General features: G+C 60.8%; 110 protein-coding genes (1 of these 110 running past the window's edge). 60 read left to right on the top strand and 50 right to left on the bottom strand.

Going from position 1 to position 111,689, the window contains the following annotated elements:
• The first annotated feature begins 583 nt into the window (after window positions 1-583).
• The 3 genes from FBX99_RS07930 (at window position 584) to FBX99_RS07940 (ending at window position 1,794) form a co-directional block, all read left to right on the top strand.
• Complete coding sequence (locus FBX99_RS07930) at window positions 584-919, top strand: DUF6124 family protein (RefSeq protein ID WP_145131175.1); 336 nt, start codon at window positions 584-586, stop codon at window positions 917-919.
• Between the two features lie 316 nt (window positions 920-1,235).
• Window positions 1,236-1,520: a type II toxin-antitoxin system Phd/YefM family antitoxin gene (locus FBX99_RS07935; RefSeq protein ID WP_144922719.1), complete on the top strand. Its 285-nt coding sequence runs from the start codon at window positions 1,236-1,238 to the stop codon at window positions 1,518-1,520.
• Window positions 1,486-1,794, top strand: a complete 309-nt coding sequence (locus tag FBX99_RS07940; protein WP_144922722.1) for a Txe/YoeB family addiction module toxin — start codon at window positions 1,486-1,488, stop codon at window positions 1,792-1,794. Before FBX99_RS07935 ends, FBX99_RS07940 begins: the two co-directional genes overlap by 35 nt.
• A 190-nt stretch (window positions 1,795-1,984) precedes the next feature.
• Here FBX99_RS07940 and FBX99_RS07945 read toward each other — a convergent pair whose 3' ends face one another.
• The gene (locus tag FBX99_RS07945) at window positions 1,985-2,698 is read right to left on the bottom strand and encodes an SIMPL domain-containing protein (RefSeq protein ID WP_144922725.1); all 714 of its coding nucleotides are present in this window, start codon (window positions 2,696-2,698) and stop codon (window positions 1,985-1,987) included.
• Between FBX99_RS07945 and FBX99_RS28860 the strand changes: the two genes are divergently transcribed.
• The 5 genes from FBX99_RS28860 to FBX99_RS07965 all read left to right on the top strand — a co-directional run bounded on the left by FBX99_RS28860 (window position 2,697) and on the right by FBX99_RS07965 (window position 7,583).
• The gene (locus FBX99_RS28860) at window positions 2,697-2,864 is read left to right on the top strand and encodes a hypothetical protein (RefSeq protein WP_178111876.1); all 168 of its coding nucleotides are present in this window, start codon (window positions 2,697-2,699) and stop codon (window positions 2,862-2,864) included. The genes FBX99_RS07945 and FBX99_RS28860 overlap by 2 nt on opposite strands.
• Window positions 2,865-2,932: 68 nt before the next feature.
• Window positions 2,933-4,195, top strand: coding sequence for an ATP-binding protein (locus tag FBX99_RS07950; RefSeq protein ID WP_144922730.1), 1,263 nt, complete (start codon window positions 2,933-2,935; stop codon window positions 4,193-4,195).
• On the top strand, window positions 4,188-4,748 hold the full coding sequence (locus FBX99_RS07955) for a response regulator transcription factor (protein WP_003177957.1): 561 nt from the start codon (window positions 4,188-4,190) through the stop codon (window positions 4,746-4,748). The genes FBX99_RS07950 and FBX99_RS07955 overlap by 8 nt, the downstream gene beginning before the upstream one ends.
• A 94-nt stretch (window positions 4,749-4,842) precedes the next feature.
• Window positions 4,843-6,570 carry an ABC transporter ATP-binding protein/permease gene (locus FBX99_RS07960; protein WP_144922734.1) on the top strand — a complete coding sequence of 576 codons (1,728 nt, stop codon included), beginning with the start codon at window positions 4,843-4,845 and terminating at the stop codon, window positions 6,568-6,570.
• A 266-nt stretch (window positions 6,571-6,836) separates the two neighbouring features.
• Window positions 6,837-7,583 (top strand): FadR/GntR family transcriptional regulator, encoded by a 747-nt coding sequence (locus FBX99_RS07965; RefSeq protein WP_144922737.1) that lies wholly within the window; start codon window positions 6,837-6,839, stop codon window positions 7,581-7,583.
• 96 nt (window positions 7,584-7,679) lie between these two features.
• Here FBX99_RS07965 and FBX99_RS07970 read toward each other — a convergent pair whose 3' ends face one another.
• On the bottom strand, window positions 7,680-8,036 hold the full coding sequence (locus FBX99_RS07970) for a hypothetical protein (protein WP_144922740.1): 357 nt from the start codon (window positions 8,034-8,036) through the stop codon (window positions 7,680-7,682).
• 370 nt (window positions 8,037-8,406) lie between these two features.
• On the opposite strand from FBX99_RS07970, the gene kdgD reads away from it, so the two are divergent.
• From kdgD to FBX99_RS07995, 5 genes are all read left to right on the top strand, one after another.
• Window positions 8,407-9,318, top strand: a complete 912-nt coding sequence (gene kdgD / locus FBX99_RS07975; protein WP_144922743.1) for a 5-dehydro-4-deoxyglucarate dehydratase — start codon at window positions 8,407-8,409, stop codon at window positions 9,316-9,318.
• 129 nt (window positions 9,319-9,447) lie between these two features.
• Window positions 9,448-10,893 carry an aldehyde dehydrogenase family protein gene (locus tag FBX99_RS07980; protein ID WP_145131177.1) on the top strand — a complete coding sequence of 482 codons (1,446 nt, stop codon included), beginning with the start codon at window positions 9,448-9,450 and terminating at the stop codon, window positions 10,891-10,893.
• An 84-nt stretch (window positions 10,894-10,977) separates the two neighbouring features.
• Entirely contained in the window at window positions 10,978-12,342 is a 1,365-nt protein-coding gene (locus FBX99_RS07985; RefSeq protein ID WP_145131179.1) for an MFS transporter, read from the top strand.
• A 13-nt stretch (window positions 12,343-12,355) separates the two neighbouring features.
• Complete coding sequence (garD, locus tag FBX99_RS07990; protein ID WP_144922752.1) at window positions 12,356-13,909, top strand: galactarate dehydratase; 1,554 nt, start codon at window positions 12,356-12,358, stop codon at window positions 13,907-13,909.
• Window positions 13,910-14,114: 205 nt separating this feature from the next.
• Window positions 14,115-15,056: an AEC family transporter gene (locus FBX99_RS07995; RefSeq protein ID WP_144922755.1), complete on the top strand. Its 942-nt coding sequence runs from the start codon at window positions 14,115-14,117 to the stop codon at window positions 15,054-15,056.
• 121 nt (window positions 15,057-15,177) lie between these two features.
• Here FBX99_RS07995 and FBX99_RS08000 read toward each other — a convergent pair whose 3' ends face one another.
• The 6 genes from FBX99_RS08000 to gatC form a co-directional block, all read right to left on the bottom strand.
• Window positions 15,178-15,558 carry a carboxymuconolactone decarboxylase family protein gene (locus FBX99_RS08000; RefSeq protein WP_144922758.1) on the bottom strand — a complete coding sequence of 127 codons (381 nt, stop codon included), beginning with the start codon at window positions 15,556-15,558 and terminating at the stop codon, window positions 15,178-15,180.
• Entirely contained in the window at window positions 15,555-16,616 is a 1,062-nt protein-coding gene (locus FBX99_RS08005) for a calcium/sodium antiporter (protein ID WP_145131181.1), read from the bottom strand. The genes FBX99_RS08000 and FBX99_RS08005 overlap by 4 nt, the downstream gene beginning before the upstream one ends.
• Window positions 16,617-16,665: 49 nt before the next feature.
• Complete coding sequence (locus FBX99_RS08010) at window positions 16,666-17,043, bottom strand: septal ring lytic transglycosylase RlpA family protein (protein ID WP_145131183.1); 378 nt, start codon at window positions 17,041-17,043, stop codon at window positions 16,666-16,668.
• Between the two features lie 152 nt (window positions 17,044-17,195).
• Window positions 17,196-18,641, bottom strand: a complete 1,446-nt coding sequence (gene gatB / locus FBX99_RS08015) for an Asp-tRNA(Asn)/Glu-tRNA(Gln) amidotransferase subunit GatB (RefSeq protein WP_145131184.1) — start codon at window positions 18,639-18,641, stop codon at window positions 17,196-17,198.
• A gap of 10 nt (window positions 18,642-18,651) precedes the next feature.
• Window positions 18,652-20,103, bottom strand: a complete 1,452-nt coding sequence (gene gatA / locus FBX99_RS08020; protein ID WP_144922770.1) for an Asp-tRNA(Asn)/Glu-tRNA(Gln) amidotransferase subunit GatA — start codon at window positions 20,101-20,103, stop codon at window positions 18,652-18,654.
• A gap of 16 nt (window positions 20,104-20,119) precedes the next feature.
• On the bottom strand, window positions 20,120-20,407 hold the full coding sequence (gene gatC / locus FBX99_RS08025) for an Asp-tRNA(Asn)/Glu-tRNA(Gln) amidotransferase subunit GatC (protein ID WP_047699507.1): 288 nt from the start codon (window positions 20,405-20,407) through the stop codon (window positions 20,120-20,122).
• A gap of 214 nt (window positions 20,408-20,621) precedes the next feature.
• On the opposite strand from gatC, the gene mreB reads away from it, so the two are divergent.
• From mreB to tldD, 8 genes are all read left to right on the top strand, one after another.
• The gene (gene mreB, locus FBX99_RS08030) at window positions 20,622-21,659 is read left to right on the top strand and encodes a rod shape-determining protein MreB (protein ID WP_002555108.1); all 1,038 of its coding nucleotides are present in this window, start codon (window positions 20,622-20,624) and stop codon (window positions 21,657-21,659) included.
• Between the two features lie 138 nt (window positions 21,660-21,797).
• A complete protein-coding gene (mreC, locus tag FBX99_RS08035) occupies window positions 21,798-22,940 on the top strand; it encodes a rod shape-determining protein MreC (protein WP_144922773.1) in 1,143 nt (380 codons plus the stop codon).
• On the top strand, window positions 22,937-23,425 hold the full coding sequence (mreD, locus tag FBX99_RS08040; RefSeq protein ID WP_144922777.1) for a rod shape-determining protein MreD: 489 nt from the start codon (window positions 22,937-22,939) through the stop codon (window positions 23,423-23,425). Before mreC ends, mreD begins: the two co-directional genes overlap by 4 nt.
• A gap of 30 nt (window positions 23,426-23,455) precedes the next feature.
• Window positions 23,456-24,052: a nucleoside triphosphate pyrophosphatase gene (locus tag FBX99_RS08045; RefSeq protein ID WP_144922779.1), complete on the top strand. Its 597-nt coding sequence runs from the start codon at window positions 23,456-23,458 to the stop codon at window positions 24,050-24,052.
• 56 nt (window positions 24,053-24,108) lie between these two features.
• Window positions 24,109-25,566 (top strand): ribonuclease G, encoded by a 1,458-nt coding sequence (gene rng / locus FBX99_RS08050; RefSeq protein ID WP_144922782.1) that lies wholly within the window; start codon window positions 24,109-24,111, stop codon window positions 25,564-25,566.
• A 61-nt stretch (window positions 25,567-25,627) separates the two neighbouring features.
• Window positions 25,628-29,431 (top strand): YhdP family protein, encoded by a 3,804-nt coding sequence (locus FBX99_RS08055; RefSeq protein ID WP_144922785.1) that lies wholly within the window; start codon window positions 25,628-25,630, stop codon window positions 29,429-29,431.
• Window positions 29,432-29,568: 137 nt separating this feature from the next.
• Window positions 29,569-30,432: a carbon-nitrogen hydrolase family protein gene (locus FBX99_RS08060; protein ID WP_144922788.1), complete on the top strand. Its 864-nt coding sequence runs from the start codon at window positions 29,569-29,571 to the stop codon at window positions 30,430-30,432.
• 5 nt (window positions 30,433-30,437) lie between these two features.
• Window positions 30,438-31,880 (top strand): metalloprotease TldD, encoded by a 1,443-nt coding sequence (gene tldD, locus FBX99_RS08065; RefSeq protein ID WP_144922791.1) that lies wholly within the window; start codon window positions 30,438-30,440, stop codon window positions 31,878-31,880.
• Window positions 31,881-31,924: 44 nt separating this feature from the next.
• Here the strand turns inward: tldD and yjgA are convergent, their stop codons facing one another.
• Window positions 31,925-32,449, bottom strand: a complete 525-nt coding sequence (yjgA, locus tag FBX99_RS08070; protein WP_041020876.1) for a ribosome biogenesis factor YjgA — start codon at window positions 32,447-32,449, stop codon at window positions 31,925-31,927.
• A 107-nt stretch (window positions 32,450-32,556) separates the two neighbouring features.
• Here yjgA and pmbA point away from each other — a divergent pair, with 107 nt between their 5' ends.
• The gene (gene pmbA / locus FBX99_RS08075) at window positions 32,557-33,903 is read left to right on the top strand and encodes a metalloprotease PmbA (protein WP_144922794.1); all 1,347 of its coding nucleotides are present in this window, start codon (window positions 32,557-32,559) and stop codon (window positions 33,901-33,903) included.
• Between the two features lie 118 nt (window positions 33,904-34,021).
• Here pmbA and FBX99_RS08080 read toward each other — a convergent pair whose 3' ends face one another.
• From FBX99_RS08080 to FBX99_RS08125, 10 genes are all read right to left on the bottom strand, one after another.
• The gene (locus tag FBX99_RS08080) at window positions 34,022-34,303 is read right to left on the bottom strand and encodes an HPr family phosphocarrier protein (protein ID WP_145131186.1); all 282 of its coding nucleotides are present in this window, start codon (window positions 34,301-34,303) and stop codon (window positions 34,022-34,024) included.
• A gap of 15 nt (window positions 34,304-34,318) precedes the next feature.
• Window positions 34,319-35,176, bottom strand: a complete 858-nt coding sequence (gene rapZ / locus FBX99_RS08085) for an RNase adapter RapZ (protein ID WP_144922800.1) — start codon at window positions 35,174-35,176, stop codon at window positions 34,319-34,321.
• Window positions 35,177-35,178: 2 nt separating this feature from the next.
• Window positions 35,179-35,643 carry a PTS IIA-like nitrogen regulatory protein PtsN gene (gene ptsN, locus FBX99_RS08090; RefSeq protein ID WP_144922803.1) on the bottom strand — a complete coding sequence of 155 codons (465 nt, stop codon included), beginning with the start codon at window positions 35,641-35,643 and terminating at the stop codon, window positions 35,179-35,181.
• A gap of 12 nt (window positions 35,644-35,655) precedes the next feature.
• Window positions 35,656-35,964: a ribosome hibernation-promoting factor, HPF/YfiA family gene (hpf, locus tag FBX99_RS08095; protein WP_003178005.1), complete on the bottom strand. Its 309-nt coding sequence runs from the start codon at window positions 35,962-35,964 to the stop codon at window positions 35,656-35,658.
• Between the two features lie 77 nt (window positions 35,965-36,041).
• Entirely contained in the window at window positions 36,042-37,538 is a 1,497-nt protein-coding gene (locus FBX99_RS08100; RefSeq protein WP_144922806.1) for an RNA polymerase factor sigma-54, read from the bottom strand.
• Between the two features lie 219 nt (window positions 37,539-37,757).
• Window positions 37,758-38,483: an LPS export ABC transporter ATP-binding protein gene (gene lptB / locus FBX99_RS08105; protein WP_144922809.1), complete on the bottom strand. Its 726-nt coding sequence runs from the start codon at window positions 38,481-38,483 to the stop codon at window positions 37,758-37,760.
• On the bottom strand, window positions 38,483-39,028 hold the full coding sequence (gene lptA, locus FBX99_RS08110) for a lipopolysaccharide transport periplasmic protein LptA (protein WP_145131188.1): 546 nt from the start codon (window positions 39,026-39,028) through the stop codon (window positions 38,483-38,485). Before lptA ends, lptB begins: the two co-directional genes overlap by 1 nt.
• Window positions 39,015-39,587, bottom strand: a complete 573-nt coding sequence (gene lptC, locus FBX99_RS08115; RefSeq protein WP_144922815.1) for an LPS export ABC transporter periplasmic protein LptC — start codon at window positions 39,585-39,587, stop codon at window positions 39,015-39,017. The genes lptA and lptC overlap by 14 nt, the downstream gene beginning before the upstream one ends.
• A 7-nt stretch (window positions 39,588-39,594) precedes the next feature.
• The gene (locus tag FBX99_RS08120; protein ID WP_144922818.1) at window positions 39,595-40,119 is read right to left on the bottom strand and encodes an HAD family hydrolase; all 525 of its coding nucleotides are present in this window, start codon (window positions 40,117-40,119) and stop codon (window positions 39,595-39,597) included.
• A complete protein-coding gene (locus tag FBX99_RS08125; protein ID WP_144922821.1) occupies window positions 40,120-41,094 on the bottom strand; it encodes a KpsF/GutQ family sugar-phosphate isomerase in 975 nt (324 codons plus the stop codon).
• 274 nt (window positions 41,095-41,368) lie between these two features.
• Here FBX99_RS08125 and FBX99_RS08130 point away from each other — a divergent pair, with 274 nt between their 5' ends.
• The 10 genes from FBX99_RS08130 to hisC all read left to right on the top strand — a co-directional run bounded on the left by FBX99_RS08130 (window position 41,369) and on the right by hisC (window position 49,342).
• Window positions 41,369-42,178, top strand: a complete 810-nt coding sequence (locus FBX99_RS08130; RefSeq protein ID WP_041020865.1) for an ATP-binding cassette domain-containing protein — start codon at window positions 41,369-41,371, stop codon at window positions 42,176-42,178.
• Window positions 42,178-42,975: a lipid asymmetry maintenance ABC transporter permease subunit MlaE gene (gene mlaE / locus FBX99_RS08135; protein ID WP_144922824.1), complete on the top strand. Its 798-nt coding sequence runs from the start codon at window positions 42,178-42,180 to the stop codon at window positions 42,973-42,975. The genes FBX99_RS08130 and mlaE overlap by 1 nt, the downstream gene beginning before the upstream one ends.
• Window positions 42,975-43,442: an outer membrane lipid asymmetry maintenance protein MlaD gene (mlaD, locus tag FBX99_RS08140; protein ID WP_041020863.1), complete on the top strand. Its 468-nt coding sequence runs from the start codon at window positions 42,975-42,977 to the stop codon at window positions 43,440-43,442. Before mlaE ends, mlaD begins: the two co-directional genes overlap by 1 nt.
• An 11-nt stretch (window positions 43,443-43,453) precedes the next feature.
• Complete coding sequence (locus FBX99_RS08145; RefSeq protein ID WP_041020862.1) at window positions 43,454-44,107, top strand: phospholipid-binding protein MlaC; 654 nt, start codon at window positions 43,454-43,456, stop codon at window positions 44,105-44,107.
• An 8-nt stretch (window positions 44,108-44,115) separates the two neighbouring features.
• The gene (locus FBX99_RS08150) at window positions 44,116-44,421 is read left to right on the top strand and encodes a lipid asymmetry maintenance protein MlaB (RefSeq protein WP_144923472.1); all 306 of its coding nucleotides are present in this window, start codon (window positions 44,116-44,118) and stop codon (window positions 44,419-44,421) included.
• Between the two features lie 115 nt (window positions 44,422-44,536).
• Window positions 44,537-44,776, top strand: coding sequence for a BolA family protein (locus FBX99_RS08155; RefSeq protein WP_144922827.1), 240 nt, complete (start codon window positions 44,537-44,539; stop codon window positions 44,774-44,776).
• A gap of 22 nt (window positions 44,777-44,798) precedes the next feature.
• Entirely contained in the window at window positions 44,799-46,064 is a 1,266-nt protein-coding gene (murA, locus tag FBX99_RS08160; protein ID WP_144922830.1) for a UDP-N-acetylglucosamine 1-carboxyvinyltransferase, read from the top strand.
• A 127-nt stretch (window positions 46,065-46,191) separates the two neighbouring features.
• Window positions 46,192-46,827, top strand: coding sequence for an ATP phosphoribosyltransferase (hisG, locus tag FBX99_RS08165; RefSeq protein ID WP_047699553.1), 636 nt, complete (start codon window positions 46,192-46,194; stop codon window positions 46,825-46,827).
• Between the two features lie 123 nt (window positions 46,828-46,950).
• Entirely contained in the window at window positions 46,951-48,288 is a 1,338-nt protein-coding gene (gene hisD / locus FBX99_RS08170) for a histidinol dehydrogenase (protein WP_144922833.1), read from the top strand.
• A 1-nt stretch (window position 48,289) separates the two neighbouring features.
• Window positions 48,290-49,342 (top strand): histidinol-phosphate transaminase, encoded by a 1,053-nt coding sequence (gene hisC, locus FBX99_RS08175; protein WP_145131190.1) that lies wholly within the window; start codon window positions 48,290-48,292, stop codon window positions 49,340-49,342.
• A 255-nt stretch (window positions 49,343-49,597) separates the two neighbouring features.
• Here hisC and FBX99_RS08180 read toward each other — a convergent pair whose 3' ends face one another.
• The 3 genes from FBX99_RS08180 to algW all read right to left on the bottom strand — a co-directional run bounded on the left by FBX99_RS08180 (window position 49,598) and on the right by algW (window position 53,825).
• Entirely contained in the window at window positions 49,598-50,317 is a 720-nt protein-coding gene (locus FBX99_RS08180) for a DUF4198 domain-containing protein (protein ID WP_144922839.1), read from the bottom strand.
• Between the two features lie 14 nt (window positions 50,318-50,331).
• Window positions 50,332-52,437: a TonB-dependent siderophore receptor gene (locus tag FBX99_RS08185; protein ID WP_145131192.1), complete on the bottom strand. Its 2,106-nt coding sequence runs from the start codon at window positions 52,435-52,437 to the stop codon at window positions 50,332-50,334.
• A 227-nt stretch (window positions 52,438-52,664) separates the two neighbouring features.
• Entirely contained in the window at window positions 52,665-53,825 is a 1,161-nt protein-coding gene (gene algW / locus FBX99_RS08195) for a Do family serine endopeptidase AlgW (RefSeq protein ID WP_024777501.1), read from the bottom strand.
• Window positions 53,826-53,929: 104 nt separating this feature from the next.
• On the opposite strand from algW, the gene FBX99_RS08200 reads away from it, so the two are divergent.
• From FBX99_RS08200 to cysN, 4 genes are all read left to right on the top strand, one after another.
• On the top strand, window positions 53,930-54,688 hold the full coding sequence (locus tag FBX99_RS08200) for a Nif3-like dinuclear metal center hexameric protein (protein WP_144922849.1): 759 nt from the start codon (window positions 53,930-53,932) through the stop codon (window positions 54,686-54,688).
• Window positions 54,689-54,941: 253 nt separating this feature from the next.
• On the top strand, window positions 54,942-55,859 hold the full coding sequence (cysD, locus tag FBX99_RS08205; protein ID WP_144922852.1) for a sulfate adenylyltransferase subunit CysD: 918 nt from the start codon (window positions 54,942-54,944) through the stop codon (window positions 55,857-55,859).
• A gap of 102 nt (window positions 55,860-55,961) precedes the next feature.
• Window positions 55,962-56,303, top strand: coding sequence for a four helix bundle protein (locus FBX99_RS08210; protein ID WP_041020851.1), 342 nt, complete (start codon window positions 55,962-55,964; stop codon window positions 56,301-56,303).
• A 53-nt stretch (window positions 56,304-56,356) separates the two neighbouring features.
• The gene (cysN, locus tag FBX99_RS08215) at window positions 56,357-58,255 is read left to right on the top strand and encodes a sulfate adenylyltransferase subunit CysN (protein ID WP_145131194.1); all 1,899 of its coding nucleotides are present in this window, start codon (window positions 56,357-56,359) and stop codon (window positions 58,253-58,255) included.
• A gap of 164 nt (window positions 58,256-58,419) precedes the next feature.
• Here the strand turns inward: cysN and FBX99_RS08225 are convergent, their stop codons facing one another.
• The 3 genes from FBX99_RS08225 to FBX99_RS08235 are packed head-to-tail and all read right to left on the bottom strand — an operon-like array spanning window position 58,420 to window position 61,827.
• Window positions 58,420-59,328, bottom strand: coding sequence for an acyltransferase (locus FBX99_RS08225; protein ID WP_144922861.1), 909 nt, complete (start codon window positions 59,326-59,328; stop codon window positions 58,420-58,422).
• Window positions 59,329-61,428 carry a phosphate acetyltransferase gene (gene pta / locus FBX99_RS08230; RefSeq protein WP_144922864.1) on the bottom strand — a complete coding sequence of 700 codons (2,100 nt, stop codon included), beginning with the start codon at window positions 61,426-61,428 and terminating at the stop codon, window positions 59,329-59,331.
• Between the two features lie 60 nt (window positions 61,429-61,488).
• On the bottom strand, window positions 61,489-61,827 hold the full coding sequence (locus FBX99_RS08235; protein WP_144922867.1) for a DUF3565 domain-containing protein: 339 nt from the start codon (window positions 61,825-61,827) through the stop codon (window positions 61,489-61,491).
• Here FBX99_RS08235 and FBX99_RS08240 point away from each other — a divergent pair.
• The 3 genes from FBX99_RS08240 to FBX99_RS08250 all read left to right on the top strand — a co-directional run bounded on the left by FBX99_RS08240 (window position 61,796) and on the right by FBX99_RS08250 (window position 64,144).
• On the top strand, window positions 61,796-62,281 hold the full coding sequence (locus FBX99_RS08240; protein ID WP_145131197.1) for a peptidylprolyl isomerase: 486 nt from the start codon (window positions 61,796-61,798) through the stop codon (window positions 62,279-62,281). The two genes, FBX99_RS08235 and FBX99_RS08240, sit on opposite strands and share 32 nt — an antisense overlap.
• A gap of 105 nt (window positions 62,282-62,386) precedes the next feature.
• The gene (locus FBX99_RS08245) at window positions 62,387-62,869 is read left to right on the top strand and encodes a glutathione peroxidase (RefSeq protein ID WP_144922870.1); all 483 of its coding nucleotides are present in this window, start codon (window positions 62,387-62,389) and stop codon (window positions 62,867-62,869) included.
• Window positions 62,870-63,040: 171 nt separating this feature from the next.
• Entirely contained in the window at window positions 63,041-64,144 is a 1,104-nt protein-coding gene (locus tag FBX99_RS08250; protein ID WP_145131199.1) for an NADH:flavin oxidoreductase, read from the top strand.
• A gap of 136 nt (window positions 64,145-64,280) precedes the next feature.
• On the opposite strand, the gene FBX99_RS08255 is transcribed toward FBX99_RS08250, so the two are convergent.
• Both FBX99_RS08255 and cysZ read right to left on the bottom strand, forming a co-directional pair.
• Window positions 64,281-65,477, bottom strand: a complete 1,197-nt coding sequence (locus FBX99_RS08255; protein WP_145131201.1) for a glycosyltransferase family 1 protein — start codon at window positions 65,475-65,477, stop codon at window positions 64,281-64,283.
• 40 nt (window positions 65,478-65,517) lie between these two features.
• Window positions 65,518-66,273, bottom strand: coding sequence for a sulfate transporter CysZ (cysZ, locus tag FBX99_RS08260; RefSeq protein WP_144922879.1), 756 nt, complete (start codon window positions 66,271-66,273; stop codon window positions 65,518-65,520).
• A gap of 308 nt (window positions 66,274-66,581) precedes the next feature.
• Between cysZ and trxB the strand changes: the two genes are divergently transcribed.
• Window positions 66,582-67,544, top strand: a complete 963-nt coding sequence (gene trxB, locus FBX99_RS08265) for a thioredoxin-disulfide reductase (protein WP_003205459.1) — start codon at window positions 66,582-66,584, stop codon at window positions 67,542-67,544.
• Window positions 67,545-67,727: 183 nt separating this feature from the next.
• On the opposite strand, the gene FBX99_RS08270 is transcribed toward trxB, so the two are convergent.
• The 6 genes from FBX99_RS08270 to folM form a co-directional block, all read right to left on the bottom strand.
• Window positions 67,728-68,978: an aspartate aminotransferase family protein gene (locus FBX99_RS08270; protein ID WP_145131203.1), complete on the bottom strand. Its 1,251-nt coding sequence runs from the start codon at window positions 68,976-68,978 to the stop codon at window positions 67,728-67,730.
• 199 nt (window positions 68,979-69,177) lie between these two features.
• Window positions 69,178-69,516 (bottom strand): HopJ type III effector protein, encoded by a 339-nt coding sequence (locus FBX99_RS08275; RefSeq protein WP_144922885.1) that lies wholly within the window; start codon window positions 69,514-69,516, stop codon window positions 69,178-69,180.
• A complete protein-coding gene (locus FBX99_RS08280; RefSeq protein WP_144922888.1) occupies window positions 69,509-69,805 on the bottom strand; it encodes a DUF1244 domain-containing protein in 297 nt (98 codons plus the stop codon). The genes FBX99_RS08275 and FBX99_RS08280 overlap by 8 nt, the downstream gene beginning before the upstream one ends.
• A 97-nt stretch (window positions 69,806-69,902) precedes the next feature.
• Window positions 69,903-70,283: a dihydroneopterin triphosphate 2'-epimerase gene (folX, locus tag FBX99_RS08285; RefSeq protein WP_144922890.1), complete on the bottom strand. Its 381-nt coding sequence runs from the start codon at window positions 70,281-70,283 to the stop codon at window positions 69,903-69,905.
• Window positions 70,284-70,844 (bottom strand): GTP cyclohydrolase I FolE, encoded by a 561-nt coding sequence (gene folE, locus FBX99_RS08290; protein WP_024777516.1) that lies wholly within the window; start codon window positions 70,842-70,844, stop codon window positions 70,284-70,286. It lies immediately after the preceding gene.
• 18 nt (window positions 70,845-70,862) lie between these two features.
• Window positions 70,863-71,573, bottom strand: coding sequence for a dihydromonapterin reductase (gene folM, locus FBX99_RS08295; protein ID WP_145131205.1), 711 nt, complete (start codon window positions 71,571-71,573; stop codon window positions 70,863-70,865).
• Window positions 71,574-71,814: 241 nt separating this feature from the next.
• On the opposite strand from folM, the gene FBX99_RS08300 reads away from it, so the two are divergent.
• Window positions 71,815-72,774, top strand: a complete 960-nt coding sequence (locus FBX99_RS08300) for a MerR family transcriptional regulator (protein WP_145131207.1) — start codon at window positions 71,815-71,817, stop codon at window positions 72,772-72,774.
• 39 nt (window positions 72,775-72,813) lie between these two features.
• Here FBX99_RS08300 and FBX99_RS08305 read toward each other — a convergent pair whose 3' ends face one another.
• Window positions 72,814-73,419, bottom strand: a complete 606-nt coding sequence (locus FBX99_RS08305; protein ID WP_144922899.1) for a hypothetical protein — start codon at window positions 73,417-73,419, stop codon at window positions 72,814-72,816.
• 52 nt (window positions 73,420-73,471) lie between these two features.
• Window positions 73,472-73,945, bottom strand: coding sequence for a PAS domain-containing protein (locus tag FBX99_RS08310; RefSeq protein WP_144922902.1), 474 nt, complete (start codon window positions 73,943-73,945; stop codon window positions 73,472-73,474).
• A 158-nt stretch (window positions 73,946-74,103) separates the two neighbouring features.
• On the opposite strand from FBX99_RS08310, the gene FBX99_RS08315 reads away from it, so the two are divergent.
• The 4 genes from FBX99_RS08315 to FBX99_RS08330 all read left to right on the top strand — a co-directional run bounded on the left by FBX99_RS08315 (window position 74,104) and on the right by FBX99_RS08330 (window position 77,580).
• Window positions 74,104-74,559, top strand: a complete 456-nt coding sequence (locus FBX99_RS08315; protein WP_145131209.1) for a flavodoxin — start codon at window positions 74,104-74,106, stop codon at window positions 74,557-74,559.
• A gap of 136 nt (window positions 74,560-74,695) precedes the next feature.
• Window positions 74,696-75,478 carry a class II aldolase/adducin family protein gene (locus tag FBX99_RS08320; RefSeq protein ID WP_144922907.1) on the top strand — a complete coding sequence of 261 codons (783 nt, stop codon included), beginning with the start codon at window positions 74,696-74,698 and terminating at the stop codon, window positions 75,476-75,478.
• Complete coding sequence (locus tag FBX99_RS08325; protein ID WP_144922911.1) at window positions 75,478-76,389, top strand: alpha/beta fold hydrolase; 912 nt, start codon at window positions 75,478-75,480, stop codon at window positions 76,387-76,389. Before FBX99_RS08320 ends, FBX99_RS08325 begins: the two co-directional genes overlap by 1 nt.
• A 279-nt stretch (window positions 76,390-76,668) precedes the next feature.
• Window positions 76,669-77,580 carry an SDR family oxidoreductase gene (locus tag FBX99_RS08330; protein ID WP_145131211.1) on the top strand — a complete coding sequence of 304 codons (912 nt, stop codon included), beginning with the start codon at window positions 76,669-76,671 and terminating at the stop codon, window positions 77,578-77,580.
• 44 nt (window positions 77,581-77,624) lie between these two features.
• Here FBX99_RS08330 and FBX99_RS08335 read toward each other — a convergent pair whose 3' ends face one another.
• The 4 genes from FBX99_RS08335 to FBX99_RS29370 form a co-directional block, all read right to left on the bottom strand.
• The gene (locus FBX99_RS08335) at window positions 77,625-78,392 is read right to left on the bottom strand and encodes an N-acetylmuramoyl-L-alanine amidase (RefSeq protein ID WP_145131213.1); all 768 of its coding nucleotides are present in this window, start codon (window positions 78,390-78,392) and stop codon (window positions 77,625-77,627) included.
• Between the two features lie 350 nt (window positions 78,393-78,742).
• Entirely contained in the window at window positions 78,743-79,525 is a 783-nt protein-coding gene (locus FBX99_RS08340) for an ATP-grasp domain-containing protein (RefSeq protein ID WP_144922919.1), read from the bottom strand.
• Between the two features lie 120 nt (window positions 79,526-79,645).
• Window positions 79,646-79,891: a bacteriocin immunity protein gene (locus FBX99_RS08345; RefSeq protein ID WP_144922922.1), complete on the bottom strand. Its 246-nt coding sequence runs from the start codon at window positions 79,889-79,891 to the stop codon at window positions 79,646-79,648.
• Window positions 79,888-82,053 carry an S-type pyocin domain-containing protein gene (locus FBX99_RS29370; RefSeq protein WP_145131215.1) on the bottom strand — a complete coding sequence of 722 codons (2,166 nt, stop codon included), beginning with the start codon at window positions 82,051-82,053 and terminating at the stop codon, window positions 79,888-79,890. Before FBX99_RS29370 ends, FBX99_RS08345 begins: the two co-directional genes overlap by 4 nt.
• A gap of 567 nt (window positions 82,054-82,620) precedes the next feature.
• Between FBX99_RS29370 and FBX99_RS08360 the strand changes: the two genes are divergently transcribed.
• The 4 genes from FBX99_RS08360 (at window position 82,621) to FBX99_RS08375 (ending at window position 89,498) form a co-directional block, all read left to right on the top strand.
• Window positions 82,621-84,414: a DUF1302 domain-containing protein gene (locus tag FBX99_RS08360; protein WP_145131217.1), complete on the top strand. Its 1,794-nt coding sequence runs from the start codon at window positions 82,621-82,623 to the stop codon at window positions 84,412-84,414.
• Window positions 84,415-84,436: 22 nt separating this feature from the next.
• Entirely contained in the window at window positions 84,437-85,804 is a 1,368-nt protein-coding gene (locus FBX99_RS08365; protein ID WP_144922933.1) for a DUF1329 domain-containing protein, read from the top strand.
• Between the two features lie 183 nt (window positions 85,805-85,987).
• Window positions 85,988-88,540 carry a LuxR C-terminal-related transcriptional regulator gene (locus FBX99_RS08370; RefSeq protein ID WP_145131219.1) on the top strand — a complete coding sequence of 851 codons (2,553 nt, stop codon included), beginning with the start codon at window positions 85,988-85,990 and terminating at the stop codon, window positions 88,538-88,540.
• A gap of 256 nt (window positions 88,541-88,796) precedes the next feature.
• Window positions 88,797-89,498 carry a hypothetical protein gene (locus FBX99_RS08375; RefSeq protein ID WP_144922939.1) on the top strand — a complete coding sequence of 234 codons (702 nt, stop codon included), beginning with the start codon at window positions 88,797-88,799 and terminating at the stop codon, window positions 89,496-89,498.
• Here FBX99_RS08375 and FBX99_RS08380 read toward each other — a convergent pair.
• Window positions 89,463-90,284, bottom strand: coding sequence for an IclR family transcriptional regulator (locus FBX99_RS08380; protein WP_144922942.1), 822 nt, complete (start codon window positions 90,282-90,284; stop codon window positions 89,463-89,465). The two genes, FBX99_RS08375 and FBX99_RS08380, sit on opposite strands and share 36 nt — an antisense overlap.
• A 116-nt stretch (window positions 90,285-90,400) precedes the next feature.
• Here FBX99_RS08380 and hmgA point away from each other — a divergent pair, with 116 nt between their 5' ends.
• The 3 genes from hmgA to maiA are packed head-to-tail and all read left to right on the top strand — an operon-like array spanning window position 90,401 to window position 93,663.
• Window positions 90,401-91,705: a homogentisate 1,2-dioxygenase gene (gene hmgA, locus FBX99_RS08385; RefSeq protein WP_144922945.1), complete on the top strand. Its 1,305-nt coding sequence runs from the start codon at window positions 90,401-90,403 to the stop codon at window positions 91,703-91,705.
• A 2-nt stretch (window positions 91,706-91,707) separates the two neighbouring features.
• The gene (gene fahA / locus FBX99_RS08390) at window positions 91,708-93,012 is read left to right on the top strand and encodes a fumarylacetoacetase (RefSeq protein WP_145131221.1); all 1,305 of its coding nucleotides are present in this window, start codon (window positions 91,708-91,710) and stop codon (window positions 93,010-93,012) included.
• 9 nt (window positions 93,013-93,021) lie between these two features.
• Complete coding sequence (gene maiA / locus FBX99_RS08395) at window positions 93,022-93,663, top strand: maleylacetoacetate isomerase (RefSeq protein WP_144922951.1); 642 nt, start codon at window positions 93,022-93,024, stop codon at window positions 93,661-93,663.
• Window positions 93,664-93,804: 141 nt separating this feature from the next.
• Here maiA and FBX99_RS08400 read toward each other — a convergent pair whose 3' ends face one another.
• Entirely contained in the window at window positions 93,805-94,608 is an 804-nt protein-coding gene (locus FBX99_RS08400) for a SirB1 family protein (RefSeq protein ID WP_144922954.1), read from the bottom strand.
• 184 nt (window positions 94,609-94,792) lie between these two features.
• Between FBX99_RS08400 and FBX99_RS08405 the strand changes: the two genes are divergently transcribed.
• Window positions 94,793-95,812: a Glu/Leu/Phe/Val dehydrogenase dimerization domain-containing protein gene (locus tag FBX99_RS08405; RefSeq protein ID WP_041022375.1), complete on the top strand. Its 1,020-nt coding sequence runs from the start codon at window positions 94,793-94,795 to the stop codon at window positions 95,810-95,812.
• Between the two features lie 33 nt (window positions 95,813-95,845).
• On the opposite strand, the gene FBX99_RS08410 is transcribed toward FBX99_RS08405, so the two are convergent.
• Window positions 95,846-97,045: a benzoate/H(+) symporter BenE family transporter gene (locus FBX99_RS08410; protein ID WP_144922957.1), complete on the bottom strand. Its 1,200-nt coding sequence runs from the start codon at window positions 97,043-97,045 to the stop codon at window positions 95,846-95,848.
• Window positions 97,046-97,363: 318 nt separating this feature from the next.
• Between FBX99_RS08410 and FBX99_RS08415 the strand changes: the two genes are divergently transcribed.
• A complete protein-coding gene (locus FBX99_RS08415) occupies window positions 97,364-98,752 on the top strand; it encodes a PLP-dependent aminotransferase family protein (RefSeq protein ID WP_145131223.1) in 1,389 nt (462 codons plus the stop codon).
• 14 nt (window positions 98,753-98,766) lie between these two features.
• Here the strand turns inward: FBX99_RS08415 and FBX99_RS08420 are convergent, their stop codons facing one another.
• Entirely contained in the window at window positions 98,767-99,030 is a 264-nt protein-coding gene (locus FBX99_RS08420; RefSeq protein WP_144922963.1) for a YebG family protein, read from the bottom strand.
• 354 nt (window positions 99,031-99,384) lie between these two features.
• Here FBX99_RS08420 and FBX99_RS08425 point away from each other — a divergent pair, with 354 nt between their 5' ends.
• Complete coding sequence (locus tag FBX99_RS08425) at window positions 99,385-99,885, top strand: phosphate-starvation-inducible protein PsiE (RefSeq protein ID WP_041022371.1); 501 nt, start codon at window positions 99,385-99,387, stop codon at window positions 99,883-99,885.
• Here the strand turns inward: FBX99_RS08425 and FBX99_RS08430 are convergent.
• Complete coding sequence (locus tag FBX99_RS08430; RefSeq protein WP_144922966.1) at window positions 99,882-100,193, bottom strand: DUF3509 domain-containing protein; 312 nt, start codon at window positions 100,191-100,193, stop codon at window positions 99,882-99,884. The genes FBX99_RS08425 and FBX99_RS08430 overlap by 4 nt on opposite strands.
• 484 nt (window positions 100,194-100,677) lie before the next feature.
• Here FBX99_RS08430 and FBX99_RS08435 point away from each other — a divergent pair, with 484 nt between their 5' ends.
• Window positions 100,678-101,085 carry an HPF/RaiA family ribosome-associated protein gene (locus FBX99_RS08435; RefSeq protein ID WP_144922967.1) on the top strand — a complete coding sequence of 136 codons (408 nt, stop codon included), beginning with the start codon at window positions 100,678-100,680 and terminating at the stop codon, window positions 101,083-101,085.
• Between the two features lie 72 nt (window positions 101,086-101,157).
• On the opposite strand, the gene FBX99_RS08440 is transcribed toward FBX99_RS08435, so the two are convergent.
• The gene (locus FBX99_RS08440) at window positions 101,158-102,033 is read right to left on the bottom strand and encodes a helix-turn-helix domain-containing protein (RefSeq protein WP_144922970.1); all 876 of its coding nucleotides are present in this window, start codon (window positions 102,031-102,033) and stop codon (window positions 101,158-101,160) included.
• 138 nt (window positions 102,034-102,171) lie between these two features.
• Between FBX99_RS08440 and FBX99_RS08445 the strand changes: the two genes are divergently transcribed.
• Complete coding sequence (locus tag FBX99_RS08445) at window positions 102,172-103,074, top strand: DMT family transporter (RefSeq protein WP_144922973.1); 903 nt, start codon at window positions 102,172-102,174, stop codon at window positions 103,072-103,074.
• Window positions 103,075-103,091: 17 nt separating this feature from the next.
• Here FBX99_RS08445 and FBX99_RS08450 read toward each other — a convergent pair whose 3' ends face one another.
• The 5 genes from FBX99_RS08450 to norR all read right to left on the bottom strand — a co-directional run bounded on the left by FBX99_RS08450 (window position 103,092) and on the right by norR (window position 108,146).
• Complete coding sequence (locus FBX99_RS08450) at window positions 103,092-104,063, bottom strand: D-glycerate dehydrogenase (RefSeq protein WP_144922977.1); 972 nt, start codon at window positions 104,061-104,063, stop codon at window positions 103,092-103,094.
• Between the two features lie 204 nt (window positions 104,064-104,267).
• A complete protein-coding gene (locus tag FBX99_RS08455) occupies window positions 104,268-105,017 on the bottom strand; it encodes a YkgJ family cysteine cluster protein (protein ID WP_144922980.1) in 750 nt (249 codons plus the stop codon).
• A gap of 80 nt (window positions 105,018-105,097) precedes the next feature.
• Window positions 105,098-105,421, bottom strand: a complete 324-nt coding sequence (locus FBX99_RS08460; RefSeq protein WP_144922983.1) for a hypothetical protein — start codon at window positions 105,419-105,421, stop codon at window positions 105,098-105,100.
• A gap of 101 nt (window positions 105,422-105,522) precedes the next feature.
• Entirely contained in the window at window positions 105,523-106,425 is a 903-nt protein-coding gene (locus FBX99_RS08465; RefSeq protein WP_047699646.1) for a chemotaxis protein CheV, read from the bottom strand.
• Between the two features lie 164 nt (window positions 106,426-106,589).
• Window positions 106,590-108,146 (bottom strand): nitric oxide reductase transcriptional regulator NorR, encoded by a 1,557-nt coding sequence (gene norR, locus FBX99_RS08470; RefSeq protein WP_145131225.1) that lies wholly within the window; start codon window positions 108,144-108,146, stop codon window positions 106,590-106,592.
• 150 nt (window positions 108,147-108,296) lie between these two features.
• Between norR and hmpA the strand changes: the two genes are divergently transcribed.
• The 3 genes from hmpA to cyoA form a co-directional block, all read left to right on the top strand.
• Window positions 108,297-109,478, top strand: coding sequence for an NO-inducible flavohemoprotein (gene hmpA / locus FBX99_RS08475; protein WP_144922989.1), 1,182 nt, complete (start codon window positions 108,297-108,299; stop codon window positions 109,476-109,478).
• Between the two features lie 465 nt (window positions 109,479-109,943).
• Window positions 109,944-110,453 carry a disulfide bond formation protein B gene (locus tag FBX99_RS08480; protein ID WP_041022360.1) on the top strand — a complete coding sequence of 170 codons (510 nt, stop codon included), beginning with the start codon at window positions 109,944-109,946 and terminating at the stop codon, window positions 110,451-110,453.
• Window positions 110,454-111,247: 794 nt separating this feature from the next.
• Window positions 111,248-111,689, top strand: partial view of a ubiquinol oxidase subunit II gene (gene cyoA, locus FBX99_RS08490; protein ID WP_047699654.1) — the beginning only. Its footprint extends 506 nt past the window's final position; the window shows 442 of its 948 coding nt (coding positions 1-442); its start codon is at window positions 111,248-111,250; its stop codon lies off the right edge, out of view.

Raw genomic sequence — 111,689 nt, forward strand, 5'->3', positions numbered from 1 at the left:
ACGTGCTTTAAGCACTCCAGGCATTCAGCTTGCCACTCACCGCTCTCACCATCAGTTTAATCGCAGAGCAAGACACAAGCGGGCTTGCTCGCGAAGGCGGCGGGGCAGTTGGCATAGATGCTGGATGTACTGCCGCCATCGTCGGATCGCCGCCCGGAGCAAGCTTTGCTCCCACAGAGATACCTGTGGGCGGTTGAGAACGGTCAGTCACCGCAGATCCCCTGTGGGGCGAGCCTGCTCGCGATTGCGGTCTGTTATTCAACATTTGCATCGACTGACCCACCGCCTTCGCGAGCAAGCCCGCTCCCACAGTTCGAATTTGCATGCCTGATCTGAGATGGTTAGCCATGAGATACGTAGGAACGATTACTACCGGTGACGAAACATCCGACAACTTTTTAAGGTTGTCCCTCGGAAGTGCGCTCTCTAACCTTTTTCCTGTCGCCACGATTCGGCGGCCGGGAGTGGGAACTCGAAATTAATAGGTCGTCAGCCTCACGACCATAACGGCAAGTGATGGCTCCAATTTCATCTGCACATGAACGAAGGAAAGACATAACCGAACTTCAACAGAACAAATCCAATGGCGGAATTCGACGCCATTGAAGACCTGCTCAAAGACCGCGCCACCGCCGAGCGGGTCTTGAATCTTTACCTCAACCCCAAGCCACCTGAACAAAGCACCGATCCGCGCATCGACAGTCTGTTTTCGGTGACGGCAAAGGCCGATGCCGACACGCTGCTCACCAGCACTTCTGAAACCCTGGCTTCGGTTAAAGCCATGGCCGAGGACCTGGCTTTCGAGGTAGAGGGCACGCGGCGTAGTGTGGCGTTGGGGATTCAGCAATTAGTGGAGTTGTGCCAGCTACTGGTGGATAAGGCGCTGGATCAGCTCGAAGCGCCGGCTATTCAGGGTTGAGCAGGCACCGTGGCGAGGGAGCTTGCTCCCTCCTCATTTCGTACGAGTCGAGTTGTCCGGCGCAGAGTTTTAAAGTTGTACAGAACGTTGTACTATGTGCGCACTCGGCCGTCATCGCTTTTGCTGGACGACTGAGAAGGCATCGAGGTTTAACCAAGTGCCAGATTTACCTTGATACCCTCGCTTGCGGCGTGGATTCATGGACTCCGCTTCTCAGCGGAGGAGACAAGTGCCCCGCTGTTGTTCCGCGGGAAACTCTCAAACCACCAGGACGGTCCTGGTTTCGCCTGAGCTGGCCTCAGGAGGGAATTAGACGATGCATGTAATAACTTTCAGCCAGGCTCGTGCCGGCCTGAAGCAGACGATGGACGATGTATGCCGAGATCATGAGCCGACGGTCATCACCCGTCAGCGTGGTGATCATGTAGTGATCCTCTCCTTGGAGGACTACAACTCTATGGCCGAGACGATGTATCTGTTAGGTACAGAGTCGAATGCCACGCGCTTACGCCGTTCTGTTGCGCTGCACAAAGCCGGGAAAGCCTTTGCCAAGGAGCTTCCTTTAAATGTCGGCAAAACAGAAACAGAAGAACAAAGCTAACGCCCGCGAGAACGTGGTAATTGCATTTGTGCCAGACGGTTGGGAAGACTACCAATACTGGGACGCAAACGATCCAACCAAACACGCGACGGTAAATGAGCTTATCGAGGCCTGTCTTCGCGACCCATTCAAGGGGGTTGGTCGACCTGAACCGTTGAAAGGGGATTTAACGGGCTATTGGTCACGCCGTATCGACAAAGAGCATCGCTTTGTCTACGCCTATGAGAATGACACGCTGACAATCATTTCATGTCGCTTCCACTACACGAAGTAATGACCGACAAAAAGCCCGCGGTTGCGGGCTTTTGTATTTGTGGTGCCTTGAGCGGTGGAGCTCTTGCAGAGGCCCTGCTTCCATTCATCTGACACATTGCGGTGTCAGGGGGGCTGATTGCAGCCCAGCGGGATAAATCCCCTCGCCACAAGGGTGTTTCACTGGGCTGGATGTCTCTGTCAGGCAACCATCACTGCAACACCTCAACCGACCCATCCGCCGTCATGGTCACCTTGCTGGTGCCCGGCTCGACGTCAGGCGTGACGGACTCGGCATCCATGGACCCCGCTTTCATCATCATCGGTGCGCGCATGTAGGGTTGTGGGTAACCGTTGGTGTTGAGGTTCAGGTTGACGATCTTGTAGCCCTTGCCACCCAGGGCTTCGGTGGCCAGTTGGGCGCGGGCCTTGAAGGCGGCGACGGCGTCCTTGAGCAGGGCGTCTTCGCTGCTCTGGCGGGTGGCGGTGGAGATGGTGAAGTCCATGCCGCCCATTTTCAGGTCGGTGAGCAGTTCGCCGGTGAGCTTGGACAGGGCCGCGAAGTCGGCACTTTCCAGGCGCAATTCGGCACGTTCGCGCCAGCCGGTGATTTTCTGGCCCTTGTCGTCGTAGATCGGATAGCTGTTGCGGCTGCCCTGGCGCAGGGTGATGTCCTTGACCTGCTTGGCCTGGCCGATGGCTTTGTTCAGCGTGGTGCTGATGGTGGCAGCGAGTTTGGCCGGGTCGGTGTTTTGCTCTTCGGTGTAGAGGGTGACGATCATCAGGTCGCGGGCCACTTCCTGGCTGACTTCGGCGCGCAGGGAAATCTGGTTGTAGTGCAGTTCATCGGCGGCCAGGGCCGGCAGGCTGGCGACGGTGCCGAGGCTGAGGGCGAGGAGGGTGGCGGGGCGACTGAACATGTGCATGAAAGCTCCTTGGAAAAAAGAGCAGCTTCAAGCGGCAAGCTTCAAGCTGCAAGTAAAAGAGTGTAAGTCTAGCCTCTGGCTTGCAGCTTGCAGCTTGCAGCTTGCAGCTTGCAGCTTGCAGCTTGCAGCTTGCAGCTTGCAGCTGCTGTGGCGCTTTGCCGCATAGTAGCCGCTGCCGCCCGCGCCTTGGTTATACTCCGTGCGATTCGCCTGGAGCGCTCATCAGGAGAGCTCATGCTCGCCCCTTTGCAAATGACTTCCGCCTCGCGCCAGAACCTCTGGCGGCTGACATTCATCCGTATCCTGGTCCTTGCGGCCCAGGCCGGGTCCGTGGGGCTCGCCTATTGGTTCCAGTTGTTGCCGCTGCCTTGGCTGCAACTGGCGATTACCCTGGTGTGCGCTTCGGTGCTGTGTGCGCTGACGGCCATCCGCCTGCGCGCCTCGTGGCCGGTGACAGAGCTGGAGTACGCGGTGCAACTGGCCTGCGACCTGTTTATCCACAGTGCCTTGCTGTATTTCTCCGGCGGTTCGACCAACCCGTTCGTGTCCTATTACCTGGTGCCGCTGACCATCGCCGCGGTGACGCTGCCGTGGCGTTATTCGCTGATTCTTTCCGGCATCGCCCTGGCGCTGTACACCTTGTTGCTGGCGCGGTTCTATCCCCTGGAAACCTTCCCTATTGCCCGGGAGAACCTGCAGATCTACGGCATGTGGCTGAGTTTCGCCCTGGCCGCGGCGGTTATCACGTTTTTCGCCGCGCGCATGGCTGAGGAGCTTCGTCGCCAGGAGGAGCTGCGAGCCATCCGGCGTGAAGAGGGGCTGCGGGACGAACAACTGCTGGCCGTGGCGACCCAGGCCGCCGGTGCCGCCCATGAGTTGGGTACGCCGCTGGCGACCATGAGCGTGCTGCTCAAGGAGATGCAGCAGGATCATCCCGACCCGCTGTTGCAGGACGACCTCAGCGTGTTGCAGGATCAGGTCAAGCTCTGCAAGGAAACCCTGCAATACCTGGTGCGCGCCGCCGAGGCCAACCGCCGGCTGGCGATCGACATGCAGGACGTTACCGACTGGCTCGACGAGGCCCTCAATCGCTGGCATCTGATGCGCCCGGAGGCCAGTTACCGCTTCCAGTGCCTGGGCTATGGCACGGTGCCGCGCATGGCGCCGCCACCGGACTTGACCCAGGCGCTGCTGAACCTGTTGAACAACGCCGCCGATGCCTGCCCCGAAGGCCTGGAGGTGGCGCTGGACTGGAATGCCTACGAATTGACCATCAGCATCCGCGACCATGGCGCCGGCGTACCGCTGGCCATCGCCGAGCAGATCGGCAAGCCGTTTTACACCACCAAAGGCAAAGGCCTGGGCCTGGGCCTGTTTTTGAGCAAGGCGAGCGTGACACGCGCTGGCGGCTCGGTGAAACTCTACCCCCATGAGAGCGGCGGCACGCTCACCGAGCTGCGCCTGCCCCATGCCGACCGAGGAGACGAACATGAGTGACGAGATCCAAGTCGACGGCGAAGAACTGCCGCACCTGTTGCTGGTGGACGATGACGCCACGTTTACCCGCGTCATGGCCCGGGCGATGTCCCGTCGCGGCTTTCGCGTGAGCACCGCCGGCTCCGCCGAGGAGGGTCTGACCATTGCCCAGGCCGACCTGCCGGACTATGCCGCCCTGGACCTGAAGATGGATGGCGACTCGGGCCTGGTGCTGCTGCCCAAGCTGCTGGAGCTGGACCCGGAGATGCGCGTGGTGATCCTCACCGGTTATTCGAGCATCGCCACGGCCGTCGAGGCCATCAAGCGCGGCGCCTGCAACTACCTGTGCAAGCCGGCCGACGCCGATGACGTACTGGCCGCGCTGCTGTCCGAGCACGCCGACCTCGACACCCTGGTGCCGGAGAACCCGATGTCGGTGGATCGCTTGCAGTGGGAGCACATCCAGCGGGTGCTGACCGAGCACGAAGGCAACATTTCCGCCACTGCCCGCGCCTTGGGCATGCACCGGCGCACCTTGCAGCGCAAATTGCAGAAGCGCCCCGTGCGTCGCTGAACCTGTGCTGAACGGATGTTGTCCACCCCCTCGCGACACATCGGGCCGTTGCTCTATGATCGGCCCGACTCTTTCTCTTTATTGAGCTTTAACGATGAATCAGAACGCTGAATATTCCGCGGTCAACGATGCAGTGCGCGGGCAGTTTTTCCGCCGTGTCTGGCACATGACCACGCCGTACTGGCGCAGTGAGGAGAAGGGCAAGGCCTGGACGCTGTTGATCGCCGTTATCGCGCTGTCGCTGTTCAGTGTGGCAATTTCGGTGTGGATCAACAGCTGGTACAAGGACTTCTACAACGCGCTGCAAGAGAAGAACAGCGCGGCGTTCTGGCAGCTGATCCTGTATTTCTGCGGCATCGCCGCGGTGGCGATCCTGGGTGCGGTGTACCGCTTGTACCTTACGCAGATGCTCACTATCCGCTGGCGGGCCTGGTTGACCGAGCAGCATTTTGCCCGTTGGCTCGATAACAAGAATTACTACCAGCTGGAGCAGGGTGGCTATACCGACAACCCGGACCAGCGCATTTCCGAAGACCTCAACAGCTTCACCAGCAATACCTTGGGCCTGGGGCTGGGCTTGCTGCGCAACGTGGTCAGCCTGGTGTCATTCTCGGTCATCCTGTGGGGTGTGTCAGGCAGCATCGAGGTGTTCGGCTACACCATTCCCGGCTACATGTTCTGGTGCGCGCTGGTGTACGCGGCGGTCGGCAGTTGGCTGACGCACCTGATCGGCCGTCGCCTGATCGGCCTGAACAACAACCAGCAACGCTTCGAAGCGGACCTGCGTTTTTCCATGGTGCGGGTGCGCGAGAATGCCGAAAGCATTGCGCTGTACAACGGCGAGCCCAACGAAAACCGTCGTCTGAGCGGGCGTTTCGGCCTGGTCTGGCATAACTTCTGGGACATCATGCGGGTGTCCAAGCGCCTGACGTTCTTCACCTCCGGCTATGGCCAGATCGCGATCATCTTCCCGTTCATGGTGGCGGCGCCGCGTTATTTCGCCGGCAAGATCCAGCTGGGTGAACTCATGCAGATCAACTCGGCGTTCGGCAATGTGCAGGAGAGTTTCAGCTGGTTCATCAGCGCCTATACCGACCTTGCCGCGTGGCGCGCCACTTGCGATCGTCTGCTGAGTTTCCGCCAGGCCATGAGCGACAACGAAGCGCGCGTGCCGGCCATCGATGTGCAAAGCCAGGGTAACCAACTGGAGGTGCACCACCTGGGGTTGGACCTGAATGACGGGCGTCATCTGCTCGACGACGCCGACATGACCGTTGGCGCTGGGGAGCGGGTGATGCTCAGCGGCCGTTCCGGCAGTGGTAAATCCACGCTGTTCCGGGCGATGGGGCACCTATGGCCCACCGGGCATGGTCGCATTGTATTGCCGGCGGCGCGTTATCTGTTCCTGCCGCAGAAACCCTATCTGCCGATTGGCAGCCTGCGCGAAGTGCTGAGTTATCCACAGCCCGGCGACGTCTATCCCAACGAACGTTATGCACAGGTGCTGGAAACCTGCCGCCTGCCGCACCTGATCGCGCGGCTGGATGAAAGCAACCACTGGCAGCGCATGCTCTCGCCCGGCGAGCAGCAACGCCTGGCCTTCGCCCGCGCATTGCTTTACGCGCCGCTGTGGCTGTACATGGACGAAGCGACGTCGGCGATGGATGAGGAAGACGAGGCGACGCTGTACCAGGCGCTTATCGATCAGTTACCGGGATTGAGCATCGTCAGCGTCGGCCACCGAAGCAGTTTGAAACGTTTCCATCCACGACATGTGCGTATCGAAAATGGCCATCTCGTGGAGCATGCGTTAACCGCCTGAACATGCAAAACCTGTGGAGCGGGCTTGCTCGCGAACGCACTGTGTCAGTTGACCTTATGCTGTCTGGCACGCCGCTTTCGCGAGCAAGCCCGCTCCCACAGAAGCCTTGCTCCACCGATCCACTGTGGGAGCGAGCCTGCTCGCGATGAGGGCAACCCGGTTCATCGTCGGGCTCAAATAGAAAGGGTCGCTGCACGCTACGGTGATCATACAACCACGTTACGCTATGATAATGCGCATTCAATCGCTTGCCGAGAAAGAGCCCCATGGAAAACCCGATCGACGTACCACGCTTTCCCCGTAAGCGCCGCAGCCTGGCGCAGGAGTTGGTGACGGTGCTGACCGAGCAGATCCGTGACGGCCTGCTCAAGCGTGGCGACAAGTTGCCCACCGAGTCGGCGATCATGGAGGCCCATGGCGTCAGCCGCACCGTGGTCCGCGAAGCGATTTCCCGCTTGCAGGCGGCCGGCCAGGTGGAAACCCGCCACGGCATCGGCACCTTCGTGCTGGACACGCCCAGCCCGAGCGGTTTTCGCATCGACCCGGCCACGGTAGTCACCTTGCGGGACGTGCTGGCGATCCTGGAGTTGCGCATCAGCCTGGAAGTGGAATCCGCCGGGCTCGCGGCGCAGCGCCGCAGCGACGAGCAACTGGCGACGATGCGTGCCGCCCTTGACGCCTTGAAGGAAAGCGCCGCCCACGCCAGCGACGCGGTGGCCTCGGATTTCGCCTTCCACCTGGAAATCGCCCTATCCACCGGCAACCGCTACTTCACCGACATCATGACCCACCTGGGCACCAGCATCATCCCGCGTACCCGGCTGAACTCGGCGCGTCTGGCCCATGACGACCAGCAGCACTACATGGACCGCCTGAGCCGCGAGCACGAGGAAATCTACGAGGCCATCGCCCGCCAGGACTCCGACGCGGCCCGTGCGGCCATGCGTTTGCACCTGACCAACAGCCGCGAAAGGCTGCGCCAGGCTCATGAAGAGGCCCAGGCGCAGGGTTGATCAAAGGTTGGGCGAGAGGCGCCTCGGTGGCGAGGGAGTGGTGTCCGGTTTTCTATCTGCGTGCCTGCCCTGCCTGAGAAATCGCAGGCGCCAGCCCTACGCGCTGATCCGCAACATTTGCGGCTCGGATGTATCGGGATCCCAGCTCTCGTAGCTAACCTCATAACGAAGCTCAACCAATTGGCCGACGTAAGCTGCCAAGTCGGCACGGGTCAGCGTCATCGTCACATCCTTGCGTGGCGTACCTTCCTCGCCGTCGGTCAGAGGTGTAAACGTGCCTACCGGAGTTGGAGGCGTCGAGCCGACGCCCAGAGTCAGTTGGGCGTTCGAGTTCGGGTTGAAAGCTGCATCCGGAATTTTCACGGTTAACGTCTTTGTCTTTGCCAAGCTGATAGTGACTTCCCCGGTGGCTGGAAAATCCTTGAGCATCGGTTTCGCATACGTCTTCGCCATGGTGTCACTCCTCGTGAGGCGGCCTTGATCGTTGCGTCCGGGCGACTCACTTTAAAGATTTCAGAAAAGGACCATAGCCGGGCGTCGCACGGCCACACTGCCGTTATGCCTCCTTCCCGCAATCTCGCCTACTGACAGAGTTGACAGTCTCGATGAGCGGTCCAGGGGACTTGCTCGCAAGTTTCATTGGCTTTCCAATTTCGCCGGATGGCCCGATTTACAAGGCTTCGCGACCAACCTCCATGGCCTCAAACCTGACAAAAGACGAAATGCAGTTGACGTGTGTATTTTAAGTTGTACGATGACCTACAACTTCTGGCCGAAGCTTAACCATTTCACATACCATTTTGCGTCCCAGGGTGTTCGAATAATGAATCCACAAGAACTGAAGTCCATCCTCTCGTCTGGCCTGCTGTCGTTCCCGGTCACCGATTTTACTGCCCAAGGCGATTTCAATCGCGACAGCTACATCAAGCGCCTCGAGTGGCTGGCCCCGTACGGCGCCTCTGCACTGTTCGCAGCGGGCGGCACCGGTGAATTCTTCTCCCTGGCCGCCAGCGAGTACTCGCAAGTCATCAAGACGGCTGTCGACACCTGCGCTACCAGCGTGCCAATCCTCGCCGGTGTCGGCGGTGCCACCCGCCAGGCCATCGAGTACGCCCAAGAGGCCGAACGCCTGGGTGCCAAGGGCCTGCTGTTGCTGCCGCACTATCTGACCGAAGCCAGCCAGGACGGCGTTGCCGCCCACGTCGAAGCTGTGTGCAAATCGGTAAAAATCGGCGTGGTGGTGTACAACCGCAACGTCTGCCGCCTGAACGCGGTTCAGCTGGAGCAACTGGCCGAGCGTTGCCCGAACCTGATCGGTTACAAGGACGGCCTGGGCGACATCGAACTGATGGTGTCGATCCGTCGCCGCCTCGGCGATCGTTTCAGCTACCTGGGCGGCCTGCCGACCGCTGAAGTCTATGCCGCGGCCTACAAGGCCCTGGGCGTGCCGGTCTACTCCTCGGCGGTGTTCAACTTCATCCCGAAAACCGCGATGGACTTCTACCACGCCATTGCCCGTGACGATCACGAGACCGTCGGCAAGATCATCGACGATTTCTTCCTGCCTTACCTGGACATCCGCAACCGCAAGGCCGGTTATGCCGTGAGCATCGTCAAGGCAGGCGCGAAGATCGCCGGCTACGACGCAGGTCCTGTGCGCACCCCGCTGACCGACCTGCTGCCAGAAGAATACGAGGCACTGGCCGCGCTGATGGACAAGCAAGGCAAGCAGTAACCGACCCGACAAAGCCGCTGAGCAATCAGCGGCTTTTTGCGTAAGGCTTGATCGTTCCCATGCTCTGCGTGGGAATGCAGCCAGGGACGCTCGGCGTTCCTAGACAGCTTTTGTAGAAGGAGTAGCTCCGTGACTGATGCAAAGCGTTTCGATAACTACATCAACGGTCAGTGGGTAGCCGGTGCCGACTATTGCACCAACATCAACCCGTCCGATTTGTCCGATGTCATCGGTGAATACGCCAAGGCTGACGCAGCGCAAGTCAACGCCGCCATCGAAGCGGCCCGCGCCGCATTCCCGGCCTGGTCGACCTCGGGCATCCAGGCCCGTCACGATGCGCTGGATAAAGTCGGCAGCGAGATTCTCGCCCGTCGCGAAGAACTCGGCCAATTGCTGGCCCGGGAGGAGGGCAAGACCCTGCCCGAGGCCATTGGCGAAGTGACCCGCGCCGGCAATATTTTCAAGTTCTTCGCCGGTGAATGCCTGCGCCTGTCCGGCGACTATGTGCCGTCGGTGCGTCCGGGCGTCAACGTTGAAGTGACCCGTGAAGCCCTGGGTGTGGTCGGTTTAATCACGCCGTGGAACTTCCCCATCGCCATCCCTGCATGGAAAATCGCCCCGGCCCTGGCCTACGGCAACTGTGTGGTGATCAAGCCGGCCGAGTTGGTGCCGGGTTGCGCCTGGGCCCTGGCGGAAATCATTTCCCGCGCCGGTTTCCCGGCCGGTGCGTTCAACCTGGTGATGGGCAGCGGCCGCGTGGTCGGTGACATCCTGGTCAACAGCCCGAAAGTCGACGGCATCAGCTTCACCGGTTCCGTAGGCGTGGGTCGGCAGATCGCAGCCAGCTGCGTGTCGCGCCAGGCCAAGGTGCAGTTGGAAATGGGCGGCAAGAACCCGCAGATCATCCTCGACGACGCCGACCTCAAGCAGGCTGTCGAACTGGCGGTGCAGAGCGCGTTCTATTCCACCGGCCAACGCTGCACGGCCTCGAGTCGCCTGATCGTCACCGCCGGTATCCACGACAAATTTGTCGAAGCCATGGCCGAGCGCATGCAGTCGATCAAGGTCGGTCATGCCCTGAAGGCGGGTACGGACATCGGCCCGGTGGTCTCCGAGGCCCAGCTCAACCAGGACCTGAAGTACATCGACATCGGCCAGAGCGAAGGTGCGCGGCTGGTCAGCGGCGGCGGCCTGGTGACCTGCGACACCGAAGGCTATTTCCTGGCGCCGACCCTGTTCGCCGACAGCGAAGCGGCCATGCGCATCAGCCGTGAAGAGATCTTCGGCCCGGTGGCCAACGTCGTGCGCGTGGCCGACTACGAGGCAGCGCTGGCAATGGCCAACGACACCGAGTTTGGTCTGTCCGCCGGTATCGCCACTACGTCATTGAAGTACGCCAACCACTTCAAGCGCCATTCCCAGGCGGGCATGGTGATGGTCAACCTGCCAACCGCCGGCGTGGATTACCACGTGCCGTTCGGCGGGCGCAAAGGTTCGTCCTATGGTTCGCGTGAGCAAGGTCGCTACGCGCAGGAGTTCTACACCGTGGTGAAGACCGCCTACATCGGCTCGTGACCGCAACACCGACCGGGCTGGTTATCCAGCCCGGTCGTACAATCTGCTGACCCGCATAAAAATAAATAGTGGGAGTACTGTTACATGCAAGCGACCAAGCCGACTCACGTCCGCTATTTGATCCTGCTCATGCTGTTCCTGGTGACGACGATCAACTACGCTGACCGCGCCACCATCGCCATCGCAGGCTCCAGCCTGCAAAAAGACCTCGGCATCGATGCCGTCACCCTCGGTTATATCTTCTCCGCTTTCGGCTGGGCCTATGTGGCCGGGCAGATCCCTGGCGGCTGGCTGCTCGACCGTTTCGGGTCGAAAAAAATCTATGCCTTGAGCATTTTCACCTGGTCGCTGTTCACCGTGCTGCAAGGCTATGTCGGTGAGTTCGGCCTCTCCACCGCCGTGGTTGCGCTGTTCATGCTGCGCTTTCTGGTCGGGCTGGCCGAAGCGCCGTCCTTCCCGGGCAACGCACGGATCGTCGCCGCCTGGTTTCCCACCGCAGAACGCGGCACCGCCTCGGCGATTTTCAACTCGGCGCAATACTTCGCCACCGTGTTGTTCGCACCGTTGATGGGCTGGATCGTCTACCGCTTCGGCTGGCAGCACGTGTTTATCGTGATGGGCGTGATCGGCATCGTCTTTTCGCTGATCTGGCTCAAAGTGATCCACAGCCCGCGCCAGCATCCGATGATCAACGAAGCCGAGTTCAACCACATCGCCGCCAACGGCGCGATGGTTGATATGGATCAGGACAAAGGCAAGGAAAAGAAAGCCGACGGTCCGAAGTGGGATTACATCCGCCAACTGCTGACCAACCGCATGATGCTCGGCGTGTACCTGGGCCAGTACTGCATCAACGGTATCACCTACTTCTTCCTGACCTGGTTCCCGGTGTATCTGGTGCAGGAACGCGGCATGACCATCCTCAAGGCCGGCTTCATCGCGTCCTTGCCGGCCATCTGCGGTTTCATCGGCGGCGTGCTGGGCGGGGTGATTTCCGACTACCTGCTGCGCAAGGGCCACTCGCTGACCTTCGCCCGCAAGGCACCGATCATCGGCGGCCTGCTGGTGTCCAGCAGCATCGTGGCGTGCAACTACGTGGACATCGAGTGGATGGTGGTGGGCTTCATGGCCCTGGCGTTCTTCGGTAAAGGCGTGGGCGCACTGGGCTGGGCCGTGGTGTCCGACACCTCGCCAAAACAGATCGCCGGTCTGAGCGGTGGCCTGTTCAACACCTTCGGCAACCTGGCGTCGATCACCACGCCAATTGTCATCGGCTACATCATCAGCGCCACTGGTTCGTTCAAGTGGGCACTGGTATTCGTCGGTTGCAACGCGCTGGTGGCGGTGTTCAGCTACCTGGTCATCGTCGGGCCGATCAAGCGTGTGGTGCTCAAGGAACCAACGGCCAAGGATGCCGGCATCTCCAGCCTGTCCGAAGCTAAATCCTGAAGGAGCGGCAGCAATGCAATTGATTGAACATGCCGACTCGCCCCGTTACATCCGCCTGCACGAGCGGGACAACGTGGTGATCGTCGTCAACGACCAGGGCGTACCAGCCGGGACCGAGTTCCCGGATGGCCTGGTCACCGTGGACTTCGTGCCCCAGAGCCACAAGGTCACGCTGCAGGATATTCCCGAGGGCGGCGAGGTGATTCGCTATGGCCAGGTCATCGGCTATGCGCTGCAACCAATCCCCCGTGGCAGCTGGGTCAAGGAAGATCAGTTGCGCATGCCCACCGCACCACCGTTGGACAGCTTGCCGCTGTCCACCGACGTGCCGGCGGCGGATGCGCCGCTGGAGGGCTACACCTTCGAAGGCTACCGCAACGCCGACGGTACCGTCGGCACGCGCAATATCCTGGGCATCACCACCACGGTGCAGTGCGTGACCGGGGTGCTGGACCATGCGGTCAAGCGCATCAAGGATGAGCTGCTGCCCAAGTACCCGAACGTTGATGACGTGGTGGCGCTGACCCACAGCTATGGCTGTGGCGTGGCGATCACCGCTACCGACGCTTACATCCCGATTCGTACCGTGCGCAACCTGGCACGCAACCCGAACCTGGGTGGCGAAGCGCTGGTGATCAGCCTGGGCTGCGAGAAATTGCAGGCCGGGCAGGTGATGCATGAGAACGACAGCTCGGTGGACCTCAGCGAGCCATGGTTGTATCGCCTGCAGGACTCCAGCCACGGCTTCACCGAGATGATCGAACAGATCATGGAATTGGCTGAAACCCGTCTGAAGAAACTCGACCAGCGCCGTCGTGAAACCGTGCCGGCTTCGGAGCTGATCCTGGGCATGCAGTGCGGCGGCAGCGATGCGTTTTCCGGCATCACCGCCAACCCGGCGCTGGGCTATGCCTCGGACCTGTTGCTGCGCGCCGGGGCGACGGTGATGTTTTCCGAAGTCACCGAAGTGCGCGACGCCATCTACCTGCTGACCTCCCGGGCGCAAACCCGGGAAGTCGCCCAGGAACTGGTGCGCGAGATGGACTGGTATGACCGTTACCTGGCCAAGGGCGAGGCCGATCGTAGTGCCAACACCACGCCGGGCAACAAGAAGGGCGGGCTGTCGAACATCGTCGAAAAATCCCTTGGGTCGATCGTCAAGTCCGGCAGCAGCGCGATCAACGGCGTGCTCGGCCCGGGCGAGCGCTTCAAGCACAAAGGCCTGATCTTCTGCGCCACCCCGGCCAGTGATTTTGTCTGCGGCACCTTGCAGCTGGCGGCGGGGATGAACCTGCATGTGTTCACCACCGGCCGTGGCACGCCGTATGGTCTGGCGATGGCGCCGGTGGTGAAGGTCTCGACCCGTACCGAACTGGCCCAGCGCTGGCCGGACCTGATCGACATCGATGCCGGCCGGATTGCCACGGGCCGCGCTTCGATCGAAGAACTGGGCTGGGAGCTGTTCCACTATTATCTGGACGTGGCCAGCGGCAAGAAGAAGACCTGGGCCGAACAGCACAAACTGTTCAACGACATCACCCTGTTCAACCCGGCGCCGATTACCTGAGCCGGCGGCGAGCGCAGATGTTGCGCTCGCCCATAATCCAATGTGGGAGCGGGCTTGCTCGCGAAAGCGGTGTGTCATTCAACATATGCATCGGATGACATACCGCATTCGTGAGCAAGCCCGCTCCCACAGGAATCTCCAGACGCCAATGCCGTGAGTGGCTTATCATTAGCCACCTAACGACACCCCTCTCAAGGTCCCCGGCATGCTGGCAATTTTCCTCGAAACCCTGAACATCACCGCGCCGGTGTTTGCCATGCTGTTTCTGGGGGTGCTGCTCAAGCGCATCGACTGGATCAACGACAATTTCATTCATATCGCCTCGTCCCTGGTGTTCAACGTCACCATGCCGGCGCTGTTGTTCCTCGGCATTCTCCATGCCGACCTGCATGCGGCATTGCAGCCGGACCTGCTGATCTATTTTTCCATCGCCACCCTGGTGAGTTTCGCCATGGCCTGGGGTTGGGCGATCTGGCGCTGTCCGCGGGAAGATCGCGGCATCTACACCCAAGGTGCGTTTCGTGGCAACAACGGGGTCATCGGCCTGGCGCTGGCGGCCAGCATGTATGGCGACTACGGGATTTCCCTGGGGGCGATTCTCGCGGCGCTGGTGATTCTGTTCTACAACACCTTGTCGACCATCGTGCTGGCGGTCTACAGCCCGGTGATCAAGTCTGACCCGTGGAGCATCTGCAAAAGCGTGTTCAGCAACCCGCTGATCATCAGCGTGATCGTCGCCGCGCCGTTCGCCTATTGGCAGATTGGTTTGCCGAACTGGTTCGAGACGTCAGGCAAATATCTGGCGCAGATGACCTTGCCCCTGGCGCTGATCTGCATCGGCGGTACGCTGTCGTTGGCGGCATTGCGTAAGAGCGGCAAGATGGCCATGAGTTCGAGCCTGGTGAAAATGGTCGGCCTGCCGGCGCTGACCACCCTGGGTGCCTGGCTCTGGGGCTTTCGCGGGGCGGAACTGGGCATCCTGTTCCTATACTTCGGCAGCCCCACCGCCGCCGCCAGCTTCGTCATGGCCCGCGCCGCCGATGGCAACCATGAACTGGCGGCGGCGATCATCGTCATCACCACGCTGATGGCGGCGATCACCACCAACCTGGGGATCTTTGTGTTGCAGTGGGGTGGGTGGATCTAGGCGGGGAGCTGCTCTTTAGGGCCTCTTCGCGGGCAAGCCCGCTCCCACAGGATTTACGCTGAACCTGTGGGAGCGGGCTTGCTCGCGAAGAGGACGGCCCATCCACCATCAATCTCACGTTTTACGCTGGCTTCTGATACGCCTCGATCACTTCCTGCGCCGCCCGAAACGCATCGATTGCCGCCGGCACCCCGGCGTACACCGCGCAATGCAGCAATGCTTCGCGAATCTCCTCCACCGTGCAGCCATTATTCAGTGCGCCACGCACATGGCCTTTGAGCTCCTGCGGGCATTTGAGCGCGGTGAGGGCGGCCAGTGTGATCAGGCTGCGGGTTTTCAGCGGCAGGCCTTCGCGGCTCCAGACGCTGCCCCAGGCATGTTCGTTGACGAAGTCCTGCAACGGTTGGGTGAACTCGGTGGCGTTGCCCAGGGCGCGGTCGACGAACGCGTCGCCCATCACCTGGCGACGCATGTCCACGCCGGTCTTTGGAGTATCGGTCATGGCAAATCCCTCTTGTGGTGTTGGCGGCGCCAGGCGCGCACGGAGGTGAATAGCAAGAATGCCAGCAAGCCCGGCAGGACGTAGAACAGCATCAGCCGTTCCAGCTGGCCAGCCAGGGGCATGCCGGTGGTGAACGACATCACGTGGAGCCCATAGGCCAGGTACAAGCCCAGGAGCAACAAGCCTTCGGCGCGGGTAACCCGATAGCCGGAATAGAACACCGGCAGGCACAGCACCGCCACGCCGAGCATCACCGGCAGGTCGAAGTCCAGCGCGTTCGGCGAAACCGAAAGCGGCGTCGGCGCGACGAGGGCGGTCACCCCGAGGACCCCCAGCAGGTTGAACAGGTTGCTGCCGATCACGTTGCCCACCGCGATGTCGCGCTGGCCGCGCAAAGCGGCGATCAGCGAGGTGGCGAGTTCCGGCAGCGAGGTGCTGACCGCGACGACGGTCAGGCCGATGATGCGTTCGGAAAGCCCCAGGTCGGTGGCCACTTCCGCTGCCGCGCCCAGCAGCAGATGCCCGGCGAAAATCAGCATCGCCAGGCCCGCGACAATCATCGACAGGCTCTTGAGCCAAGACCCCGGTGTCACATCGACCGCTATGGCATGGGGACGCCCGGAGTGCCGTGACTGGCGCAGCAACAAGCCCAGGTACATCGCCAGGGCGATCAGCAACAGCATGCCATCCAGCCGCGTCAGTTCTTCGTTCCAGGCCAGCACGAACACCAACAGGCTGGCACCGATCATCAATGGGATGTCCAGGCGCACCAGTTGGCGCGAGACCCGCAGCGGAATGATCAGCGCCGACAGGCCGAGGGTCACGAGGATGTTGAAGATGCCGCTGCCGATCACGCTGCCCACGGCGATGTCGGCGTTCTGCGCCAGGGTCGCTTGCAGGCTGACGGCCATCTGCGGCGCGCTGCTGCCGAAGGCGACGACGCTCAGGCCGATGATCAGGGGGCGTACTTGCAAACGTGCCGCCAGGCCGACAGCGGCCCGCACCAGCAACTCGGCACCGGCAATCAGCAACAGCAGGCCACCGAACAGTTCGATCAGGCTGAACAGCGGTAAATCGGCAAGTAGGGAAATGGCCGGGCTCCGTCTATCAATCGTCGAGGGCTTGCACGCGTACCCGCGCGGTGCCGGTACGCAGCATGCCCAACTGCTCGGCGGCTTCGCGGGACACGTCGATCAGACGGCCTCGGGAGTATGGGCCACGGTCGTTGATGCGCACCACCACGGCATTATTGTTGCTCAGGTTGGTGATTTTCACCCGGGTACCGAACGGCAGCTGGCGATGGGCGGCGGTCAGGCTGTGTTGGTCGAAACGCTCGCCGCTGGCGGTGCGCTTGCCATGGTGCCTGGCACCGTAATAAGAGGCGACGCCGGTCTGGTCGTAGCCGTGTGGATCGACCGTCCCGCTCTGGCTGGCGCAACCGGCCAGCAGGGACAGCAGGGCGCAGGCGCCGAGGAGACGCATCATTCGAGAGTTTCCAAATACAAATGTGGGAGCGAGCCTGCTCGCGATGAGGACGGCACATTCAGCACTGATGCAAGCTGAACCACCGCTATCGCGAGCAGGCTCGCTCCCACAAGGGAGAGTGGAGCCAGGTCGAATAGCTGGCTCCATGGCAATCAACCCTCGAGCTTGCTTTTCAGCAGTTCGTTGACCTGTTGCGGGTTGGCCTTGCCCTTGGAGGCTTTCATGGCCTGGCCGACGAAGAAACCGAACATCTTGCCGCGCTTGGCTTCGTCCGCCGCACGGTATTGTGCGACCTGTTCGGCGTTGGCCGCGAGCATCTCATCGAGTACGGCGGAAATGGCGCCGGTGTCGGTGACCTGCTTCAAGCCGCGCTTCTCGATGATCTCGTCGGCGCTGCCCTCGCCGTTGGCCATGGCTTCGAAGACCATCTTGGCGATCTTGCCGGAGATGGTGTTGTCCTTGATCCGCAGCAGCATGCCGCCCAGTTGCTCGGCCGATACCGGCGACTCGTCGATTTCCAGCCCCTGCTTGTTCAGCAGGCTGCCCAGTTCGACCATTACCCAGTTGGCCGCCAGTTTGGCATCGCCGCCGATGCCGACGACTTTCTCAAAGTAATCGGCCTGTTCGCGGCTGGTGGCCAGGACGTTGGCGTCATAGCTCGACAGCCCGAACTGCGCCTGGAAGCGCTCGCGTTTCTGCGGCGGCAGTTCCGGCAGGGTGGCGCGCACGTCGTCGAGGAACGAGTCTTCGATCACCACCGGCAGCAGGTCCGGGTCGGGGAAGTAACGGTAGTCGTTGGCTTCTTCCTTGCTGCGCATCGGACGGGTCTCGTCCTTGGTCGGGTCGTACAGGCGGGTCTGCTGGATGACCTTGCCGCCGTCCTCGATCAGTTCGATCTGGCGCTGGATCTCGCTGTTGATCGCCTTCTCGATGAAGCGGAACGAGTTGACGTTCTTGATCTCGCAGCGGGTGCCGAACTCGGCCTGGCCCTTGGGCCGGATCGACACGTTGCAGTCGCAGCGCAGCGAGCCTTCGGCCATATTGCCGTCGCAGATGCCCAGGTAACGGACAAGGGCGTGGATCGCCTTGACGTAGGCCACGGCTTCCTTGGCGCTGCGCATGTCCGGCTCGGAGACGATTTCCAGCAGCGGCGTGCCGGCACGGTTCAGGTCGATGCCGGTGGCGCCGTTGAATTCTTCGTGCAGGCTCTTGCCGGCGTCTTCTTCCAGGTGCGCACGGGTGATGCCGACACGCTTGACCGTGCCGTCTTCCAGGGCGATGTCCAGGTGGCCCTTGCCGACGATCGGCAGTTCCATCTGGCTGATCTGGTAGCCCTTGGGCAGGTCCGGGTAGAAGTAGTTCTTGCGGGCGAACACGTTGTGCTGGCCGATCTCGGCGTCAATCGCCAGGCCGAACATCACCGCCATGCGCACGGCTTCGGCGTTGAGCACTGGCAGCACGCCAGGCATGCCCAGGTCGACCAGGCTGGCCTGGGTGTTCGGTTCGGAGCCGAACGTGGTGGAACTGCCGGAAAAAATTTTCGACCGGGTGGTGAGCTGGGTATGAATCTCCAGCCCGATCACGACTTCCCATTGCATGTGTGTCTCCTCAGAAGCCGGTTGGGGTGCGGGTGTGCCAGTCGGTATTGAGCTGGTACTGGTGCGCCACATTGAGCAGGCGGCCTTCCTGGAAGTACGGTGCGAGCAACTGCACGCCCACCGGCAGGCCATCGACGAAACCGGCCGGCATGGACAGGCCCGGCAAGCCAGCGAGGTTGGCGGTGATGGTGTAGACGTCTTCCAGGTAGGCAGCGACCGGGTCGCTGTTCTTGGCGCCGAGTTTCCAGGCCGGGTTCGGCGTGGTCGGGCCGAGGATGATATCGACCTCGTTGAAGGCGGCCATGAAGTCGTTCTTCACCAGGCGACGGATTTTCTGCGCCTTGAGGTAGTAGGCGTCGTAGTAGCCTGCGGACAGCGCGTAGGTACCGACCATGATCCGCCGCTGCACTTCGGCACCGAAGCCTTCGCCACGGGAGCGCTTGTACAGGTCGATCAGGTTTTCCGGGTTCTCGCAGCGATAGCCGAAGCGCACGCCGTCGAAACGCGACAGGTTCGAGGAGGCTTCCGCCGGGGCGATCACGTAATAGGCCGGAATCGCGTGCTGCATGTTCGGCAGGCTGATTTCCTTGACCACGGCGCCGAGCTTTTCCAGTTCCTTGACGCTGTTCTGGATCAGGTCGGCAATGCGTGGATCGAGGCCGGCACCGAAGTACTCCTTCGGTACGCCGATGCGCAGGCCTTGCAGCGAGCCGTTGAGGCCGGCGCTGTAGTCCGGCACCGGTTCGTCGATGCTGGTGGAGTCATTGGGGTCGAAGCCGGCCATGCCTTGCAGCAGGATCGCGCAGTCTTCGGCGGTGCGTGCCAAGGGGCCACCCTGGTCGAGGCTGGAAGCGTAGGCAATCATGCCCCAGCGCGACACGCGACCGTAGGTGGGCTTGAGGCCGGTGAGGTTGGTGAACGCCGCGGGCTGGCGGATCGAGCCGCCGGTGTCGGTGGCGGTCGCGGCTGGCAACAGGCGCGCGGCCACGGCGGCGGCGGAACCGCCGGACGAGCCGCCGGGTACGTGTTCCAGGTTCCAGGGGTTCTTCACCGCGCCGTAGTGGCTCGACTCGTTGGCCGAACCCATGGCGAATTCGTCCATGTTGGTCTTGCCCAGGGTCACGGCGCCGGCGGCGGCCAGCTTGGCAACCACGGTGGCGTTGTACGGGGCCTTGAAGTTGTCGAGCATCTTCGAGCCGCAGCTGGTGCGCACGCCCTGGGTGCAGAACAGGTCTTTGTGGGCGATCGGCGCGCCGAGCAGGGCGCCGCCTTCACCGTTGGCACGGCGAGCGTCGGCCGCCCTGGCCTGGCTCAGGGCCAGCTCTTCGGTAACGCTGATGAAGCTGTTGAGCTGTGGGTCGAGCTGGGCGATGCGCGCCAGCAGGGCCTTGGTCAGCTCTTCGGAGGAAAACTTTTTATCGGCGAGTCCGCGGGCGACCTCGGCCAGTGTCATGTGATGCATGAGAGGCTCTTTCCCTTTAGTCGATGACTTTCGGAACCAGGTACAGGCCGTTTTCGACCGCTGGCGCGATGGCCTGGTAGGCCTCGCGGTTGTCGGGTTCGGTCACGACGTCGGCGCGCAGGCGCTGGCTGGCTTCCAGTGGGTGGGCCAGCGGTTCGATACCGTCGGTATTGACCGCCTGCATCTCGTCGACCAGCCCCAGAATGCTGTTCAGGGCGGAAGTGATATGTGGAAGATCGGCTTCATTGAGGCCCAGGCAGGCCAGATGAGCGATTTTTTCCACGTCGGAGCGTTCAAGCGCCATGGGATTCTCCAGTGGAAAACAGAACGGACGCAGTCTGTCCGTGTGTTAGATTGTCGGAACACTACCGCATTTCTACGGCCCTACGGCCGCGATTGTAGGGGTTGGTGCACAGAAAAGCGGCCAATTTAACATATTGGCGCCTTGCCCAAAATCCCTGTCGTTGTTAGAGTTTGCCGCACTTTTTTACCCACGCGTTGCCTAGGGTCCCTTTCCCATGTTCAAGAAACTGCGTGGCATGTTTTCCAGCGATCTTTCCATTGACCTGGGCACTGCCAACACCCTTATTTACGTGCGCGAGCGCGGTATCGTCCTGAATGAACCCTCGGTCGTGGCCATCCGCACCCACGGTAACCAGAAAAGTGTCGTGGCTGTTGGTACCGAAGCCAAACGCATGCTGGGCCGTACACCGGGCAACATCGCAGCCATTCGTCCGATGAAGGACGGCGTGATCGCCGACTTCAGCGTCTGCGAGAAGATGCTGCAGTACTTCATCAACAAGGTTCACGAAAACAGTTTCCTGCAGCCCAGCCCTCGTGTGCTGATTTGCGTTCCATGCAAGTCCACCCAGGTGGAGCGTCGTGCCATCCGTGAATCGGCCCTTGGCGCCGGTGCCCGTGAGGTGTTCCTGATCGAAGAACCGATGGCCGCTGCCATCGGCGCCGGCCTGCCGGTGGAAGAGGCCCGCGGTTCGATGGTGGTCGACATCGGTGGCGGCACCACCGAGATCGCGCTGATCTCTCTCAACGGTGTGGTCTATGCCGAATCCGTGCGTGTGGGCGGCGACCGCTTCGACGAAGCGATCATCACTTACGTGCGCCGCAACTACGGCAGCCTGATCGGCGAATCCACCGCCGAGCGCATCAAGCAGGAAATCGGCACGGCCTACCCGGGCGGTGAAGTCCGCGAAGTCGACGTTCGTGGCCGTAACCTGGCCGAAGGCGTTCCTCGCGCATTCACCCTGAACTCCAACGAAGTGCTGGAAGCGCTGCAGGAATCCCTGGCGACCATCGTCCAGGCGGTGAAGAGCGCCCTGGAGCAGTCGCCGCCGGAGCTGGCATCGGACATCGCCGAGCGCGGCCTGGTGCTGACCGGTGGTGGCGCGTTGCTGCGTGACCTCGACAAGTTGCTGGCCCAGGAAACCGGCCTGCCGGTGATCGTTGCCGAAGATCCACTGACCTGCGTTGCCCGTGGCGGTGGTCGCGCCCTGGAAATGATGGACAAGCACACCATGGACCTGCTCTCCAGCGAATAAGTCTCGCCGGGTCCATGTTGTTCGCTTCCGGGCAGCACTTTGCAGTGCTGCCCGTTGGCGTTTATCTTCTGTCATTCGTATCCAGGCCGGTTTGATGCCGTATGAATAAAGAGAACATTTGCCTGGGAGGAGCGGCCTATTAAACCGCTTTTTGCCAAGGGCCCCTCGTTGGGTGTGCGCCTGCTGGTGCTGGCCGTGCTATCGGTTGCGCTGATGGTGGTCGATGCCCGCTTCACACTGCTCAAGCCAGTGCGCAGCCAGATGTCGCTGGTCCTGATGGAATCCTATTGGATCACCGACCTGCCGCAACGGCTGTGGCAAGGTGTGGCCAGCCAGTTCGGCAGCCGGACCGAGCTGGTCGCCGAAAACGAAAAACTCAAGACCGAGAACCTGCTGTTGCAGGGACGCCTGCAGAAGCTGGCGGCCCTTACCGAGCAGAACGTGCGGCTGCGCGAGTTGCTCAACTCTTCCGCACTGGTCAACGAAAAGGTCGAAGTGGCCGAGTTGATCGGCATGGACCCCAACCCGTTTACCCACCGGATCGTCATCAACAAGGGTGAGCGCGACGGCGTGGTCCTCGGCCAGCCGGTGCTCGACGCCCGCGGCCTGATGGGCCAGGTGGTGGAGTTGATGCCCTACACGTCTCGCGTGCTGTTGTTGACCGATACCACCCACAGCATCCCCGTGCAGGTCAACCGCAACGGTCTGCGGGCGATTGCAAGCGGCACCGGCAACCCGGAACGCCTGGAGCTGCGGCACGTGGCTGACACTGCCGATATCAAGGAAGGCGACCTGCTGGTCAGTTCCGGCCTCGGCCAGCGCTTCCCGGCCGGATATCCGGTGGCGACGGTCAAGGAAGTGATCCATGACTCCGGCCAGCCATTCGCCATTGTCCGTGCGGTACCCACTGCCGCGCTGAACCGCAGCCGTTACCTGCTGCTGGTGTTCAGCGACAACCGCACGCCTGAGGAGCGCGCCAACGACGCTGCCGCGGCCCAGGAAGCCCAGGACCGGCAGGGCGGCGAAGCGGTTGTCCCCGGCGCTGGCGCACCCGTGCCGGCCGCAACGCCGAATCCGCCCGTGTCCACACCGGCTACGCCAGTAACCACACCGGCTGCTACCCCCGCTACCACGCCTGCCAGGTCGGCAACGCCCGCCGCGACACCGGCCAGGCCTGCAACGCATGCACCGGCCACTCATGCACCAGAGGCCCAACCGTCGCGCCCGGCTGCCAGAGTGCCCGCCGCCACGCCCGCCACCAGGGGAGCACGAGAAGAATGAGCAGTACCCACTTCGGTAACGGCTGGATGGTCTGGTTGACCTTCGCCCTGGGCCTGTTGCTCAGCGTTTCGCCGCTGCCGCAATTCATGGAGATCCTTCGCCCGTTGTGGCTGGCCTTGCTGCTGGCTTTCTGGGCATTGGCGCTGCCGCACAAGGTCGGCATGGTCACCGCCTGGTGTCTGGGGCTGGCCGAAGACGTGCTCTATGGAACGCTGCTGGGGCAGAACGCGCTGATCCTGACCTTGATTACCTTTCTGGTGCTGTCGCTACAGCAGCGCCTGCGGATGTTCCCGATGTGGCAACAATGCCTGGTGATCCTGGTGATATTCGGCCTGGCGCAATTGGTACAGCTATGGCTCAGCGCGCTGACCGGCAATCGCCAGCCAACCCTGGCACTGGTGCTGCCGGCCCTGGTCAGTGCCTTGCTCTGGCCTTGGGTCAGCTTCGGTTTGCGTGGCCTGCGTCTGCGTTTCAAGATCAACTGATTGGGTCGGGCTTGAGCGGGAGATGCATTGATGAAACCGCTTTACCTCGCTTCAGGCTCGCCGCGTCGGCGTGAGCTGCTCACGCAGATTGGCGTGTCCTTTACCGCCATCAGCGCGGACATTGACGAAACTCCCCTGAATCACGAAACCCCTTCGGCTTATGTCGAGCGCCTGGCACGCGGCAAGGCTGAGGCCGGGCGGCGGGCATTGCCGATCGACGACGGTGGTTGCGTGTTGGGCGCCGACACGGCGGTGGTGCTCGACGGGCAGATTCTCGGTAAACCACTGGACCAGAGCGATGCGCGCTCGATGCTGTTGGCTCTGTCCGGTCGCGACCATGAGGTGCTGACCGCCATTGCCGTGCTGGATGGCCAACGCTGCGAATCCCGGGTGGTCCGCAGTCGGGTGCGTTTTCGCCCTATCAGCGAAGAGGAAGCGGCGGCCTACTGGGCCAGCGGTGAACCTTTGGACAAGGCCGGTGGCTACGGCATCCAGGGGCTGGGTGCGGTATTCGTTGCCGGGCTGGAGGGCAGCTATTCTGCGGTAGTTGGCTTGCCGCTGTGCGAAACCGCGCAACTGCTGGAGCATTTCGGCATACCCTGTTGGCAAACCTTGAACGTGCGTTGAACGCCGCCTGACCAGATGCAGCCATTATCGTGAAAATGCCTGAACGAGACCCTGCCATGAGTGAAGAGATCCTGATCAACATCACGCCGATGGAATCGCGCGTGGCGGTGGTTGAAAACGGTGTGCTGCAAGAGGTTCATGTCGAGCGCACGCAAAAACGCGGCATTGTCGGCAACATCTACAAAGGCAAGGTGGTGCGGGTGTTGCCGGGCATGCAGGCGGCGTTCGTCGATATTGGCCTGGACCGTGCGGCGTTCATCCATGCCTCGGAGATTTCCATGCGCGAAGGGCCTGCCGTGGAGAGCATCGGCGCGCTGGTCCATGAGGGCCAGAGCCTGGTGGTGCAGGTCACCAAGGACCCCATCGGTTCCAAGGGCGCGCGCCTGACCACGCAACTGTCCATTCCGTCGCGATACCTGGTGTACATGCCACGCACCGCTCATGTCGGCATTTCCCTGAAGATCGAGGACGAGGCCGAGCGCGAACGCCTCAAGCAGGTGGTCAGCGATTGCGTGGAGAAGGAAGGGATCAAGGAGACCGGTGGTTTTATCCTGCGCACCGCGGCCGAAGGTGCCGGCGCCGATGAGATTCTCATGGACATCCGTTACCTGCGCAGGCTCTGGGACCAGATCGCCGCGCAGATCAAGACCATCGCCACCCCCAGCGTGATCTACGAGGACCTGGGCCTGGCGCTGCGCACGCTGCGGGACCTGGTCAGCCCCAAGATCGAGAAAATCCGCATCGACTCCCGGGAAACTTTCCAGAAAACCACGCAGTTCGTCGCCGAGCTGATGCCGGAAATCGCCGATCGCCTGGAACATTATCCAGGCGAGCGGCCGATTTTCGACCTGTACGGGGTCGAGGACGAAATCCAGAAGGCCCTGGAGCGCAAGGTGCCGCTCAAGTCCGGCGGCTACCTGGTGGTCGATCCGGCCGAGGCCATGAGCACCATCGACGTGAACACCGGGGCGTTCGTCGGCCATCGCAATCTCGAAGAAACCATCTTCAAGACCAATCTGGAAGCCGCCACGGCCATTGCTCGCCAACTGCGCCTGCGCAACCTGGGCGGGATCATCATCATCGACTTCATCGACATGGAGGACGAAGAGCATCAGCGTCAGGTGCTGCGAACCCTGGAAAAACAACTCGAACGCGACCACGCCAAGACCAACATCATCGGCATCACCGAATTGGGTCTGGTGCAGATGACCCGTAAACGCACCCGGGAAAGCCTCGAGCAGGTGCTCTGCGAGCCGTGCAGCGCCTGCCAGGGGCGGGGCAAGCTGAAGACCCCGGAAACCGTGTGTTACGAAATCTTCAGGGAAATTCTCCGGGAGGCGCGCGCCTACCAGGCCACTGGCTATAGAGTGTTGGCGAACCAGAAAGTGGTAGACCGCCTGCTCGATGAGGAGTCGGGTAATGTCGCGGAATTGGAGGCCTTTATCGGGCGTACGATTCGCTTCCAGGTAGAGACCATGTACTCCCAGGAACAATACGACGTTGTGCTGCTCTGAAGTGGCTCCTGAAGCGGTGGTCTCGCCGATTTGAATACCTTTGCCTGGGGAGTCCATTGACATGGAGCGTTTGACCCGCATTCTGGCCGTGCTGACCCGCTGGGGTTTGGGTCTGTGCGCGCTGCTGCTGGTACTGCTGGCGCTGTATGTCAGCCTGGGGCGGGAACTGGCGCCGCTGGTAGCCGAATACCGTACCGAGATCGAGCGCCGGGCCACCGAAACGCTGGGCATGCCGTTGCGGGTTGGAAGCCTTGAGGGCAAATGGAGTGGCCTGGCGCCGATTCTGCTGGCTCGCGACGTGATGATCGGCGATGGCGCCAATGCCATGCACCTGGACGAGGTGCGTGCCGTGCCCGACCTGTGGGCCAGCCTGCTGGCCCGCCAGGTACGCATCGCCCACCTGGAGCTCGGGGGCCTGAAGATCAGCCTCAAGGAAGGCGCCGACGGCAAGTGGGCCCTGGAAGGCCTGCCGGTCAAGGACGATCAACCGTTCGACCCGCAGCAATTGTTTGATCGCATGCAGATGGTCTCGAAGCTTTCGATCCTGGACAGCCAGGTGACTTTGCAGCCGCTGGATCAAGCACCGCTGACCCTGACCTATGTGGGCCTGAGTCTCAGGACCGGCGTCAGCCGCCAGCGCCTGGATGCGCGCCTGACCCTGCCCGACGGGCAACCGCTGGCAATCAACCTGCGCACCCGGATCCGCGCCGCCGATTGGAAGAACGGCCAGGCCGAAGCCTACCTGAGCCTGCCACAGAGCGACTGGTCGAAATGGCTGCCGAAGCGCCTGACCCGCGAATGGCATTTCTCCCAGGCCAAGGCCGGCGGCGAGTTCTGGCTGAGTTGGGGGAATGGCACGCTGCAAAGTGCCGCAGTGCGCCTGAATGCGCCGGACATCAGCGGCGCCTACGCCGAGCGCAAGCCGGTACAGATCCGTAACCTGGCACTCAACGGCTATTTCCAGCGCGGCAGCGACGGGTTCACCGCGACGTTCGATTCCCTGGCGATGAGCCTGGGGGAAACCCGCTGGGAATCGCGCTTGCAACTGCAGCAGAGTGCGGCCACCGAGAAGGCTGAAGAACTCTGGCATCTACAGGCCGATCGTCTCGACCTGACTCCGATTACGCCGCTGCTCAATGCCTTGGCGCCTTTGCCCGAGGGGGTCGCGACGGCCATCGACCGTCTCAGGTTCACTGGCGCGCTGCGCAACGTGTGGGTGGACTACCGGCCGCAGAATGCCGGTGATCGCAAGGTCAGCTTTGCCACCAACCTGGACACGGTGGGTTTCAATGCCTATCACGGTGCCCCCGCAGCGCGTAACGTCTCGGGCAGCCTCAGCGGCGATCTCGGCGGCGGCGAGCTGCGCATGGACAGCAAGGATTTTTCCCTGCACCTGGACCCGATCTTCGCCAAGCCCTGGCAATACCTGCAGGCCAATGCGCGGCTGACCTGGAAGCTCGACCAGCAAGGTTTCACCCTGATCGCGCCCTACCTGAAGGTGCTGGGGGAGGAGGGCCGGATTGCCGGCGATTTCCTGATCCGCCTGCATTTCGATCACAGCCAGGAAGACTACATGGACTTGCGGGTCGGCCTGGTGGACGGCGACGGGCGTTACACCGGCAAGTACCTGCCGGCGGTGCTGAGCCCGGCTCTGGATGAGTGGCTGCGCACGGCCATCGTCAAGGGGGCCGTGGATGAAGGGTTTTTCCAGTACCAGGGCTCGCTGAACCACGGCGCCGAGGACGCGGCCCGCAGCATCAGCCTGTTCTTCAAGGTGCATGACGCCGAACTGGCCTTCCAGCCGGGCTGGCCTTCGGTTGGCAAGGTCAGCGGCGATGTCTTCGTCGAAGACAGCGGCGTGCGCATCTTCGCCAGCCAGGGACAATTGCTGGACACCCAGGTCAAGGACGTGGCGGTGAACATTCCCCATGCCCCGAATGGGCAGCATTCCCATCTGCTGCTGGAGGGCGGGTTCGCCGGGGGGCTGGGGGACGGGCTGAAAATCCTGCAGACGGCGCCCATCGGCACGGCTGAGACATTCGCCGGCTGGGAAGGCGAAGGCGGCCTGCAAGGTTCTGTGAAACTCGATATTCCCTTGGCCAAGGGAGACCCACCGAAGATCCTGGTGGACTTCAGCACCGACAACGCCCGGCTCAAGCTCAGCGATCCGGTGCTGGAGCTGACTCAGCTCAAGGGCGATTTCCGCTTCGACAGCAGTAAGGGGCTGAGCGGCAAGAACATCGCCACCCGGGCGTTCGACCGACCTTTGACCGCGCAGATCTTTGCCGATGGCCGTGCCGGTGCGCTCAATACCCGGGTGGTGGCGTCCGGGCGTCTGGAGGTCAAAAAACTCACCGACTGGCTGAACGTTACCCAGCCGTTGCCTGTTTCCGGGGTCGTTCCTTACCAATTGCAGGTGATACTCGACGGCGCCGACAGCCAGTTGTCGGTCAGTTCCAACCTCAAGGGCGTGGCGGTGGACCTGCCGGCGCCCTTCGGCATGACGGCCGACACCGGGCGAGACACGGTGTTCCGCATGACGCTGCAGGGGCCGGAGCGGCGTTACTGGGTCAATTATGGCGACCTCGCCAGCTTCACTTACGCAGCGCCGGGCGGGAAGCCGGCCGATGGTCGCGGCGAGCTGTTGCTCGGGGGCGGCGATGCTGTCTTGCCGGGAGCCAAAGGGGTGCGGCTGCGTGGGACACTGTCGGAACTGGATGTCGGGCCGTGGCAGGACCTGCTGAACAAGTACGCCGGACAGGACCCGAGCGGCAGCGCCAAGCAACTGCTCAGCGGTGTCGATCTGAAGGTGGGCAAGCTCACGGCCATGGGAACGACCCTGGACCAGGCCTCGGTGCAGCTCGACCGTAAGCCGGATGCCTGGGCCCTGGGTCTCGACAGCCAGCAGGCCAAGGGCAGCGCCAGCCTCCCGGATGCGAAAAGCACTCCGATCGGGATCAAGCTCGATTACGTTCGCCTGCCGGCCGCGGACCCGACGGTGCAAGCCGATGAGAACGCGCCGGATCCGCTGGCATCGGTGGACCCGACCCGGATCCCGGCCATGGATATCGCGATTGCCCAATTGTTCCAGGGACCGGATCTGATCGGTGCCTGGTCGTTGAAGGTGCGTCCGACCAGCAAGGGCATTGCGCTGAATAATCTGGACATGGGTCTCAAGGGCATGGTGTTGCAGGGCAGTGGCGGCTGGGAAGGCGTGCCCGGTTCCACCCGCAGCTGGTACAAGGGGCGTATCGGCGGCAAGAACCTGGCTGATGTGCTCAAGGGCTGGGGATTCGCCCCAAGCGTGACCAGCCAGGACTTCCACCTGGACGTCGACGGCAATTGGCCTGGCTCACCGGCGTGGGTCGCGACCAAGCGCTTTTCCGGCAGCCTCGATGCGTCGTTGAGCAAGGGCCAGTTCGTCGAGGTCGAGGGCAGCGCCCAGGCGTTGCGGGTGTTCGGCCTGTTGAACTTCAACTCCATCGGCCGACGGCTGCGGCTGGACTTCTCCGACCTGTTCGGCAAAGGCCTGAGCTACGATCGCGTCAAGGGGCTGTTGGTGGCGAGCAATGGCGTCTACGTGACCCGTGAACCCATTACCCTGACGGGGCCTTCGAGCAACCTGGAACTCAACGGGACATTGGACATGGTGGCTGACCGGGTCGACGCCAAGTTGCAGGTGACATTGCCGGTGACCAACAACCTGCCGATTGCCGCGCTGATTGTCGGCGCACCGGCGGTTGGCGGTGCGCTGTTTTTGATCGACAAGCTGATCGGCGACCGCGTGGCGCGTTTTGCCAGCGTAAGATACGACGTCAAGGGGCCGTGGAAAGAGCCGAAGATCACTTTCGACAAACCGTTCTGATAGACAACGCCAACTTCTGTGGGAGCGGGCTTGCTCGCGAATGCGTCGGCACATTCAACATTGTTCTGAGAGATGCACCGCTTTCGCGAGTAAGCCTGCTCCCACAAGGTGAGCGATGCAACAGATGAGGAAGCACCATGCCAGTCGCAGTAATCCAAATGGTCAGCCAAAGCGATGTACTCGCCAACCTGGCCCGGGCCCGTGTGCTGTTGGAGCAGGCCGCCGCTGGCGGTGCTCGGCTGGCGGTGTTGCCGGAAAACTTCGCGGCGATGGGACGGCGGGACGTGGCCGACATCGGTCGTGCCGAAGCCATCGGTCAGGGACCGATCCTGCCCTGGTTGAAACAGACTGCCCGTGACCTCAGGTTATGGATTGTGGCCGGCACGTTGCCCCTGCCGCCGGTGGACCGGCCCGAGGCCAAGGCCCATGCCTGCTCGCTGCTGGTGGACGATCAGGGCCAGATCGTGGCGCGGTACGACAAGCTGCACCTGTTCGACGTGGATGTGGCCGACAATCGTGGGCGCTACCGCGAGTCTGATGACTATGCTTATGGCGGTAACGTGGTAGTTGCCGATACGCCGGTGGGCAAGGTCGGCCTGACGGTCTGCTATGACTTGCGTTTTCCGGAGCTGTACAGCGAGCTGCGGGCTGCCGGCGCCGAGTTGATCACGGCGCCCTCGGCGTTCACCGCCGTCACCGGTGCGGCTCATTGGGAGGTGCTGATTCGCGCCCGGGCCATCGAAACCCAGTGTTATGTGCTGGCGGCCGCCCAAGGGGGCGTGCATCCGGGGCCTCGGGAGACCTTTGGTCATGCGGCCATTGTCGACCCGTGGGGGCGAGTGCTGGCGCAACAGGATCAAGGCGAAGGCGTGCTGCTGGCCGAGCGCGACAGCAGCGAACAGGCGTCCATCCGGGCGCGCATGCCGGTGGCCAGCCATCGGCGCTTTTTCTCGCAGGGCGCTCGACAGCGACCTGTCCAAGACGACGAATTCAAGGCGTAAAACATATGAGCGGGTTGTTGTCCTCAGTCAGTGAACACCTTCTAGCCCCCGGCGGCGTGACCCTCGAAAGCCTGCAAGGCGTGCTGGGCGACCTGGCCGGTCCGGGTATCGACGCGGCCGACCTGTATTTCCAGGGTCAGATTTCCGAATCCTGGTCCCTGGAAGACGGCATCGTCAAGGAAGGCAGTTTCAACCTTGACCAGGGCGTGGGCGTGCGTGCCCAGTCCGGCGAGAAAACCGGCTTTGCCTACAGCAATGCCATTACCCTCGAAGCCCTAGGGGCTGCGGTCCGTGCGGCGCGTTCGATTTCCCGGGCCGGGCAGAACGGCACGGTGCAGGCCTTCAGCAGGCAGGATGTCGCGCAGTTGTATGCGCCGGATAATCCGCTGGAAGTCATGAGCCGGGCCGAGAAGGTCGAACTGCTCAAGCGCATCGACGTCGCCACGCGGGCCCTCGATCCACGCATCCAACAGGTATCCGTGAGCATGGCCGGTGTCTGGGAACGCATCCTGGTGGCTTCCACCGACGGCGGCCTGGCGGCGGATGTTCGGCCGCTGGTGCGCTTCAACGTCAGCGTGATCGTCGAGCAGAACGGTCGCCGCGAGCGCGGTGGTCACGGCGGAGGCGGGCGTACCGACTACCGCTATTTCCTCAGCGAAGACCGCGCCATGGGTTATGCCCGGGAGGCCCTGCGCCAGGCGCTGGTCAACCTGGAGGCCATTCCTGCGCCGGCTGGCACGTTGCCGGTGGTGCTGGGGTCCGGTTGGTCCGGCGTGCTGCTGCACGAAGCGGTGGGGCATGGCCTGGAGGGCGATTTCAACCGCAAGGGCAGTTCAGCCTACAGCGGGCGCATGGGCGAAATGGTCGCTTCGAAACTCTGCACCATTGTCGACGATGGCACCTTGGCCGGGCGGCGCGGCTCGCTGAGCGTCGACGACGAGGGCACCCCGACCGAGTGCACCACGCTGATCGAGAACGGGGTGCTCAAGGGCTACATGCAGGACAAGCTCAACGCCCGGCTGATGGGCGTGGCCCGTACCGGCAACGGCCGCCGTGAGTCTTATGCGCACCTGCCGATGCCGCGCATGACCAACACCTACATGCTGGGCGGTCAAAGCGATCCGGCGGAAATTATCGCTTCGGTGAAAAAAGGCATCTACTGCGCCAACCTCGGCGGCGGTCAGGTGGACATCACCAGCGGCAAATTCGTGTTCTCCACCAGCGAGGCCTACCTGATCGAGGACGGCAAGATCACCGCGCCGGTCAAGGGCGCCACGCTGATCGGTAACGGACCGGAGGCCATGAGCAAGGTGTCGATGGTCGGCAACGACCTGGCCCTGGACAGCGGTGTAGGGACGTGCGGCAAGGACGGGCAGTCGGTGCCGGTGGGTGTCGGTCAGCCGACCCTGAAGATCGATGCGATTACCGTGGGTGGCACGGGCGCATGACAGGAACAGCGGGTGGAGTACGAGCCTCCACCCGCGGACATCACTCAGCGCAGGCCGCGTTGAGTCTCGTCCAGCTCACGGATGTACTTGAAGATTTTACGGCTCGAAGCCGGTGGCTTGTTCTGCGCGACTTCGTGCTGAGCCTGACGGATCAGCGAGCGCAGCTGCTGGCGATCGGCCTCGGGGTAGTCGACGACGAATTTTTCCAGGGTGCCGTCGTCGCCTGCGATCAAGCGATCGCGCCAGCGTTCCAGGTTATGGAAGCGTTCGTTGTACTGCCGGGTGGAGGCGTCGAGTTGATCGAGCAGGACCAGGATGGCGTCAGTGTCCTGATCACGCATCAGTTTGCCGATGAACTGCAGGTGCCGTTTACGCGCGATGTTCGCGGTGTGCTTGGGCGCATCGGCCAGAGCCCGGCGCAAGGCGTCGGTCAAGGGCAATTTGGCCAGCAAGTCAGGCTTGAGTGTTGTCAGGCGCTCGCCGAGGTCAACCAGAGCATGCAGCTCGCGTTTGACCTGGGATTTGCTTTTTTCACCCTCGTAGAGGGAGTCGTCGTAAGAATCAACCATGGGGGCAGTCCGCAAAGAAACGCCGCCATGATAACCAGTCGGGGGCCGCTTGTCCGGCCCGGTCGCTCGAAGGCCTTACCGAAAGCAGAATTTGAGTGGAGAAAGCCATGAGTGCAGTTCAGAGCGTCGGCCCGCAAGCATTGCCGGCACTGCAAGAGCAGGTCGAGCAGATCCTTGCCGAAGCCAAACGGCAGGGCGCCAGTGCCTGTGAGGTGGCGGTGTCCCTGGAGCAGGGTCTGTCGACGTCGGTACGCCAGCGTGAGGTGGAAACCGTCGAGTTCAATCGCGACCAGGGGTTCGGCATCACCTTGTACGTCGGCCAACGCAAGGGCTCGGCCAGCACATCGGCCAGCGGCCCGGACGCGATTCGCGAAACCGTCGCCGCGGCACTGGCGATTGCCCAGCACACCTCCGAAGACGAAGCTTCGGGCTTGGCCGATGCCGCCCTGATGTGTAAGGAGACGCGGGATTTCGATCTGTTCCACGCCTGGGATATCACTCCCGAGCAGGCCATCGAGCAGGCGTTGCGTTGTGAAGCGGCAGCATTCGATACCGATCCGCGGATCAAGAATGCCGACGGCACGACGCTCAATACCCATCAGGGTTGCCGGGTGTACGGTAACAGCCAGGGCTTCATCGGCGGCTATGCCTCGACCCGTCACAGCCTCAGTTGCGTGATGATTGCCGAGGCCAATGGCCAGATGCAGCGTGATTACTGGTACGACGTGAACCGCCAGGGCAGTCTGCTGGCGGATCCGCTGGTGATTGGTCGCAAAGCCGCGCAACGTGCGGCCAGTCGGCTGGGCGCGCGACCGGTGCCGACCTGTGAAGTGCCGGTGCTGTTTGCCGCCGAGCTGGCCGGTGGTTTGTTCGGCAGCTTCCTGTCGGCGGTGTCCGGCGGCAACCTGTATCGCAAGTCCTCGTTCCTCGAAGGCGCCCTGGGTCAGAAACTGTTCCCGGAGTGGATGACCATCGACGAACGCCCGCACTTGATGCAGGCCATGGGCAGTTCGGCTTTCGACGGTGATGGCCTGGCCACGTATGCCAAGCCGTTCGTGGAGAGGGGGGAGCTGGTGTCCTACATCCTCGGCACCTATTCGGGCCGCAAACTCGGCATGCCGAGCACCGCCAATGCCGGTGGCGTGCACAACCTGTTCGTGACCCATGGCGAAGAGGACCAGGTGGCCTTGCTGCGGCGGATGGGCCGGGGCCTGCTGGTGACGGAACTGATGGGCCACGGCCTGAACATGGTCACCGGCGACTATTCCCGTGGCGCGGCCGGCTTCTGGGTCGAAAACGGCGAGATCCAGTTCCCGGTCCAGGAAGTGACCATTGCTGGCAACATGCGCGATATGTTCAAGCAGATCGTGGCTGTGGGGAATGACCTGGAGCTGCGCAGCAACATCCGCACCGGTTCGGTGTTGATCGAGCGGATGATGGTGGCGGGTAGCTGAGGCCAAGGGCATGAAAAAGGCGCGTCATTTCTGAATGACGCGCCTTTTTTGCGTACGTAGAACCCAGGGGGTATCCCCTTGCCACAAAAGCCAGTCTCAAGTCGACTTGGCCGAGGGCTTACTCGCCCTCATCAAAATAATTCTTGATCAACGCCTCCAGCGCATCCATTGCTTCCTGCGCTTTGTCCCCTTCCGTTACCAGGTGGATCGTGGTGCCTTTGCCGGCAGCCAGCATCATCATCGCCATGATGCTTTTACCGTCGATCATGGTGTTAGGGTCAGGTGTGCGACCGACGCGGATGGTAGTGTCCTTGAACTGGCCCGCAACCCCGACGAATTTGGCTGAAGCCCGGGCGTGCAAGCCCAACTTGTTGATGATTTCAATTTCCCGAGCAGGCATCGCGATGTGGATCCTTTAGCTGAGGTCGCGGTGGCGAACCTGGACGTTCTTCAGGGATTGTTGGAGGAGTTGGCCCAGGCGCTCGGTCAGGTAGACGGAGCGATGATGACCACCGGTACAGCCGATGGCAATCGTGACATAGGCGCGGTTGCTGGCGGCAAACCGGGGCAGCCATTTGAGCAGGTAGCCGGAGATGTCCTGGAACATTTCCTCGACATCTGGTTGGGCAGCCAGGTAGTCGATCACCGGCTGGTCGAGCCCGGATTGCTCGCGCAGCTCCGGTTTCCAATAAGGGTTGGGCAGGCAACGCACATCGAACACCAGGTCGGCGTCTACCGGCATGCCACGCTTGAAGCCGAACGACTCCACCAGGAACGCCGTGCCTGGCTCCGGCTGGTTCAACAGACGCAACTTGATGGTGTCGCGCAGCTGATACAGATTCAGGTTCGTGGTGTTGACCTTCAGGTCTGCCAGGTCAGCGATCGGCCCGAGCAACTGGCTTTCGTCTTCGATAGCTTCGGCCAGGGAGCGGTTGGCATTGCTCAGCGGGTGGCGCCGTCGGGTCTCGGAGAAACGCTTGAGCAGCGTTTCATCATCGGCATCCAGGTACAGCACATCGCATTGGATATGCCGGTTGCGCACTTCCTCGAGCAGTTCGGGAAAGCGTGACAGGTGGCTCGGCAGGTTGCGTGCATCGATGGAAACCGCCACCAGCGGTTGCGCCAGCTCGGTGTGAATCAGCGCCCGTTCGGCCAACTCCGGCAGCAGGCCCGCCGGCAGGTTGTCGATGCAATAGTAGCCGCTGTCCTCAAGCACATTGAGTGCCGTGCTTTTACCGGAGCCGGAGCGACCGCTGACGATGATCAGGCGCATGATTAATGACCGTTCTGCTCGTCCAGGACTACCTGATACAAGTCTTCGTTGCTCTTTGCGCTGCGCAGTCTTTCGCGCACTTCCTTGCGGTCCAGCATGCTGGCGATCTGGCGCAGCAGCTCAAGATGCGCATCGGTCGCGGCTTCCGGAACCAGCAGTACGAACAGCAGGTCGACCGGTTCGCCGTCGATGGCGTCGAAATCAATGGCGGCTTCAAGGTGCACCAGTGCACTGATCGGGGCGGTACAACCCTTGAGGCGGCAGTGGGGAATGGCGATGCCGTTGCCAAAACCGGTGGAACCGAGTTTTTCACGGGCAATCAGGGCCTCGAAGACGTCCTGCATTTCCAGACCTTCGACGTCAAGGTGGATCAGGTCGGCGATTTGTTCGAGGGCTTTCTTTTTACTGCCTCCCAGCACGTTCACCTTGGAACGGCTGGGGGTCAGGATGGTTTCTAGTCGGATCATGGATTGGGGGGGTTAACGACCGGTAGCGCCCTGGAGGAGGCTCTGGGTCTTTTCCTTATGCTTTTTGAGTTGGCGATCCAGCTTGTCGGTCAGCAGGTCAATCGCGGCATACATGTCTGTGTGCTCCGCATTGGCAACCACCTCTCCGCCGGGAATATGCAACGTGGCTTCGATTTTCTGCAGCAGCTTCTCGACGTTCATCGTGACCTGCACGTTGGTGATCTTGTCGAAATGCCTTTCCAATCGGTCGAGTTTTTCGCCGATGTAGGTACGCAGGGGTTCGGTCACTTCCAGTTGGTGTCCACTGATGTTGACTTGCATACAGCTTCTCCTTCGTTGCCAGTGCATAAAGCGGCAGGCAGAAATGCCTGCCACTGGAACGCTGTGGCGTGGCCTTGTTACATCAACCGCTTGCGTTCACTCGAAGGCGCGATCCCGAGGGATTCACGATACTTGGCGACGGTACGGCGGGCCACCTGAATGCCTTGTGCCTCCAGTAAACCAGCGATCTTGCTGTCACTCAACGGCTTTTTCTGATTTTCCGCGGCCACCAGTTTCTTGATGATCGCGCGGATGGCCGTGGAAGAGCATTCGCCGCCTTCGGAGGTGCTGACGTGGCTGGAGAAAAAATATTTCAATTCGTAGATACCCCGTGGGGTATGCATGAATTTCTGCGTGGTCACCCGGGAGATTGTCGACTCGTGCATGCCCACCGCCTCGGCAATGTCATGCAGGACCAACGGTTTCATCGCTTCGTCGCCATAGTCCAGGAAGCCCCGTTGATGCTCGACGATCTGGGTGGCGACCTTCATCAGGGTTTCGTTGCGACTCTGCAGGCTCTTGATGAACCAGCGCGCTTCCTGCAACTGGTTGCGCATGAAGGTGTTGTCGGCGCTGGTGTCGGCGCGTCTTACAAAGCCCGCATATTGGGCGTTGACCCGTAGCTTGGGGACCGATTCCTGGTTCAGTTCCACCAGCCAGCGATCGTTGTGCTTGCGCACGATCACGTCCGGAACCACGTACTCGGGTTCGGTGGCCTCGATCTGTGAGCCAGGGCGCGGGTTGAGGCTCTGGACCAGTTCGATCACCTGGCGCAGTTCATCTTCCTTGAGCTTCATACGGCGCATCAGCTGGCTATAGTCGCGGCCGCCGAGCAGGTCGATATAGTCGGTGACCAGTCGCTTGGCTTCGGCCAGCCACGGTGTCTTGGCTGGCAGCTGGCGCAGTTGCAGCAGCAGGCACTCACCCAGGTTGCGGGCGCCGATGCCGGCCGGCTCGAACTGTTGGATACGGTGCAGGACGGCTTCGATCTCGTCCAGCTCGATGTCCAGCTCCGGATCGAAGGCTTCGAGGATTTCCTCGAGGGTTTCGTCCAGGTAGCCCTGGTTGTTGATGCAGTCGATGAGTGTCACGGCGATCAGGCGATCGGTATCGGACATCGGTGCCAGGTTCAGTTGCCACAGGAGGTGGCTTTGCAGGCTTTCACCGGCAGAGGTACGCGTGGTGAAGTCCCACTCGTCATCGTCGCTGCTCGGCAGGCTGCTGGCACTGGTCTGGTAGACGTCTTCCCAGGCCGTGTCCACGGGCAGGTCGTTGGGGATGCGTTCGTTCCATTCGCCATCCTCGAGGTTATCCACCGTCGGGGCGGCTTCTTCCTGGTAGGAGGTTTCCTGAATCTCGGTATTGGGTTTCTGCTCGACGTTGTCGGCCAGTGGATCGGTGTTGTCGAAGTCGTCGCCTTCTTCCTGGCGTTCGAGCATCGGATTGGATTCTAGGGCCTCCTGGATTTCCTGTTGAAGGTCCAGGGTCGACAATTGGAGCAGGCGGATGGCCTGTTGCAGCTGCGGTGTCATCGTCAGCTGCTGGCCCATTCTCAAGACTAGCGATGGTTTCATGGCAGGGGCTTAACACCTTATTCGCCGGCGCACATGCGCCATCCACTACAAGGGCGCCGAAGCGCCAAACCTTAAGCAAATTATATGCCTGAAACCGAGGTGTTTGCCTAGGGGTAGCTCTCAATTAGTTTCCCGATGATAGGGGATTCACTGAGAGCGTCCCGAGGCGCTGCCGGGTTGAATCGACGGCGCCGGTACAGCTTGCCAGGCACTTCGCGCTTACAGGCGGAACTCATGGCCCAGATACACTTCCTTGACCAGTTCGTTGGCCAGGATGGTGGCGGAGTCACCTTCAGCGATCAATTGACCGTCATTGACGATATAGGCGGTTTCGCAGATGTCCAGCGTCTCGCGTACGTTGTGGTCGGTGATCAGCACGCCGATCCCCTTGGCCTTGAGATGGTGGATGATCTGTTTGATGTCGCCCACCGAAATCGGGTCCACGCCGGCGAATGGTTCGTCGAGCAGGATGAATTTCGGTGCAGTGGCCAGGGCGCGGGCAATTTCCACCCGGCGCCGTTCGCCGCCGGACAAGCTCATGCCCAGGTTGTCGCGGATGTGGCTGATGTGAAATTCCTGCAACAGGCTTTCCAGTTCCTGGCGACGACCGGCCTTGTCGAGTTCCTTGCGGGTTTCGAGGATCGCCATGATGTTGTCGGCGACCGACAGTTTGCGAAAGATCGACGCTTCCTGTGGAAGGTAGCCGATGCCGGCCTTTGCCCGGCCATGCATCGGCTGGTGGCTGACGTCCAGCTCATCGATCAGGACGCGGCCCTGATCGGCCTGGACCAGGCCGACGATCATGTAGAAACAGGTGGTCTTGCCCGCGCCGTTGGGGCCGAGGAGGCCGACGATCTGGCCGCTGTCGATGGACAGGCTGACATCACGCACGACCTGACGGCCCTTGTAGCTCTTGGCCAGGTGCTGAGCTTTCAGAGTTGCCATTACTGGGCCTTTTGCTCGGTTTTCTTTTTCGGCTGGATCACCATATCGATCCGCGGACGCTGCTCGGTCACCTTGCTGCCGGTGGCGCGGCCGGCGCTGGCGAGTTTCTTGTTGGTGTCGTAGACGATTTTCTCGCCCTGGGTGACGTTGTTGTCCTTGTCGACGACCTTGGCACGGTCGATCAGGACCACGCGATCCTGGGAGGCGTGGTATTGGATGGTCACCCCGTAGCCCTGCACGGGCTTGGTGTCGCCGGCCGTTTGCAGCTGCTCGAAATAAGCCAGGTTGCCCACCGAGGTCACCACGTCGATATCGCCGGACTGGGTGCGGGTGATGGTCACGGTATTGCCGGTGACCTTCATCGAGCCCTGGGTGATGATCACGTCGCCCTTGTAGGTGGCGATACCGTTCTTGTCGTCCAATTGGGCGTCGTCGGCCTGGATACGGATAGGCTGGTCGCGGTCATTGGGAAGAGACCAGGCGCTCGCGCTTCCCAGTGCTGCGCCCAGACTGAGCAAAATAGGGAGGGTTTTAGCGAGCTTCATACTGTCCTCTTACGTTCGATAGCAGGTGTATCCTGCTTTCCTTCAGATACGCTTTCATTCCTGTGCCGGTCGATACACCACCGGCGCCGTCGATTCTAACGGGTTGCTCGGTCTGCGCATATTGTTGTTGCGGGAACACGGTCATGCGAGTGCTGGTGATGATGGTCGTGCGATTCTTCTCGTCGGTTCGCGCGACGCGCACCGAGTCGATCAGTTCCACTTCGGTACCGCCGGAATTGACTTCGGCGCGCTTGCTCTGCACGTGCCAGGGGAACGCCGTGCCACGGAACATGTTCAGGTCCGGATTGGCGACCAGGGTAATGTCGGTGGCCTTGACGTGATCGACCTTGTCTGACGTCATTTCGTACTGCACCTTGCCATCAGGCAAGTATTGCAGTGTATGCGTGTTGGTCGCATACCAGTCGATATCGTTCGCCTCGACCTGGACGGCGGGGCGATCGAGAAAGCGTTCGGGGCTGATGTTCCAGTAGCCCACCGCCGCGAAAATCGCCGCGATGCACGCGAACAGCAGGATGGTGCGAATCTTCTTGCTCAGCATAGATGGCTCACAGGTACGCGGCGTTGGCCGCTTCGAGGCGGCCCTGGGCGCGCAGGATCAGTTCGCAGAATTCACGGGCCGCGCCTTCGCCGCCCCGTGCGGTAGTGACGCCATGGGCGTGTTCGCGAACGAAACCGGCCGCATTGGCCACTGCCATGCCCAGGCCAACCCGGCGAATCACCGGCAGGTCTGGCAGATCGTCACCCAGGTAGGCGACCTGTTCATAGCTCAGGTTGAGTTGGCCCAGGAGCTCGTCCAGAACCACCAGTTTATCCTCGCGCCCCTGATAAAGGTGGGGAATGCCGAGGTTCTTCGCGCGCCGCTCGACCACCGGGGTCTTGCGGCCGCTGATGATAGCCGTCTGCACACCGGCGGCCATCAGCATCTTGATGCCTTGGCCGTCGAGGGTATTGAAGGTCTTGAACTCGCTGCCGTCCTCGAGGAAATACAGGCGTCCGTCGGTCAGCACGCCGTCCACGTCGAACACGGCCAGCTTGATGTCCTTACCGCGTTGCAGCAGGTCTGTGTTCATTTACATGACTCCCGCACGCAGCAAGTCGTGCATGTTCAGGGCACCCACCGGGCGGTCTTCGGCGTCGACCACCACCAGGGCGCTGATCTTGTGGTCTTCCATGATTTTCAGGGCTTCGGCGGCGAGCATTTCTGCGCGGGCCGTCTTGCCGTGGGGTGTCATGACCTGGTCGATGGTGGCGCTGTGTACATCGATGGTGCGGTCCAGGGTGCGACGCAGGTCGCCGTCGGTGAAGATCCCGGCGAGCTTGCCGTCGGCCTCGAGGATCACTGTCATGCCCAGGCCTTTGCGGGTCATTTCCATGAGCGCGTCCTTGAGCAGCGTGCCGCGTTGTACCTGGGGCAGCTCTTCACCAGCGTGCATCACGTTTTCGACCTTCAGCAGCAGGCGGCGACCCAGGGCTCCACCGGGGTGGGAGAAGGCAAAATCTTCCGCGGTGAACCCCCTGGCTTCCAGCAGAGCCACGGCCAGTGCATCGCCCATGACCAGGGCCGCAGTGGTGGACGAGGTCGGTGCCAGGTTCAGCGGGCAGGCTTCGTGTTCTACATGAACGTTGAGGTTCACTTCGGCGGCCTTGGCCAGCGGCGAATCCGGGTTCCCGGTGAGGCTGATCAGCCGGATGCCCAGACGCTTGATCAGCGGCAGCAGCGTAATGATTTCATTGGTGGAGCCGGAGTTGGACAGCGCCAGGATGATGTCATCCCGGGTGATCATGCCCATGTCACCGTGGCTGGCTTCGGCCGGGTGGACGAAGAATGCCGTGGTGCCCGTGCTGGCCAGGGTTGCGGCGATCTTGTTGCCGACGTGCCCGGACTTGCCCATGCCAACCACGACGACTCGGCCTTTGCTGGTCAGAATCATCTCGCAGGCGCGTACGAAATCAGCGTCGATGCGGGGCAGCAAGCCTTGCACGGCTTCGAGCTCTAGGCGGATGGTACGTTGTGCCGATTGGATCAGATCGCTGGATTGGCTCATGTCAGAAATCGTATAGCCCGATGAAAAGGCGGCGATTATAACGGCAATGAACAATTCCCTCACGCTAGTTCGTCATGCTTCGTGCAAACACCTCGCCGGGTTTGAATAAAATGTACTCATTTACCTTAAGCCAGGCTTAACCGGGCAGGGGTGGCCCTTGGGCGCGTGGCCGTTGCAGTGATATAGTTCGCCGCCGGTCCGGATGCCCGGCGGTCGCGACGTTTATCGGCTGGCCAGGGCATTCGGATGTGAGGCTGCATCGCAAGGAGTTTAGATGAGTGCCGACAACGCCTACGCGGTCGAGCTGAAGGGGCTGTCCTTCAAGCGAGGGACGCGCAGCATTTTCAATGACATCGATATTCGCATTCCGCGCGGCAAGGTGACCGGCATCATGGGGCCTTCCGGGTGCGGCAAGACCACGCTGCTGCGCCTGATGGGCGCGCAGTTGCGCCCCAGTGCCGGTGAAGTCTGGGTCAATGGCCAGAATCTTCCCAAGCTGTCGCGCAGCGACCTGTTCGATGCGCGCAAACACATGGGCGTGCTGTTCCAGAGTGGCGCGCTGTTCACCGATCTCGACGTGTTCGAGAACGTGGCGTTCCCGCTGCGGGTCCATACCGACCTGCCGGAAGAGATGATCCGTGACATTGTCCTGCTCAAATTGCAGGCGGTCGGGCTGCGTGGCGCCCTCGATCTGATGCCGGACGAGCTGTCCGGCGGCATGAAGCGCCGGGTCGCACTGGCGCGGGCGATTGCCCTCGATCCGAAAATCCTCATGTACGACGAGCCCTTCGTCGGGCAGGACCCGATCGCCATGGGCGTGTTGGTGCGCCTGATACGCCTGCTCAACGATGCGCTGGGCATCACTAGCATCGTGGTGTCCCACGACCTGGCCGAAACCGCCAGCATCGCGGACTACATCTATGTGGTCGGCGATGGCCAGGTATTGGGGCAGGGTACGCCCCAGGAATTGAAGGCTTCGGACAACCCGCGCATTCGCCAATTCATGAAGGGTGATCCGGACGGTCCGGTGGCGTTCCATTTTCCAGCCACGGATTACCGTACCGATCTGTTGGGGAAGCGCTGATGCGCAAGAAATCATTGATAGAAAGAATTCGCCTGTTCGGCCGTTCCGGCATCGACGTGCTGGCGGTACTGGGCCGTTCCACACTGTTCCTGGCCCATGCGTTGCTGGGGCGCAACTCCACGGGTGGCGGTTTTGGCCTGCTGGTCAAGCAACTGCATTCGGTGGGGGTGATGTCCCTGGTGATCATCGTGGTGTCCGGGATCTTCATCGGCATGGTGCTGGCGTTGCAGGGGTTCAACATCCTGTCCAGCTACGGTTCGGAGCAGGCGGTCGGGCAGATGGTCTCCCTGACGCTGTTGCGTGAACTCGGCCCGGTGGTGACCGCGTTACTGTTCGCCGGGCGTGCCGGTTCGGCGCTGACGGCCGAAATCGGTAACATGAAGTCCACCGAGCAGTTGTCCAGCCTGGAAATGATCGGCGTAGACCCGCTCAAGTACATTATTGCCCCGCGCCTGTGGGCCGGCTTCATTTCCCTGCCGGTGCTGGCGATTATCTTCAGCGTCGTCGGGATCTGGGGTGGTTCATGGGTGGCCGTCGACTGGCTGGGCGTCTATGAAGGTTCGTACTGGTCCAACATGCAAAACAGCGTCGACTTTCTCGACGATGTGCTCAACGGCGTCATCAAGAGCGCCGTATTCGCGTTCGTGGTGACCTGGATCGCCGTGTTTCAAGGCTATGACTGCGAGCCCACGTCTGAGGGGATCAGCCGTGCCACAACCAAGACCGTGGTGTACGCCTCGTTGGCGGTTCTGGGCCTTGACTTTATTCTGACCGCCTTGATGTTTGGAGATTTCTGATGCAAAACCGCACCCTGGAAATCGGTGTCGGCCTTTTCCTGCTGGCCGGCATCCTGGCTTTGTTGCTGCTGGCCCTGCGCGTCAGCGGCCTGGCGCCGACCGCGAATACCGATACTTATAAACTTTATGCTTATTTTGACAATATCGCCGGTTTGACGGTCAGAGCCAAGGTGACCATGGCCGGTGTCACCATCGGCAAGGTCACGGCAATCGATCTGGATCGCGACAGTTTCACCGGACGGGTGACGCTGCAGCTGGAAAAGCGCGTGGATAACCTGCCGACCGATTCCACTGCATCTATCCTTACGGCGGGCCTGCTGGGTGAGAAATACATCGGTATCAGCGTAGGCGGGGAAGAAACCCTGCTCAAGGACGGTGGGACCATCCATGACACGCAGTCGTCGCTGGTGCTCGAGGACCTGATCGGGAAATTCCTGCTCAATACCGTTAGCAAAGACGCCAAATGAGGAGCCTTTCGATGATCTCTATCTTGCGACGCAGCCTGTTGGTCCTGCTGGCAGCCCTGCCGCTGATGACCAATGCCCTGGCGGCGCCTTCCGCCCACGACATCATCCAGGACACCACGACCCGGTTGTTGGCAGACCTTGCTGCCAACAAGGAGAAATACAAGCAGGATCCGGGCGCGTTCTATGACGCGCTGAACGGCATTGTCGGTCCGGTGGTGGACGCCGATGGCATCTCCCGCAGCATCATGACGGTCAAGTACTCGCGTAAGGCAACCCCTGCGCAGATGACCCGCTTCCAGGAAAACTTCAAGCGCAGCCTGATGCAGTTCTATGGCAACGCCTTGCTCGAATACAACAACCAGGGCATCACTGTTGGGCCGGCGAAGGACGAAAGTGGTACCCGCACCAGCGTCGACATGCAGGTCAAGGGCAACAACGGTGCTATCTACCCGGTTTCCTACACGCTCGAACAGCTGAACGGCGAGTGGAAGGTGCGCAACGTGATCATCAACGGCATCAACATCGGCAAGTTGTTCCGCGACCAGTTCGCCGATGCGATGCAACGCAATGGCAATGACCTGGACAAGACCATCGATGGTTGGGCCGGCGAAGTCGCCAAGGCCAAGGAAGTGACCGAGCAAGCCAAGGAGAAGCAGGAGCAATGATCGAGTCGGTGGGTGAGTCGGCCGTTCGTCTGGGCGAAGCCGGTGAGTTGTTGCTCAGTGGCGTGCTGGACTATCGCACCGGTCCGGACCTGCGCCAGCAGGGCCAGGCGCTGATCAAGTCCGTCAGTGCCGCCGAGGTGGTCATTGACTGCTCGGCGGTGCAGAAATCCAGCAGTGTCGGCTTGTCGCTGCTGTTGTGCTTCATGCGGGACGCCAAGGCGGCCGGCAAAACGTGGAGCATCCGTGGGATGCCCGAAGACATGCGCGAAATAGCCCAGGTCAGTGAACTGACCGAGCTGTTGGCGCACTCCTGACCCACATCGTTGGAAAAGTCCCCCCGTCAGAGTCCTGCTTCGCGGGGTTCGCAGGCGCGGGGCTTTTTTGTATGATGTGCGACCCGCGCGCACAGGGCGCCGATTGAGGTTGAGCATGCAGGCTGTAGAAGTGAAGAGCTTCCTTGAAGGAAAGCTGCCTGGTACGAAGGTGGAAGTTGAGGGCGAAGGCTGCAACTTCCAGCTGAACGTGATCAGCGATGAACTGGCGGCGTTGAGCCCAGTGAAGCGTCAGCAGAGCATCTATGCCCATTTGAACCCATGGATTGCCGATGGCAGCATCCACGCGGTCACGATGAAATTTTTCAGCAGCGCGGCCTGGGCCGAGCGCACCTGAGCCCAAGGGCCTCGAGATTCTTATGGATAAACTGATTATTACCGGCGGCGTTCGTCTTGATGGCGAAATCCGTATTTCCGGGGCAAAGAACTCCGCCCTGCCGATCCTGGCCGCGACCCTGCTGTGCGATGGACCGGTGACCGTGGCCAACCTGCCGCACCTGCACGACATCACCACGATGATCGAGCTGTTCGGTCGCATGGGCATCGAGCCTGTGATCGACGAGAAACTCGCCGTCGAGATCGACCCGCGTACCATCAAGACCCTGGTTGCCCCATACGAGCTGGTGAAAACCATGCGGGCATCGATCCTGGTGCTGGGGCCGATGGTTGCCCGTTTCGGTGAAGCCGAAGTCGCGTTGCCTGGCGGTTGCGCCATTGGCTCGCGCCCGGTGGACCTGCACATCCGTGGCCTGGAAGCCATGGGCGCGGTCATCGACGTCGAAGGCGGCTACATCAAGGCCAAGGCGCCTGAAGGCGGCCTGCGCGGCGCGCATTTCTTCTTCGACACCGTCAGCGTGACCGGCACCGAGAACATCATGATGGCCGCTGCACTGGCCAAGGGCCGTAGCGTGTTGCAAAACGCTGCTCGCGAGCCTGAAGTGGTGGACCTGGCGAACTTCCTGATCGCCATGGGTGCCAAGATCAGTGGTGCCGGTACCGACACCATCACCATCGATGGCGTCGAGCGCCTGCATTCGGCCACCTACAAGGTGATGCCGGATCGGATCGAAACCGGTACCTACCTGGTCGCCGCCGCCGTCACCGGCGGTCGCGTCAAGGTCAAGGACACTGATCCGACCATCCTTGAAGCCGTCCTGGAGAAACTCAAGGAAGCCGGCGCCGAAGTCACCTGCGGCGAAGACTGGATCGAAGTGAACATGCACGGCAAGCGGCCCAAGGCCGTGAACGTGCGGACCGCGCCATATCCGGCGTTCCCGACGGACATGCAAGCGCAGTTCATTTCTCTCAACGCCATCGCCGAAGGCACCGGCGCGGTCATTGAGACGATCTTCGAAAACCGCTTCATGCACGTCTACGAACTGCACCGCATGGGCGCCAAGATCCAGGTCGAAGGAAACACCGCCATCGTCACCGGCGCCGAGAAGCTCAAGGGCGCGCCAGTAATGGCCACTGACCTGCGGGCCTCGGCCAGCCTGGTGATTTCGGCCCTGATTGCCGAAGGCGATACCCTGATCGACCGCATCTACCACATCGACCGTGGCTACGAATGCATCGAAGAAAAACTGCAGATGCTCGGCGCCAAGATCCGCCGCGTTCCGGGCTAGTTCCGGCTGCATGGGGCACAAGGATGTGCCTGGATTTCGTTTCAAATCGAAGGTGGTCCACCTTCGATGTGTGTCCGGCGCCGCTTGCGTCCGGGCATGAGTACCTTGATAAGGACTGACGTTTCCCATGTTGACCATCGCACTGTCCAAGGGCCGCATCCTTGACGACACCCTGCCGCTTCTGGCTGAAGCGGGCATCGTGCCGACCGAGAATCCGGACAAGAGCCGTAAGCTGATCATCCCCACGACCCAGGCCGATGTGCGCCTGCTGATCGTGCGTGCCACTGATGTGCCGACTTACGTTGAGCATGGCGCCGCCGACCTTGGCGTTGCCGGTAAGGATGTGCTGATGGAATACGGCGGCCAGGGCTTGTATGAGCCCCTGGACCTTCGGATCGCCCGGTGCAAGCTGATGACTGCCGGCAAGGTCGGTGCGCCGGAGCCCAAGGGGCGTCTGCGGGTGGCGACCAAGTTCGTCAACGTTGCCAAGCGTTACTATGCCGAGCAGGGTCGTCAGGTCGATATCATCAAGTTGTACGGTTCGATGGAGCTGGCGCCGCTGATCGGCTTGGCGGACAAGATCATCGACGTCGTCGACACCGGCAATACCCTGCGGGCCAACGGCCTGGAACCCCAGGATTTCATCGCGGACATCACCTCCCGGCTGATCGTCAACAAGGCATCGATGAAAATGCAGCATGCTCGTATCCAGGCTCTGATCGATACCCTGCGCAAGGCAGTGGAATCGCGACACCGCGGCTGATTTACCTGCGCGACCTCGAGTCGCGCCCGTCTATCCGTGTCATAGCCAATTTTCTCAGGTGCCCACGCGAATGGACTGGTAGCTTAGGGCGCCTGAGCATTTGCCATTAATGAGGCCCTCGCTATGACCGCTCCCACTTCGATTCGCCGACTCAACGCTGCCGATCCGGATTTCGCGCATCATCTGGATCATCTGTTGAGCTGGGAAAGTGTGTCTGACGACTCGGTCAATCAGCGGGTGCTGGATATCATCAAGGCCGTGCGCGAGCGTGGCGATGCCGCCCTGGTGGAGTTCACCCAGAAGTTCGATGGCCTGCAAGTGGCGTCCATGGCCGACCTGATCCTGCCGCGCGAGCGCCTGGAGCTGGCCCTGACCCGGATCACTGTGCCCCAGCGTGAGGCCCTGGAAAAAGCTGCATCCCGGGTGCGCAGCTATCACGAAAGACAGAAACAGGACTCCTGGAGCTACACCGAAGCCGACGGTACGGTGCTGGGCCAGAAGGTGACGCCGCTGGACCGCGCCGGCTTGTACGTGCCGGGCGGCAAGGCGTCCTATCCCTCTTCTGTGCTGATGAATGCGATTCCGGCCAAGGTTGCCGGCGTTGCTGAAGTGGTCATGGTCGTGCCGACGCCGCGGGGTGAAATCAACGAACTGGTGCTGGCCGCTGCCTGCATCGCCGGCGTGGACCGGGTGTTCACCATCGGTGGCGCCCAGGCCGTGGCGGCATTGGCGTACGGCACCGAAAGCGTGCCGAGGGTCGACAAGGTGGTCGGGCCGGGTAACATCTATGTCGCCACCGCCAAGCGTCACGTGTTCGGCCAGGTCGGTATCGACATGATCGCCGGCCCTTCGGAAATCCTCGTGGTGTGCGACGGCCAGACCGACCCGGACTGGATCGCCATGGACCTGTTTTCCCAGGCCGAGCACGACGAAGACGCCCAGGCGATCCTGGTCAGCCCGGATGCCGAGTTCCTGGACAAGGTCGCCGCCAGCATCGACAAGCTGCTGCCGACCATGGAGCGCGCCGAGATCATCAACACCTCGATCAATGGCCGTGGCGCGCTGATCAAGGTCGATGACATGGAGCAGGCGATCGAGGTCGCCAACCGCATCGCGCCGGAGCACCTGGAGCTGTCGGTCGCCGATCCGCAGGCCTGGCTGCCGCAGATCCGTCATGCCGGTGCGATCTTCATGGGCCGCCACACCAGCGAGGCCCTGGGCGATTACTGTGCCGGTCCCAACCACGTATTGCCGACTTCCGGCACCGCGCGTTTCTCGTCGCCGCTGGGGGTGTACGACTTCCAGAAACGTTCGTCGATCATCTTCTGCTCCGAGCAGGGCGCCTCCGAACTGGGCAAGACGGCTTCGGTACTGGCCCGTGGCGAATCGCTGAGCGCCCACGCCCGCAGTGCCGAGTATCGAATTCTTGATGAGTCCTCCATTGATGGGCAGGGAAATTGAAATGAGTAAATTCTGGAGCCCGTTCGTCAAGAACCTGGTGTCCTATGTGCCGGGCGAACAACCGAAGCTGACCCGCCTGGTCAAGCTCAACACCAACGAGAATCCCTACGGCCCATCGCCCAAGGCTCTTGCGGCGATGCAGACCGAGCTGAACGACAACCTGCGCCTGTACCCGGATCCCAACAGTGACTTGCTCAAAGGCGCTGTGGCCCGCTATTACGGTGTGCAAGCCAACCAGGTGTTCCTCGGTAATGGTTCGGATGAAGTGCTGGCGCACATTTTCCATGGCCTGCTGCAACACGACCAGCCGATCCTGTTCCCGGACATCAGCTACAGCTTCTATCCGGTGTATTGCGGCTTGTATGGCATCCAGTTCGACGCCGTGCCCCTCGACGCACAGTTCCGGATCGATCCGGCGGACTATGCCAAGCCGAACGGCGGGATCATTTTCCCCAACCCGAACGCCCCGACCGGTTGCCTGCTGGCGCTCGACGCAGTGGAGCGGATGCTCAAGGCCAGCCCGGATTCGGTGGTGGTGGTCGATGAAGCCTACATCGACTTCGGTGGTGAGACGGCCATCAGCCTGGTGGACCGTTATCCCAACCTGCTGGTCACCCAGACCTTGTCCAAGTCCCGTTCGCTGGCGGGGTTGCGAGTGGGCTTGGCGGTGGGCCATCCGGATCTGATCGAAGCGCTGGAGCGGATCAAGAACAGCTTCAACTCCTACCCGCTGGATCGCCTGGCAAACGTGGGCGGCGCGGCGGCGTTCGATGATCGCGAGTATTTCCAGCGAACCTGCCGGCTGGTCATCGAGCACCGCGAGTGGGTGGTGGCGCAACTGGAGACCAAGGGTTTTGAAGTGTTGCCTTCGGCGGCCAACTTCATCTTTACCCGTCACCCCGGGCATGATGCGGCGGGGTTGGCGGCGAAGCTACGGGAGCAGGGCGTGATCGTGCGGCACTTCAAGCAGGAGCGGATTGCCCAGTTTCTGCGGATCAGCATTGGCACGCCGGAGCAGAACCAGGCGCTGATCGAGGCCCTCGGCGAGCTCTAAAGGCTCAAGCCGGCCATGTGGGAGCGGGCTTGCTCGCGAAGACGGAGTGTCAGCCAACCCCTAAGTTGCTGACCCACCGCTTTCGCGAGCAAGCCCGCTCCCACAGTGTTTTCGGGTGTTCAAAGGATTTGAGTGCGCTGCAAATCCCCTGTGGGAGCGAGCCTGCTCGCGATGGCGTACTTTCAGCTCAAGTCTATGTTGCTGACCCACCGCTATCGCGAGCAGGCTCGCTCCCTCAGGTTATGTATCAGGGCCTCATTCGTGATGCGGCTCGCCCAGGAATGTCAGCGAAGTAAATACACCACGGGTCGCCACGTCCTTGTCGTCCTTGAGCGGGATTTCCATCTGCGCGGCGATGACGTTCAAGCCTTCATTGCGCACCAGCACCTGGGCCCGGCCGTCCGCGTCGGTTTCAGTGGATACGGTGTTCGGCGCGCTGCGGTAATCGCCCACCAGTTTTACACCGGCCGCGGGCTTGCCATCCAGCAGGACTCGTACCGGCAGTGACTGGCCGGGACCTACGGTCAGTGGGTCGACGTCTGGCAGGATCACGAACTTGAGCGGCTCCAGCTTCGGCAGCTTCGCTCCTGGCTCATAGATGGCCAGGCTGTATTTGAACGTGTGGGTCGACTCGATCGCGCCGGGCACCTTGCTGCGGCCTTCGTTGATCCACTTCTTGTCGGCGGTCTGCGACCACATGCCGTTGTCCAGTGCCACTGCGAGCACGGCCGGAGGTTTGAGCGGTTGCAGGCGCGCGTGGTCGGGCAGGCGTTGCACCGTGACGGGAATCATCTTGCCGCCCAGGTCATAAGCCCAGGCGCCGCTGATTTTCTGTGCCTTGAACGCGTTGTCCTCGGCGCCGTGGCCGTAAATCACTTCAATGTTGCCGCGCCGTTGTTCGGTCCACAAACCGTGGGCCGAGGCTTGTGTCGCCAGGAACAGGCCGAGCAGGGCGAGTGTCTTGGGGTATTTCATGCCGACTTCCTTTTTTATAGATCGAGGGTGAGACTGACGGTGAAGTTGCGCGGGTTGCCGGGGGTGACCCAGTAGTTGCTGTAGGAGCGCTCGTAGTATTTTTCGTCGAAGACGTTGTTCAGGTTCAGGCCCACGGTGACGTTGTCGCTGGCCTTGTAATGAGCCAGCAGATCCACGGTGTGATAAGCCGGTAGCTCGAAGTCCTTGCCGGCTTCGCCCGAACGATCCCCCACGTAAGTGAACGCCGCGCCGACGTCCGAGCCGCGCAGGCGTCCATCCTGAAATTCATAGACGCCCAGCAGACTGCCGCTGCGCTTGGCCACGCCGAGGATGCGGCTACCCGTTGGAATAGTCTTGTCCCCCTGGGTCACTTCGGCATTGATGTAGGCGAAGGCGCCGATCACGCGGACGGCGTCGGTCAGTTGTCCGCTGACCTGCAGGTCGACCCCCTGACTACGGGCCTTGCCCATGGCGCGACTGGTGTTGGTGCCGGGATCCAGCGCCAGGACGTTTTCCTTTTCGATATGGAACGCCGCCAGAGTGGTGCTCAAGCGATCGTCGAACAGCTCGCTCTTGATCCCGGCTTCATAGCCGACGCCTTCCTCCGGGTCGAAGGTCTTGCCGCTCGCATCCAGGCCGTTGTTGGGCTTGAACGAGGTGGAGGCGTTGGCGAACAGTCCGACTTCAGGCGTCAATTGGTACAGCAGGCCGGCCCGTTGCGTCAGGGCATCGTGGCGTTGGTGGCTGGTGAGCTGGGTGGTGTGATCATCGATGCTTTGCTCGAAATGCTCGTAGCGCACGCCGAGCATGCCTCGCAGTTTGTCGGTGAAGATGATCTGATCCTGAAGATTCAACGCACGGCTTTGGACACGCTCGAAAAAATCCGAGCCGGTGCGCAGCCCGTTGGGTTTGGGCTGGCCGTAAATGGGCTGATAGATGTCGATGGGGTAGTTGCCGCCGTTGATGGTGGTGACGCGCTCGTTCTTGCGGTAATCCTCGTATTCGCTGCCGATCAGCAGTTCGTGCTGCCATGGTCCCGAATCGAACAGGCCACGCAGTTCCAACTGGGTGATGCTGTCGTGCCAATCGTTGTCGCGTTCGCGGTAACGGCGGTTGACGGTGTGGCCATCGGCATTCAGCGGACGTGCTTCGGAGGCGAAGCCCCAGAGTTCGCCTTGTTTGTAATGACTGGCCAGGCGCAGTTGCCAAGTGTCGTTGAGCTGGTGTTCGAGGGCGGCCTGGAGCATGTTGTTGTGGTTGTCGATGTCACCGTCGTTGGGTTCGCCCAGGAAGGTCGAGCGGGACATGCCGCCCCAGCGATTACCTGGCGCGACGATGCCCCGATCGAACGTCGAGCTGTGGCGCACGATTTCACTCTCCACCAACAGGCGTGTGTCGGGGCTCAGTTGCCAACTGATGGAAGGCGCCACGAATACCCGCTGGCTGTCGACGTGATCGCGAAAGCTGTGATTGTCCTCCACCGCCAGGTTCACCCTCGACAGCAGCGTGCCTTCGGCGTCCAGTGGCGTATTGACGTCCAGCGCGGTGCGGTAGCGGTCCCAACTGCCGGCGCTGGTCTGTAGGGTGGTGAAGGCTTCGGGCTGGGGTTTCTTGGTGACGATATTGACCGTGCCCCCTGGGTCGCCTCGCCCATAGAGGCTGGCCGCCGGCCCCTTCAATACCTCGATGCGTTCGATGTTGGCGGCGTCCGGCGTGCTCGGGTAGCCACGGTTGGCGCTGAAACCGTCCTTGTAGAACTCTGACGTCGTGAAGCCGCGCACGCTGTATTCGTAAAGTGTCAGGCCGCCGAAGTTGTTCTGTTTCGATACGCCGCCGGCAAACTCCAGTGCTCGTTCGACGCTGGTGGTGCCCAGGTCCGTGAGGACGTCAGCCGGAATTACGCTGACCGACTGGGGGATGTCCCGCAGGGCCGTGTCGGTTTTGGTGGCGCTGGCGGAGCGGGTGGCGCGATAACCTTTCACCGGCCCGGTGGGGGATTCGTAATCGGAGGTGACGCTGATGGCGTCCAGTTCCAGAGGCTGGGTTTCCTCGGCAAAGGCCGGGTCGCCCAGCAGGCCCAAGGCCAGGCTGGCGAGGGAAATCCGCTTTAGAGATGACATGTTATGTTGTTCCAATTGTTTTAATTGAAACAATATAACACTACTAATGAGAATTTATGCTATCTGTGTTTTATTGGGGCGAGGGGGCTTGCTCCCGCTGGGCTGCGAAGCAGCCCCGGGACAATTAAAGGCAATCAGTCAGATTATCGAGGATGGCCGTTTCAGGGCTGCTGCGCAGCCCAGCGGGAGCAAGCTCCCTCGCCACAGAGTATTTCAGAGCCTGCCGGTCACTGCTCTTCTTTGACCGCTACCGGCGCGGGCGGTGGGCGCAGGCCGATTTCGGCGGTGAGCTTGAGCTCCTTGCCGTTGCGCATCACCTGGATGGTGACTTTGTCGGTGGGCTTGATCCGCGCCACCTGGTTCATCGAGCGACGGCCATCGCCGGCCGGTTCACCATCGATACTCAGGATCACATCACCCAGTTGCAGGCCGGCCTTCTGGGCCGGACCATCGCGGAAAATCCCCGCCACCACGATGCCAGGCCGGCCGGACAAACCGAAGGACTCCGCCAGCTCCTGGGTCAATGGCTGCACTTCAATACCCAGCCAGCCACGAATCACCTGGCCATGCTCGATGATGGATTTCATCACTTCCATCGCCAGTTTCACCGGGATGGCGAAACCGATGCCCTGGCTGCCGCCGGATTTGGAGAAGATCGCCGTGTTGATTCCGGTGAGGTTGCCGTTGGCATCCACCAGCGCGCCGCCGGAGTTACCGGGGTTGATCGCGGCGTCGGTCTGGATGAAATCTTCGTAGTTGTTCAAGCCCAACTGGTTGCGCCCGGTGGCACTGATGATGCCCATGGTCACGGTCTGGCCGACGCCGAAGGGGTTGCCGATGGCAAGGGCGACGTCACCGATGCGGATGCTGTCGGAACGGCCGATGGTGATGGCCGGCAGATTCTTGAGGTCGATCTTCAATACCGCGAGATCGGTTTCCGGGTCGCTACCGATCACCCGGGCCAGGGTCTCGCGGCCATCCTTGAGGGCCACCACGATCTGGTCGGCGCCACTGGTGACGTGGTTGTTGGTCAGCAGGTAGCCTTCCGGGCTCATGATCACGCCCGAACCCAGGCTCGATTCCATGCGTTTCTGCTTCGGCGAGTTGTCACCGAAGAAGCGCCGGAATTGCGGATCTTCAAACAGGGGGTGGCTGGGTTTGTTGATGACTTTGGTGGTGTAGAGGTTGACCACGGCCGGCGCGGCGATGGTCACGGCATCGGCATAGGACACCGGCCCCTGCAACAACGCCTTGCTCTGCGGTGCCTGCTGCAGATTGACATCGAGGCTCGGCAGACCAACCCATTCGGGATAACGCTGGATAATCAGTAGTGCGACCAGCACGCCGGCCAACAGCGGCCAGCCGGAAAAACGCAGCGCCTTGAGCATCTATCACGTCCTACAAAAGTTGCAGGCGGAATGAGACCGCCCATAATGACGCGCATTATACGAGGCCGCGCGCGCCTCGGAACCGGATATTTAGGAGTCTTTTCATGGCCGTAGCTCTGAGCACCCTGGTTGAAGAAGCGGACCGTTACCTGGCGAGCAGCCGGATTGCCGATTACTGCCCCAACGGCCTGCAGGTCGAAGGCGCGCCCCAGGTGATGCGCATCGTCAGTGGCGTGACCGCCAGCCAGGCGTTGCTTGACGCCGCAGTGGAGGCCGATGCCGATCTGGTGCTGGTGCATCACGGTTACTTCTGGAAGGGTGAGAACCCGTGCATCACCGGGATGAAGCAGCGTCGCCTGAAAACCCTGCTCAAGCACGATATCAGCCTGCTGGCCTACCATCTGCCGCTGGACCTGCACCCCGATGTCGGTAACAACGTGCAGCTGGCCCGTCAACTGGAGATCACCGTCGAAGGGCCGCTGGACCCGGAGAACCCCAAGGTCGTCGGCCTGGTCGGCTCCTTGTCCGAACCGATGACGCCTCGGGATTTCGCCCGCAGAGTCCAGGAAGTCATGGGTCGTGAGCCGTTGCTGATCGAAGGACAGCAGATGGTCCGCCGGGTCGGCTGGTGCACCGGTGGCGGCCAGGGTTACATCGACCAGGCGGTGACGGCCGGGGTCGACCTGTACCTCAGCGGCGAAGCGTCGGAGCAGACTTTCCACAGCGCCCGGGAAAACGGCATCAGCTTCGTCGCCGCCGGCCATCATGCGACCGAACGTTATGGCGTGCAGGCGTTGGGCGATTATCTGGCGCGACGCTTTGCCCTGGAGCATATCTTCATCGATTGCCCGAATCCCATCTGACACAACCTAAATCCCCTGTGGGAGCGGGCTTGCTCGCGAAGGCGGTGTGTCAGTCAAACTCTGCGCAACCGAACCACCGCTTTTCGCGAGCAAGCCCGCTCCCACAAAGACTGTTGTGTTGCCCGAACCCCCAGGCATATCCATATGCTGTTTCGATCTAGTTGGCGCCCTGAATAGAAGAGATCGCTGTGCTAGGATTCTTCGCTCGAACACGGCCCGCTGGCCGTTCATAAGAAAGTTTTCGTGAGTAGCCATGGTCGACAAACTGACGCATCTGAAACAGCTGGAGGCGGAAAGCATCCACATCATCCGCGAGGTGGCCGCCGAGTTCGACAACCCGGTGATGCTGTACTCCATCGGTAAAGACTCCGCCGTGATGCTGCACCTGGCACGCAAGGCGTTTTTCCCCGGCAAGCTGCCGTTTCCGGTGATGCACGTCGACACCCGCTGGAAATTCCAGGAAATGTACAAGTTCCGCGATCGCATGGTCGAGGAAATGGGCCTGGACCTGATCACCCATGTGAACCCCGAAGGCGTGGCGCAGGGCATCAACCCGTTCACCCACGGCAGTGCCAAGCACACCGACATCATGAAGACCCAGGGCCTCAAGCAGGCGTTGGACAAGTATGGTTTCGACGCCGCGTTCGGCGGTGCCCGTCGCGATGAGGAGAAATCCCGCGCCAAGGAGCGCGTCTACTCGTTTCGCGACAGCAAGCACCGTTGGGACCCGAAGAACCAGCGCCCGGAGCTGTGGAACGTCTACAACGGCAAGGTCAACAAGGGCGAGTCGATCCGCGTCTTCCCGTTGTCGAACTGGACCGAGCTGGACATCTGGCAGTACATCTACCTCGAAGGCATTCCAATCGTGCCGCTGTACTTTGCTGCCGAGCGCGAAGTCATCGAGAAGAACGGCACGCTGATCATGATCGACGACGAGCGCATCCTCGAACACCTGTCCGAGGAAGAGAAGGCCCGTATCGTCAAGAAGAAAGTGCGTTTCCGTACCCTTGGCTGCTACCCGTTGACGGGCGCGGTGGAGTCCGAGGCCGAGAGCCTGACGGACATCATTCAGGAAATGCTCCTGACGCGAACTTCCGAGCGCCAGGGCCGGGTCATCGACCACGATGGCGCAGGCTCGATGGAAGATAAGAAACGTCAAGGTTACTTTTAAGCTTCGAGTTACAAGCGGCAAGCTGCAAGTTAAGGGCGGAATGCGTAACTTCCCAGCTTGGTGCTTGCAGACGGTGCTGCGAGCCGGATTGGATGGCTCGCAATGGATTTCGAGAAACTGATTGTTTGGCAGCGAAGTAAGGATTTGGCGGTAGGGATCTATAGAGAGTTTGCGCGATGTGGGGATTTTGGATTCAAGGATCAAATCACCCGCTCGGCACTTTCGGTGCCTTCCAATATTGCTGAAGGTATGGAGCGCCGTAATGCCAAAGAGAAAATTTATTTCCTTTGGGTTGCGAAAGGTTCCTGCGGGGAGCTGCGTACCCAAATCCTTATTGCTCGGGATATTGCTTACGTCGCAGATTCGCTGGCTGAAAACTGGGTTATGGAAACCCGCGAGCTTTCTCGAATGCTGGGCGGGTTGATCAACAAAATTTCTGACTAGCTGTACGCCGACAAGCTTGCCGCTTGAAGCTTACAGCTCGGAGCTTGAATGCAATGAGCCACCAATCTGATTTGATCAGCGAGGACATCCTCGCCTACCTGGGCCAGCACGAGCGCAAGGAGCTGTTGCGCTTTTTGACCTGCGGTAACGTCGACGACGGCAAGAGCACCCTGATCGGGCGCCTGCTGCACGACTCCAAGATGATCTACGAAGATCACCTGGAAGCCATCACCCGCGATTCGAAGAAAGTCGGCACCACCGGTGACGACATCGACCTGGCGTTGCTGGTCGACGGCCTCCAGGCCGAGCGCGAGCAGGGCATCACCATCGATGTCGCGTACCGCTATTTCTCCACCGCCAAGCGCAAGTTCATCATCGCCGATACCCCCGGCCATGAGCAGTACACCCGCAACATGGCCACCGGTGCCTCTACCTGTGACCTGGCGATCATTCTGGTGGACGCCCGCTACGGCGTGCAGACCCAGACCCGTCGCCACAGCTTCATTGCCTCGTTGCTGGGCATCAAGCACATCGTCGTGGCCATCAACAAGATGGACCTCAAGGACTTCGACCAGGGCGTGTTCGAGTCGATCAAGGCCGACTACCTGAAGTTCGCCGAAGGCTTGAAGATGAAGCCCACCAGCATGCACTTCGTGCCGATGTCGGCCCTCAAGGGCGACAACGTGGTGAACAAGTCCGAGCGCTCGCCGTGGTACACCGGCCAGTCGCTGATGGAAATTCTCGAGACCGTGGAAGTGGCGGGCGACCGTAACTTCACCGACCTGCGCTTCCCGGTGCAATACGTCAACCGTCCGAACCTGAACTTCCGCGGTTTCGCCGGCACCCTGGCCAGCGGCATCGTGCACAAGGGCGACGAAGTGGTGGTGTTGCCGTCGGGCAAGAGCAGCCGCGTCAAATCCATCGTCACCTTCGAAGGCGAGTTGGAGCAGGCCGGCCCGGGCCAGGCCGTGACCCTGACCATGGAAGACGAAATCGACATCTCCCGGGGCGACCTGTTGGTGCATGCCGACAATGTCCCGCCGGTCACCGACAGCTTCGAAGCGATGCTGGTGTGGATGGCCGAGGAGCCGATGCTGCCGGGCAAGAAGTACGACATCAAGCGTGCGACCAGCTACGTGCCTGGCTCCATTGCCAGCATCGTCAACCGGGTCGACGTGAACACCCTCGAAGAGGGCCCCGCCAGCGCGCTGCAGCTCAACGAAATCGGCAAGGTGAAGATTGCCCTGGATGCGCCGATCGCCCTGGACGGTTACGAGAGCAACCGCACTACCGGCGCGTTCATCGTCATCGATCGCCTGACCAATGGCACCGTCGGCGCCGGCATGATTGTCGCCCAACCCTTGGCCCACGGCAGCAGCACGCATCACGGCAAGCTTGCCCATGTATCGGTGGAAGAACGCGCCCAGCGCTTCGGCCAGCAGCCGGCGACGGTGCTGTTCAGCGGTCTTTCGGGCGCCGGCAAGAGCACCCTGGCTTACGCCGTGGAGCGCAAGCTGTTCGACATGGGCCGTGCGGTCTTCGTCCTCGATGGCCAGAACCTGCGCCATGACCTGAACAAAGGCCTGCCGCAAGACCGTGCCGGACGCACCGAGAATTGGCGCCGAGCGGCCCACGTCGCCCGTCAGTTCAACGAAGCCGGCCTGTTGACCCTGGCGGCATTCGTTGCACCGAGCGCCGAAGGGCGTTTGCAGGCCAAGGACCTGATCGGCAAGGAGCGCCTGCTGACGGTCTACGTCCAGGCCTCGCCGGCGGTATGCGCCCAGCGCGATCCGCAAGGGCTGTACGCCGCGGCCGGCGACAACATCCCGGGCGAGTCCTTCCCGTATGACGTGCCGCTGGACGCCGATCTGGTGATCGACACCCAGTCGCTGACGCTGGAAGAGAGCGTCAAGCAGGTGCTGGATCTGCTGCGCAGCCGCGGCGCGATCTAAGCGTCAACGGCAAACGAAAAGCCCGTCGATGAGCAATCATCGACGGGCTTTTTCATTGGCTCGGATCCTGTGGGAGCGGGCTTGCTCGCGAACGCGGACTGACATTCAAAATGTATATCGACTGTCACACCGCTTTCGCGTGCAAGCCCGCTCCCACAAGGGAGTCAGCGGCGGTTTGGGAATTCCTGGTGCATTTGCGCAAGCAGTGCATCCTTGTCCTGCCACAACTGGTTGATCCAGCCCTGGAACTCCAGGCGATAGGCGCCGTCCTGGTCGTAGTTCCTGCCGACGAACTGCGGCGGGATCGGCAGTTCCTGGAAATGCACCACCACTTCCCCCACGTTGCCGCAGAGCAAGTCCCAATAACCCGGACGCCCGCCCGGATAATGGATGGTTACGTTGATGATCGATTCCAGTTGTTCACCCATGGCATCGAGCACGAACGCGATGCCACCGGCCTTGGGCTTGAGCAGATAACGGAACGGTGACTGCTGCTGGGCATGCTTGCCTTCGGTAAAGCGCGTGCCTTCGGCGAAATTGAAAATGCCCACTGGATTGTTGCGAAACTTCGCGCAGGTCTTGCGGGTGGTTTCCAGGTCTTTGCCTCTCTTTTCCGGATGCTTTTCCAGATAGGCCTTGGAGTAGCGTTTCATGAACGGGAATCCCAGCGCCCACCAGGCCAGGCCAATTACCGGCACCCAGATCAGCTCCTGCTTGAGAAAGAACTTCAACGGGCGGACGCGGCGATTGAGCACGTACTGCAGCACCATGATGTCGACCCAACTCTGGTGGTTGCTGGTGATCAGGTACGAATGCTGGTAGTCCAGGCCCTCCAGGCCGCTGAGGTGCCAGCGGGTGCGGCGCAGCAGGTTCATCCAGGCCTTGTTGTGGCTGATCCAGGCTTCATGGATGTGGCTCATCAGCCAATCGGTGAAGCGTCGGGCGGCGGGGAAGGGCAGCAGGAGCTTGACGATCGCCACGATGAACAGTGGCGTACAGCAGGCAATGGTATTGAGCGCCAGCAGCAGCGAGGCGATGACGCCTCGCACCGGGGCAGGCAGGAAATCCAGCATTTAAATATCCATGGGTCGGTTGGCGGCTTGGATCGCGGTGAGGGCGATGGTGTACACGATGTCATCGACCTGGGCGCCACGGGGCAAGTCGTTCACCGGTTTGCGCAGGCCCTGGAGCATCGGCCCGAGGCTGACACAATCGGCACTGCGCTGGACGGCCTTGTGGGTGGTGTTGCCGGTGTTCAGGTCCGGGAAGATGAACACCGTCGCCCGCCCGGCCACCTGGCTGTTGGGCGCCAGTTGCCGCGCTACGGTTTCGTTGGCGGCGGCGTCGTATTGCAGCGGGCCGTCGATCAACAAGCCATGTTGCGCCTCGTGGGCCAGCAGGGTGGCTTCGCGGACTTTTTCCACTTCCTCACCGCTGGCCGATTCGCCGCTGGAATAGCTGAGCATTGCCACCCGTGGCGTGATGCCGAATGCGGCAGCCGAGTCGGCGCTTTGCAGGGCGATCTCCGCCAGCTCCGCCGCGCTGGGGTGCGGGTTCATCACGCAATCGCCATACACCAGCACTTCCTCGGGGAACAGCATGAAAAATACCGATGACACCAGGGAGCAGCCTGGTGCCGTCTTGATCAACTGCAGGGCCGGACGGATGGTGTTGGCGGTGGAGTGGACAACGCCGGACACCAGCCCGTCGACTTCGTCCAACGCCAGCATCATCGTGCCGATCACCACGGTGTCTTCCAGTTGCTGCTCGGCCATCGGCGCATTCAGGCTTTTGCTCTTGCGCAGTCGCACCATCGGTTCGACGTAACGCTCGCGTATCGAATCCGGGTCGAGAACTTCCAGCCCCGGCGGCAGCTCGATGCCCTGGGCGCGGGCCACGGCTTCGACGTCGGCGGGTTTGGCCAGCAGTACGCAGCGGGCGATGCCTCGGGCCTGGCAAATGGCGGCGGCCTGGACCGTCAGCGGTTCGCTGCCTTCCGGCAGGACGATGCGCTTGTTGGCGGCCTGGGCGCGCTGGATCAATTGATAGCGGAACACCGCTGGTGACAGGCGCATTTCCCGCGGGGTGCCGCAGCGCTGATGCAACCACTGGGCGTCCAGGTGGCTGGCGACGAAATCGGTGATGATCTCCGCACGTTCGCGGTCGTCGATCGGGATTTCCTTGTTCAGGCCATTGAGCAGGTTGGCGGTGTCATAGGAGCCCGTGCTCACCGACAGTACCGGCAGGCCCGCCTGCAGGGCGCCACGGCACAGTTCCATGATGCGTGGGTCGGGCAGTGTATCGCTGGTCAACAACAGACCGGCCAGAGGCACGCCGTTGATGGCGGCCAGGCTCACGGCGAGGATGATGTCGTCGCGATCCCCCGGCGTCACCACCAATACGCCGGGCTTGAGCAGTTCCACGGTGTTGCGCATGGTGCGGGCGCAAATAATGATGTTGCTCATGCGCCGGCTTTCGTAATCGCCGGCATTGAGTACCTGGGCGCCCATCAGGTCGGCCACATCGCGGGTGCGCGGAGCGTTGAGTTCGGGCCGGAAGGGAATACAGCCCAGCAGGCGGAAATCGCCGCTGCGCAGCAAGGGCGAATGCTCCTTGAGCCGGGCGGAAAACGCTTCCATGCTTTCGTCGGTGCGGACTTTGTTGAGGATCACGCCGAGCACTTTCGGGTCTTTCGGCCCGCCGAACAGTTGGGCCTGCAACTCCACCCGTCCGGAAAGCTCGGTCAGTACCTCGTTTTCCGGCGCTGACACCAGGATCACCTCGGCGTCCAGGCTCTTGGCCAGGTGCAGGTTGACCCGGGCGGCGTAACTGGCGTTGCGGGTCGGGACCATGCCTTCGACCACCAGTACGTCCTTGCCGACGGCCGCCTGCTGATAAAGCGTAATGATTTCTTCCAGCAGCTCATCGAGCTGGCCGTCGCCGAGCATGCGCTCGACATGAGCCAGGCCCAGCGGCTGTGGAGGCTTGAGACCGTGGGTACGGGCCACCAATTCGGTCGAGCGTTCCGGGCCGGTGTCGCCGGGGTGAGGCTGGGCTATGGGTTTGAAAAAACCGACCTTCAGCCCGGCCCGTTCAAGGGTCCGCACCAGCCCGAGGCTGATGGAAGTCAGGCCCACACCAAAATCGGTGGGCGCGATAAAAAAAGTTTGCATGCGGATTCTCTAAGGGAGCATGGCAAAGGCGAGGCCTATGTATAGCCGTCTACCATTTATTCAGTCACCAAGAGTATCGCTGACCGGCGCCTGAGCACACCAGCCGCAATCAAAGGGCTGGCCTATTTTTTCAATACGTTGCGTGGGATCCAGCACCCACGCCCGGGACTGCCAGGGGGGCTGGTGGCGCAGGTGCTGGGTATGCCCGCAGGACAGCTCGGCCACCCAGTGACCCTCCTCGTCCTGGTGGAAACCGGTGACCGTCGGTCTGGGCGCACGGGCCCGTTTGTCAGGGTTCCGTTCGCTTTCGGGCAAATCCTTGTTTAGACTTGTCCGTTCTTCATTCTTATGCAAAAGGTCTCGCCCCATGCTGATCGCCGCCAATAAGGCTGTCTCCATCGACTATACCCTGACCAACGACGCTGGTGAGGTCATCGACAGCTCTGCCGGCGGCGCTCCGCTGGTCTACCTGCATGGCGCAGGCAACATCATCCAGGGCCTGGAAAAAGCCCTGGAAGGTAAAACCACCGGTGACGAACTGAACGTGACCGTTGAACCGGAAGACGCCTACGGCGAATACTCCGCCGAACTGGTCAGCATCCTGAGCCGCAGCATGTTCGAAGGCGTGGACGAGCTGGAAGTGGGCATGCAGTTCCATGCGTCGGCGCCGGATGGCCAGATGCAGATCGTCACCATCCGCGACCTGGACGGCGACGACGTTACTGTAGACGGTAACCACCCGTTGGCCGGCCAGCGCCTGAACTTCAAGGTCAAGGTTGTCGACATCCGCGATGCCAGCCAGGAAGAAGTGGCTCATGGTCACGTCCATGGCGAAGGTGGTCACCACCACTGATTTTTCTGCGCTACGCTGAAATGAACAGGAAAGGCGCCATGGGCGCCTTTTTTAGTCGGTTACCGGCCATGGCTGTTTCGAAGATCCGCAAACCTGGAGTTCGTCATGAGTGCTTTTCACGACCTTAAACTGAAAGCCCTGGGTGGTCAGGAGCTTCCTCTGGCGCCTTTCAAGGGGCAAGTCGTGCTGGTGGTCAACGTCGCCTCCAAATGTGGCCTGACGCCTCAGTACGCGGCGCTGGAAAGTCTCTATCAGCAATACAAGGACAAGGGTTTCAGCGTGCTGGGCCTGCCCTGCAATCAGTTCGCCGGGCAAGAGCCGGGAACCGAAAAAGAAATCCAGGAATTCTGCAGCCACGAGTATGGCGTGACGTTTCCGCTGTCCAGCAAGCTGGAAGTGAACGGTCATGACCGGCATCAGCTCTACCGCCTGCTGGCGGGCGAGGGCGCCGAGTTCCCCGGGGACATCACCTGGAACTTCGAGAAATTCCTGCTCGGAAAGGACGGCCGGGTGCTGGCGCGCTTCTCGCCGCGTACGGCGCCGGATGATCCGACTGTGATCCAGGCGATCGAGAAAGCGCTGGGCTGAACCGCAGAGCCCAACTGAACCCTGTGGCGAGGGGATTTATCACCTCGCCACAGGGTTGGCGGCTGGCTTTTGATCCTTAATCACTCCAATCAATAGTGCTACCCAGCACGCCCCGCGCTGCATATTATCCTCGTCATATCGACCTGCGACCTTGTCCCCGTGGAGTGCCTCATGCCCGTAAAAGCCCTGTTCAAACCCTTCCAACTCGGCGCGTTCGAGCTGCCGACCCGGGTGGTGATGGCACCGATGACCCGTTCCTTTTCGCCGGGCGGTGTGCCGAACGCCAAGGTCATCGAATATTACCGTCGCCGCGCAGCGGCCGGGGTTGGCCTGATCATCACCGAAGGCACGACGGTCGGGCACAAGGCTGCCAACGGCTATCCGAACGTGCCGCACTTCTACGGCGGTGCAGCACTCGCCGGCTGGCAGCAAGTGGTCGATGCTGTGCACGCCGAAGGCGGCAAGATCGTTCCACAGTTGTGGCATGTGGGCAGTGTGCGCCGCACCGGGACCGAACCGGATGCCAGCGTGCCGGGCTATGGCCCGACCGAGAAGCTCAAGGACGGCCAGGTGGTGGTCCACGGTATGACCCAGGCAGACATCGACGAAGTCATCGCCGCCTTCGCCCAAGCCGCAAAAGACGCCCAGCGCATCGGCATGGATGGCGTAGAGATTCATGGCGCCCACGGTTATCTGGTGGACCAATTCTTCTGGGAAGGCAGCAACCAACGCACCGATGGTTACGGTGGCAGTCTGGCCAACCGTTCGCGCTTCGCCATCGAATTGATCCGTGCCGTGCGAGCCGCCGTGGGCGAAGGATTCCCGATCATCTTCCGGTTCTCCCAATGGAAACAACAGGATTACACGGCGCGCCTGGTGCAGACCCCCGAAGCCCTGGGTGAGTTCCTCAAGCCGCTGTCCGAGGCTGGCGTGGATATTTTCCACTGCTCGACACGTCGCTTCTGGGAGCCGGAGTTCGACGGTTCCGAATTGAACCTGGCCGGCTGGACCCGCAAACTCACTGGCAAGCCGACCATCACCGTTGGCAGCGTTGGCCTGGATGGCGAGTTCCTGCAGTTCATGGTCAATACCGACAAGGTCGCGCAACCGGCCAGCCTGGAGAAACTGCTGGAGCGCCTGAACAATGACGAATTCGACCTGGTGGCGGTAGGCCGTGCGCTGCTGGTGGATCCGGACTGGGCGCAGAAAGTGCGCGAAGGTCGGGAGCAGGAGATCCTGCCGTTCAGCCGTGAAGCGCTGATGACGTTGGTTTAAGCGGCGTTTGCTCTGACGCCATCGCGAGCAGGCTCGCTCCCACAATCAGATCTTCAGCGAATGCATATCTGTGTTCGACCAGATCCATTGTGGGAGCGAGCCTGCTCGCGATGGCTATTGCACTGGCACCGAAAAATCAGCGCATCGTCGACGGCGCAGGCATCCCCTGCTCACCCACACAAGCCCCCCGCAACTGCGCCTCGAACTGCTCGATCACCGACGCCCAACCCTGGCGGCTGGCGTGCTGGCGGGCATTGAGCCTCACGCAACGTAACGCTTCGGGCTCCTCCAGCAACCAGCGGGCCCCATCGCAGAACGCATCCTCATCCCCCGGCATTGCCAGCACGCCGTTATAGCCATGGCGGATATGCTGTGCCGCGGCGGCCTGGTCGTAGGCCACCACACCCAGCCCGGACGCCAGGGCCTCCAGCACGACATTGCCGAAGGTTTCGGTCAGGCTCGGAAAGACGAACACATCCCCGCTGGCGTAGTGGCTGGCCAGCGCCTCGCCACGTTGGGTGCCGCAGAAAATCGCATCGGGCAATGCCTGCTCCAGCGCAGATCGTTGCGGGCCGTCGCCGATCACCACCAGCTTCATCCGTCGCTGCGGGAACGCACTGCACAGCCTGTCGAAACAACGCTTGAGCAAGCCGAGATTCTTCTCCGGCGCCAGGCGTCCAACGTGGATCACGGCAATATCGTCATCGCCCAGGCCCCAGCTTTCCCGTAGGGAGACCGAGCGCTTGACCGGATGGAACAACTGGCTGTCGACGCCGCGGGACAACAGCATGACGCGCTCGAAATGCCGCCGTTCCAATTCCAGTTGCTGGCTGAGGCTGGGCACCAGCGTCAGGTTGGAGCGGTTGTGAAACCAGCGCAGGTAATGGGTGAGTGCGCGACTGAGCAACCCGAGACCATACTGCTGGGTGTATTGCTGGAAATTGGTGTGGAAGCCACTGACCACCGAAATATCCAGGCGTCGCGCTGCCCGCAATGCCGACAAACCCAACGGCCCTTCGGTGGCGATGTACAGCACATCGGGACGCTGACGCTTCCAGCGCCGCAGCAGTTTGTGCATGGATACCTGGCCCCACTGCAACCCCGGATACCCTGGCAGCGGCCAGCCCCGGCACAGCAGCAAATCGTCGCTGGCCTGGCGTTGATCGGTGGCTTGTCGCGGACGCACCAACTCAACCCGGTGCCCTCGGGCACACAAACCCTCATGCAAGCGGCCCAAGGTATTGGCCACGCCATTGATTTCCGGCGGGAAGGTTTCGGTGATGAGGGTGATATGCAGGTGTGTGCTCATGACCCCAGTGTCGACCGGGGCCATTTCGCCAGTGTGACGCCTTGGTGATGGATTTGTGACCGGTTCAGCCTTGGCGCGCCAACGCGGCCTCGGCCCCTTGCTCGCGCACCCAGAACAGGGTCGCCCCGGCCACGGCCGCCGGCATCATCAGGATATTGACCACGGGGATCAGCAGCGCCAGGTACACGCTGCCGCCAAAACCCAGGCTCTGCCAGCGTTTCTGTCGCAGCCAGGCGAGCATCTCGTTCCAACCCAGCTTGTGGTTGTCCGCCGGGTAGTCGATGTATTGGATCGCCATCATCCACACGCCGAACAGCAACCACAGTGGCGCGGCCACGAGGTTGACCACGGGAATGAACGACAGCACGAACAGCCCCAGGGCGCGGGGCAGGAAGTAGCCGAGCTTGCGTGCTTCCCGGGCCAGGGTGCGCGGGACCATGGCAACCAACTCGCCCCAACTGAAGGCCGGGAAGTCGTCGGAGCCACGGACCACCACCTCGACTTTCTCTGCCAGAAAGCCGTTGAACGGCGCGGCGATGATGTTGGCGAGCATCGTGAAGGTAAAGAACACCATCAGCACCACCAGTACCACGAACAGCGGCCAGAGGATGTAGCTGAGGAAACTCAACCAGCCCGGCAGCGACGGCATCAATGTGTCGACCCACAGGCTGAATTGATGGCCGGCCAGGTAGATCAGGCCGACGAACAATACGAGGTTGATCGCCAGCGGCAACAATACGAACAAACGCAGGCCCGGGCTCAAGACCAGCTTGAGGCCTTCTTGCAGATATTGCGGGCCGGACAGGACGGGGGCGGGCATGGGAAGCTCCGAGAGAAGGTGAACGCGCCGACCTTACCGGCTTTGCCTCGCGCGGGAAAGCGTCTACACGGCGTGTAACAGGTTTATTGAGCGGACGACTCTATTGGAGGCGCTGCCCGACATAGAACTCACCTATGAGCTGGATTGTTAAACCGTATTTCCTTAATCTTCGCTCCCTCGATACGCTGCACCCATTCTTTTTCAAGGCCGTCGAACCAAAGCCTTCCCTAAGTGCATCAACGGTCTTTTTTATTCCCGCCGCTCAGCCGGCGCTCCGGCCCGCAAGGGCTGGTCAATTGGAGCAGGTCATGTCTGAAGTTCGTCATTCGCGAGTCATTATTCTCGGTTCCGGCCCAGCCGGTTACAGCGCCGCGGTTTATGCGGCCCGTGCCAACCTCAAGCCATTGTTGATCACCGGCATGCAGGCCGGCGGTCAACTGACCACCACCACCGAAGTCGACAACTGGCCAGGCGACGTCCACGGCCTGACCGGCCCGGCCTTGATGGAGCGCATGAAAGAACACGCCGAGCGTTTCGAGACCGAGATCGTCTTCGACCACATCAATGCCGTGGATTTCGCCGCCAAGCCGTACACCCTGACTGGCGACAGCGCGACCTACACCTGCGATGCCCTGATCATCGCCACCGGCGCCAGCGCCCGTTACCTGGGCCTGCCCTCGGAAGAGGCGTTCATGGGCAAGGGCGTTTCCGCTTGCGCTACCTGCGACGGTTTTTTCTACCGCAACAAGCCGGTGGCAGTGGTCGGTGGCGGCAACACCGCCGTCGAAGAAGCCCTGTACCTGGCCAATATCGCCAGCACGGTCACCCTGATCCACCGTCGTGAAACCTTCCGCGCCGAGAAGATCCTGATCGACAAGCTCAACGCCCGCGTAGCCGAAGGCAAGATCATCCTCAAGCTCAATGCCACTCTGGACGAAGTGCTGGGTGACAACATGGGCGTGACCGGTGCCCGCCTGAAAAACAACGACGGCAGCTTTGACGAGATCAAGGTCGACGGCGTCTTCATCGCCATCGGCCACACGCCGAACACCTCGTTGTTCGAAGGCCAGTTGGAACTCAAGGACGGTTACCTGGTGGTCAAGGGCGGCCGCGACGGCAACGCCACCGCTACCAGCGTCGAAGGCATCTTCGCTGCCGGTGATGTGGCCGACCACGTCTACCGCCAGGCCATCACCTCGGCCGGTGCCGGCTGCATGGCGGCCCTGGACACCGAGCGTTACCTGGACGGCTTGCAGAACGCTTCGTTCTGATTCATCAGGTATGAAAAAACCGGCTTTGGCCGGTTTTTTCATGGGCGTCGTTTCCACCCGAATCCTGTGGGAGCGGGCTTGCTCGCGAAAGCGGTGTGTCAGTTAGAGACTAGTTGCCTGACACTCCGCTTTCGCGAGCAAGCCCGCTCCCACAAGGTTTTTTGTGGTCAGCCACATGGCAACTCAGACCAGCTTCGCCAGGCACGCCTCGAGAATATCCAGGCCTTCCTCCAGCAGCGCCGGTTCGGTCGTCAACGGCGCCAACAGGCGGATGATGTGCCGCGACTTTCCGCTGGGCATCAGCAATAACCCTGCGTCCCGAGCGAGCGCCAGCAACTGGGTCAACTGTGCCGCTGCCGGGGTACCGTCGACATGGACCAGTTCGATGCCACGCATGGCGCCGACGCCCGTCAGGCGGCCCAGGAACGGTGTCAGTCCACGGCGGCGCCATGATTCGTAGCGGCTGACAATCGCCTCTTCCTGTTGCGTACCCCAGGCGCGCAGGTGCGCATCGGTCATTTCCTCCAGCGTCGCCAGTGCGGCGGCGCAGGCGATGGGGTTGCCGGAATAGGTGCCGCCCAAGCCGCCCTTGGGCAGGTTGTCCAGCAAAGCCTTGCGCCCCACCACTGCCCCCAGCGGGACACCGCCGGCAATGCTCTTGCCCAGGAGGATCAGGTCGGGCTCGATGCCCAGTCGCGAGAACGCAAAGCGCTGGCCGGTGCGCCCGAAGCCGGACTGGATTTCATCGATGATCAGCACGATGCCCTTGTCGTCACAGAACTGCCGCAGGGCCTGGGCAAAAGGGATGTCCAGCGCCAGGAAGCCCGCCTCGCCCTGTACCGGTTCGACGATGAAACAGGCCACATCGTTGACGTCGATCTCCACGCTGAACAATCGCTCCATGGCCTGTAAGGCTTCTGCGCAGGTCACGCCGTTGTCCTTGCTGGGGTAGGGCAGGTGATAGACCGGCCCCGGCAGCACACCGATTTTCTGTTTGTAGGGCGCGACCTTGCCGTTGAGGTTCAGAGTGGCCAGGGTGCGGCCATGGAAGCCGCCGTCGAAGGCGATCACGGCGGTGCGGCCCGTGGCCCCGCGCACGATCTTCAAGGCGTTTTCCGCCGCCTCCGCGCCGCTGTTGGTGAGCATGCCGCTGATGGGGTAGTCCACCGGGACAAACGCGGTCAGGCGCTCCATCAATTCGATATAGGGCGCATGAGGCACGGCATTGAAGGCGTAATGAGTCAATCGAGTGGCCTGCTCGCGAATGGCCTCGACAACGCGTGGATGGCAATGGCCGAGGTTCAGCACGCCGATGCCGCCCACGAAGTCGATGTAGCGATTGCCGTCGGTGTCCCAGACCTCGGCGTTTCTGCCGTGGCTGAGGCTGACGGGGTGCACGACGGAAATCGATTGGCTGATGGTTTCGCTGCTCATGAAGGACGGCTCGCAAGGGAAGAAGGCGTGCGCTATTCAAGCTGCGAGCGAAGGGGGGCGGCAAACGAAATAAAGTTGCCGGGTCAATCTTAAAAGTCGGGATGTGGGAATTGGAGTCTTGCAACGGCTCGTTGTGGCGAGGGGATTTAGCGAAACGTCGCACCGCCCCTCGCCACAGATGCGGGTTGCAACTTTAAAATCAGCGGCGTTGCAGGGGCTGGGCCGCAAACTTCACACCCGCCAGGCCGTGGACCATCAGCGCGCGGATATTGCCGTGGTCTGTGCCCTCGGGGGTTGCCAGCACCGAGCGGTAATGCTCGCCGAACGCCAGCAGCGCTTCTTCGTCGCTCAAGCCTTCGAGCAGAGCCAGGCCGAGGGTCTTGCAGGAACCTTCGTTCTGCCCGGCCGCGTTCTCCACGTTGCCGTTGGTGAAAGGCTGGGGCTGATAGTCATAGCCATCCTTGATGAAAGCCAGGGTCTCGGCGAAGGTGTGTTCGCCGCTCTGGAGACGGGTGCGCAGGGTGTTCAGATCAGGCATCGGGTTTTCCTTTGGCGAACGCCGCTTGCTGTTCGGCGCTGGCTTCTTGCTGGTATTGGGCTTTCCATTCGGCGTACGGCATGCCGTAGACCCGTTCACGGGCGTCATCGAGGCTGATCTCGATCTGGCGTTCATCGGCAGCGGCCTTGTACCACTTGGACAGGCAGTTGCGGCAGAAGCCGGCAAGGTTCATCAGATCGATGTTCTGCACATCCTTGCGGCTATCCAGATGGGCTACCAGCCGACGGAAAGCGGCGGCTTCGAGTTCGAGGCGTTGTTGGTCGGTCATGGTGGTCTCTTCGAGACAGCTGCAAGCGGCAAGCTTCAAGCTGCAAGATGGATTGAGGGAGCCAAGCTTACAACGTGTGGCTTGCCGCTTGAAGCGGCTACGCAGTCGCTCGGCTGGCCGCCAAAGTGATCGACACCGACTCGGCAAAACGCAAGGCGTGGGGTTTGTCGACTTCGACTTCGGCGTATTGCACCGACTCGTTGGTCATGACCAGGTCCAGCAACTCCTGGGTCAGGCGTTCCAGCAGAGCGAAGCGATTGCTTTCCACGTGGGCGATGATCGCCTTGGTGATGGTGCGGTAGTTCAGCGCATGATCGATGTCGTTGTCACGAACCGCTTCCTGTGCCGGGTAGAGGATGGTCAGGTTGATCAAGACATCCTGTTTGTTGAGGATTTCATCCTCGTTGATCCCGATGAAAGTGCGCAGGCGCAGGTCCTTGACCCGGATGCGCGCCATGGCTGGCTGAAGTTGTGGCATTTACTTGCTCCGTCGAATCAATTGCAGGAACTCCTGGCGAGTGGTGCTGGATTCGCGAAAAGCCCCGAGCATCACTGAAGTGTTCATGGTCGAGTTCTGTTTTTCGACACCGCGCATCATCATGCACATATGCTGGGCCTCGATGACCACCGCAACACCGGCGGCCTGGGTAACCTGTTGCACCGCGGCGGCGATTTGCCGGGTGAGGTTTTCCTGGATCTGCAGGCGGCGGGCGAACATGTCCACCAGCCGGGCGATCTTCGACAGCCCCAGGACCTTGCCCGTAGGAATATAAGCCACATGAGCCTTGCCGATGAAGGGCAGTAAATGATGTTCGCACAGGGAATAGAGTTCGATGTCGGCGACGATCACCATTTCGTCGCTGTCCGAATCGAACAGGGCGCCATTGACAATCTGTTCGACGCTTTGCTCGTAGCCATGGCAAAGGTACTGCATGGCCTTGGCGGCACGAGCCGGTGTGTCCAGCAGGCCTTCGCGCTCCGGATCTTCGCCCAGGCCGATGAGGATCTCGCGGTAATTCTGAGGCAGGGATAGCGCCATGATGGATCCTCAAGAAGGCTATTTGACGTGCCGCCCGCCGTTGACGGTCAGGGTCGTGCCAGTGACATAGGGGTTGTCCAGCAGATACCGCAGGCTCTGGTAGATGACTTCGCTACCGGGTTCGATGCCCAGCGCCGACTTGGCCAGGGTCCTGGCGCGATAAGCGGCGTCGTCTTCGGCCTTGAACAGTAGCAGGGCCGGTGCAATACCGTTGACCTTGATCGCCGGTGCGAACTTCGCTGCGAACGACAGGGTCAGGCTGTCGAGCCCAGCCTTGGTGGCGCAATAGGCGATGTGTTTGCTGCTGCCCTTGCGGGTTACATCGTCGCTGATATGCACGATATCCGCGGGATGTGAACGCCGTAGCAGCTCGGCACAATGCAAGTTGATCAGGTACGGCGCAAGCATGTGCACGCCGAACATGGCATTGAAGGCTGCCGATTCATCGCCTGGCGTTTCAACCAGCCATGCAGAGGCGTTGTGCACGATGGCCCGCAACCGGTCAGTGTGCTGCTTGAGCTGTTCGATAAAAGCCAGGATCCCGCCTTCGCTGGAAAAGTCGGCAAACATCACGGTCGCCCCGAGATCCCGGAGCGTCTGGACGCCTGGACGCTCGGTGCGATATGTGATGATGACCGGATAACCGTCTTCCAGCAATCGCCGGGCACAGTGCAAGCCGACACGCTGGGCTGCGCCGGTGAGCAGGATAGGAGCGTCGGTACTGGGCATGGAGGGGGCTCGGTTCACAGCGGAAGAAAACTATATCAGTGACTGCGAGATGTACCTATTTGTAGCGGCTGTACCTGGGTCGGACCGGTCGCCCAGGTGTTTTTTCATGACGGCACGACATGGAAAATTTTGTGTCAAAAAATAACAAAGTAGCGTGTCCAGTCGGTTTGCGCTTGTCATCATGCGACTAAGAGGGAGTAAACTGGGATCCAATTTACCGCCCGGGCCTGTCAGGACAAAAATGAGCGTAATCACCGACGATCAGTTCGTTATCCAAGCAGCAGCGGGCCTGGTGCGCGAAGACCTGTTTCCCATTCGCGAGGTTTCGCGACTCACGGGGGTGAATCCCGTGACCCTGCGCGCATGGGAGCGTCGTTACGGCCTGATCCAGCCGACACGTACCGAAAGCGGTCATCGCCTGTATTCCATGGGGGATATCGAGAAGGTACGCAGCATCCTTGCCTGGATCGAACGTGGGGTGGCTGTCAGTAAAATCGGCAAGATCCTGAGCAAGACCGAATCGTTGCAACCGGTTTCCGCATTGATTCCATCGGATCTGGTGAGGATTGACTACACACAATGGCAGCGCCAGATCGCGGTCGCAGTCGCCAACTTTGATGACGTAGAACTGGATCGCATCTATGGGCAGATTTTTTCCAGCTACGCGATATCGGTCGTGTTTCAGCGCATCCTGATGCCTCTCTGGCAACAACTGCTGCAACGGCAGCAAGAGTTCGGGCAGACCAGCGAATGGCTGTTTTTCGACGGATTCCTGCGCTCGCGTGTTTCCCAGCGGCTTTTGCTCAAGCGCGAGGACCGGTCGCGACGCGTGCTGGTCAGCGCCATTGCCGGACAGTGCCGTGAGCTGGAGTTGCTGGTGACGGCGTTATATGTGTCAAAGGCGGAAGTGGGAATCCGGTTGATGACCGTCGGCCAGCCGTTCGACGAACTGACCCTGGTATGCCAGAAGACTCAACCCGTGGCGTTGGTGCTGGTGTCCAACCATGCGCCGTTCGCCGAGTTGCCCAAGCGCCTGAACAGGTTGGCGATGAGCCTGGATTGCCCGTTGATGTTGGCCGGTGATGCCTCCGACCTGATGCAGGAATGCCTGGCAGGATCATCGATCGGTTGCCTGGGCAATGACGGAACAGTGATTCACCAGCGCTTGCGTCAGTTGCTGGCAGGTAACCTGGATACCTAGGGTAGATCATCCAGGCGTTCGAATTAAGCGTACGGACCGCTAGAGATGCATGGCCGGATGGGATAGGCGATGTTGCTGGAGGATGTACTGACGCAGGCGTTCGGTTTCGTCCTGGTCGTTCTGGTTCAAATGGTAGGCGTACAAGCCTTGGTCGGTTTCCCGTTCGAAGGTGCCTCGCAAGGAAATCCTTTCGTAGCCTGAAGGGCTGAACCACAGGATAAATTGCTTCGGTGGTTTGGTGCGGTTGCGGTTTTCCAGCAATACCCCCTTGCAAGACACCTCGTGAACCCACAAGGCCCCGGGCTGGCCCCTGGCATTTTCCAACGCCACCGGCTCTTCGAGGGTCAGGCGCCATGGGCGTACTTTCGGTCCGTCCTCGTAGATACTCGGCACACCCAGGCGCAGGTGCATCGTATGGAATTCATCTTCCACAAGGTGCAACGGGAAGGTCATCTGCTGGTTTTCGAAGTTGGCTTGCAGCGTGACCTGCTCGTTTGCCGCCAGGCGTGTCAGCAAGTCACGGATCTGCGACCCGCTATTGACCAGCAGGCTGGATGTCACATCTCGCTCATTCAATTGCGGGATGTGTTGCATGGTCCGGATAAAGTCCAACTCATCCTGAGTCAGAAGGGCGTCACGTTGCATGGTGTACTCGAAATGACTTTGCGTTTTCACTGGTGATTGTAGTGAATGACCGTTAATTCGTCGTTTTGTTTGCGCCGTTCGTCGCATCTAGCCGGGCAATCGTCGCACGGGCTTCGGCCAATTCCTTTTCCAGCTGGACGACGCGTTGCTGCGCCTTGACCTGGGCCGTCACGTCTTTTTGCACGCCCACGAAATAGGTGTGACCATCCGCCTCGTTTTTTACCGTGGACAGTGACAATTCATTCCAGAACGGCGTGCCGTCCTTGCGATAGTTGCGAAGGATTTCCCGACAAGCGCCGCCTTGATCCAGGGTCTGGCGAATTCGCTCCAGGGAGGGTTGATCGCGATCACCCGATTGGAGGAAACGGCAATCCTGATAAAGGATTTCATCGCGGTTATAACCGGTCAGCCGTTCGAAAGCCGGGTTGACGTAGATCAGAATGTTGTCTTCGCCTTCCTTTTCGGCGATGACGATTCCGTCATTGGAAGCATTTATCACCAGTTGCATCAGTTGCGCATTGATCATGGAACACGTCCTTTGTATAGCCCATGTAAGTGCCGCATTATTCGAATAACCTGATGAGATGTCTACTGGCCATTAGTGCTTGTCGAGCGTCAATCGTAGCTCTGCGGTTCAGCCTGCTACTATCACGCTTCTTTTTATTCAGGCTCAGGACCAGATTGATGAAAGTCGCCATCCTTTCCGGCTCGGTGTACGGCACCGCTGAAGAAGTCGCTCGACACGCCGCCAAGCTGCTCGGCGATGCAGGCTTCGAAACCCTGCATAACCCGCGAACAACCTTGGCCGATATTCAGGCATTCGGTCCGCAGGCCTTGTTGGCCGTGACATCCACTACCGGCATGGGCGAGTTGCCGGATAATCTGATTCCGCTGTATTCGACAATCCGCGATCAACTGCCGGCATTCTTTCGCGGCCTGCCCGGTGCGGTGATTGGCCTGGGGGATGCCAGTTATGGCGACACCTTCTGCGGCGGTGGCGAGCAGATGCGCGAGTTGTTCGCCGAGCTGGGTGTGCGCGAGGTGATCCCGATGTTGCGCCTGGATGCCAGCGAAAGCGTTACACCTGAAATCGATGCCGAACCCTGGTTGGGTGAGTTGATCGGCGCATTGCGTGGTTGATAGCGCGCGCGGGTTCCCCACGGGTGTCCCGCTCGGCCATTAACCTGGCTGCCAATGCAACTACCGTTTCGGTAAGGGCTGACTAGACTCACTTTCTTGTGCCAATACCTATAACGATAAGCCCGAGGTCAGAGCCGTGAGCATAGCGCCCATCCAATCGACACTCAGCATCAAGGATCAGGTCAGTGCCGCTGAATGGCAAACCCGTATAGATCTTGCCGCCTGCTACCGGCTGGTCGCGCTGCATGGTTGGGATGACCTGATTTTCACTCATATTTCTGCGAAGGTTCCCGGCACCGAAGACTTTCTGATCAACCCATTTGGACTGATGTTCCATGAAATAACCGCCTCGAGCCTGGTCAAGGTCGATCTGGCCGGCCACAAGCTGATGGACAGCCCTTACGAAATCAATCCGGCCGGCTACACCATTCACAGCGCGGTACACGAGACACGAGACGATGTCGCCTGTGTGCTGCACACCCATACCGCTGCCGGTGTGGCGGTCTCGGCCCAGAAACAGGGTGTATTGCCGATCAGCCAGCAGTCGTTGTTCGTGTTGTCGAGCCTCGCCTATCACGCTTATGAAGGCGTGGCCCTGAATCATGAAGAGAAGGCCCGCTTGCAGGCAGACCTGGGGGATCGCCACTTTCTGATGCTGCACAACCACGGGCTGCTGACATGCGCTGGCACCATCGCCGATACCTTCCTGATGATGTTTACCTTCCAGCGGGCCTGTGACATCCAGGTGTTGGCGCAGAACGGCGGGGCCGAGCTGATCCCCATCGAGCCGAACATACTGGCCGGTGCCCGGGCGATGATTGCCGGGGTCACCAAAAGCGCTCAGGGCATGGGCGGTGCGCTGGCCTGGCCGGCGTTGCTGCGCAAGCTCGACCAACAGAACCCGGGCTACAGACACTGATGCCGATGGTCCAGATTCCGCTGCGCATCTGGCGTCAGCGTGGCCAGACCTTCCTGTTCCGGGGCCACACCATCCGGTATTGGGTGGCGGGGCATGGTGAGCCGCTGCTGTTGATCCACGGTTTCCCCACCGCCAGTTGGGACTGGCATTACCTGTGGCAGCCGCTGGCACAGCGTTATCGCGTGATCGCTTGTGACATGCTCGGTTTTGGCGACTCCGCCAAGCCGACGAATCACGTCTACAGCCTGCTGGAGCAGGCGGATCTGCAGCAGGCATTGCTGGCTCATCTGCAGGAGCGGCAAGCGGTGCATATTCTGGCCCACGATTATGGTGACAGCGTGGCCCAGGAGCTGATCGCCCGACATTGTGAGGCGCGCATCGAGATCGCCAGTTGCGCGTTTCTCAATGGGGGCCTGTTTCCGGAAACCCATCGTCCGGTTCTGGCGCAGAAGTTGTTGCTCAGTCCGTTGGGCTGGCTGATGGGGCGTGCTTTTTCACGCGAAGGCCTGGCCAGGAATTTTCGACAGATCTTTGGTCCCTGGCGCGGTCCCAGCGAAAGCGAACTGGACGATTACTGGAGCCTGGTAAAAAAACACGACGGGCCACGGATCATGCACAAACTCATCCGCTACATTCCCGAGCGCCGCGTACATCGCGACCGCTGGGTCCAGGCGATGCAGCGCGGCGAGGTACCGCTGCGGGTGATCGACGGCGCATTCGATCCGATTTCCGGCGCGCACATGGTGGCGCGTTACGAGGCTCTGATCCCTAATGCGGATACGGTGCTGCTGCCCGATATCGGGCACTATCCACAGACCGAAGCCCCGGTGCAGGTGCTCAAGCATTACCTGGCATTTCGTGAAAAGCTCGCGGAGCCGGTGCGGCTGCGGGCCTCGGCGAAATGTCGGTGACCGTCATCGCGGGCAAGCCCGGCTCCCACCGCTGCCCGGATTGAACCTGAGATCTGCACCTACCGCCCATCCTCTGTGGGAGCGGGCTTGCTCGCCAAAGCGTTGGGTCAGCTTGCCTCGACGGTGGACCTGCCGCCGAACCCGGTTCGGGTGGAATCTGGTACCGCATCATCCCCTCACCTTATCGCCTACCATTCACTCTCAACCGTGTTGATTGTGACCGTCAGCCCCGTGCCTGACACTCAGGCTTTAAACCCTCGGTCTGCTGGAGTTCTGCCCATGAGTGAGTCTGTGCGCTTCGAAGATAAGGTGGTGATCGTTACGGGAGCCGGTGGTGGGCTGGGGCGGGCCCATGCGCTGCTGTTCGCCAGGCAAGGCGCCAAGGTGCTGGTCAATGACCTCGGCGGCTCTGCCCAGGGAGAAGGAGCCAATGCCTCGGCAGCGGATCGGGTAGTCGCCGAAATCCGCGAAGCCGGGGGCATTGCCGAGGCGAACCACGATTCCGTCACCGACGGCGACAAGCTTGTGCAAAACGCCCTCGACGCGTTTGGTCGGGTCGATGTCGTGGTGAACAACGCCGGTATCCTGCGGGACAAGACCTTCCACAAAATGGACGACGCCGATTGGGACCTGGTCTACCGCGTCCACGTCGAGGGCGCGTACAAAGTCACCCGTGCCGCCTGGCCGCACCTGCGTGAGCAAAACTATGGCCGGGTGATCTTCACGGCCTCCACCTCCGGCATCTACGGCAACTTCGGCCAATCCAACTACGGCATGGCCAAGCTCGGCCTTTATGGCCTGACGCGTACCCTGGCCATCGAAGGTCGCAAGAACAATATCCTGGTCAACGCCATCGCCCCCACCGGCGGCACGCGCATGACCGAAGGCCTGATGCCGCCGCAGGTGTTCGAGCAACTCAAGCCCGAGCTCGTCAGCCCGCTGGTGGTGTACCTGGCCAGCGAAGCCTGCCAGGAAACCTCCGGATTGTTCGAAGTGGGCGGCGGCTGGATGGGCAAGGTCCGTTGGGAGCGCAGCCTCGGTGTCGGATTCGACCCAAGCAAGGGCTTCGCGCCCGAAGACGTTGCTGCCCATTGGCAGCAGATCTGCGATTTCGACAACGCCGTGCATCCCAATGACAACCTGGAAGCGTTGAAGGAAATGATGGCGAACATGCAGCGTTACGCCGTGTAACCTTTATTGCCCGGGCCGGTTGTCGTTGCCGACGATAACCGTGCTCAGGGACAGTATTTCTTCACCAAGGCTGCCAGGTTCGCCGCTGTCTCGATGTCCATCACCCCATCATGTTTCGCCGGCCGGAAGTGCAACTGGAAGGCGCGTACCAAACGCTGGAAACCCGCGCTCGTCGTGGCCGCTGTCGTGTCATACCCATATTTCCGGAACAGCCCCAACAGATGTTCCCGTGTTGGCACGCCCGCGCACCGGTAGGCCTGCATGAAAGACTGCTGCGTGCAGTCATCGAACCATGCGCCGATGCCTTTCAGATACAACGCGTGCCAGGGGAACATCGGCCCCGGGTCACTCTTGCGCCCGGCGGCGATGTCCGAATGCGCCACGACATTGACCGGAGTGATCTCGGGATAGCGCCGAAGTATGTCGAGGGCCAACTGTTCCACTGCTTCGATTTGCTGCGGCGAGTAAGGCGGGAAGGTGAATGTCCCCTGGTGGTCAGCGGCCAGATTGACAATTTCGACTCCAATGGACGTGTCGTTCAAATTGCTGCGATTGCCCCAACTGCTCACCCCTGCGTGCCAGGCTCGTTTGTTTTCGTCCACCAGATTGAAAATCTGCGGCTCGTTGAAACCTGCCTTCAAATAGCTTGGGTCAGTGAAGTCCGGAATCAGGTAATGGGCACTGGCGGAGGCACCGGTGAGTGCGTTGACGGAAGATGAAAAGTTAGCCGCGGTGTAATGGAAAACCAGGAAGCGAACTCGGCTGTTAAAACCTTTTTTTGATCGATAGCTGTTGTAGTTGATTGACGTCATAAAGAACTCGCTAAAGTTTAAAATCGAAGCAGAATGCTGCGACTGACTTTCAGCGTATCAGTGGATTTTTCATGGGCTTGTAGTGGAGTTCTTACATTGTTGTAGGAATAGGCGTTTGGGTGTTTGGGAATTGATCGTTAATGGAAACAGGATGTATGGGCTATTTTTCTTATGACGAACTCTGACAGTGATGCAGGAGCGAAAAAATTTCAGTTAGGGATAAGCCGGTATGATAAAACAGCAGTTTAAGCGCGACGATGCTTATGCTGATGAAATAATCGCCACGATGATGCAAGCAATCCCTCAAGTGACCGACATTACCCATAAGGCGGGTTCCATCAGGTATATACTTATCCTGCGCGGCTCAACATCCAGGCAAAGCGCTCGGTGGACCATTCTTTGCGGTCTGACACCTGGCCGTCACCCAGCTCGATCACCCGCAGTACACCGTCCGATCTGAGCACTACGTCTATTGAGAAAAAAGGACTGTCGATCAGCCGCGCGCATTCGATCACCAACTCAGGCACCTCGTCGGTGACGCCATAGGCCTGCCCGTGGAGCACAAAGTAACGACGTTCGGTTTCTTCGAGGTATTCTTCTCGTCGTCTGACGCATATACCGCCTTCAATCTGGCCACGATATTGGCGCATCTTTTCAACAAGCGGCGCTATACCTTCGGGAGTGTTCACCAGACTGCCATTACCCGTGTTAAGCGACTTTACGTAATCCTTGATGAAGTAGCCTGGCCATTGCAGGCCCTCGAGCGCCTGAGTGAAGTTTGCATCGCTATCCAGCACCACCGTTTCACTTGTGTGAGCGACCAACAGCGGATACCACTGCGGCAAATGATGACAGAGTCGATATTGCCTGGCGTCGGTCACTCCAATGACGCCCTTTTCGCGCAGTTGGTTAAGCAAAGCGGCATACGCGTTGGGTCTCAGCATCCATCCACGATATAAAACCGAGTCTCCGGGCATGAGGGGCGCAGAAGTCCTGAAAAGACCTGCTTCGAAATCTTCAAAAGAGAACAGCACAGTCCTCAGTCCTGCGATCATTACCGCTTCGTACTCTTCAGCGTACTGCTCATCGGGACGTTCTTTATCAAATGGGTCGCTAGGATAGATGAGGTGCATAATGCTTTTACCGATGAGAAGTGGAGGGTCAAATGCTGCTGGACTCGACACATCACGATGCGGAGTCAAGAGAGCCTGCTGCCGATTATTCAGTAGCAGGTCGTTTAAGTATCTGGAAGGTCAGAGTTGCTTGAATCCCGGTTTGCCGTTGGCGGCGCGCCAAACTTTTACCTTTGCTACTATTTGTTCAGGGCTGTTATGACCGTCTTCTGGATAATAAATTAGATCTGAACCGGAAGGGTGCTCTGAAATTTTTTCAAACTCCATAATCGCGGCTATGTGGGCCGAATCTGATGGATAATCTACATCGCAAATTTTTTTCACAAAGGCGAGAAATTCTGATTCTGTCATTGTTAGTTTGGTCATTGTTTGTGCTCTCGATGTATTTCGATATGGCGTTTTGGGGTCATTAGATTAATGTTGTCAAGGTCATAAATTTCCTCTCCGTGGGAGATATATTTTATGTGGTGCAACTCATAAGTATACCGCCTGCCAATGCGTTCATTCTTATTAACAATTGCCGCCAACCCTCTCTTCATTCGTCCTAGATTGTACCGGTCAAAATGTTGCGAAAGTATAGGATCCCCAGCAGCAGCCTTCCAAAAACTCTCCCGAAACTTCCTGAATCTCCTAAACTTCTTCCCCCTCAATTGATCCGCAATCTGCGACGGAATGGGTGCTCCTTCACCTTTTGATGCAGCGTCCGTCCACACGCCTGAAATCGGGGTACCCGATCCCAGCGCAATCCCAGGGTCTTCACGTCGATCCCTGAACATGACGTACAGGGGTGGCAGGCCTGAGTCGATGGGGAAAACGAAAACATAATCATTGAAACTGTTTAGGGATATCTCAGGGAATGGATCGATTCTCCCCACTACGGGTGTTACCGATGCGCCTGTATAAGCAGGTGGGCCGGGTGGTTCGGCTGGAAATGCAGTGGAACTGTTTCCGGGTTGAACGACCGGTGTCCACGTCAAGGATCTGGGTGGGGTGTCTTCAGTTGTAGCGGTGTAGAGGTTCTGTTGTGCGTTGTAGGTAACCGGTAGCACTCGGACTTTCGACGGGTGGGTTACACCGTCAGTGTTGATCACGAGGATTTCTGACTGACCATCCGCCGTCGCTTGGGAGGTGAGGCGTACAGGTAAGTCAACGGTCCCGCCGGCCGCCGCGATGGCGTGTAAATCGTGGTGTTGTGTCGGTGCGAGGTCTGAGAGTGGTGTACTTAAAGCATACCGTTCCGGTAATTCACCGTTCGCCAACTTGGGTGAATAGAGCAATGCCGCAAACCCTGCGACAGCGGGTACCGCGGTCGCCGCAATGGTTTCGCTGATTGCCGTGACGGCAACGCGTAGCGCAGCGGTGATTGCCGAGGTGGTTGTCGGGTTGGCGGCGAGACTTGCTCCCGCGACGCTGAACGCTGGGCCGGCGACAGCGACGGAGCCCGATAGGCGAAATGCCTGAGCAGCCGTGGCCGTTCTACGTGTCGTTTGAGTTTCGGCCTGAAGCCGGGCCGCTTTCGCGGCAAGCCGTCTGCGTCTGGCGTTGCGTTTGGCCTCAGCCCTGGCTGCCTTGCGGGCTTTTATAGTGGCCGTGCGTTCTTTGTCAGCCAGGGCTTTTGCTTGGGCGACGGCTTCAGCCGCGACCTTGAGTTGTTCTTCTACCGCCAACCGTGCCTGTTCTTCTGCAACCCGTTTGGCCTCAGCTTCGGCTGTTTTGCGAGCCAGTTCTTCGGCCATTCGTTTTGCGTCGGCTTGGGCTTTCGCCTGGGCGGCGGCTTTTTCAGCCGCAGCCTTGCGTTGCGCCTCTGCCTCCAGCCGCGCTCGCTCTTCGGCCACACGTTTAGCCTCGGCCTGGACCTTTGCTTGAGCAGCGGCGGCTTTAGCTTTGGCATCGGCAATGGTCTTATTCTGTGTAGCGATGCGAGCATTCAGCAGTTTCATTTGCTCAGCCAGGAACTTCGCATGGTAAGCAGCGGCATAAGAAGCGTTCCATTGTTCTGCAGCTTTGATGTAGTCTTTTTCCGAAATGCGAAATGGGACATCGAATCCTTTCATATAAGGATCCCGTCCTTTATGAGTCAGCGGGTCGTGACCATAAAAAAGATTGGCGGTTGTTCTTTGCTTTTGGTGATCAGTTGTTATGTTGGACAGCAGAAGACCCAGCGCATTTAACTCTAGGACGAGGGCATCGGTTCCCTCCTTGGCAGTAGCGCGAACATACGCTTTTGTGTTTGCGAGTTCGGTATCGGTTATGCGGACGATGTTTTTTATATTTTCTTTGTAGGTTGTTTCGGTATAAAGGTTGCCCTCGATTACCCAGTCTGTGGCTATATCAATTCCATCACGTCCAAGATCTGCGTTAATTGTGATTGTTGAGTGGTCCCAGTTACTGCCGAAGCCATTGTTTGAAAGAGAGGGCGTGCGAGGTATTCCTCTATTGACCAGTATATTTTTTTCTTCCAGCATCTCGATTTCCTTTTCGAGCTGAATGTTCAAATAGACATGTCGGCATGCAATATTTGCCGTCATTCATGCCTATTGATGTCGTCGCCATCCAAGTCGACGAAAAAGACTATAAATTTGATCTTGCAAACCGGGCAGGTGAGCGTTTCCGACGGTGTTGTAGGAAACAAGAAGTTTTACCCAGGAAATAAACCCACATAAAAAAAGCCGCTGCAAAAAGCAGCGGCCTAAACATGACGTTGCAAAGGAGCCACAAACCAACGTCGATAAACACGGGATGATGGACCGATACGCAATCCATCCGAATGACGGTGTGCCAGGCGTGAGGGATGCCATGGCGGGGGCTTGCAGGCCCGTTACCCTGGAAGCCCGGCCAGCATAGGGATCGGGCGCATCGGGAAACAGACCGGATCCGGACATGCACTGTTACGGCGCGCGCAACAGTCGAAACGAGGCGCCGAACATGCATAGCACTGATGGGCCACTATCCAGCCCATTCATGGCGTGTGCAAAGCCCCGTCCTGTGCGGGCGCTAATCCTTTCGAGCGACAGCGTGAATACCTCCTTGGTGCGCTTATCGCCCATGACCGGCGGCAGTAGGGTGAAGTCTCTGTCACTCATCGGGGAAGACGCATGACAACAATAACAATGCGCGCCATCTTCAAGCCGCAGGCGCTGGCCGTTGCGGTGGCCTTGGGTTGCTGTGCCCAGGCCCAGGCCGTCTCATTCAACATTGGCGAGATCGAGGGTCAGTTCGACTCCTCGCTGTCCGTGGGCGCGAGCTGGGGCATGAGCGATGCCGACAAGGATTTGATCGGCACGGTCAACGGCGGCAGGGGCCAGTCTTCCACCGGTGATGATGGGCGGCTGAATTTCAAGAAGGGCGAGACGTTCTCGAAAATCTTCAAAGGGCTGCACGACCTCGAACTCAAGTACGGTGATACCGGCGTGTTCGTGCGTGGCAAGTACTGGTATGACTTCGAGCTGAAGGACGAAAGCCGTCCGTTCAAGGACATCAGTGACAGCAATCGCAAGGAAGGTGCCAAGTCTTCCGGTGCGGAGCTTCTCGACGCCTTCGTCTATCACAACTATTCCATTGCCGATCTGCCGGGCACCGTGCGCGCCGGCAAGCAGGTGGTCAGTTGGGGCGAGAGTACCTTCATCGGTAACTCCATCAACAGCATCAACCCGGTGGACGTGTCCGCGTTCCGCCGTCCGGGTGCCGAGATCAAGGAAGGCCTGATCCCGGTGAACATGCTGTTCGCCTCCCAGGGCCTGACCGACAAGCTCACCATCGAGGGTTTCTACCAGCTTGAGTGGGACCAGACGGTGGTCGATAACTGCGGCACGTTCTTTGGCAATGACGTGGTGGCGGATGGTTGCACCAGCGGCTATACCGTGGGCAGCCCGGCTATCGCGCCGTTCGTACCGCTGACCCAGGCGTTCGGCCAGGGTATCGAAGTAACCAGCGAAGGGGTGGTCGTTCCTCGGGGCGGTGACCGTGACGCCCGTGACTCCGGCCAATGGGGCACGGCGTTGCGCTGGCTCGGCGATGACACCGAATACGGCCTGTACTTCATGAATTATCACAGTCGCACGCCTACTGTCGGTACCACGACGGCGGGCGCCTCCACTCTGGCGGCTTTGCCGGGAATGATTGCGATTGCCAACGGCCTGTCTCCAGGCAGCGGTGCCGGCCTGGCCCAAAGCGTCATGCTCGGCCGCGGTCAGTATTACCTCGAATACCCCGAGGACATCCGCCTGTACGGCGCCAGCTTCTCCACCACGCTGCCCACCGGCACCGCATGGACCGGTGAAATCAGCTATCGCCCCAACGCTCCGGTACAGCTCAATACCAACGACCTGACCCTGGCCTTGCTCAACCCGATTGCCGGCGGCGCAGCTTCACCTATAGCAACCAGGGCGGGCGCCGACAACACCGGCTACCGCCGCAAGGAAATCACCCAGATCCAGAGCACCATGACCCACTTCTTCGACCAGGTATTGGGCGCCGATCGCCTGACCCTGGTAGGCGAGGCGGCGGTGGTACATGTCGGCGGGCTGGAGTCCAAGGACAAGCTGCGTTACGGCCGCGATTCGGTCTACGGCCAATACGGCTTCAACGGTGACACCGATGGCTTCGTCACCTCCACCTCATGGGGCTATCGCGCCCGGGCGATCCTCGACTATTCCAACGTCGTTGCCGGCATCAACTTCAAACCCAACCTGTCCTGGTCCCATGACGTGGCCGGCTACGGTCCCAACGGCCTGTTCAACGAAGGTGCCAAGGCCGTCAGCCTCGGCGTCGATGCTGACTACCGCAACACCTACACCGCCAGCCTGAGCTACACCGACTTTTTCGGCGGCGATTACAACGTCCTCAAGGATCGCGACTTCCTCGCGTTGAGCTTCGGCGTGAACTTCTGATCTGGCTGACAAGGAAAACCCTATGCGCAAGATGATCCTGCAATGCGGTGCCCTGGCTTTGAGCCTGCTGGCCGCAAACGTGATGGCGGCGGTTTCGCCGGACGAGGCGAACAAACTGGGCACCAGCCTGACGCCGCTGGGCGCGGAGAAAGCCGGTAACGCCGATGGTTCGATCCCGGCCTGGACCGGTGGTATCCCGAAAAACGCCGGTGCCGTGGACAGCAAAGGCTTTCTGGCGGATCCGTTCGCCAATGAGAAGCCGTTGTTCATCATCACCGCCGCGACGGTGGACAAGTACAAGGACAAGCTTTCCGAAGGCCAGGTGGCGATGTTCAAGCGCTACCCGGAAACCTACAAGATCCCGGTCTATCCGACCCATCGCAGCGTAGGGCTGCCGCCGGAAATCTACGAATCGGCCAAGCGCAGTGCGCTCAATGTCACGGCGATCAACGACGGTAACGGCCTGGCCAATTTCACCGGCAACCGCTACTACGCGTTTCCGATTCCCAAGAACGGGGTGGAAGTCATCTGGAACCACATCACCCGTTATCACGGTGGCAACCTGCGGCGCATCATCACCCAGGCCACACCGCAGACCAACGGCAGCTTCACGCCGATCCGTTTCGAAGAGGAAGCTGCTGTGCCGGCCCTGATCAAGGACGCCGACCCGGAAAAAGCCAGCAACGTGCTGACCTATTTCAAGCAGGAAGTCACCGCCCCAGCACGCCTGGCCGGCAACGTGCTGCTGGTGCATGAAACCCTCGATCAGGTGAAGGAGCCACGCCTGGCCTGGATCTACAACGCCGGCCAGCGCCGTGTGCGCCGCGCCCCGCAGGTGGCCTACGACGGCCCGGGCACCGCCGCCGACGGGTTGCGTACTTCCGACAACTTCGACCTGTTCTCTGGTGCACCGGACCGCTACGACTGGCAGCTGGTCGGCAAGAAGGAAATGTACATTCCGTACAACAGCTACAAGCTCGATTCACCGAGCCTCAAGTACGACGACGTGATCAAGGCTGGCCACATCAACCAGGACCTGACCCGCTACGAGTTGCACCGGGTCTGGGAAGTGATCGGTACGGTCAAGCCCAACGAGCGGCACATCTATGCCAAGCGCCACATGTATTTCGACGAAGACAGCTGGCAGGCGGCGCTGGTGGATCACTACGACGGCCGTGGCCAGTTGTGGCGTGTGGCCGAAGGGCATGCGCAGTTTTACTACGACCACCAGAACCCCGCCTACACCCTCGAGACGCTCTACGACATCATCGCCGGCCGCTACATTGCGCTGGGCATGAAGAACGAAGAGAAGCACAGCTATGAGTATGGTTTCGAGGCCAGGGCAGCCGACTACACGCCGGCGGCGCTACGTTCGAGTGGGGTTCGTTAAGCCTCGGTGGTCTTCTGATTGTGGCGAGGGGATTTATCTGTGGCTAGGGGATTTATCCCCTCGCCACAAGGGTACCCCTCCGGTCGTTTCCTTATGGGCCGCGATCAGCGCGCTGAATACTTCTCCAAAGGTCGGTGACACAGGACTAGGGTGATGAGACAACAATAAAAAGGACCCTCACACATGACCGCCATGACCCCGTGTCCGGACCGTCCTGGATTGCTGCCGCGCCTGTCTTCGACGCATGTGCCGCGCCGGTCTCTGAGCGAGCCCTTGCTCACGTCCGAAGCACGGATAAAGCTGCTCTGCGCGCCGGCGGGCAGTGGCAAGAGTGCGCTGTTCGCCGAGTGTTTCCTGCAGGCTCCCGCTGGATCTCGGTTGCATTGGTTGCCGCTGGGGGGCGCGGCGCTGGACGCGAAGCAGATGTGCGAGCAATTGGCGCAGACCCTCGGGTTGCCGGTGCTGGAGGAGGCGGCGCTGTTGTCCCATCTGGCGCGCTTGCAAACGCCGACCTGGCTGTTCCTGGATGATTATTGCCGGGTACCCAATCCCGAGCTGGACCAGTTTCTCGACCGTCTGCTGAACGCCAGCAGCCCGGCGCTGCACCTGTGGCTCAATGGCCGTCGGCGTCCACACTGTAACTGGTTGCGCTTGTTGCTCGATGACGAACTGCACGAATTCGACGCGAAGGCGCTGGTGTTCAGCCTTGACGATATCCAACCGTTGCTCGGTCATCTTCCCGGTCCTCTGGCGGCCCGTACGGCCCGCGAGGTGATACAGCGCAGCGGTGGCTGGTGCGCGGGCGTGCGCATCGCCTTGCTTGAGCGTTGCGAGTGGGCACGCCGCCACGCATCGACGGGACGCCCCGGCACCTTGCTTGATTACCTCGAACACGAGTTGTTCAGCGCGCTGACCCCGGACCTGGCACAGGCCTGGCGCGTGCTGGCCCATCTGCCGCGATTCAATGCGCGGCTGTGCGAGCATTTGTTCGGTGACACGGTGGGGGCGGAATGTCTTCCCTTGTTGTTGGACCTGGGGTGCTTTATCGAGCCGTGGGAACAGTCTTCGGACTGGTTGCAGATATTCCCGGCCCTGGCCCGGCTGGTGCGTGAGGAGCCGTGGCCGCAAGGGCGCTCCTGGCATCGACGGGCCTGCCAGTGGTTCGCGGCCGAGCAGGATTGGCCCATGGCGTTCGAGCAGGCAATGCTGGCTGAAGAGTTCGAAACCGCCGTCAGCCTCTTGCAACACCTGAATTTCGAGCACGTCTTGCAGCGTCGCACCGTGGTGCTGTTACTGGACTTGCATGATCGACAGGGTGAAGCGCTGACGCTGGGTACGCCGCAATCGGTGGGTTTGGTTACCGCCGCGCTGCTGTTCGCCGGACGCTTCGACCAGGCATCGGCGTGTATCGAACAACTGGCCAGGTTTGCGCCCCAGCCCAAGGCGTGCCAGCAGCGCCAATTGGTCGCGCGGTGGCAGGTCCTCAGTGGCTGGCTATGGCACCTGGCAGGTGAGGGGGATCAGGCGAACGAACATTTTCTGCAAGCCCAGAGCAGCCTGGATCCGGAGGCCTGGGCTTCACGGCTGCTGTGCCAGTCGGGACTGACACAGCAGGCGTTGCTCAAGGGCGAGTTGGCGTCGGCCCAGTGGATCAATCGCCAGGCGCTGTGCCTGGCGCGTGCACAAGGCTCGCTGGTGTTCGAGGGGTTATTGGAGCTGGATCACGCCCAATTGCTGGAGCAACGCGGCGCGCCCCATCGGGCCGACCATTTGCTGAGCGAGATCCAGGCGTTGCTCGAAAAGCCAGGTCAGGACTTTTCCCCGTTGCTGGGACGCATTGCCCTGCGACGTGGGCGCCTGGCATTGCGCATGGGTTTTGAAGAGCAGGCAGCGGAGCAGTTTCAAGCGGGCCTGGAAACGAGCTTGCACAGCCAGGACAAACAAGTGCTCTATGGCTTTCTCGGCAAGGCCAGCCTGGCCGCCAACCAGGGCGACTACGGTGAGGCGTTCGTGCAACTTCGAGAAGCCGAGCGGGTCATGCAGCAGCGGCATATTCCCGATACCGTGTACCGTGGCGTATTGCTGCAGACCAGTTGCCAGTTCTGGTTGCAGCAAGGCCGCCCGGAGCTGGCCCATGAAGCGTTGACCCGCGTCTTGCGGCATTTTCGCGGCCCACAGGCCAAACACGCGCCGCCAGCGACTCTGGAGTTGATTCCGCGGCTTGAATACTTACAGGTATTGGCCGAGGTCTACCTGCAGCGGGGGCAGGATCCGCAGGCCCGACTGCAGGTCATGATTGCCCAGGCGCAGTGCTGTGGCATGCACGGGCTGGAAACCGAGCTGCATTTGGCGTTGGCCGAAGTCGTCTGGCTGTCCGGCGATCATTCCCAGGCCCGTGTTCTGATGCAAGAAGGCCTTGAGCGAGTCGCCTGTTGGCGCGCCCAGCAAGCCTTGTGCGAGCTGCGCTTGCGCCAGCCGGAACTGTTGCGTTGGGCGCAGTCGGTGGAGCCCGTCGGACAGCCGGCTGTCATTGCTGAAGGAGCCTTGCTCAGCCAGCGAGAGTTGGAAGTCCTGGAGCTGATTGCCCAAGGTCATTCCAATCAGCAAATTGCCGAGCGGTTGTTCATTTCACTGCACACGGTCAAAACCCATGCGCGGCGGATACATAGCAAATTGGGCGTGCAGCGACGTACCCAGGCGGTGGCGAAGGCCAAGGTCATGGGCGTTATGGGTTAGGCTCTGTACGAAAAGCCTAGTATTACAAGTCCGGTTTTTTCGATCAGGACACTGTTCTGAGATAACTGTTTGCAAGTCTTCACGCACGCTTACATTTGCCTTTTCGCGATAAACGCGAGCCCTGGTGTATAACGACCCTGTTGAAGTTACGCGGGGTTGTTCTACTCGCTCGCTTTATCAACTGAGCCCGGCCTGGGCGAATATCAATAATGGATCGAACAGGAAGTTCGAACAAAATGACAAGACAAGGATGCTTATGAATCTGCAGCTGTTTTCCTCTCACTCTGAAAGGCTTCTCGCGCTCAAAAAAACCCGTGTGGACTTTGCCGTGCGGGTACTGTTGGGCCTGGCTCTGGAGGCCCGAGGAATCAATCCCCATGCCAACTACTTGACAACATTGGTCGATGTTTCGAGCGCAAAGGTCCACTCTTCCGAGACCTTGTTCGATGTCGCGCTGGGTTGCGTCGCAGAACAAGTATTGCCTCATTACACGCAAGGGCTCAGCAATGTGTTCAGCAAGCGTTATTCCTTCGCCGACGAGGACCGGACAAAGACTCTGGATCTGATCGAGTTTGAACGCATTGTCATGGAGATCGTGACCGGCCTTGCCGAAAACCCCTCAATGGATCTGTCTTGGCGCACGATCAAGCCGCTGACGATTGAAGATCTTCAGCAGGCGTTGAACAGGCATCTGCCCGGCGTGGATCTCGATGAAGTCTACGTCACCAGTTTTGTCATCCACGGCTTTGGCGAACGGGTGGTGTCGTCCTCTCAAAATCTGGCTGCATATCTACTGGGCCATTTCGAACAGGATGAAATTCCTTACCACTCGAACGGCAGTCACCAGACGATTCATGCTGTCGCCTTCAGTGGGCCCGACGAACATTTGCATCCTTGGCTGACCACCGCGCATATCAATGACTTACTGATCCGGATGGTTCCGGACTTGCTGGGCTGATCCCGGGCCGGACTCATACCCCATCCGCCAACTCACGGCCCGGGTCGCCGCCAACAGTCGTTGGGCCGCCGGGCCATTCTCATCGGCATGGAACAATGAGGTCGGGCCGACGATGGTCATGACGGCCGTTATCTGGCCGACGGCATTGAAGACCGGCGCGGAAAGGGCGTCCACGCCCGGCATCAGCAAGCCATGTACGTGGTGCAGTCCCCGACCGCGGATCTGCTCGCACAAGGAGGCATAGGTGCGGTCGTCGGCCAGCGCATGATTGCCGATGCCTGCTACTTCCTGTTCGCGCAACCCGATGGTTTCGCGTTCCGGCAGATAGGCGCTGAACACCAGTCCGGTGGAGGAACTGAGCAGCGGTAACACCGAACCCAGTTGCGTCACCACGGTCACGGCGCGCACGGCGGGTTCGATCCGTACCACGGTCGCGCCGTGATTGCCCCACACCGCCAGGAAACAGGTTTCGTTCAAGTCGTCCCGCAGCTCCGCCAGGGGCAGGGCGGCCACTTGCAGCACGTCCATGCCGTTCAGCGCCGCCAGGCCCACCCGCAAGGCTTCGCGCCCCAGGCCGTAATGGTTGGTGGCGGTGTTCTGTTCGGCGAACCCACTGGCAATCAAGGCCTGCAGGTATCGATGAACCTTGCTCGCCGGCATCTGCACGTGTTCGGCCAGGCGCGACAGCGACGTGGAGGGGGAGAGTTCGGCCAGGGCCTTGAGAATGTCGGTGCCGACTTCGGCCGAGCGGACTTTCTGTTTACCGTTATTGAGCGGGGTTTCCATGGGGGCGCTGGATCCGGGAGCGAGTGGGCGTCTTTATAGCTTGACGGTCGTCGTCGAGCAAATTACGTTATGCGTAATCGAATTACGATAAAAACAACAGGTGTTCAGGAGGCTCCATGAACCTCGATTCCACAGCGTCCGAGCTGGCGTACCAATCGGGCTTCGGCAACGAGTTTGCCAGTGAAGCGCTGCCCGGCGCGCTACCTGCCGGTCAGAACTCCCCGCAAAAGGCCCCGTATGGTCTCTACGCCGAGTTGTTTTCCGGTACGGCGTTCACCATGGCGCGCAGCGAGGCGCGGCGTACCTGGATGTATCGCATTCGGCCATCGGCCAACCATCCGGCTTTCGTCAAGCTGGAACACCAACTGGCCGGCGGGGCGCTGGGCGAGGTCACCCCCAATCGCCTGCGCTGGAACCCGTTGGACATCCCCGCCGACCCCACCGACTTCATCGACGGGCTGGTGCGCATGGCGGCCAATGCCGGCCAGGACAAGCCCGCCGGCATCAGCATCTTTCACTACCGGGCCACCCGCTCCATGGAGCGGGTGTTCTTCAATGCCGACGGCGAGTGGCTGATCGTGCCGCAGTCGGGGCGACTGCGGATCATCACCGAGCTGGGGATACTGGAGCTGGCGCCGCTGGAAATCGCCGTGCTGCCTCGCGGTCTGAAATTTCGCGTCGAGCTGCTCGATCCGCAGGCTCGCGGCTACCTCGCCGAGAACCATGGCGCGCCGTTGCGCCTGCCTGATCTCGGCCCCATCGGTAGCAACGGCCTGGCCAACCCACGGGACTTCCTGGCGCCGGTCGCGCATTACGAGAACCTCCCGCAGCCGACCACGCTGGTGCAGAAGTTCCTCGGTGAGTTGTGGGCTTGCGAACTGGATCATTCGCCGTTCGACGTCGTGGCCTGGCACGGCAACAACGTGCCGTACAAGTATGACCTGCGCCGGTTCAACACTATCGGCACGGTCAGCTTCGATCATCCGGACCCTTCGATCTTCACGGTATTGACCTCGCCCACCAGCGTCCATGGCCTGGCCAACCTCGACTTCGTGATCTTCCCGCCGCGCTGGATGGTGGCGGAAAAAACCTTCCGTCCGCCGTGGTTCCACCGCAACCTGATGAACGAATTCATGGGGCTGATCCAGGGCGCCTACGATGCCAAGGCCGAAGGTTTCCTGCCGGGGGGCGCGTCCTTGCACAGTTGCATGAGCGCCCATGGTCCGGACGGCGAAACCTGCACCAAGGCGATCAATGCCGAGCTGTCCCCGGTGAAAATCGATAACACCATGGCCTTCATGTTCGAAACCAGCCAGGTGCTGCGCCCGAGCCGTTTCGCCCTGGACTGCCCGCAACTGCAAACCGACTACGATGCCTGTTGGGCTTCGCTGCCCGTCACGTTCGACCCGACCCGGAGATAATCATGACCCAAGTTTCCCCTGCCCGTAGCTGGGTTGCCTCCGCCAACGGCCATGCCGATTTCCCGCTGCAGAACCTGCCGCTGGGGATCTTCAGCGTCGGCGGCGGTGCTCCCCGTAGCGGTGTTGCCATTGGCGACCATGTGTTCGATTTGCAGGCCGCGCTGCAGGCCGGCCTGTTCGATGGCGCGGCGCGTGAAGCCGTCGAAGCCATGAGCGGCGGCCAGTTGAACGCATTTTTCGAGCTGGGTCGCAATGCCCGGGTGGCCTTGCGCGAACGGCTGCTGACCTTGCTGAGCGAAGACAGTGCGCAACGCGAGCAGATCCTGGCCCAAGGGGCGAAGATGCTTCCTCTGGCGACGGATTGTCGGATGCACCTGCCAGCGAAAATCAACGACTACACCGACTTCTACGTCGGCATCGAACATGCGCAGAACGTCGGCAAGCTGTTTCGTCCCGATAACCCGCTGTTGCCCAACTACAAATACGTGCCCATCGGTTACCACGGTCGCGCCTCGACCATCCGCCCGTCTGGCACCGATGTGCGCCGCCCCAAGGGCCAGACCCTGCCCGCCGGCCAGGCCGAGCCGACCTTCGGCCCCTGCGCGCGGCTGGACTACGAACTGGAGCTGGGGATCTGGATCGGCAAGGGCAATGCACTGGGCGAGCCCATCGCCATCGGTGATGCCGCCGACCACATCGGCGGGTTCTGCCTGCTCAACGATTGGTCAGCGCGGGACATCCAGGCCTGGGAATACCAGCCCCTTGGGCCTTTTCTGTCGAAGAGCTTCCTGACCAGTATCTCGCCGTGGGTCGTGACGGCTGAGGCCCTGGAACCGTTCCGTCGCCCTCAACCGGCGCGGCCGGCAGGCGATCCGCAACCGCTGCCGTACCTGCTGGACAAGCGTGACCAGGACGGCGGCGCCTTTGATATCGAATTGGAAGTCCTGCTGCTGACCGAAACCATGCGTGAGCAGAACCTGCCGGCCCATCGCCTGACCTTGAGCAACACCCGCTACATGTATTGGACCGTGGCGCAAATGGTCGCACACCACAGCGTCAATGGCTGCCAGCTGCAGGCCGGCGACCTGTTCGGCTCGGGTACGTTGTCGGGGCCGGAAAACGGTCAGTTCGGCAGCTTGCTGGAGATCACCGAAGGCGGCAGGAAACCCGTCGAACTGGCGTCCGGCGAAGTGCGCAAATTCCTTGAGGATGGCGACGAAATCATCCTGCGGGCCCGTTGCAGCCGTGACGGTGTCGCATCCATCGGTTTCGGCGAATGCCGGGGCAAGATCCTGCCGGCGCGGTGAGGAGCAAGCATGGAACTCTATACCTATTACCGCTCCACCTCGTCTTATCGGGTGCGCATCGTCCTGGCACTCAAGGGGCTGGATTACCGTGCCGTGCCGGTCAACCTGATCGCACCGCTGGGGGGCGAACATCGTCAGCCGGCCTACCTCGCGATCAACCCGCAAGGGCGGGTACCGGCGCTGCGCACCGATGAGGGGGCGCTGCTGGTGCAATCGCCTGCCATCATCGAGTACCTGGAGGAGCGTTATCCACAGGTGCCGCTGCTCAGCCCGGACCTGGCGGTTCGAGCTCATGAACGTGGCGTCGCCGCCCTGATCGGTTGCGACATTCACCCCCTGCACAACGTCAGCGTGCTCAACAAACTGCGGCAGTGGGGGCATGATGAAACGCAGGTGACGGAGTGGATCGGGCACTGGATCAGCCAGGGGCTGGCGGCGGTGGAGCAGTTGATCGGCGACGAAGGCTACTGTTTCGGCCCCGCGCCAGGGTTGGCGGACGTCTACCTGATCCCGCAGTTGTATGCGGCTGAGCGTTTCAACGTGTCCTTGCAAGGGTATCCGCGGATTCGTCGTGTTGCGGCGCTGGCGGCTGCCCATGCTGCGTTCCAGAAAGCGCATCCGGCGAATCAGGTGGATACTCCTGCCAGCTGAGATTGGGGCTGGCTGATGTGACGCTATCGCGAGCAGGTTCGCTCCCACATTTTGGTTCGCGTTGCACGCGGTCCTGTGTGGGAGCGAGCCTGCTCGCGATGGCGGCCTGACAGTCAACAAGAATGCTGCCAGTCCTGCAGATCAATGCACAATCGAATTCGGCGGCAGATGTCCCAGACGTTCCGTCAGCCGGATCCGCTGGATCGGATCGTCGCTGAGCATCAGCGCATGTTCCAGGTCGAAGCGTTCGGCATTGGGACAGTCGAGCCGCTGGTACAGGCTGGCGCGGGCCAGGTAATCGGCGGCGCTGGCGTTGCCCAGTTCCAGGACCCGTTCGGCATCGATCAGTGCGTCGATGTACTCGTCGTTGGTCAGATGCAACTGCCGTAGATTGCGTGACAGGCGCTGGAGCATCTGCAGCGGCTCGGCGCTGACCAGGTGTTCAGCCTTGAGCGGCATGTTCGAGCCATATTGGCGTTGCAACAGTTCCCGGCAGTCATTGGGATACAGCCGGCGACCGCCGCATGGATCGAGCAAGTGATCGGCACCGGGCACCCGGAGCAGGAAGTGGCCGGGAAAATTGACTCCGACCATCGGTATTTCCAGGCCTCGGGCCAGTTCCAGGGCAATCAGGGCGAGGGCCAGCGGTTGGCCGCGCTTCCTGGCCAATACCTTGTCGAGCAGCGCTGCCCGTGGACGCAGGGGTGTGAAGTCGTCCTGGGCGAACCCCAGGTTATTCAGGCAGCGCAACAAGGGCTGGCCCAGCTCCGCGGCGGGCAGCAGGGGCAGGTCATGGCTGACCCGCTGTTGCAGATCCCTGAAATCCTTCAGCAAAGCTGGTACGTCGACGTTGCGGTCATGCTCGGCAGCGATCCACAACGCCGCTTCGAACAGCGCCGCAGGCGACCGGTGCAGACATTCAAAAAAGGCTTGGCGCGGTTTCATCACACTCTCCGGACATTGCCTCGTTTTAGCTCTGCCATGGGCTTTCGTCCAGTCTCAGAGAGATGTGGTAACGGTTATGCCCGAAAAGATGAGAGTCGGGGCAGCTTATTCCGGCGTGCTCCAGCAAATTTCAGCTACGCGCCTATACTGGCGAAACAAACAGAAGTGATTCGGGAGCCTGTCGATGTTTGCGCTCATGCAAAGCTCCCGCCTTGAATCGCTGCACTTGAGCGTAGACCCGACAACCGGGTTGAAGGCGGTCATTGCCATTCATAGCAGCCGCCCAGGGCCAGCCTTGGGGGGATGTCGTTATCTATCCTACCCCGACGATGAAAGTGCCGTGGTCGATGCCGTGCGCCTGGCTCAGGGCATGAGCTACAAAGCCGCCTTGGCCGGCCTGCCGGTGGGCGGTGGGGTGGCGGTGATCATGCGGCCGGCCCATGTCGAAAGCCGAGCCGCGTTGTTCGAAGCCTTTGGCCGCTGTATCGAGCAACTGGACGGCCGGTACATCACCGCCATCGACAGCGGAACCTCGGTGGCCGACATGGATTGCATCGCCCAACAGACCCGTCATGTCACCAGCACCACCGCCTCGGGCGACCCGGCACCCCACGCGGCGATGGGCGTGTTTGCCGGTATTCGTGCCACGGCCATGGCCCGGCTGGGCAGCGATAATCTTGAAAGCCTGCGCGTGGCGATCCAGGGCCTGGGCAATGTCGGGTACGCCCTGGCCGAGCAGTTGCATGCGGCCGGTGCCGAACTTCTGGTCAGCGACATCGACCCCGGCAAGGTGCAACTGGCAATGGAGCAACTGGGCGCCCACCCGATTGCCAACGATGCGTTGCTCAGCACCCCTTGCGATATTCTCGCTCCCTGCGGCCTGGGCGGTGTGCTCAACAGCCACAGCGTGGCGCAGTTGCGTTGCTCGGCCGTGGCCGGCTCGGCCCATAACCAGCTGAGTAACCTGCAAGTGGCCGATCAATTGGAAAGGCGCGGGATTCTCTACGCGCCGGATTATGTGATCAACTCCGGCGGCCTGATCTACGTCGCCCTCAAGCATCGCGGCGAAGAACTGCCGACCATCACGGCCCATCTGTCGAAAATCGCTGCCCGGCTGACGGAAGTCTTCGCCCATGCCCAGGCGGAGAAACGCTCCCCGGCCCGGGTGGCGGATGAATTGGCGGAGCGCTTGCTGTATCGATAAAAACGGCTCGCAGCGGACCTTGAGCCGTCACGATCACTTGCCTGCGGCGATGATGGCGGTTTCGCTTTGCCGGGTATGAGTCAGCACGAAATGCGCCACAAGGCCGAAGATCAGGCCCCAGAATGCCGCGGCCAGCCCCAGGAAACTCATGCCCGATGCGGTCACCAGGAAAGTCATCAGGGCTGCTTCCCGCTGCTTTTCGTCCGCCATGGCGCCGGTCAGCCCGGCGCTGATTGCGCCGAACAGGGCAAGACCGGCGAGCGAGGCGATCAATTCTTTCGGCAGGGCGGAAAACACCGAGGCCAGCGTCGCGCCGAAGATGCCCATCAGAATGTAGAACAGCCCGCAGGCGATACCGGCGATGTAGCGTTTGTCACGGTCCTCATGGGCTTCGCGACCGGTGCAGATCGCTGCGGTAATGGCCGCCAGGTTCAGACCGTGGGAGCCGAAGGGCGCCATCAGGGCCGCGCCAATCGCGGTGACCGAAATGATGGAGCGCGCCGGTGTGTTGTAGCCCGCGGTCCGTAACACCGCCATACCCGGTACGTACTGGCCGGTCAACGTCACCAGCGCCAATGGCAGGCCAATATTGAAGATTGCATGCCAGCTCCATTCAGGGACGATAAAGACCGGATGAGCCACTGCAATGGTGATTGAGCCGCTGTTGAGCTCCCCGGATGCGGCGGCCATCGCGCAACCGACCACCAACACCGACAGAATCGCGTAGCGTGGCGAAAAGCGCTTGCAGATCAGGTACACCGCGATCATCGACAACACCAACGACGGCTGCAGCTTGATCGAAGTGAACAGCTCTGCGCCGAAGCGGAACAGGATGCCGGCGAGCATGGCGGCGGCGATGGCTTTGGGCAGGCGGCTCATCAGTTTGTCGAACGCGCCGGACAGACCCACCACGGCAATGATCAACGACGCCACCACGTAGGCGCCGATGGCCTGGGGCAGAGTGACGGTCGGCAGCATCGACACCAATAACGCCGCGCCCGGAGTCGACCAGGCGGTGATCACCGGAATACGCAGGCGCCAGCTCAGGAAGAGGCCGGTGATCCCGCTGCCGATGGAAATGGCCCAGATCCATGAGGACACCACGTCGTCGGCCAGATGTGCCTCCTTGGCTGCCTGGAACACGATGATGAGGGGACCTGCATAGGAAATGATCACGGCGATAAAGCCGGCGATGATCGCTGACAGGGATAGATCCTTTCTGATTGTGGCCATGGTGTCTCGACTTGGCGCAGGAACGCGCAGTGATCGGGGAGGGTTGAGTCGATTGATTCGATTATTTGTGAGTGTATTTCACCGAATTGAATTGATTCAATGGTTCGTCCGTAGGTTTCGCGATGTTTAGCATCAGTTTTTGTTTAAATAACTGAATCTATTGAAAATTTATTTTTAATGAATCGCTGTATAAGCGTCGCTTGATCATTGGATATCGAATCAATCGACTCAATTATTCGAATGTTTCCGTTTCAAGTGGCTTCGCTTCGATGTGATATGCTCGAAAATTCATCATTTCTACGATGGCAGCGATCATTCATGTGGGTCCCCCAGCTAAGCGAGTCCAACCAGCCGATGTACCTGTCGATTGCCGATGCCTTGGCGCGCGACATCGGTAACGGGGTGCTGAATGAGGGTGATCGCTTGCCGACCCTGCGGGAATTGGCCAATGCCTTGGATGTCACGCCGGGCACCATCAGTCGGGCCTATGGCGAAGCCCATCGACGTCGGCTGGTGCGAGGGGAGGTGGGGCGCGGCACCTATGTGCTCAGCCAGCAGCCATCGGACCTGCCGGCAACCCAGGGCACCGCATCGTTGAATCTTGGGCAACCCGAGCTGCTCGATCTCTCGATCATCAAGCCTTCCAGCGAAACCCTGGAGTACTGGCTGCGTGGTGCGCTGGTAGGTATGGCGAAAAGTGTCGACTTTGCCGGCGCCCTGGATTACGCCCCGGACGGCGGTCACCCGGCCCATCGTGAGGCAGGCGCGCAGTGGTTGCGCCATTCATTGCCCGATGCGCAATGGCAGCAAGTGGTGATCACCGCCGGGGCCCAGCATGGCCTGATGGTCGCGATGAGCGCCCTGACCAATGCCGGCGACCTGGTGCTCTGCGAAGCACTTTGCTACCCGGGCATCATTTCCCTGGCCCATGGTCTTGAACGTCGCCTGCGCGGTGTGCCGATGGACGACGAAGGCATCATCCCCGAGGCGTTGCGCGAACTGTGCCTGCGCGAGAAACCGGCGATGCTGGTATGCGTGGCGACGTGCCAGAATCCGACGACGGCGATCATGTCGCAAAAGCGTCGGGCTCAGATTGCGGCGCTGGCCGACGAGTTCGATTTCATCGTCCTGGACGATGATATCTACGGCTTTCTTGCCACCGATCCGTCGACCAAGCCGCTGTCGGCCTTCGCGCCGGAGCGGTCGGTGTACCTGACCAGCCTGTCGAAGTCGATCATGCCGGCGCTTCGGGTCGGTTATCTCTACAGTCCGCCGAAACTGCTGTCACGGCTGACCTCGATGGTGCGCAGCAGTGTCTGGATGCCGTCACCGTTGACCGCGCAACTGGCGAGCAATTTGATCGCCGAAGGCCTGGACAGGAAACTGGTCCGCATCCAGCGCAACGAAGCCGCCGCACGACAGGCGATTGCCCGGGAAATCTTTGCCAGCTTCGAACTCAAGACCCAGCCCTGTGCGTACCATGTCTGGTTGACGCTGCCTGAGCCCTGGAGTGGCGACGAGTTCGCCATGCTTGCGCGGGCCAACGGCGTACTGGTGCTCAGTGGCTCGCAGTTCCAGGCTGAGCGTTCCGGGACCAGCCGAAGCGTAAGGGTGGTGCTGATGTCCCCTACCAGCCAGGACGAGCTGCGTTTTGCCCTGACCAAGTTGGCCAGCCTGATCGATTCCGACCCGCGTCGTTACTATTGAGTGCCACAGTAAGCTCACTCGCTTCCTTCGGAACCTAGAAGTTCCCCGAGGGCGGCCGCGTTGCTTTTGAAGGCTGCTGCAAACGCCGCCCGGTTTTTTGCCATGAAGATGCTCGCATCCTCGGCCTGTTTCTCGTTCAGGCCTTGCACATTCTTCATCAGAACAGTGGTCAGCACCTCTGCCAATTCAAGCATCTGGTCATGGGCATCAGCGAGCTTACGGTCCAAAAACGTAGTCTCCAAATCACGTGTACTGCGGTACAGAATCTCAACAGCCATGGCTGGCCTCTCGTTTGTTTGCATGTCTGCCGCAAGCATGGGAAGCCAGGCTGCGGAATCAATAAAATCCAAGCATCACGTTGCGGGTGCGACGGTTGGTTCCGTCTCGTGCCCCTTGAAACCGATTTTTTGTGAGTACTGTATTTATATACAGGTTGCGAGGATAAGCGAATCCTTTCCCTTTGGGTAGTGGCTTTTTAATGTAGACCGGTTTCTACGTTTGTCGTGGGGTGGACGTGTTGGTTGCCAGCTTGTTGCCATCTCATTCATCGCCGCTGGCCTTTTTTCTGCATACAGAACAACCGTCACGTCCAACCCGCATCATCGGTCGAGTCGACCTAAGGAAACCGCATCGTGAAAATCAACTGGGCCGAGAACCTGCGCCAGAACGTCCATCAGTTGGCCGAATCCCTGGGCAACCTGTTCGTCGAGACGTTCCACTACCTGGCGCTGTTCGCCATCGGGGCGGTGACCGCATGGGCGGCGGTCATGGAGTTTTTGCAGATGATCGAGGCAGGGCATATCAAGATCGACGATATCCTGCTGCTGTTCATCTATCTGGAATTGGGCGCGATGGTCGGGATCTACTTCAAGACCAACCACATGCCGGTACGGTTTCTGATTTACGTGGCCATCACTGCATTGACCCGCCTGCTGATCTCCAACGTGTCCCACCATAGCCCGCCGGACCTGGGGATCATCTACCTGTGCGGCGGGATCCTGCTGTTGGCGTTCTCGATCCTGGTGGTGCGCTATGCGTCGTCGCAGTTCCCGTCGGTGAAGATCGAGCACCCGCACCGTAAGGTCGGCGCGGGTTCCAGCGAGCATGCAGAAATAGAGAAAGGAGAAATCTAGAGACTGGCGGAGGCCGCTCCCTGAGCGCGCGGTGGTGGCAGCTTGACGTTGTCGCCGCCGGTCATGGCTTCGAGGATCGCCACGGCGCTGTGTCCCTGCTCGATGGCGATGCCGAACTGAATGCTTTGCACCAGGCGCTTGAGCCGTTCGGGGTCGTTGCGCTGCTGGGCACTGATCATGCGCTTGGCGACGATCCGCCCGGCCCTGGACAGGGTCAGCATGATGCTGCCGTCGAGGCCCTGGATGCTCAGGTTGATTTGATATTGCGGCGCAAAAGCGTCGGTAATGATCTGAAAAGGGTTGTCCATGATGCGTCACCGCCTGATTGAACGTGCAGTTGTTGACCGGCCGTGATCGGGATTAGTTCGCAATACCGGACCACCGGCCATTCCATGATCGTTTTCCATCGCTGGGTACACGCAAACATCAGCTGATGCCGCCTGCGACCGCTGCGACAAGTCGATAGCAAGGGACATGCCGGAAAAACTGTCGGTCAGTGTTCGCGGCAAGATAGCCCGCGACGCTCTGGAACGGGATTCCAGTGGTTGCCCGTTTCGGGGCGGGATGTTCGTTGACGGTGCGGTGCGGTGCGCAAATTGCGAAAGATGGCGGGGCGAGGAAACTCCCGACATTAACAGCGCTTTTGCCCGTTGTCCGGCTTTATTTGCAAATCAATATTTATCTTTTTCGGGGGCTTGAATTGTTCCTCGGGCAGCCCGACTCTGTACTCAAGGGGCCGTTACGCCAACGTCGACAGGCCCCTGGCGAGCTAGCCGAAATAAGGGATGAACTATGCAAATCCAAGTCAACAGCGATAACCATATTCAAAGCAGCATCCGACTGGAGGAGTGGGTACGTACTACCATCGAAAGCACGCTCGAACGTTATGAGGAAGACCTGACACGGGTCGAGGTCCATCTGGGGGATGAGAACGGCGCCAAGCCTGGCCCCCACGATCTGCGTTGCCAGATCGAAGCCCGGCCAAAGGGCCATCAGCCGATTTCCGTGACACACAAGGCCGGTTCGCTGGAGGCCGCGATCGAGGGGGCGGCAACGAAGCTGGAGAACGCCCTGGAACATCTGTTCGGCAAGCTGCGTGGTAAACGCGCCGCTGTGGTCCAGAGCGAGTCCGTGGCCCTGGCCGATGCGATGCTGGAGGAAGAATTCCTGGAGAACGAGCGGGCCGCGCGTCACGGTTGAAGCCTCGTTTTATCTTTAATCCCAACTGAAAACGGGCCTGCATTGCAGGCCCGTTTTCGTTGGCAAGCATCATCAGCGCAAGAAGGCCTGCCGATACTCCCCAGGCGTCGCCCCCAATGCCTGGCGAAAGCGATGGGTGAAGTGACTGGCGCTGGCGAATCCGCAAGCCAGTGCCACGTCGCCCAGCGGTTGTGAGGTGTTGCGCAGCAGGTGTCGCGCCTGTGCCAGGCGTCTTGCCAACACATATTGGTGAGGTGGCAGCCCGAAGCTTTCGCGGAACATCCGGGCAAAGTGGTATTCGGACAACGCACACAGCGCCGCCAGTTGCCCGAGGCTGATGGCCTCGGCCAGGTGGCTGTCGATGTAGTCCACCAGTAACCGGCGCTGGTGCGCGGCCAGCCCGCCCTTGAGGCGCAGTCCCTGGCGTTGGCCGACCTGGCTGAGCAGCAGATGATTGAGCAAGTCGTGGGCCAGGCTGGTCGTCAGCAGGCGTTCGCCGGGTTCATTCCAATTCAGGGCGATCAACTGGCGAAAGCGTTGCGCCTGTTGCTCATCGTCGAGGAAGGTCGCCTCGCGCAGTTGCACTTGCCGGGGTTCGCGATCCAGCAGCGTGACGCAACCGAGGGCGAACTGTTCGGCACTGAAGTACAGATGGGCGAGGCGAATGTCGCCGTTGATGACCCAGGCCGATTCATGGTCCGCCGGCAGGACGCAGAGTTTGTCAGGGGCCCCGAGCGTGTCGGGCCGTTCGCGACGAAAGGTACCGGTGCCGCCGGCGATGTAGCAGGACAGCGTGTGGTGGGTCGGCGCCTCGTAGTCCCGGGCGTCGTGATGATTGGTCCACAAGGCGGCCGCCATGCCGTCACCGAGCTCGGCACTGTGCTCCAGGCGGGCATTGGGCGAGCTGTTGAGGGCTTGGAAGACTTGCAGGGTTTGCAGTGTGGGCATGATCGGTTATCTCCAACGCCTTGCATCCTACTCCGTTGGAAGTCCCGTGCCAGCCTCACGCCGACAAAACCGCAAGTTTACGCAAGTGCTCCGTGGGCGACGGCGTGACACTGAACGCCATTGTCAGGAGCCGTCACCATGAACCTCTCGCTTTACCTGCTTACCGTGCTCATTTGGGGCACCACCTGGATTGCGCTGAAGCTGCAACTGGGCGTCGTCGCCATCCCGGTATCGATTGTCTATCGCTTCGGTCTCGCGGCCCTGATCCTGTTCGCAATGCTCCTGCTCAGCCGGCGCCTGCAGGTGATGAACCGCCGTGGTCATTTGATCTGCCTGGCCCAGGGGCTGTGCCTGTTCTGCATCAATTTCATGTGTTTCCTCACGGCCAGCCAGTGGATTCCCAGTGGCCTGGTGGCGGTGGTGTTTTCCACGGCGACGCTGTGGAATGCCCTCAATGCCCGGGTGTTCTTCGGCCAGCGGATCGCCCGTAATGTACTGTTGGGCGGTGCGTTGGGGTTACTGGGGCTGGGGCTGTTGTTCTGGCCGGAACTGGCCGGCCATCAAGCGAGCCCGCAGACGCTGCTCGGATTGGCGTTGGCATTGCTGGGAACCTTGTGTTTTTCGGCGGGCAACATGCTCTCGAGCCTGCAACAAAAAGCCGGGCTCAAGCCGTTGACCACCAATGCCTGGGGCATGGCCTACGGTGCGATGATGTTGGCGGGTTGGTGCCTGTTCAACGGGATTGCTTTCGACATGGAATGGAACCTGCGCTACATCGGTTCGCTGCTGTACCTGGTGATCCCGGGTTCGGTGATCGGCTTCACCGCTTACCTGACGCTGGTAGGGCGCATGGGGCCGGAGCGAGCTGCATATTGCACGGTGCTGTTCCCGGTGGTGGCGTTGAATGTCTCGGCGTTTGTCGAAGGCTACCAGTGGACGATGCCGGCGTTGGCCGGGCTGGTATTGGTGATGCTGGGGAACGTGCTGGTATTTCGCAAGCCTCGTTCAGCGGCGACCGGTGTCGCACTGGGCGCCCGCTGAATGGGCTGTGAGAGGGGTTACTTCCAGACCTGCGGATTGACCAGGTTCTGTGGTCGTTCACCCAGCAACGCACTGCGCAAGTTATCCACCGCGAGATTGGCCATGGCTTCACGGGTTTCGTGGGTCGCCGAGCCGATATGCGGCAGGGTGACGGCGTTCTTCAGCTGGAACAGCGGCGAATCGGCCAACGGTTCCTTCTCGTAGACGTCCAGGCCTGCGCCGCGGATGCGGTTGTTCTGCAAGGCCTCGATCAGCGCCGGCTCATCCACTACCGGGCCGCGGGAAATGTTGATCAGGATGGCGCTGGGCTTCATCAGCGACAGTTCCCGTTGCCCGATCAGGTGGCGGGTCTTCTCGCTCAGGGGCACGACGAGGCAGACGAAGTCCGCCTCGGCCAGCAATTGGTCCAACTCGCGAAACTGCGCGCCCAGCTGGTTTTCCAGTTCGGTCTTGCGGCTGTTGCCGCTGTACAGTATCGGCATGTTGAACCCCAACCGGCCACGCCGGGCGACGGCTGCGCCGATGTTGCCCATGCCGACGATGCCCAGGGTCTTGCCGTGCACGTCGCTGCCGAACAGTTGCGGCCCCACCGTCGCCTGCCATTGTCCGGCTTTGGTCCAGGCGTCCAGTTCGGCGACGCGACGGGCGCTGCTCATCAGCAGGGCGAAGGCCAGGTCGGCGGTGCTTTCGGTCAGCACATCGGGAGTGTTGGTGAGCATGATCCCGCGTTCGTTGAAGTAGGCCAGGTCGTAGTTGTCGTAACCCACCGAAACACTGGCGACCACCTGCAGGTTCGCGGCATCTTGCAGTTGCTCGCGACCGAGTTTACGACCGACACCGATCAGGCCGTGGGCGTGGGGCAAAGCTTCGTTGAACTGTGCATTGATGTCGCCCTTCGATGGGTTCGGCACGATCACGTCGAAATCCTGTTGCAGGCGCTCGACCATCTGGGGTGTGACACGGCTGAAGGCAAGTACGGTTTTTTTCATCGCGCAAGGCTCGTCTTGGAGGCAATACCAAGCACGCTAACATTCTCAGCGAGGGTTAGGCGAGGGGGGAGTGCAGGTTAAGCGCTGGAATGACCTGTGGGAGCGAGCCTGCTCGCGATGGCGGCGGTTCAGTCAGCGTTGATGTTGTCTGACATAGCGCTATCGCGAGCAGGCTCGCTCCCACAAGGGGTCTTTATGTCGTCTCTAAGCCGCCCGTAGCGAAATAAACGCGTAATCGGGGGTCGCCTCTGTGACCACTCGCGCGCCGCCGGCCATGACCTCGCGGGCGACGTCATCCCCGGACAGATGGAATTGCCATTCACCGGTTTCCTGCGCCGTGGGCCGCAAGCGCACCTGATCGATGGCGGCCGCGAACGCTGCCATCTCCGGCAGATAGGCGGTAAACCCGTCGCCTTTCAGCGCGGTGGTACGGATCCCAAGGGCCGCACAGATGCGGTCCTTGATCGCGATTTCTTCACGATCAGCCTGGCGGGAACGTTCGATCAGCCCGGCCAGTTCTTCATCGACCAGTGTCCCGCCGACGATCAGTTGCGGTCCGGTTTCCCAGGATTCCGGCGGGCAGTCCTTGGCGGCAGGAGTGAGCGGGATGTGCGGGTTGATTTCCATCGGATAGATGCGGCACACCAGCGGGCGACGTTCGTAGATGCGGCAGAGGTTTTCTTCGTCGAGATTATGGCAACGGCCGGCGTTATAAGCGGCGAAGGTGATCGCCACGAAGGCATCGCTGCCGCCGCTCCGAACCCTGACGGAACGGCGTTCGGCATGCTCGCGTTGCGCCATCGGCAGGCCGAGGCCATTGGGTAGGAAGCCTTCCACCAGGACAATGACCTGGCCGCCATCGCTCGCCCACATCCGGGCTTCGTCGAGGGTCAGGGGAACGTGGTGATCGGAGCAGCATTTGCCGCAGCCTACGCAGGAAAACCTTGTATTCATTGAGCGACCGGTCGAGAACTGGAAGACGGCGACAGAAAAACGCCGTGACGAGCCTCGCGAAGCAAGTTATGCGCCACTCATTACTCGGTTGTGGCGGATCGGATCGAGTCCCATTCGGTCACATGGGCGGTCTTGGTTTTCTTGCGGTAGAGGCACAGCTCGGTACCGGTCGCCCCTTTCATGTGTTTCTGCGGGTATTGGCCTTGTAGCAACAGGGCGGTGTAGCCGACCCGGTCGTCGAATTGCGCGGCGGTGCCCACCGGTTCGGCGTTCTTCAAGCCGCTGGCCTTGATGCAACTGGCCAGCACAGCTTTGTCGTAAGCGGCCCAGGCCTCCGGGCTGGAAGCGTGGGCCTGGGCGGCCAGGGCAGCGAAGCCAAGGAAAATCAATGTGCGGGTTTTCATCGGGATGCCTCGTTCCGGAAAGTCAGGGCAAGAGTATGCCTGAGGTTGCCGGACCCTGATCACTCCCACGCCGGAGCGCAGAAGCGAGCCATCGGTATAACTCAGTGACCTTGCTCGGCCACCGCCTTGGCTGCGGTGATCAGGCACTTGGTCAGTTCTGGCGAGGAAAACTTGGTCAGTACCCCGTTGGCGCCGGCCAGGCGGGCCTTCTCGCTGTTCATGGCGCTGTCCAGCGAGGTGTGCAGCAACACGTAGAGGTGAGCAAAGTCCGGTGTTTCCCGAAGGGTGCGGGTGAGGGCGTAACCGTCCATCTCCGACATTTCGATATCGGAGACGATGAGGTTGATCTGCCCGGCCGTGCCTTGCAGGTCCAACAGGCATTCGATGGCTTCCTTGGCGCTGCGGGCGGTGTGGCATTGCAGGCCCAGGTTGCGCAGGGTGTGCACCGATTGCTGCAGCGCCACCTGGCTGTCGTCGACCACCAGGATCCGTGCGTTGCCCAGTACTTCGGCGTCTTCCATGCTCAGTTCGGTGGGCGCGGTTTCGATCTGCGCCGGGGCGATGCCATGGATAACTTTCTCGATGTCCAGCACCTGCACCAGCGTGCCGTCCACTGACGTTACGCCGGTGATGAACGCTCGGTTACCGCCGGAGCCGTAAGGCGGTGGCTTGATGTCGGTGGTCAGGCAGTGGACGATCTTGCTCACCGCCTGCACATGCAGACCCTGCTTGGAGCGGCTGACGTCGGTAACGATCAGGCAACCACCATCCGGATCTTCCAGGGGCCGCTCGCCGATGGCGCGGCTCAGGTCAATCACCGACAGCGATGTGCCACGCAGGGTCGCGATGCCTTTTACGTGCGGGTGCGATTCCGGCAGTTTGGTCAGTGGCGGGCACGGAATGATCTCACTGACTTTGAGCAGGTTGATTGCCATCAGCTTGCCGCTGCGCAAGGTAAACAGCAGAAGCGAAAGTGAATCTGCGCGGGCTTTGTTGGAAGACATAAAAACCTTCTGTGGAAAAGGTGGGGCGAACGTGAGGATCGCCAAAACAGCTTTCGATATTGGGTTATCGACTTGTTGGGGGCAGGCTTTAGGGGGAAAGCTGTCGACCTCCGATTTTCGGGGCAGCGGCTTGTAATAAACAAGACTTGAGCAACTTGAGGGCGTTACCTGAGCCCCAACCGCCGCGCCATCCGCCCCAGGTTCGCCCGATCCAGCCCCAGTTCCCGAGCGGCGCTGGCCCAATTGTGCTGATGGCGTTCCAGGCTGGCGCTGATCAGCCGACGTTGGAAATCGTCCACGGCTTCGCGCAGATCTCCCGTCACGGGAGCCGTCGCCAAGGCCGGGTGGATAGCGGAGTGTTCAGAGGTTGGCTCGGTGGCCTGGGGCAGGTCCAGATCCTGGGCGCCGAGGCTTAGGATCTTCGGGCGCACCGGGCATCTGCCCAGTGCTTTCAGGGCGCTACGGCCGATCAGGTGTTCCAGTTCACGCACGTTACCCGGCCAGTCGTAGGCCAGCAGCGCGGCTTGGGCGTCGCTGCTCAGGCGCAGGCTGTTAAGGCCCATGCGCGAGCGGTTCTGCTCCAGGAAGAAACCGCTGAGCAACAAAACATCCCGGCCGCGATCCCGCAGTGCCGGTACCTGCAAGGGGTATACGCTCAGGCGGTGATAGAAGTCGGCTCGATAATGGCCGTTGCGCACTTCTTCGGCCAGGTCGCGATTGGTTGCGGCGATCAGGCGCACGTCGACCCGGTGTTCCTTGTCCGAACCCAGGCGCTGCAATTGGCCGCTCTGCAACACTCGCAGCAGTTTGGCCTGGACAGTCAGGGACAACTCGCCCACTTCGTCGAGGAACAAGGTGCCGCCATCGGCCAGCTCGAACTTGCCGCGCCGGTCGCTCGTGGCTCCGGTGAACGCCCCGCGCACATGGCCGAAGAGTTCGCTTTCCACCAGGGTGTCCGGCAAAGCGGCGCAGTTAAGGCTGATCAGTGGCTGTTCGGCGCGTTTGGAGGCCGCGTGGATCGCCTGGGCCACCAGTTCCTTGCCGACGCCGGTTTCCCCGGTGATCAACACGGTCAGGTCGCTGCCGCCCACCAGATTGATCTCTTCCATCAGGCGTTTATGAGCTTTGCTCTGCCCGACCATGTCGCGGGGTTGCTGGCCGCTGGCCTGGCGATAGACCTCGGCGCGACGGTGTTCGTCTTCGGCTTTCAAGGCCAGGCGCTCGATGCGTTCGGCGGCGCTGACCGTGGCGGCGGCGAGGCTGGCGAAGGCTTGCAAGGCGCTGAGGTCGATGGGCTCGAAGCGTTCAGGATCCAGTGAGTCAAGGGTCAGCAGGCCCCAGGGACGTTCGTCGACGAACAGCGGGCAGCCCATGCAATCGTGAACCTCCAGGTGGTCGTCGAGGCCATCGACCAGCCCGTCGTAGGGATCGGGCAGGTCGCTGTCGGTAGCAAAACGGGTGGGATGCGGGTTGGCCAGCAACGCTTCGAAGCGCGGGTGTTCGCTGACCCGGAAACGCCGGCCCAAGGTGTCGGTGCTCAAGCCGTCCACCGCCAGCGGCACCAGGCAGTCCCCGTCCAGCCGCAACAACGCCGCCGCGTCGCAGGGCAGCAAGGCGCGCAAGGCTCCGAGCAAGCGGCGATAGCGCTCGCCTTCAGGCAATTCGCGGGACAAGTCCGCTACCAGTGGCAGCAGGGAGGTCAGCAGGGAGGTTGCGGTCATAATGACTCCGTGTAGTCGAAAGGACTATATCCTCCCCCGTGTCTTAATGACTACTTTATTTTTAACTTACTGAAAATAAAGGAAAATATTTGTGGCACGAAAACTGATAAGCATGAGTATCCGTTTCCGTAATACGCGAGGAGTCACCTTATGCTTACCCGGGAAGAACGCGCCATCATTCGCTCCACTGTTCCATTGCTTGAAAGTGGTGGTGAAGCGCTCATCACTCATTTCTATCGCATGATGCTTTCCGAATACCCCCAGGTCCGACCGCTGTTCAACCAGGCTCACCAAGCCAGTGGCGATCAACCCCGGGCCCTGGCCAACGGCGTGTTGATGTACGCGCGGCACATCGACCAGCTCGACCAGTTGGGTGACCTGGTGGCGAAAATCGTCAACAAGCACGTCGCCTTGCAGATCGAGCCACAGCATTACCCGATTGTCGGTTCCTGCTTGTTGCGGGCGATTGCCGAAGTGCTGGGCAACGAAATTGCCACGCCCGAAGTCATCTCTGCCTGGGGCGCCGCCTATAACCAATTGGCCGATATCCTCATCGGTGCCGAAGCCGGCATGTACGACATGAAAGCCGCTGCCCCGGGTGGTTGGCGGGGTGATCGGGAATTCATTCTGGTGGCCAAGGTCCAGGAAAGCTCGGAGATCACCTCTTTCTACTTCGAACCCGCGGACAAGGGACCGATTCTGCTGGCCGAGCCAGGTCAATACATCGGCATGAAACTGTTCCTGGACGGTGAGGAAGTACGTCGCAACTACTCGCTGTCGGCACTGGCGGACAACGGCCAGTACCGGATCAGCGTCAAGCGCGAGCCGGGTGGACGGGTATCGAACTACCTGCATCATGATTTCCAGGTTGGCAGCAGCATCCAGCTGTTCCCGCCGTCCGGGGATTTCTACCTGACCGCCAGCGACAAGCCACTGGTGCTGATCAGCGGTGGCGTTGGTATCACCCCGACCCTGGCAATGCTGCAGGCGGCATTGCAAACCGAGCGGCCAGTGCATTTCATTCACTGCGCACGCAATGGTCGCGTCCATGCCTTCCGTGAGTGGATCGACGACCTGGCCGAGCGGCACCCGCAGCTCAAGCGTTTCTATTGCTATGACGAAGACGACGGCTTGAGTCCGGCGGCCGACCGGATTGGCTTGTTGAGTCAGGAGCAACTGGCCAAATGGCTGCCGGAACAACGTGACCTGGATGCCTATTTCCTTGGACCGAAAGGTTTCATGGCGGCTGTGAAGCGTCATCTCAAAGCCCTGGGCGTACCGGATGGACAGAGCCGCTACGAGTTCTTCGGGCCGGCTGCGGCACTGGAATAAAGGCAGGCGGCAAGCCTGGCAGAGCCGGGTTGCCTTCATCGCGAGCAGGCTCGCTCCCACAGGGAATTGCGGCGGATGCACTGTTGTGACCGCTGCAAAAACTGTGGGAGCGGGCTTGCTCGCGAAGACGGCGGCATCGTCGACACAGAGGTTGCCTGACACTCCGCTTTCGCGAGCAAGCCCGCTCCCACAACGAGCTTGCGGTAAGCGTGTCTTCCTGGGTGTCGCCAGGCCCTGTGGGAGCGAGCCTGCTCAGCGAAGGGGCCGGCAGGCGTTGCACACTCTCAACTGACCCTTCGCACGCCCCAAGTTAATCCGCACTTAACCTTTTTCCTGTCTATTCCCCCCCAAAGTTGGCGCAAGCCGCTCGTTCACTGTCATGGCCAAGTGTAGACTTCGGCCTTCCGATAGCGCGCCGGGTGTCGCAAGGCTGTGCGTCGATCCATGCATCCAAAGGAAAACGCAATGAGTGAGGAAATGATGCGGTTGGGCCGCGAGCGTCGCTACCTGGTGCTGCTCGGGCTGATCTGCCTGGCGCTGATCGGTGGTGCGCTGTACATGCAGGTGGCCCTCGGTGAAGCACCGTGCCCGCTGTGCATCCTGCAGCGATATGCGCTGTTGTTGATCGCGATCTTCGCGTTCATCGGCGCGGCCATGCGCACCCGTCGCAGCCTGACGATTCTTGAGGGAATCGTGGTGCTCTGTGCCCTGGCCGGCGCAGGAGTGGCGGGACATCACGTGTATACCCAGTTCTTCCCGGCAGTCAGTTGCGGCATCGATGTGTTGCAACCGATTGTCGATGATCTGCCGCTGGCGAAAATCTTCCCCCTGGGTTTCCAGGTCGATGGGTTCTGCTCCACCCCGTACCCGCCGATCCTGGGCTTGTCCCTGGCGCAGTGGGCCTTGCTGGCCTTCGTACTGATCGTGGTGCTGGTGCCTTTGCTGGTGTCGCGTAACCGCAAGACCCTTCGCTGAAGCACCTTGATGAAACGCCCCGGTTTTCCCGTTGGAGAACCGGGGCGTTTTGCGTTTCAGCGATGGGAAGGATCGGCCTTGATCCGGGGCAAGAATGACCTGCGACACTGTGCGACACGTTGTCACACATTTCCTGGTTCCAGGGTCGTCCGCAGCATGCATAGGTGCTTCGTCCTGTAACAAAAAAACTTTCAAACTTGCCTTGGTGGTGATCTTTGCTGAGCCGGCAGCAGGCATTTTTAACAGCGCAACGCCAGTGGGCGAGCCCCCCGAAAAACGGGCTCTTGCCGGGCAAAAAACCTCAATGCGTTCCGTTCAGGCTGTCTGAATCGCGGGTAGTAGACCTACCTTTTCTGGGGTTCTTGTTGAGAATCAATTTCGATAACATGCCGCACCGTTGCGGTATCTGGAAGAGATTGTTGCCGGTTTGGATAAAAATTATTTCGGGATGAGACATGGTCTCCAGCGCTTCAGCTCACTACAATCGCCCGCACCGAGTATCCGACCCGGCTCAGGCTTGAGCACGAGAGGTGGTCGAAGGGCGCCAGCGCCCCATGCGACCCCAGGTGTCGGTGCCTTCCTACTACCTGCACCAAATGGAATTGGGCTGTAACAAGGCCTTTTACCGACGAATTCGAATAAGAACTCACTGCTGGCCCAGGATAGGTCGAACAGCGTCTGACGCTCGACGGGCAGCCCTTATTCAAATCCAAGAAAATGCCAACCCTTGGCAGGGTGAAGTGTTGGCGATCAAAACCCAACTGCATTGCGCAAGCTGCTTTAGAGGTCGTGAGATGAGTAAAAACAGGTACCCCCGATTACTAGGCTTGTTGCCGCTGCTCGGCACGTTGCTGCTGGGAGGCTGCAACATGACCTTGCTCGATCCCAAGGGCCAGGTCGGCCTGGATGAACGAAACCTGATCATCACCGCCACGCTGCTGATGTTGCTGGTCGTCGTGCCGGTTATCGTCATGACGTTCCTGTTCGCCTGGAAATACCGCGCCTCCAACACCAAGGCCGTGTATACGCCGAAGTGGTCGCACTCCACCAAGATCGAAGCGGCCGTGTGGACGATCCCGGTCCTGATCATCATTGCCCTGGGTTATGTCACCTACAAGTCGACCCACGCCCTGGACCCGTATCGTCCGCTGGACTCCGATGTCAAGCCGATCACCATTGAAGTGGTCTCCATGGACTGGAAGTGGCTGTTCATCTATCCGGAACAAGGCATCGCCA

The organism is Pseudomonas sp. SJZ074, assembly GCF_007828215.1.
Lineage (GTDB): Bacteria > Pseudomonadota > Gammaproteobacteria > Pseudomonadales > Pseudomonadaceae > Aquipseudomonas.

Bases quoted from the DNA above. Each gene is read 5' to 3' on its own strand.
- FBX99_RS08315 (WP_145131209.1), top strand. From the start codon at position 74,104: ATGAAAGTCGCCATCCTTTCCGGCTCGGTGTACGGCACCGCTGAAGAA.
- FBX99_RS08180 (WP_144922839.1), bottom strand. From the start codon at position 50,317: ATGAAATACCCCAAGACACTCGCCCTGCTCGGCCTGTTCCTGGCGACA.
- FBX99_RS08250 (WP_145131199.1), top strand. From the start codon at position 63,041: ATGCCCGTAAAAGCCCTGTTCAAACCCTTCCAACTCGGCGCGTTCGAG.
- FBX99_RS07955 (WP_003177957.1), top strand. From the start codon at position 4,188: ATGAGTGACGAGATCCAAGTCGACGGCGAAGAACTGCCGCACCTGTTG.
- mlaE (WP_144922824.1), top strand. From the start codon at position 42,178: ATGCGCAAGAAATCATTGATAGAAAGAATTCGCCTGTTCGGCCGTTCC.
- FBX99_RS08430 (WP_144922966.1), bottom strand. From the start codon at position 100,193: ATGGACAACCCTTTTCAGATCATTACCGACGCTTTTGCGCCGCAATAT.
- FBX99_RS29370 (WP_145131215.1), bottom strand. From the start codon at position 82,053: ATGACGGCAAATATTGCATGCCGACATGTCTATTTGAACATTCAGCTC.
- FBX99_RS08335 (WP_145131213.1), bottom strand. From the start codon at position 78,392: ATGACGTCAATCAACTACAACAGCTATCGATCAAAAAAAGGTTTTAAC.
- fahA (WP_145131221.1), top strand. From the start codon at position 91,708: ATGACCCAAGTTTCCCCTGCCCGTAGCTGGGTTGCCTCCGCCAACGGC.
- hpf (WP_003178005.1), bottom strand. From the start codon at position 35,964: ATGCAAGTCAACATCAGTGGACACCAACTGGAAGTGACCGAACCCCTG.
- FBX99_RS08100 (WP_144922806.1), bottom strand. From the start codon at position 37,538: ATGAAACCATCGCTAGTCTTGAGAATGGGCCAGCAGCTGACGATGACA.
- FBX99_RS08380 (WP_144922942.1), bottom strand. From the start codon at position 90,284: ATGGAAACCCCGCTCAATAACGGTAAACAGAAAGTCCGCTCGGCCGAA.
- FBX99_RS08225 (WP_144922861.1), bottom strand. From the start codon at position 59,328: ATGCTGGATTTCCTGCCTGCCCCGGTGCGAGGCGTCATCGCCTCGCTG.
- FBX99_RS08080 (WP_145131186.1), bottom strand. From the start codon at position 34,303: ATGCCTGCTCGGGAAATTGAAATCATCAACAAGTTGGGCTTGCACGCC.
- maiA (WP_144922951.1), top strand. From the start codon at position 93,022: ATGGAACTCTATACCTATTACCGCTCCACCTCGTCTTATCGGGTGCGC.
- FBX99_RS08300 (WP_145131207.1), top strand. From the start codon at position 71,815: ATGAGCGTAATCACCGACGATCAGTTCGTTATCCAAGCAGCAGCGGGC.
- cysZ (WP_144922879.1), bottom strand. From the start codon at position 66,273: ATGCCCGCCCCCGTCCTGTCCGGCCCGCAATATCTGCAAGAAGGCCTC.
- FBX99_RS08235 (WP_144922867.1), bottom strand. From the start codon at position 61,827: ATGGAGACAGCCTTATTGGCGGCGATCAGCATGGGGCGAGACCTTTTG.
- FBX99_RS08365 (WP_144922933.1), top strand. From the start codon at position 84,437: ATGCGCAAGATGATCCTGCAATGCGGTGCCCTGGCTTTGAGCCTGCTG.
- lptB (WP_144922809.1), bottom strand. From the start codon at position 38,483: ATGGCAACTCTGAAAGCTCAGCACCTGGCCAAGAGCTACAAGGGCCGT.
- yjgA (WP_041020876.1), bottom strand. From the start codon at position 32,449: ATGGTTGATTCTTACGACGACTCCCTCTACGAGGGTGAAAAAAGCAAA.
- FBX99_RS08305 (WP_144922899.1), bottom strand. From the start codon at position 73,419: ATGCAACGTGACGCCCTTCTGACTCAGGATGAGTTGGACTTTATCCGG.
- FBX99_RS08125 (WP_144922821.1), bottom strand. From the start codon at position 41,094: ATGAGCCAATCCAGCGATCTGATCCAATCGGCACAACGTACCATCCGC.
- FBX99_RS08185 (WP_145131192.1), bottom strand. From the start codon at position 52,437: ATGTCATCTCTAAAGCGGATTTCCCTCGCCAGCCTGGCCTTGGGCCTG.
- FBX99_RS08445 (WP_144922973.1), top strand. From the start codon at position 102,172: ATGAACCTCTCGCTTTACCTGCTTACCGTGCTCATTTGGGGCACCACC.
- FBX99_RS07930 (WP_145131175.1), top strand. From the start codon at position 584: ATGGCGGAATTCGACGCCATTGAAGACCTGCTCAAAGACCGCGCCACC.
- folM (WP_145131205.1), bottom strand. From the start codon at position 71,573: ATGCCCAGTACCGACGCTCCTATCCTGCTCACCGGCGCAGCCCAGCGT.
- pmbA (WP_144922794.1), top strand. From the start codon at position 32,557: ATGAGTGCAGTTCAGAGCGTCGGCCCGCAAGCATTGCCGGCACTGCAA.
- hisG (WP_047699553.1), top strand. From the start codon at position 46,192: ATGTTGACCATCGCACTGTCCAAGGGCCGCATCCTTGACGACACCCTG.
- FBX99_RS08415 (WP_145131223.1), top strand. From the start codon at position 97,364: ATGTGGGTCCCCCAGCTAAGCGAGTCCAACCAGCCGATGTACCTGTCG.
- folE (WP_024777516.1), bottom strand. From the start codon at position 70,844: ATGGCGCTATCCCTGCCTCAGAATTACCGCGAGATCCTCATCGGCCTG.
- murA (WP_144922830.1), top strand. From the start codon at position 44,799: ATGGATAAACTGATTATTACCGGCGGCGTTCGTCTTGATGGCGAAATC.
- trxB (WP_003205459.1), top strand. From the start codon at position 66,582: ATGTCTGAAGTTCGTCATTCGCGAGTCATTATTCTCGGTTCCGGCCCA.
- FBX99_RS08420 (WP_144922963.1), bottom strand. From the start codon at position 99,030: ATGGCTGTTGAGATTCTGTACCGCAGTACACGTGATTTGGAGACTACG.
- norR (WP_145131225.1), bottom strand. From the start codon at position 108,146: ATGACCGCAACCTCCCTGCTGACCTCCCTGCTGCCACTGGTAGCGGAC.
- FBX99_RS08000 (WP_144922758.1), bottom strand. From the start codon at position 15,558: ATGACCGATACTCCAAAGACCGGCGTGGACATGCGTCGCCAGGTGATG.
- FBX99_RS08280 (WP_144922888.1), bottom strand. From the start codon at position 69,805: ATGACCGACCAACAACGCCTCGAACTCGAAGCCGCCGCTTTCCGTCGG.
- FBX99_RS08155 (WP_144922827.1), top strand. From the start codon at position 44,537: ATGCAGGCTGTAGAAGTGAAGAGCTTCCTTGAAGGAAAGCTGCCTGGT.
- pta (WP_144922864.1), bottom strand. From the start codon at position 61,428: ATGCAAACTTTTTTTATCGCGCCCACCGATTTTGGTGTGGGCCTGACT.
- FBX99_RS08460 (WP_144922983.1), bottom strand. From the start codon at position 105,421: ATGAAAACCCGCACATTGATTTTCCTTGGCTTCGCTGCCCTGGCCGCC.
- kdgD (WP_144922743.1), top strand. From the start codon at position 8,407: ATGAATCCACAAGAACTGAAGTCCATCCTCTCGTCTGGCCTGCTGTCG.
- FBX99_RS08340 (WP_144922919.1), bottom strand. From the start codon at position 79,525: ATGCACCTCATCTATCCTAGCGACCCATTTGATAAAGAACGTCCCGAT.
- FBX99_RS08210 (WP_041020851.1), top strand. From the start codon at position 55,962: ATGGATTTCGAGAAACTGATTGTTTGGCAGCGAAGTAAGGATTTGGCG.
- FBX99_RS07940 (WP_144922722.1), top strand. From the start codon at position 1,486: ATGTCGGCAAAACAGAAACAGAAGAACAAAGCTAACGCCCGCGAGAAC.
- FBX99_RS08480 (WP_041022360.1), top strand. From the start codon at position 109,944: ATGAGTGAGGAAATGATGCGGTTGGGCCGCGAGCGTCGCTACCTGGTG.
- gatA (WP_144922770.1), bottom strand. From the start codon at position 20,103: ATGCATCACATGACACTGGCCGAGGTCGCCCGCGGACTCGCCGATAAA.
- FBX99_RS08450 (WP_144922977.1), bottom strand. From the start codon at position 104,063: ATGAAAAAAACCGTACTTGCCTTCAGCCGTGTCACACCCCAGATGGTC.
- FBX99_RS08045 (WP_144922779.1), top strand. From the start codon at position 23,456: ATGAAACCGCTTTACCTCGCTTCAGGCTCGCCGCGTCGGCGTGAGCTG.
- FBX99_RS08310 (WP_144922902.1), bottom strand. From the start codon at position 73,945: ATGATCAATGCGCAACTGATGCAACTGGTGATAAATGCTTCCAATGAC.
- FBX99_RS08270 (WP_145131203.1), bottom strand. From the start codon at position 68,978: ATGAGCAGCGAAACCATCAGCCAATCGATTTCCGTCGTGCACCCCGTC.
- FBX99_RS07935 (WP_144922719.1), top strand. From the start codon at position 1,236: ATGCATGTAATAACTTTCAGCCAGGCTCGTGCCGGCCTGAAGCAGACG.
- ptsN (WP_144922803.1), bottom strand. From the start codon at position 35,643: ATGATCCGACTAGAAACCATCCTGACCCCCAGCCGTTCCAAGGTGAAC.
- folX (WP_144922890.1), bottom strand. From the start codon at position 70,283: ATGCCACAACTTCAGCCAGCCATGGCGCGCATCCGGGTCAAGGACCTG.
- rng (WP_144922782.1), top strand. From the start codon at position 24,109: ATGAGTGAAGAGATCCTGATCAACATCACGCCGATGGAATCGCGCGTG.
- hisD (WP_144922833.1), top strand. From the start codon at position 46,951: ATGACCGCTCCCACTTCGATTCGCCGACTCAACGCTGCCGATCCGGAT.
- FBX99_RS08440 (WP_144922970.1), bottom strand. From the start codon at position 102,033: ATGCCCACACTGCAAACCCTGCAAGTCTTCCAAGCCCTCAACAGCTCG.
- FBX99_RS08255 (WP_145131201.1), bottom strand. From the start codon at position 65,477: ATGGCCCCGGTCGACACTGGGGTCATGAGCACACACCTGCATATCACC.
- FBX99_RS08400 (WP_144922954.1), bottom strand. From the start codon at position 94,608: ATGAAACCGCGCCAAGCCTTTTTTGAATGTCTGCACCGGTCGCCTGCG.
- gatB (WP_145131184.1), bottom strand. From the start codon at position 18,641: ATGCAATGGGAAGTCGTGATCGGGCTGGAGATTCATACCCAGCTCACC.
- mreB (WP_002555108.1), top strand. From the start codon at position 20,622: ATGTTCAAGAAACTGCGTGGCATGTTTTCCAGCGATCTTTCCATTGAC.
- lptA (WP_145131188.1), bottom strand. From the start codon at position 39,028: ATGAAGCTCGCTAAAACCCTCCCTATTTTGCTCAGTCTGGGCGCAGCA.
- FBX99_RS08325 (WP_144922911.1), top strand. From the start codon at position 75,478: ATGCCGATGGTCCAGATTCCGCTGCGCATCTGGCGTCAGCGTGGCCAG.
- FBX99_RS08055 (WP_144922785.1), top strand. From the start codon at position 25,628: ATGGAGCGTTTGACCCGCATTCTGGCCGTGCTGACCCGCTGGGGTTTG.
- tldD (WP_144922791.1), top strand. From the start codon at position 30,438: ATGAGCGGGTTGTTGTCCTCAGTCAGTGAACACCTTCTAGCCCCCGGC.
- garD (WP_144922752.1), top strand. From the start codon at position 12,356: ATGCAATTGATTGAACATGCCGACTCGCCCCGTTACATCCGCCTGCAC.
- FBX99_RS08435 (WP_144922967.1), top strand. From the start codon at position 100,678: ATGCAAATCCAAGTCAACAGCGATAACCATATTCAAAGCAGCATCCGA.
- FBX99_RS07995 (WP_144922755.1), top strand. From the start codon at position 14,115: ATGCTGGCAATTTTCCTCGAAACCCTGAACATCACCGCGCCGGTGTTT.
- FBX99_RS07950 (WP_144922730.1), top strand. From the start codon at position 2,933: ATGCTCGCCCCTTTGCAAATGACTTCCGCCTCGCGCCAGAACCTCTGG.
- FBX99_RS08275 (WP_144922885.1), bottom strand. From the start codon at position 69,516: ATGCCTGATCTGAACACCCTGCGCACCCGTCTCCAGAGCGGCGAACAC.
- FBX99_RS28860 (WP_178111876.1), top strand. From the start codon at position 2,697: ATGAAAGCTCCTTGGAAAAAAGAGCAGCTTCAAGCGGCAAGCTTCAAG.
- cysN (WP_145131194.1), top strand. From the start codon at position 56,357: ATGAGCCACCAATCTGATTTGATCAGCGAGGACATCCTCGCCTACCTG.
- hmpA (WP_144922989.1), top strand. From the start codon at position 108,297: ATGCTTACCCGGGAAGAACGCGCCATCATTCGCTCCACTGTTCCATTG.
- FBX99_RS08245 (WP_144922870.1), top strand. From the start codon at position 62,387: ATGAGTGCTTTTCACGACCTTAAACTGAAAGCCCTGGGTGGTCAGGAG.
- FBX99_RS08375 (WP_144922939.1), top strand. From the start codon at position 88,797: ATGAATCTGCAGCTGTTTTCCTCTCACTCTGAAAGGCTTCTCGCGCTC.
- FBX99_RS08145 (WP_041020862.1), top strand. From the start codon at position 43,454: ATGATCTCTATCTTGCGACGCAGCCTGTTGGTCCTGCTGGCAGCCCTG.
- FBX99_RS08410 (WP_144922957.1), bottom strand. From the start codon at position 97,045: ATGGCCACAATCAGAAAGGATCTATCCCTGTCAGCGATCATCGCCGGC.
- mreD (WP_144922777.1), top strand. From the start codon at position 22,937: ATGAGCAGTACCCACTTCGGTAACGGCTGGATGGTCTGGTTGACCTTC.
- FBX99_RS08405 (WP_041022375.1), top strand. From the start codon at position 94,793: ATGTTTGCGCTCATGCAAAGCTCCCGCCTTGAATCGCTGCACTTGAGC.
- lptC (WP_144922815.1), bottom strand. From the start codon at position 39,587: ATGCTGAGCAAGAAGATTCGCACCATCCTGCTGTTCGCGTGCATCGCG.
- FBX99_RS08010 (WP_145131183.1), bottom strand. From the start codon at position 17,043: ATGATGCGTCTCCTCGGCGCCTGCGCCCTGCTGTCCCTGCTGGCCGGT.
- hisC (WP_145131190.1), top strand. From the start codon at position 48,290: ATGAGTAAATTCTGGAGCCCGTTCGTCAAGAACCTGGTGTCCTATGTG.
- FBX99_RS08200 (WP_144922849.1), top strand. From the start codon at position 53,930: ATGGCCGTAGCTCTGAGCACCCTGGTTGAAGAAGCGGACCGTTACCTG.
- FBX99_RS08060 (WP_144922788.1), top strand. From the start codon at position 29,569: ATGCCAGTCGCAGTAATCCAAATGGTCAGCCAAAGCGATGTACTCGCC.
- FBX99_RS07960 (WP_144922734.1), top strand. From the start codon at position 4,843: ATGAATCAGAACGCTGAATATTCCGCGGTCAACGATGCAGTGCGCGGG.
- hmgA (WP_144922945.1), top strand. From the start codon at position 90,401: ATGAACCTCGATTCCACAGCGTCCGAGCTGGCGTACCAATCGGGCTTC.
- FBX99_RS07985 (WP_145131179.1), top strand. From the start codon at position 10,978: ATGCAAGCGACCAAGCCGACTCACGTCCGCTATTTGATCCTGCTCATG.
- FBX99_RS08360 (WP_145131217.1), top strand. From the start codon at position 82,621: ATGACAACAATAACAATGCGCGCCATCTTCAAGCCGCAGGCGCTGGCC.
- FBX99_RS07965 (WP_144922737.1), top strand. From the start codon at position 6,837: ATGGAAAACCCGATCGACGTACCACGCTTTCCCCGTAAGCGCCGCAGC.
- FBX99_RS07970 (WP_144922740.1), bottom strand. From the start codon at position 8,036: ATGGCGAAGACGTATGCGAAACCGATGCTCAAGGATTTTCCAGCCACC.
- FBX99_RS08370 (WP_145131219.1), top strand. From the start codon at position 85,988: ATGACCGCCATGACCCCGTGTCCGGACCGTCCTGGATTGCTGCCGCGC.
- algW (WP_024777501.1), bottom strand. From the start codon at position 53,825: ATGCTCAAGGCGCTGCGTTTTTCCGGCTGGCCGCTGTTGGCCGGCGTG.
- FBX99_RS08465 (WP_047699646.1), bottom strand. From the start codon at position 106,425: ATGTCTTCCAACAAAGCCCGCGCAGATTCACTTTCGCTTCTGCTGTTT.
- FBX99_RS08130 (WP_041020865.1), top strand. From the start codon at position 41,369: ATGAGTGCCGACAACGCCTACGCGGTCGAGCTGAAGGGGCTGTCCTTC.
- FBX99_RS08120 (WP_144922818.1), bottom strand. From the start codon at position 40,119: ATGAACACAGACCTGCTGCAACGCGGTAAGGACATCAAGCTGGCCGTG.
- gatC (WP_047699507.1), bottom strand. From the start codon at position 20,407: ATGGCGCTTGAACGCTCCGACGTGGAAAAAATCGCTCATCTGGCCTGC.
- FBX99_RS08330 (WP_145131211.1), top strand. From the start codon at position 76,669: ATGAGTGAGTCTGTGCGCTTCGAAGATAAGGTGGTGATCGTTACGGGA.
- FBX99_RS07945 (WP_144922725.1), bottom strand. From the start codon at position 2,698: ATGCACATGTTCAGTCGCCCCGCCACCCTCCTCGCCCTCAGCCTCGGC.
- mlaD (WP_041020863.1), top strand. From the start codon at position 42,975: ATGCAAAACCGCACCCTGGAAATCGGTGTCGGCCTTTTCCTGCTGGCC.
- FBX99_RS08455 (WP_144922980.1), bottom strand. From the start codon at position 105,017: ATGAATACAAGGTTTTCCTGCGTAGGCTGCGGCAAATGCTGCTCCGAT.
- rapZ (WP_144922800.1), bottom strand. From the start codon at position 35,176: ATGCGCCTGATCATCGTCAGCGGTCGCTCCGGCTCCGGTAAAAGCACG.
- FBX99_RS08240 (WP_145131197.1), top strand. From the start codon at position 61,796: ATGCTGATCGCCGCCAATAAGGCTGTCTCCATCGACTATACCCTGACC.
- FBX99_RS08345 (WP_144922922.1), bottom strand. From the start codon at position 79,891: ATGACCAAACTAACAATGACAGAATCAGAATTTCTCGCCTTTGTGAAA.
- cysD (WP_144922852.1), top strand. From the start codon at position 54,942: ATGGTCGACAAACTGACGCATCTGAAACAGCTGGAGGCGGAAAGCATC.